Annotated in this window: 95 protein-coding genes, 4 tRNA genes and 1 pseudogene; 40 read left to right on the top strand and 60 right to left on the bottom strand. The window is 59.7% G+C overall.

Translation table 11 applies throughout. From position 1 onward, the window contains the following. Both NR164_RS24920 and NR164_RS24915 read left to right on the top strand, forming a co-directional pair. A partial coding sequence (locus NR164_RS24920; protein ID WP_372340307.1) for a DUF2515 family protein occupies nt 1-590 on the top strand: 590 nt, incomplete at its 5' end. Beyond that, the gene (locus tag NR164_RS24915) at nt 587-1,201 is read left to right on the top strand and encodes a hypothetical protein (protein ID WP_046382761.1); all 615 of its coding nucleotides are present in this window, start codon (nt 587-589) and stop codon (nt 1,199-1,201) included. The genes NR164_RS24920 and NR164_RS24915, both read left to right, overlap by 4 nt. A gap of 23 nt (nt 1,202-1,224) precedes the next feature. Here the strand turns inward: NR164_RS24915 and gspD are convergent, their stop codons facing one another. The 18 genes from gspD to NR164_RS24825 form a co-directional block, all read right to left on the bottom strand. Then, nucleotides 1,225-3,354 (bottom strand): type II secretion system secretin GspD, encoded by a 2,130-nt coding sequence (gspD, locus tag NR164_RS24910; protein ID WP_256823382.1) that lies wholly within the window; start codon nt 3,352-3,354, stop codon nt 1,225-1,227. A 5-nt stretch (nt 3,355-3,359) separates the two neighbouring features. After that, the gene (locus NR164_RS24905) at nt 3,360-3,878 is read right to left on the bottom strand and encodes a general secretion pathway protein GspN (RefSeq protein WP_046382760.1); all 519 of its coding nucleotides are present in this window, start codon (nt 3,876-3,878) and stop codon (nt 3,360-3,362) included. Next, nucleotides 3,875-4,474, bottom strand: a complete 600-nt coding sequence (gene gspM / locus NR164_RS24900) for a type II secretion system protein GspM (RefSeq protein WP_017847564.1) — start codon at nt 4,472-4,474, stop codon at nt 3,875-3,877. Before gspM ends, NR164_RS24905 begins: the two co-directional genes overlap by 4 nt. After that, nucleotides 4,449-5,447: a type II secretion system protein GspL gene (locus tag NR164_RS24895; protein ID WP_126588898.1), complete on the bottom strand. Its 999-nt coding sequence runs from the start codon at nt 5,445-5,447 to the stop codon at nt 4,449-4,451. The genes gspM and NR164_RS24895 overlap by 26 nt, the downstream gene beginning before the upstream one ends. Continuing rightward, the gene (locus tag NR164_RS24890) at nt 5,444-6,145 is read right to left on the bottom strand and encodes a hypothetical protein (protein WP_046382758.1); all 702 of its coding nucleotides are present in this window, start codon (nt 6,143-6,145) and stop codon (nt 5,444-5,446) included. The genes NR164_RS24895 and NR164_RS24890 overlap by 4 nt, the downstream gene beginning before the upstream one ends. Next, entirely contained in the window at nt 6,142-6,750 is a 609-nt protein-coding gene (locus NR164_RS24885; protein WP_256823381.1) for a prepilin-type N-terminal cleavage/methylation domain-containing protein, read from the bottom strand. Before NR164_RS24885 ends, NR164_RS24890 begins: the two co-directional genes overlap by 4 nt. Next, entirely contained in the window at nt 6,747-7,079 is a 333-nt protein-coding gene (locus NR164_RS24880) for a type II secretion system protein (protein WP_079444301.1), read from the bottom strand. The genes NR164_RS24885 and NR164_RS24880 overlap by 4 nt, the downstream gene beginning before the upstream one ends. Then, entirely contained in the window at nt 7,076-7,501 is a 426-nt protein-coding gene (locus NR164_RS24875) for a prepilin-type N-terminal cleavage/methylation domain-containing protein (RefSeq protein ID WP_057005697.1), read from the bottom strand. The genes NR164_RS24880 and NR164_RS24875 overlap by 4 nt, the downstream gene beginning before the upstream one ends. Before the next feature lie 7 nt (nt 7,502-7,508). Continuing rightward, the gene (gene gspG, locus NR164_RS24870; protein WP_161493730.1) at nt 7,509-7,919 is read right to left on the bottom strand and encodes a type II secretion system major pseudopilin GspG; all 411 of its coding nucleotides are present in this window, start codon (nt 7,917-7,919) and stop codon (nt 7,509-7,511) included. Nucleotides 7,920-7,939: 20 nt separating this feature from the next. After that, entirely contained in the window at nt 7,940-9,142 is a 1,203-nt protein-coding gene (gspF, locus tag NR164_RS24865; RefSeq protein ID WP_079444303.1) for a type II secretion system inner membrane protein GspF, read from the bottom strand. Further along, entirely contained in the window at nt 9,139-10,848 is a 1,710-nt protein-coding gene (gspE, locus tag NR164_RS24860; RefSeq protein WP_169884468.1) for a type II secretion system ATPase GspE, read from the bottom strand. Before gspE ends, gspF begins: the two co-directional genes overlap by 4 nt. A 387-nt stretch (nt 10,849-11,235) precedes the next feature. Next, a complete protein-coding gene (locus NR164_RS24855; RefSeq protein ID WP_256823380.1) occupies nt 11,236-13,626 on the bottom strand; it encodes a TonB-dependent receptor in 2,391 nt (796 codons plus the stop codon). A gap of 176 nt (nt 13,627-13,802) precedes the next feature. Then, nucleotides 13,803-14,090: a cyd operon YbgE family protein gene (locus NR164_RS24850; RefSeq protein WP_017847574.1), complete on the bottom strand. Its 288-nt coding sequence runs from the start codon at nt 14,088-14,090 to the stop codon at nt 13,803-13,805. Further along, on the bottom strand, nt 14,087-14,209 hold the full coding sequence (cydX, locus tag NR164_RS24845) for a cytochrome bd-I oxidase subunit CydX (protein WP_017847575.1): 123 nt from the start codon (nt 14,207-14,209) through the stop codon (nt 14,087-14,089). The genes NR164_RS24850 and cydX overlap by 4 nt, the downstream gene beginning before the upstream one ends. A 22-nt stretch (nt 14,210-14,231) precedes the next feature. Then, nucleotides 14,232-15,368, bottom strand: coding sequence for a cytochrome d ubiquinol oxidase subunit II (gene cydB / locus NR164_RS24840; protein ID WP_256823379.1), 1,137 nt, complete (start codon nt 15,366-15,368; stop codon nt 14,232-14,234). After that, entirely contained in the window at nt 15,361-16,932 is a 1,572-nt protein-coding gene (locus NR164_RS24835) for a cytochrome ubiquinol oxidase subunit I (RefSeq protein ID WP_256823378.1), read from the bottom strand. The genes cydB and NR164_RS24835 overlap by 8 nt, the downstream gene beginning before the upstream one ends. After that, entirely contained in the window at nt 16,929-17,105 is a 177-nt protein-coding gene (cydP, locus tag NR164_RS24830; protein WP_017847578.1) for a cytochrome oxidase putative small subunit CydP, read from the bottom strand. Before cydP ends, NR164_RS24835 begins: the two co-directional genes overlap by 4 nt. Before the next feature lie 159 nt (nt 17,106-17,264). Then, the gene (locus NR164_RS24825) at nt 17,265-18,596 is read right to left on the bottom strand and encodes a sigma-54-dependent Fis family transcriptional regulator (RefSeq protein WP_046382748.1); all 1,332 of its coding nucleotides are present in this window, start codon (nt 18,594-18,596) and stop codon (nt 17,265-17,267) included. Nucleotides 18,597-18,838: 242 nt separating this feature from the next. Here NR164_RS24825 and NR164_RS24820 point away from each other — a divergent pair, with 242 nt between their 5' ends. The 5 genes from NR164_RS24820 to NR164_RS24800 all read left to right on the top strand — a co-directional run bounded on the left by NR164_RS24820 (nt 18,839) and on the right by NR164_RS24800 (nt 24,816). Then, entirely contained in the window at nt 18,839-19,717 is an 879-nt protein-coding gene (locus NR164_RS24820; protein ID WP_017847580.1) for an MBL fold metallo-hydrolase, read from the top strand. A gap of 54 nt (nt 19,718-19,771) precedes the next feature. After that, nucleotides 19,772-21,442, top strand: a complete 1,671-nt coding sequence (locus NR164_RS24815) for a bifunctional protein tyrosine phosphatase family protein/NAD(P)/FAD-dependent oxidoreductase (RefSeq protein ID WP_017847581.1) — start codon at nt 19,772-19,774, stop codon at nt 21,440-21,442. A gap of 28 nt (nt 21,443-21,470) precedes the next feature. Next, nucleotides 21,471-22,277, top strand: a complete 807-nt coding sequence (locus NR164_RS24810) for a sulfite exporter TauE/SafE family protein (protein WP_017847582.1) — start codon at nt 21,471-21,473, stop codon at nt 22,275-22,277. A gap of 396 nt (nt 22,278-22,673) precedes the next feature. Then, entirely contained in the window at nt 22,674-22,907 is a 234-nt protein-coding gene (locus tag NR164_RS24805; protein WP_026140102.1) for a hypothetical protein, read from the top strand. A 352-nt stretch (nt 22,908-23,259) separates the two neighbouring features. Continuing rightward, the gene (locus NR164_RS24800) at nt 23,260-24,816 is read left to right on the top strand and encodes a methyl-accepting chemotaxis protein (RefSeq protein WP_079444308.1); all 1,557 of its coding nucleotides are present in this window, start codon (nt 23,260-23,262) and stop codon (nt 24,814-24,816) included. Between the two features lie 26 nt (nt 24,817-24,842). Here the strand turns inward: NR164_RS24800 and NR164_RS24795 are convergent, their stop codons facing one another. The 4 genes from NR164_RS24795 to NR164_RS24780 all read right to left on the bottom strand — a co-directional run bounded on the left by NR164_RS24795 (nt 24,843) and on the right by NR164_RS24780 (nt 29,335). Then, complete coding sequence (locus tag NR164_RS24795) at nt 24,843-26,216, bottom strand: aromatic acid/H+ symport family MFS transporter (RefSeq protein WP_256823377.1); 1,374 nt, start codon at nt 26,214-26,216, stop codon at nt 24,843-24,845. 83 nt (nt 26,217-26,299) lie between these two features. Continuing rightward, nucleotides 26,300-26,632, bottom strand: a complete 333-nt coding sequence (locus tag NR164_RS24790) for an NIPSNAP family protein (protein WP_057005710.1) — start codon at nt 26,630-26,632, stop codon at nt 26,300-26,302. Continuing rightward, nucleotides 26,632-28,380, bottom strand: a complete 1,749-nt coding sequence (locus NR164_RS24785; RefSeq protein WP_256823376.1) for an FAD-dependent oxidoreductase — start codon at nt 28,378-28,380, stop codon at nt 26,632-26,634. The genes NR164_RS24790 and NR164_RS24785 overlap by 1 nt, the downstream gene beginning before the upstream one ends. Before the next feature lie 115 nt (nt 28,381-28,495). Further along, nucleotides 28,496-29,335, bottom strand: coding sequence for an SDR family NAD(P)-dependent oxidoreductase (locus NR164_RS24780; RefSeq protein WP_256823375.1), 840 nt, complete (start codon nt 29,333-29,335; stop codon nt 28,496-28,498). Nucleotides 29,336-29,539: 204 nt separating this feature from the next. On the opposite strand from NR164_RS24780, the gene NR164_RS24775 reads away from it, so the two are divergent. The 16 genes from NR164_RS24775 (at nt 29,540) to NR164_RS24700 (ending at nt 46,989) form a co-directional block, all read left to right on the top strand. Beyond that, nucleotides 29,540-30,433 carry a helix-turn-helix domain-containing protein gene (locus NR164_RS24775; RefSeq protein ID WP_057005712.1) on the top strand — a complete coding sequence of 298 codons (894 nt, stop codon included), beginning with the start codon at nt 29,540-29,542 and terminating at the stop codon, nt 30,431-30,433. Between the two features lie 114 nt (nt 30,434-30,547). Beyond that, nucleotides 30,548-31,540, top strand: coding sequence for a transporter (locus NR164_RS24770; RefSeq protein ID WP_057005713.1), 993 nt, complete (start codon nt 30,548-30,550; stop codon nt 31,538-31,540). 15 nt (nt 31,541-31,555) lie between these two features. After that, nucleotides 31,556-32,737 (top strand): MFS transporter, encoded by a 1,182-nt coding sequence (locus NR164_RS24765; RefSeq protein ID WP_057005714.1) that lies wholly within the window; start codon nt 31,556-31,558, stop codon nt 32,735-32,737. A 45-nt stretch (nt 32,738-32,782) separates the two neighbouring features. Continuing rightward, nucleotides 32,783-34,228, top strand: a complete 1,446-nt coding sequence (locus NR164_RS24760; RefSeq protein ID WP_256823374.1) for a carotenoid oxygenase family protein — start codon at nt 32,783-32,785, stop codon at nt 34,226-34,228. A 231-nt stretch (nt 34,229-34,459) separates the two neighbouring features. Then, entirely contained in the window at nt 34,460-35,311 is an 852-nt protein-coding gene (locus NR164_RS24755; protein WP_057005716.1) for a fumarylacetoacetate hydrolase family protein, read from the top strand. 3 nt (nt 35,312-35,314) lie between these two features. Continuing rightward, a complete protein-coding gene (locus NR164_RS24750; RefSeq protein ID WP_079444313.1) occupies nt 35,315-36,127 on the top strand; it encodes an IclR family transcriptional regulator in 813 nt (270 codons plus the stop codon). Nucleotides 36,128-36,157: 30 nt separating this feature from the next. After that, nucleotides 36,158-37,804 carry a bifunctional 3-(3-hydroxy-phenyl)propionate/3-hydroxycinnamic acid hydroxylase gene (locus NR164_RS24745; RefSeq protein WP_256823373.1) on the top strand — a complete coding sequence of 549 codons (1,647 nt, stop codon included), beginning with the start codon at nt 36,158-36,160 and terminating at the stop codon, nt 37,802-37,804. 22 nt (nt 37,805-37,826) lie between these two features. Then, entirely contained in the window at nt 37,827-38,675 is an 849-nt protein-coding gene (locus tag NR164_RS24740) for a VOC family protein (RefSeq protein ID WP_079444315.1), read from the top strand. 71 nt (nt 38,676-38,746) lie between these two features. Then, nucleotides 38,747-40,225, top strand: a complete 1,479-nt coding sequence (locus tag NR164_RS24735) for an aldehyde dehydrogenase family protein (RefSeq protein WP_057005720.1) — start codon at nt 38,747-38,749, stop codon at nt 40,223-40,225. Nucleotides 40,226-40,296: 71 nt separating this feature from the next. Next, complete coding sequence (locus NR164_RS24730) at nt 40,297-41,295, top strand: helix-turn-helix domain-containing protein (protein ID WP_256823372.1); 999 nt, start codon at nt 40,297-40,299, stop codon at nt 41,293-41,295. 453 nt (nt 41,296-41,748) lie between these two features. Next, entirely contained in the window at nt 41,749-42,780 is a 1,032-nt protein-coding gene (gene pstS / locus NR164_RS24725; RefSeq protein ID WP_026140103.1) for a phosphate ABC transporter substrate-binding protein PstS, read from the top strand. 74 nt (nt 42,781-42,854) lie between these two features. After that, complete coding sequence (pstC, locus tag NR164_RS24720) at nt 42,855-43,820, top strand: phosphate ABC transporter permease subunit PstC (protein ID WP_046382745.1); 966 nt, start codon at nt 42,855-42,857, stop codon at nt 43,818-43,820. Beyond that, complete coding sequence (gene pstA, locus NR164_RS24715; protein WP_026140105.1) at nt 43,820-44,713, top strand: phosphate ABC transporter permease PstA; 894 nt, start codon at nt 43,820-43,822, stop codon at nt 44,711-44,713. Before pstC ends, pstA begins: the two co-directional genes overlap by 1 nt. A gap of 76 nt (nt 44,714-44,789) precedes the next feature. Beyond that, nucleotides 44,790-45,551 carry a phosphate ABC transporter ATP-binding protein PstB gene (gene pstB / locus NR164_RS24710; protein WP_017847588.1) on the top strand — a complete coding sequence of 254 codons (762 nt, stop codon included), beginning with the start codon at nt 44,790-44,792 and terminating at the stop codon, nt 45,549-45,551. A 104-nt stretch (nt 45,552-45,655) separates the two neighbouring features. Continuing rightward, nucleotides 45,656-46,357 (top strand): hypothetical protein, encoded by a 702-nt coding sequence (locus NR164_RS24705; RefSeq protein ID WP_017847589.1) that lies wholly within the window; start codon nt 45,656-45,658, stop codon nt 46,355-46,357. Next, nucleotides 46,354-46,989, top strand: a complete 636-nt coding sequence (locus NR164_RS24700) for a hypothetical protein (RefSeq protein WP_256823371.1) — start codon at nt 46,354-46,356, stop codon at nt 46,987-46,989. The genes NR164_RS24705 and NR164_RS24700 overlap by 4 nt, the downstream gene beginning before the upstream one ends. A gap of 232 nt (nt 46,990-47,221) precedes the next feature. Here the strand turns inward: NR164_RS24700 and NR164_RS24695 are convergent, their stop codons facing one another. After that, the gene (locus tag NR164_RS24695; protein WP_046382743.1) at nt 47,222-48,121 is read right to left on the bottom strand and encodes a LysR family transcriptional regulator; all 900 of its coding nucleotides are present in this window, start codon (nt 48,119-48,121) and stop codon (nt 47,222-47,224) included. Nucleotides 48,122-48,398: 277 nt separating this feature from the next. On the opposite strand from NR164_RS24695, the gene NR164_RS24690 reads away from it, so the two are divergent. Both NR164_RS24690 and NR164_RS24685 read left to right on the top strand, forming a co-directional pair. After that, a complete protein-coding gene (locus NR164_RS24690) occupies nt 48,399-49,520 on the top strand; it encodes an amidohydrolase family protein (RefSeq protein ID WP_128192416.1) in 1,122 nt (373 codons plus the stop codon). A gap of 405 nt (nt 49,521-49,925) precedes the next feature. Further along, the gene (locus NR164_RS24685; RefSeq protein WP_017847593.1) at nt 49,926-50,195 is read left to right on the top strand and encodes a DUF2790 domain-containing protein; all 270 of its coding nucleotides are present in this window, start codon (nt 49,926-49,928) and stop codon (nt 50,193-50,195) included. Nucleotides 50,196-50,362: 167 nt separating this feature from the next. Here the strand turns inward: NR164_RS24685 and NR164_RS24680 are convergent, their stop codons facing one another. The 4 genes from NR164_RS24680 to NR164_RS24665 all read right to left on the bottom strand — a co-directional run bounded on the left by NR164_RS24680 (nt 50,363) and on the right by NR164_RS24665 (nt 54,381). After that, complete coding sequence (locus tag NR164_RS24680) at nt 50,363-51,505, bottom strand: FAD binding domain-containing protein (RefSeq protein WP_256823370.1); 1,143 nt, start codon at nt 51,503-51,505, stop codon at nt 50,363-50,365. A gap of 52 nt (nt 51,506-51,557) precedes the next feature. After that, the gene (locus tag NR164_RS24675) at nt 51,558-52,670 is read right to left on the bottom strand and encodes an alkene reductase (protein ID WP_128192418.1); all 1,113 of its coding nucleotides are present in this window, start codon (nt 52,668-52,670) and stop codon (nt 51,558-51,560) included. A gap of 37 nt (nt 52,671-52,707) precedes the next feature. Beyond that, nucleotides 52,708-53,352, bottom strand: coding sequence for a DsbA family oxidoreductase (locus NR164_RS24670; protein WP_057005726.1), 645 nt, complete (start codon nt 53,350-53,352; stop codon nt 52,708-52,710). Nucleotides 53,353-53,463: 111 nt separating this feature from the next. Continuing rightward, nucleotides 53,464-54,381 carry a LysR family transcriptional regulator gene (locus NR164_RS24665; protein ID WP_256823369.1) on the bottom strand — a complete coding sequence of 306 codons (918 nt, stop codon included), beginning with the start codon at nt 54,379-54,381 and terminating at the stop codon, nt 53,464-53,466. Nucleotides 54,382-54,616: 235 nt separating this feature from the next. Here NR164_RS24665 and NR164_RS24660 point away from each other — a divergent pair, with 235 nt between their 5' ends. From NR164_RS24660 to NR164_RS24650, 3 genes are read left to right on the top strand one after another with little or no spacing between them, the layout of a single operon-like run. Beyond that, a complete protein-coding gene (locus NR164_RS24660) occupies nt 54,617-55,891 on the top strand; it encodes a c-type cytochrome (protein WP_256823368.1) in 1,275 nt (424 codons plus the stop codon). Then, nucleotides 55,888-56,352 carry a (2Fe-2S)-binding protein gene (locus NR164_RS24655; RefSeq protein ID WP_017847599.1) on the top strand — a complete coding sequence of 155 codons (465 nt, stop codon included), beginning with the start codon at nt 55,888-55,890 and terminating at the stop codon, nt 56,350-56,352. The genes NR164_RS24660 and NR164_RS24655 overlap by 4 nt, the downstream gene beginning before the upstream one ends. Beyond that, entirely contained in the window at nt 56,349-58,604 is a 2,256-nt protein-coding gene (locus NR164_RS24650; RefSeq protein WP_169864942.1) for a molybdopterin cofactor-binding domain-containing protein, read from the top strand. The genes NR164_RS24655 and NR164_RS24650 overlap by 4 nt, the downstream gene beginning before the upstream one ends. A gap of 148 nt (nt 58,605-58,752) precedes the next feature. On the opposite strand, the gene NR164_RS24645 is transcribed toward NR164_RS24650, so the two are convergent. The 8 genes from NR164_RS24645 to NR164_RS24610 all read right to left on the bottom strand — a co-directional run bounded on the left by NR164_RS24645 (nt 58,753) and on the right by NR164_RS24610 (nt 66,473). After that, nucleotides 58,753-60,408 carry a cation acetate symporter gene (locus NR164_RS24645; RefSeq protein ID WP_256823367.1) on the bottom strand — a complete coding sequence of 552 codons (1,656 nt, stop codon included), beginning with the start codon at nt 60,406-60,408 and terminating at the stop codon, nt 58,753-58,755. Then, nucleotides 60,405-60,767: a DUF485 domain-containing protein gene (locus tag NR164_RS24640; RefSeq protein WP_046382733.1), complete on the bottom strand. Its 363-nt coding sequence runs from the start codon at nt 60,765-60,767 to the stop codon at nt 60,405-60,407. Before NR164_RS24640 ends, NR164_RS24645 begins: the two co-directional genes overlap by 4 nt. A 31-nt stretch (nt 60,768-60,798) precedes the next feature. After that, entirely contained in the window at nt 60,799-62,019 is a 1,221-nt protein-coding gene (locus NR164_RS24635) for an FAD binding domain-containing protein (protein ID WP_256823366.1), read from the bottom strand. Then, nucleotides 62,016-62,498, bottom strand: a complete 483-nt coding sequence (locus tag NR164_RS24630; protein WP_057005733.1) for a VOC family protein — start codon at nt 62,496-62,498, stop codon at nt 62,016-62,018. The genes NR164_RS24635 and NR164_RS24630 overlap by 4 nt, the downstream gene beginning before the upstream one ends. Nucleotides 62,499-62,792: 294 nt before the next feature. Further along, the gene (locus NR164_RS24625; protein ID WP_256823365.1) at nt 62,793-63,512 is read right to left on the bottom strand and encodes a TetR/AcrR family transcriptional regulator; all 720 of its coding nucleotides are present in this window, start codon (nt 63,510-63,512) and stop codon (nt 62,793-62,795) included. Nucleotides 63,513-63,579: 67 nt separating this feature from the next. Then, nucleotides 63,580-64,224: a DsbA family protein gene (locus tag NR164_RS24620; protein ID WP_102618318.1), complete on the bottom strand. Its 645-nt coding sequence runs from the start codon at nt 64,222-64,224 to the stop codon at nt 63,580-63,582. A gap of 85 nt (nt 64,225-64,309) precedes the next feature. Next, nucleotides 64,310-65,227: a LysR family transcriptional regulator gene (locus NR164_RS24615; protein ID WP_017847603.1), complete on the bottom strand. Its 918-nt coding sequence runs from the start codon at nt 65,225-65,227 to the stop codon at nt 64,310-64,312. 13 nt (nt 65,228-65,240) lie between these two features. Beyond that, a complete protein-coding gene (locus NR164_RS24610) occupies nt 65,241-66,473 on the bottom strand; it encodes an MFS transporter (RefSeq protein ID WP_256823363.1) in 1,233 nt (410 codons plus the stop codon). Nucleotides 66,474-66,743: 270 nt separating this feature from the next. Here NR164_RS24610 and NR164_RS24605 point away from each other — a divergent pair. Beyond that, a pseudogene (locus NR164_RS24605) lies at nt 66,744-67,142 on the top strand (transposase); the annotation flags it as partial. A 64-nt stretch (nt 67,143-67,206) separates the two neighbouring features. Here the strand turns inward: NR164_RS24605 and NR164_RS24600 are convergent. Together NR164_RS24600 and NR164_RS24595 are read right to left on the bottom strand one after the other, a co-directional pair. Next, the gene (locus tag NR164_RS24600) at nt 67,207-68,790 is read right to left on the bottom strand and encodes an ABC-F family ATP-binding cassette domain-containing protein (RefSeq protein ID WP_017847606.1); all 1,584 of its coding nucleotides are present in this window, start codon (nt 68,788-68,790) and stop codon (nt 67,207-67,209) included. 290 nt (nt 68,791-69,080) lie between these two features. After that, nucleotides 69,081-70,300 (bottom strand): IS3 family transposase gene (locus NR164_RS24595; protein ID WP_197884037.1). Its coding sequence is split into 2 segments (ribosomal slippage): nt 69,081-69,955 and nt 69,955-70,300, totalling 1,221 coding nucleotides; the frame shifts between segments, so codons are not numbered across the junction. 194 nt (nt 70,301-70,494) lie between these two features. On the opposite strand from NR164_RS24595, the gene NR164_RS24590 reads away from it, so the two are divergent. Beyond that, entirely contained in the window at nt 70,495-71,241 is a 747-nt protein-coding gene (locus tag NR164_RS24590) for a hypothetical protein (RefSeq protein WP_017847608.1), read from the top strand. Between the two features lie 361 nt (nt 71,242-71,602). On the opposite strand, the gene NR164_RS24585 is transcribed toward NR164_RS24590, so the two are convergent. The 9 genes from NR164_RS24585 to thrS form a co-directional block, all read right to left on the bottom strand. Beyond that, a tRNA-Pro gene (locus NR164_RS24585) sits at nt 71,603-71,679 on the bottom strand. A 90-nt stretch (nt 71,680-71,769) separates the two neighbouring features. Continuing rightward, complete coding sequence (locus NR164_RS24580) at nt 71,770-72,126, bottom strand: MerR family transcriptional regulator (protein WP_003174972.1); 357 nt, start codon at nt 72,124-72,126, stop codon at nt 71,770-71,772. Further along, on the bottom strand, nt 72,107-72,409 hold the full coding sequence (ihfA, locus tag NR164_RS24575; protein WP_002553164.1) for an integration host factor subunit alpha: 303 nt from the start codon (nt 72,407-72,409) through the stop codon (nt 72,107-72,109). Before ihfA ends, NR164_RS24580 begins: the two co-directional genes overlap by 20 nt. 3 nt (nt 72,410-72,412) lie before the next feature. Then, nucleotides 72,413-74,791 carry a phenylalanine--tRNA ligase subunit beta gene (gene pheT / locus NR164_RS24570; protein WP_017847665.1) on the bottom strand — a complete coding sequence of 793 codons (2,379 nt, stop codon included), beginning with the start codon at nt 74,789-74,791 and terminating at the stop codon, nt 72,413-72,415. A gap of 26 nt (nt 74,792-74,817) precedes the next feature. Beyond that, nucleotides 74,818-75,834, bottom strand: coding sequence for a phenylalanine--tRNA ligase subunit alpha (gene pheS, locus NR164_RS24565; RefSeq protein ID WP_017847666.1), 1,017 nt, complete (start codon nt 75,832-75,834; stop codon nt 74,818-74,820). A 109-nt stretch (nt 75,835-75,943) separates the two neighbouring features. Beyond that, nucleotides 75,944-76,300 (bottom strand): 50S ribosomal protein L20, encoded by a 357-nt coding sequence (rplT, locus tag NR164_RS24560; protein WP_002553161.1) that lies wholly within the window; start codon nt 76,298-76,300, stop codon nt 75,944-75,946. Between the two features lie 30 nt (nt 76,301-76,330). Continuing rightward, complete coding sequence (rpmI, locus tag NR164_RS24555) at nt 76,331-76,525, bottom strand: 50S ribosomal protein L35 (protein WP_002553160.1); 195 nt, start codon at nt 76,523-76,525, stop codon at nt 76,331-76,333. A 60-nt stretch (nt 76,526-76,585) separates the two neighbouring features. Beyond that, complete coding sequence (gene infC, locus NR164_RS24550; RefSeq protein WP_169850653.1) at nt 76,586-77,137, bottom strand: translation initiation factor IF-3; 552 nt, start codon at nt 77,135-77,137, stop codon at nt 76,586-76,588. After that, the gene (thrS, locus tag NR164_RS24545) at nt 77,137-79,059 is read right to left on the bottom strand and encodes a threonine--tRNA ligase (RefSeq protein WP_017847667.1); all 1,923 of its coding nucleotides are present in this window, start codon (nt 79,057-79,059) and stop codon (nt 77,137-77,139) included. Before thrS ends, infC begins: the two co-directional genes overlap by 1 nt. Nucleotides 79,060-79,427: 368 nt before the next feature. On the opposite strand from thrS, the gene NR164_RS24540 reads away from it, so the two are divergent. Then, entirely contained in the window at nt 79,428-79,742 is a 315-nt protein-coding gene (locus tag NR164_RS24540; RefSeq protein ID WP_079444380.1) for a hypothetical protein, read from the top strand. A gap of 289 nt (nt 79,743-80,031) precedes the next feature. Further along, complete coding sequence (locus NR164_RS24535; protein ID WP_003234260.1) at nt 80,032-80,244, top strand: cold-shock protein; 213 nt, start codon at nt 80,032-80,034, stop codon at nt 80,242-80,244. Nucleotides 80,245-80,316: 72 nt separating this feature from the next. Here the strand turns inward: NR164_RS24535 and NR164_RS24530 are convergent, their stop codons facing one another. Together NR164_RS24530 and NR164_RS24525 are read right to left on the bottom strand one after the other, a co-directional pair. Continuing rightward, entirely contained in the window at nt 80,317-80,637 is a 321-nt protein-coding gene (locus NR164_RS24530; RefSeq protein WP_017847669.1) for an I78 family peptidase inhibitor, read from the bottom strand. A 144-nt stretch (nt 80,638-80,781) separates the two neighbouring features. Further along, nucleotides 80,782-81,090 carry a hypothetical protein gene (locus NR164_RS24525; protein ID WP_126587970.1) on the bottom strand — a complete coding sequence of 103 codons (309 nt, stop codon included), beginning with the start codon at nt 81,088-81,090 and terminating at the stop codon, nt 80,782-80,784. Nucleotides 81,091-81,261: 171 nt separating this feature from the next. Between NR164_RS24525 and NR164_RS24520 the strand changes: the two genes are divergently transcribed. Further along, nucleotides 81,262-81,474: a hypothetical protein gene (locus tag NR164_RS24520; RefSeq protein ID WP_017847671.1), complete on the top strand. Its 213-nt coding sequence runs from the start codon at nt 81,262-81,264 to the stop codon at nt 81,472-81,474. Nucleotides 81,475-81,507: 33 nt separating this feature from the next. Here NR164_RS24520 and NR164_RS24515 read toward each other — a convergent pair whose 3' ends face one another. Genes NR164_RS24515 through NR164_RS24485 form a run of 7 tightly spaced genes read right to left on the bottom strand, consistent with a single transcriptional unit; the run spans nt 81,508 to nt 88,475 of the window. Beyond that, nucleotides 81,508-82,536: a nucleoside hydrolase gene (locus NR164_RS24515; protein ID WP_046382653.1), complete on the bottom strand. Its 1,029-nt coding sequence runs from the start codon at nt 82,534-82,536 to the stop codon at nt 81,508-81,510. A 26-nt stretch (nt 82,537-82,562) separates the two neighbouring features. Continuing rightward, nucleotides 82,563-82,967, bottom strand: a complete 405-nt coding sequence (gene rbsD / locus NR164_RS24510) for a D-ribose pyranase (RefSeq protein ID WP_046382652.1) — start codon at nt 82,965-82,967, stop codon at nt 82,563-82,565. After that, nucleotides 82,964-83,881, bottom strand: a complete 918-nt coding sequence (gene rbsK, locus NR164_RS24505) for a ribokinase (protein WP_256823362.1) — start codon at nt 83,879-83,881, stop codon at nt 82,964-82,966. Before rbsK ends, rbsD begins: the two co-directional genes overlap by 4 nt. Nucleotides 83,882-83,904: 23 nt before the next feature. Next, complete coding sequence (locus NR164_RS24500) at nt 83,905-84,927, bottom strand: LacI family DNA-binding transcriptional regulator (RefSeq protein WP_057005675.1); 1,023 nt, start codon at nt 84,925-84,927, stop codon at nt 83,905-83,907. Nucleotides 84,928-84,930: 3 nt separating this feature from the next. Beyond that, nucleotides 84,931-85,908: an ABC transporter permease gene (locus NR164_RS24495; protein ID WP_046382649.1), complete on the bottom strand. Its 978-nt coding sequence runs from the start codon at nt 85,906-85,908 to the stop codon at nt 84,931-84,933. Beyond that, on the bottom strand, nt 85,905-87,458 hold the full coding sequence (locus NR164_RS24490) for a sugar ABC transporter ATP-binding protein (RefSeq protein WP_057005676.1): 1,554 nt from the start codon (nt 87,456-87,458) through the stop codon (nt 85,905-85,907). Before NR164_RS24490 ends, NR164_RS24495 begins: the two co-directional genes overlap by 4 nt. A 57-nt stretch (nt 87,459-87,515) precedes the next feature. After that, nucleotides 87,516-88,475 (bottom strand): sugar ABC transporter substrate-binding protein, encoded by a 960-nt coding sequence (locus NR164_RS24485; RefSeq protein ID WP_026140120.1) that lies wholly within the window; start codon nt 88,473-88,475, stop codon nt 87,516-87,518. Nucleotides 88,476-89,038: 563 nt separating this feature from the next. Here NR164_RS24485 and NR164_RS24480 point away from each other — a divergent pair. The 3 genes from NR164_RS24480 to NR164_RS24470 all read left to right on the top strand — a co-directional run bounded on the left by NR164_RS24480 (nt 89,039) and on the right by NR164_RS24470 (nt 91,266). Further along, complete coding sequence (locus NR164_RS24480; RefSeq protein ID WP_017847679.1) at nt 89,039-90,127, top strand: asparaginase; 1,089 nt, start codon at nt 89,039-89,041, stop codon at nt 90,125-90,127. A 190-nt stretch (nt 90,128-90,317) separates the two neighbouring features. Continuing rightward, nucleotides 90,318-90,569 (top strand): DUF1654 domain-containing protein, encoded by a 252-nt coding sequence (locus NR164_RS24475; RefSeq protein ID WP_017847680.1) that lies wholly within the window; start codon nt 90,318-90,320, stop codon nt 90,567-90,569. 4 nt (nt 90,570-90,573) lie between these two features. Then, a complete protein-coding gene (locus tag NR164_RS24470) occupies nt 90,574-91,266 on the top strand; it encodes an endonuclease (protein ID WP_169864902.1) in 693 nt (230 codons plus the stop codon). 43 nt (nt 91,267-91,309) lie between these two features. On the opposite strand, the gene NR164_RS24465 is transcribed toward NR164_RS24470, so the two are convergent. Further along, nucleotides 91,310-91,690, bottom strand: a complete 381-nt coding sequence (locus tag NR164_RS24465) for an SPOR domain-containing protein (protein WP_256823361.1) — start codon at nt 91,688-91,690, stop codon at nt 91,310-91,312. Between the two features lie 247 nt (nt 91,691-91,937). Between NR164_RS24465 and csrA the strand changes: the two genes are divergently transcribed. The 3 genes from csrA (at nt 91,938) to NR164_RS24450 (ending at nt 92,999) form a co-directional block, all read left to right on the top strand. Next, the gene (gene csrA, locus NR164_RS24460) at nt 91,938-92,132 is read left to right on the top strand and encodes a carbon storage regulator CsrA (protein WP_003192511.1); all 195 of its coding nucleotides are present in this window, start codon (nt 91,938-91,940) and stop codon (nt 92,130-92,132) included. A gap of 211 nt (nt 92,133-92,343) precedes the next feature. Beyond that, a complete protein-coding gene (locus NR164_RS24455) occupies nt 92,344-92,607 on the top strand; it encodes a hypothetical protein (protein WP_046382646.1) in 264 nt (87 codons plus the stop codon). 95 nt (nt 92,608-92,702) lie between these two features. Then, entirely contained in the window at nt 92,703-92,999 is a 297-nt protein-coding gene (locus NR164_RS24450; protein WP_017847684.1) for a hypothetical protein, read from the top strand. Nucleotides 93,000-93,018: 19 nt separating this feature from the next. On the opposite strand, the gene NR164_RS24445 is transcribed toward NR164_RS24450, so the two are convergent. Then, complete coding sequence (locus NR164_RS24445) at nt 93,019-93,696, bottom strand: HAD family hydrolase (protein WP_046382645.1); 678 nt, start codon at nt 93,694-93,696, stop codon at nt 93,019-93,021. A gap of 542 nt (nt 93,697-94,238) precedes the next feature. Continuing rightward, a tRNA-Val gene (locus NR164_RS24440) sits at nt 94,239-94,315 on the bottom strand. 184 nt (nt 94,316-94,499) lie between these two features. Here NR164_RS24440 and NR164_RS24435 point away from each other — a divergent pair. Continuing rightward, a complete protein-coding gene (locus NR164_RS24435; RefSeq protein WP_057005679.1) occupies nt 94,500-95,783 on the top strand; it encodes an FAD-binding oxidoreductase in 1,284 nt (427 codons plus the stop codon). Nucleotides 95,784-96,007: 224 nt separating this feature from the next. Here NR164_RS24435 and NR164_RS24430 read toward each other — a convergent pair. Then, a tRNA-Asp gene (locus tag NR164_RS24430) sits at nt 96,008-96,084 on the bottom strand. Nucleotides 96,085-96,189: 105 nt separating this feature from the next. After that, nucleotides 96,190-96,266, bottom strand: a tRNA-Asp gene (locus tag NR164_RS24425). Between the last annotated feature and the right edge of the window lie 4 nt (nt 96,267-96,270).

Genomic DNA, 96,270 nt, shown 5'->3' with positions numbered 1-96,270 from the left:
AGATGATGGCGATGGGCAATACCACGCTGTTTTTGGATGTGTTTCCGTTGCATGCCTTTTACAAGGAGCGGGGGTTGGCGTTGTTGGAGAGATGTTTGCCGTTGCGCAAAAAAATTTATGGGTCAGGTCAACAATCAGTTATATGGCCTGTCGAACCGGAGATACTCGAGTTCGGTGATGATCACCAAGAAATCCTGCTCGCTTTCGAAGCCATAGACGCTGGCAATATCGCCAAAGGTGTTGAATATCTCGCAGCCCACGAGCAGCAGAATATCCTTCAACCGACCCTCTATAACGATACGAAACTGGTTGCCCTGCTGAGAAGTAACCACTTTTCCTATATTACCGACATACCGTCCGGAGCAGCCCAGGCAATCGAACTGACGCTTACCAGCCAATGCCATCCTGTCAATGACGGTCGCACAATTGCCTTTAGTAACAACCCATTCGCCAACCTATCCGATATCAATCAGCGTATGGCGTTTGTCCTCAAGGCCGCCGCGCAGTTTGACGACCTGCTAAATAGCACCGAAAGAAATCGCATAGAACAGGCGATTGAAGACGTCGCCGAAGGTCGGGGTATTCGATGAGCGGGCTCTCAAAAATGAGCTGGCGGCGTGCTGCTCTTGTACTGTTCGCCACTGTCCTGCTAACGGGAATAGCACGATTTTTCATCAGCGAACCAGAAATTGCACTGATGCTTGGCGAACCCTGGGAAGACATGCGTCAACGCTCCAGCGCATCCATCGACCCCGCCATTCCCGGGCATTATTGGTTCAGGCTCCCAAAATCTGAGGCTCGCCTTCGCTTTATCGATCCTGAATATGGATTCGTGACCCCCCAGGCTCGCTTCTTCACAGTGAGCTTCGAGAGTAATGGAAGGGTCAGCAGTGTCCGCATTTCCCCTCAGGTCGAACCGCTTTTGCTCGATGACACGCTTGAAGTCGTACTGGATTTACAAGAGCAATTGAGCAGGGGCGGTTGGCTACCCATCCGGATCAAGGACAATCCACCATTCGCAGACACGCCGCAATGGCGTGCCCAATTGCGGGACGTGAACAAGGGGGGAACGTCGTACTGGCACGCTGGAACAAAGTACCAAGTCAGAATGGCGGTTCATCGTTTCAGGGACGACCGGCATCCGAACGAAGAGCGTTACCTGATCAAACTGCAACTGGCCACGCCATGGACACAGCCATGAAGCGGCATTTTGACCGCGCGCCTTCAGTTCGCTGGCCGCAGCAGCTGCATCTGCTGGCGATAGTCATCCGTCACCTGCCGCGCCTGGCTGCTGCTGGTGATCACCTTCGGCGTAATCAGCACAATCAGCTCAGTGCGGTCCTTGGATTTGCTGGTGTTGCCGAACAACCAGCGCAGGCCGGGGATTTTCCCCAGGTACGGCACGGCACTGACGCTCTCGCTGTTGTCCTGTTTGATCAACCCGCCGAGCAATACGGTCTGCCCGCTCTGCACGGCGACTTGCGTCGAGACTGAACGCGTGGAAATACGCGGATTCACCGGCGTGTCGCTGCTGCCGGTCTGGTTCTCGGCATCGCTGACCTGCTGCTGGATATCCATGTACACCAGGCCGCCCGGATTGATGCGCGGCACCACGTCCAGAATCACCCCGGTCTGCACGTATTCGACGCTGCTCAGGGTGGTGTCGGCATTGCCGGTGTTCACCGTGGTCTGGCTGATAGGAATGTTGTCGCCCACCTGGATCTGCGCCGGCTGGTTGTTCATCACCACCAGCGACGGCGCCGACAGCACCTGGGTGCGGCCGTTGGTTTCCAGGGCATGCAAGGCCACTTGCAGGTTGGAACTGACGAAGGAATAGAACAACGAATCCGACGCCCCCAACCCTGCCCCGCCACCGCCCAACGCGCCCTGGCTGCCGGAGGCGTTGGCGACTGTGGTGCTGGTGGAATTGCCGGCCAGGCGACCGAGGTACCATTGCACGCCAAGGTCCAGTTCACCGGTGAGTTTGACTTCGAGGATGCGCGTCTCGATCTGCACTTGCAGCGGCGGATTGTCGAGGCGTTTGATCGCGGTTTCGATCTCTTTCCATTGCGCCGGGCGGGTACGCACCAGCAGTTGGTTACTGCTTTTTTGCGCGGTGATGCGGGTGCCGGCTTCGAGGCTTTTATCCGGTGCCGGTTCGGACGCTTCGCCGACGGGCTCGGGCTCGGGTTCGTCGGCAGGCGGCGGCGGGTTCTGCAGGCCACCGGTATTGTTGTTGAGCGATGACAACGTGGTGGTGCGCAACCCCGGCGCGACCTTGGCCGGCGTATCGTCCTTGATCGCGCCGTTGCCGTAGATCTGCCGCAGGTACTTGGCCAGGTCCGAGGCCTTCATGTTGCGCACGTCGTACACATACATCTGCGGCTCGTTGCCGCCGCCTTCGTCGATGGTGCGAATCCAGTCGCCCACCTCGCTGAGGTACTGCGGCTGGGAAGAAATCGCCACCACCGAGTTGGTCCGCTCGATCGGCAGAAAGCGCAGCATGCCCGCCAGCGGCATGCCGCTGTCCGGGCCGAACATGGCTTGCAGCTCGGGCATCAGCTCGGCAACCGACGCGCGTTGCAAGCCAAATACGCCCACCGACATGCCCTTGAGCCAGTCCACATCGAAGGTGTCGATGGTGGCCTGGTAGTTGGCCAGTTCTTCCGGGGTGCCGGCCAGACTCAGCACATTGCGCGCCGGGTCCACCAGCAGAAAAGCGTTTTCGCGGGCGAACGGCTTGAGCAGTTTCTGCATCTCGGTGGCGGAGATATAGCGCAACGGAAACAGCCGCGCCGACAGGCCGTTGGACGGTGGCGCCAGGTTCATCTGCGGCACCAGCTTGCCCGCCACCGCCTGGTTGGCCGGCAGGATCACGTAGCGGTTGCCCTGTTTGATCATGGCGTTGTCGGTCCAGGACAGCAGGGTTTCCAGGATCGACAGCGCCTGCTGTTTGTCCACCGGCTTGGAGGTGGAAAAGCTGACATTGCCTTTCACGCCTTGGGCGATGCTGTAGTTCTCGTGCAAGAGGTCGCCCATCACGCTGTTGATCACCGCTTCGATCGGCTGGTCGGCGAAGTTGAACACGATATCGCCGCCCTGCTCTTTCGCCGGCAGGCTGGCGCTGGGTGGGCGCACGAATTGCTGGCTGCCCCGCCTCATCTGGCGTTGGGGCGCTACCTTCGCCGCGGGCTGCGGGCTTTGCGCGGCGGGCACCTCACTCGGCGGGCGTTGCGCGCCGGTGCCTTGCATGGCTTCGTGGAGTAACGCGTCGTCCGCGTCGAGGCGGTCGGGCAGTGAGCCACAGCCGCCCAGGGAGACGGCGGTAGTCAGGCAAAACAACGAGGTGCGCAGATCGATCAAGGGAAGGGCTCGCGAGGCAGAGAAATCGGTGGCCGGGTCGACGGCGGCGGCAAACGCTTGGCGTACAGGTTCAAGGTTTGCGTGCGGCCGTCCAGGGTGAAACGGGCGGATTGCGGCGTGAGGTGGTCCAGGCGCCAGCCGTTGGGCAGCACCTGGCCCAGGCGTACCGTCAGCGGGCGGCCGTCGGCCTGCTTGAGCATCGCCATTTGCAGATTGCCGGTGATCAGGATGCCGCTCAGGGTCAGGTTGGCCAGGCTGCTGGCCTGGGTGTTGCCGACGGCGCGATCGGGGCTGCGATCCGCGCTGAACAACGGGGTTTGCCAGGTGCCGGCGAGGCTGTCCAACGTCACGCTGGGGGCGACTTGCACCCGCGCAGAGGAATGCCCGCGCACCGCCGGTTCGGGCAGCCACTGCGGCTCGTCGCCGATGCTGCTCAGGATGAACGCCATCAACAGGCCCAATGCCCCGACCAGGCCGAGCAAGCCCCATTCCAAGGGGCGCAAGACACCGATCATCGGGCCACCTGCGGTTGCAGGTAACCGCGCACCAGCACCTGCACCACCAACTGCCCCGCCCCGCCGCTGGCCGGCGCCTGTTTGCCACGGCGGATGCGCAGCTCATCGACGAACAGAAACGGCGGCTGGTATTCCAGCTCATGCAGGATCGCGGTCAGCGGTTCGATGGCGCAATCGAGGGTCAGGCTGACCTGCACCTGTCGATACGGTTCGCCGTCGTCCTGCTCCGGGGTGATGGGTTTGCGCTGGGTCAGGCTGCAGCCGCCGCCGAGGTTGGCGTGGCGGCTGATCAGATCGGCGAGGCGTTGCATCAGGTCGGCGGCGACCCCATCCGGGTCATCCCCCGGCAGCAGGCTGGTTTGGCTGGCCGGGTCCTGGCGGGCCTGCTCCAGTTGCTCGCGCAGCGCATCGCCCTGGCGCAACACGCCGGCATAGCGTTGCTGCTGTTCGCGCAGTTGTTCGGCCTGTTCGCCCATGGCACGCAAGGGCCCGGCGAACCAGCTGTCGATCAGCAGCCAGTACGCCGCGCCGAGCACCACGGCCAGGATCAGCAACGCCGTGCCACGGCGTTCACGGGGTGTGAGGGGTCGGCGCATCGGCGGCCTCCGGGCGAAGGTGGGCACGCAAGGCAAACTGATCCTTGCCGCTGCGCGCATCGGGTTGAATCACGCCTTCGAACTGCGCATTGTCCAGGCGGTGACAGCCTTTGATCCGGGTGATCAGGGCGCTGGCCTTGGCGCTTTGGCCGGAGAAGGTAATCTCGCTGCCCTTGATGTCCAACTGGTCGAGCCAGGTGTCGGCGGGCAGGCATCGGGTGAGGTCGTCGAGCAGCGCCACCAGCGGCGGCTGGGCCACCTTGCGCCGGGTCAGGTACTGCACCGCGCCGCGGGTGGCGAGCAGTTGCTGACGCAGCGCATGCACCTCGGCGACCTGGGCCTTTTGCTGCTGGACGCTGTCGTACATGGTGTCGAGCACGCGCTGGCGGTCGTTGAGCCACAGCAACATCGCCGCGATCAGCAACGCGCCGCACAGCCACGGCAAGCTGCGTTGCAACCCCTTGCCCGGCGGACGCGGACGCGGGCGCAAAGGCGCGGGCAGCAAGTCGATGCCCAGGTCGCCGACATCCACGCGATGCGGCTGCAGGCCGAGGGCGGCGCAGTCGCTGAGGATCTGATCGAGGCGCTCGCGCAGGATCGCCACCAGCGTCACCTGCAGTTGGGTCGGCGTGCGCCGTTCCTGGCGTGCGACGAAGTACAGCCGATCGGCCTCGAACGGCGTGTAGCGATCCAGTTCATAGCCGACCACGGCGCTGAGGTTGCGCGCAGCGGCTACGGGCAAGTGGATGGTTTGCAGCAGCACGGCGTCGGCCGCGAGCACCAACACATGCCGCGCATTGCCCGGCGCCGACGCGACCGGCTCGCTCAACGGCCAGTGCCAGCGCTGCTCGGGCGGCTCGCGCAACGCCAGCCACGCCGGCACACACGCGCGCAGCTCCGTGAGCCACAGGCGCCAACCTTGTTGCAGCAGGCTGCCACGCCAATAACGGGCGATGGGTTCCAGTCGATTCATTCTTGCCAACGCAACACCCGGTAGGGTTGTGCGCCGTCCTCCGTTGGGCTCAATAAAACCGTGACTTGCAGGCGTGCTTCATAGCCGCCGGGGCGTTGTGCGCGGCTGTCGACCACCAGCACCTCGCCAGGGTCGGCGCCCTGTGCGCTCTGCTGCGGCAGGTTGAGGGCCTGGCGCATCAGCGCGCTGGCGAACGCCGGAGCGGGCCGATCCAGGTCGCTCCACAAGGTGAGCTCGGGCAGCAATTGGCGGTACAGCGCCTGGCTCATGCCGGGTAATTGGCGCACTTCTTCGAGCACGCGAAACGGCGCCAGCCCCTGCTTGCGCCGTGCGTCCAAGGCCTTGGCCACCTGCGCGGCCTGGGCCGGGCTGGCGCCGCAGGCCAGGGCCAGGCGCGTGAGGTCGTGCGCCTCGGCGTTGACCAGGTACAGCTTGCCGCGCTCGCTGCGCAGGCTGACGTGCAACTGCGCGTCATCGAAGGTCAGGAGCCTTGCACGGCCGTCGGCGATCCAGTGCCGATCGGCCATCGCCAGGGCGACGCCGGCTTGCGCTGCGAGCTCCGTCTGGGTGTGCTGGCGATGCCACAGCGCCTGGCGACTTTCCAGCTGCACCCAACCGGCCAATCCACCCAGCAACACACTGAGCAAGGCCAGCACCCACAGCACCAGCAGCAGCGCCGCCCCGCGTTGCCGCCTCATTCGCCCAACGCTCCGCTGGCCAGGTTCAAGCGCAAGGCAATCACCTGAGTGACCCACGGCACCGGCCCGTCGACATGCGCGGCGATCCGCACCGCAGCGGGCAAGCGCCGGGGCCACGGCCACTGGTCGATCCATCCGGTGGGTTGGCCCAGGGGCGATACGCCGCGATAACTGAAGCGCAGCGCCGCAAGGTTCGTCAGCAGCACTTGCGGCGCATCGCGGGAAGCATCGGCCTGCCGTTCCAACCGCGAGAACCCCACCTGCAAATCCTCGGCGACCCGTTGCAGGGTGAAGCGCTGAATCCCGCCGCCGAGCACACCGGGCAGGGTCGCGACAAACTGCAGACGCTCGGGCTCCCCTAAGAAAAACCCGGCGCTCTGGCGGTCGTCTTCGCTGACATCCAGCGGCAACGCCTCACTGATCGCGGTGCGCAGGAACTGCTGGGCGGCGCGCATTTCGTCCAGGCTCACGGTGTACTGTTGGGCCTTGGCCACCGCACGATTGGCGCCGAGCAACGCACCGCTGAGCAGCACCAGCAGCACCGCGAGCAAGCTCAGCACCACGAGGATTTCCAGCAGAGTGAAGCCCCGCTCGCGGCGCCTCACTGGCGCACCTTCAGGGTGCTGAACCGGGCCTGGCGCGGCCCCTCGCTGACGATCAGGTCGAGACGATACAGATGGGCTTGCTGACGCACGCAGGTCAGTTGCCAGTGGATGCCGTCCAGCGCGCCCTGGCTGACACCCTCGACCAGGCGCCCCGCCGCTTCCTGGTCCAGCACACTGAGGGCGGCATGGCTCAGGCGGTCGCTGTGAGCCGCTTGCGCCAACGAGCGCGCGCTCTGGCCGAAGGCGACCAGCAGCACCGTGCTGCACACCGCCATCAACGTCAGGGCGGCGAGCATTTCCAGTAACGTGAAACCGGCCTGGCGCTTCATGGCAGCGCCTTGGACTGCACGCTGCCGGTCAGCCAGCCAACGTCGATGCGCCAACGCCGGCTGCCGTTGGCCAGCAGCAGATGGCCGCCGGTGGAACTGCCGTCGGGATAGAACTCCACGGCGGCGCCGACCTGTTCGGCGGTATGCACGGTGACCTGCAGCTGCGGCGGCCAGGCGTGCGGGGCGCGGCCCGGGGCCTGGAAGGTCAGGCGCTGCAGATCGAATTCGGTCCTGGCCACACGCGCCTCGACTATCGCCGCGGCCCGCGTGGCGCGCAGGGCGTCGACCATCTGTCCGACCACGCGGCGCTCGTTCGCCGCCTGCACGGCCTGGCGCACACCGAGCCCCAACAAGCCGACAGCGAGGCTGATCAACAGGATGACCACCAGCATCTCCAGCAAGGTAAAGCCGCGTTGGGGCATCGGCGGGTTATTCCCAGTTACCCAGGTCGACGCTGTAGCCGTCGCCGCCCGGTTGGCCGTCCTGGCCGTAGAAGATCAGGTCGAAGGCGCCGTGTTCACCCGGGAAGCGATAGCCGAATGCATGGCCGAACGGGTCTTTCAGCTCCGACAGCTTGGCATACGGCCCGGCCCAACTGCTGGCGTTGCCGGGCTTGTCCACCAATTGCTGCAGGCTGTTGGGCGGTGAGCCGACATCCAGGGCGTAGCTGTCGATTTTCATGCTCAGGCTGGCCAGTTGCGCCTTGCCCGCGCCGTACTTGCCCTTGTCCACATTGCCACCGACCTGGCGCACCACGATGGTCGCGACAATGCCCAGCAGCACGATTACCGCGAGCATTTCCAGCAGGGTGAAACCGCTTTGACGGCGTTGAGTTCTCATCGATGGGGTTCCTTGAAGGTTCATATATGGCTGGTCAGGCTCATCAGCGGCAGCATGATCGCCAGCATGATCACGGCCACCAGCAGCGCCATGACCACGGTGAGGGACGGCACCAGCGCGGCGAGCAGGCGCTCGATGCCGCGCCTGGCTTCGATGTCGAAGATGTCGGCGACCTTGAGCAGCATGCTGTCCAGCTCACCGGCCTGTTCGCCGACGTCAATCATTTGCAGGGCCAGGTCGGGCAGCAGCGGTTGTGCACCGAACGCACTGGCCAGGGTGCCGCCGCCTTTCACCGACTCGGCGGCCTCGGCCACTTGGGCCTGCAACGCGCGGTTGGTGCAGACCTGTCGGGCGATGACCAACGCAGGCAGCAAGGCCACGCCGTTGCTCAGCAAGGTGCCCAGGGTGCGTGTCAGGCGCGCCGCTTCGACCCGCTGCAACAGCGGGCCGAGCACACGCAGGCCGAGCAGGCGGCGGTCGTAGCGTTCGCGGCGCCGGGGGTCGCGCAGGCGTGCCGCCAGGGTGCCCAGCGCGACGCTCGACCCGGCCAACAGCAGCAGGCCGTAGGCGCCGAGGAATTGGCCGAGGCCCAGAATCACTTCGGTGATCAACGGAATCGGCACGTCCAGGTCCTGGAAGATCGGCACGAACTGCGGCACCACATACGCCAGCAACAACGCCAGGGAGCCGAGCACGCCGACCACCAGGAACGCCGGGTAGATCAGCGCATTGATCACCTCGCCGCGCAGCCGCTGGCTGCGTTCGAGGTAGTCGCTGAGTTGGCGCAGGGTGCTTTCCAGCGCGCCGCCGGCTTCACCGGCACGCACCATGCTCAGGTACAGCGGGGAAAAGGTGCTGCCCTCTTCTTCCAGCGCGGCGGATAACGGTTTACCCGCCTTGACGTGGTCACGGATACGCTCGATCAGTACACGCACTTGAGGCTGGCCGGGCTGCTTGAGCAGCAAGCCCAGGGAACGTTCCAGCGGCTGACCGGCGCCGAGCAACGTCGCCAACTGCTGGGTGAAACTCACCAACGCCGCGCCCGTCAACGGCCCCCGCCGCAAGGCATGGCGCAGGCCCTGGCGGCCGGCGGCGTCGATCTGCAACAGCAGCCAGCCGCGCTTGTGCAGGATCGCGATGGCGGCGCTCTGATCCTTGGCTTGCAGCGTGCCGCGCTGGGTCACGCCCTGGCTGTCGAGGGCACGGAAGGTGAACAGACTCACGCGCCCTCACCACGGGTGACGCGCAGCACTTCTTCCAGCGAGGTGACGCCCGCCACTGCCTGGCGCAGGCCTTCTTCATGCAAGGTGCGCAGGCCCGCACGTCGGGCGGCCTGCTCCAGCGTCGCGGCATCGGCGTGGCGCATCAGCAGGCCGCGCAGTTCGTCGTTCATCACCAGCAATTCGGTGATCGCGCTGCGGCCGTGGTAGCCGCCTTCGGCGCCGGGGCGGTAGAGCAGGATCGGGCGCTCATCGGTGAAACGCTGCAGGCCATGTTCCTCGATCAACTCCGGCGGCGCTTCGAAGGCGACGCGGGTCGCCGGGTCCAGGCGCCGCACCAGGCGCTGCGCGAGGATGCCGCTGACGGTCGAGGCGATCAGGTAACTTTCCACGCCCATGTCCAGCAGGCGCGTGATGCTCGCGGCGGCGCTGTTGGTGTGCAGGGTGGAGAGCACGAGATGGCCGGTGAGCGACGACTGGATCGCGATGCGGCAGGTTTCCAGGTCGCGGATCTCGCCGATCATGATCACGTCCGGGTCCTGGCGCACGATGGAGCGCAGCGCACCGGCGAAGTCCAGGCCGATGGCCGGCTTGACCTGGATCTGGTTGATGCCTTCGAGCTGGTATTCCACCGGGTCTTCGACGGTGATGATCTTGCGCTCGGCGCTGTTGAGCCGCGCCAGTGCGGTGTAGAGCGTGGTGGTCTTGCCGGAGCCGGTGGGCCCGGTGACCAGCAGGATGCCGTGGGGCCGTTCGAGCACGTCGAGGAAGGCGGCCAGGCGCTCGCCGTCAAAGCCCAGGCTGGGGAAGTCGAACTGCACGGTTTGCCGGTCGAGCAGGCGCATGACCACCGACTCGCCGAAGCTGGTCGGCACCGTGGACACCCGCAAGTCCAGCGCCTTGCCCTGGATGCGCAGCATGATCCGCCCGTCCTGGGGCAAGCGCCGCTCGGCGATGTCCAGGCGCGCCATGATCTTCACCCGCGAGATCACCGCCGCCGACGAACTGGCCGGCGGCGCTTCGGCGTCGTGCAGCACGCCGTCGATACGGTAGCGCACCTTGAGTTGGTTTTCGAAGGGTTCGATATGGATGTCCGACGCACGCTGCTCCACCGCCCGCTGCAGGATCAGGTTGACCAGGCGGATCACCGGCGCTTCGGAAGCCATGTCCTTGAGGTGTTCGATATCTTCCAGCGCGCCGCCCTGCTCATCGAGGTTCTCGATCAGGGTGCCCATGGCGGAACGGCCCTGGCCGTAATAGCGCTCGATCAGCGTCTCGACTTCAGTGCGCGGGCCGATGGCCAGCCACACCGGCACATCACAGGCGTAGGCCAGGGCCTGGAAGGGATAATGCTGCGCCGGGTTGGCCGCGAGCACGCGCAGCCCGCCGTGGGCCCAGCCCATGGGCACCACTTGGTAATGGCGCATGAAGCGCTCGGTGAGCGCGGGCAACGGGTCGAGCAACGGCGGCGCGGCATCGGCGAGCAACAGCGGCGCGCCGAGCAACTCGGCCCAGGCACGCGCCAGTTCGACTTCGGACACCAGCCCCAGGCGCGTGAGCAGGCCGAGCAGGTCACTGCCGTCCAGGGACAAGCGCCGGGCGCGCTCCAGGTCGACGGTTTTCAGCCCGGCGTGCTGCATCAGCCACGCGCACACGCGGTCGGTGTGCGGTATCTGCGTATGGCAGGCATCGATGGGCATTGACGACATAGTGGGGTGTCTAGTTGCGAGAAAGTATGGCTATTTGGAACTACTGGATATAAAAATAAAATGCCATTAGTTCGCCACGCCGCAGTCGGAGTTAACTGGGTTAATCGACTGGAAGTTCCAGCGCTAGTTCCTGAAGCGGGGAAACAAACTGAAAAGAATAGCCTGCGACCGCCTTGAAACAGCCGCGAAAGCCTTGATTTAAAGCCCCCAAGCCGACACCCAAGGATTCAGCTAATTGCAATTAGCCACTTCGCCAATCAGAGCCAGGCGCCGAAGTTTTTCCTCGACGCGCATCAAGCTCAAACTTTCAAACAACCTTGTTATTGATCTTCATTGCCGCTGAGCGCTGGGTTTGCCGCGTGGTAGCAAACACAGACGATCTGCCCGTCAGAAGTCGACCGTCGCCGACAACAGGTAAGTCCGCGGCGTCGACAAGGTCAGCCCCGGTTCACTGTCGTCCGACGCGCCCGCCGAGCTCCAGTAGCGTTTATCGGCGACGTTTTCCACATTCGCGCGCAGGGTGATGTGTTTGTCATCGACCTTGAACGCATACCGCGCGCCCACGTCGATGCGGTTCCAGGCGTCGATTTCCTTGGCGTTGGCCTGGTCCAGGTATTGCGAGCTGGAGTAGATCCCGCGCGTGGTCAGGGTCAGGCCTTCGAGGCGCGGCACGTCCCATTCCGCGCCGAGGTTGACGTTGTACTTGGGCGTGGCCGGGGCGCGGTTGCCGTCGAACGTGCCGTTGGTGGTGTGGGTCAATTCGCTGTCGATGTACATCACGCCGCCCAGCAGGCGCAGGCCCTTGAGCGGTTCGCCGAACAGGCTGAGTTCCACGCCGTCGTTCTGGCGCTTGCCGTTGGGGCCGAACACCCGCGAGGTGGCGTTGGTTTCATAGGCCGGCTGCTTGATGCGGAACACCGCGGCGGTCACGGCGAACGCACCGGCGTCGTATTTGGCGCCGACTTCCACCTGGCGGCTGATGAACGGCGGGAAGATTTCATCTTCGTTGACCGAGGTGGAAGGCGCGACCTTGCCCTGGCTCAGGCCTTCCAGGTAGTTGGCGTACAGCGACAGCGCGTCGGTGGCCTTGAACAGGATGCCGCCGGACGGCGAGATTTTTTCTTCGTCGTAGGCGGTGTCGCCTTTGACGTTGTTGGTCCAGTCATCCACCTTCACCCGCTGCCAGCGTGCGCCGAGGGTCAGCAGCAGGCGATCGTCGAAAAAGCCCAGGGTGTCGGACAACGCCACGCCGCTGAATTTATTCTCGGTGTATACCTGCGCATCCTGGCGGATGGCGGTGGACGGCGTCGGTGTTTGCACCGGGTTGTAAAGATTGCTCGGCGCCGCCGCATAGCGTGCGCCGCCGTTGGTGAAGTCCATGTAGAAGTAGCTGGCCGCCAGGTTGACCTCGTGGCTCACCGGCCCGGTATGGAACCCGCTGCGCACGCCTGCCGTGGCGGTACGCACATTTTCATCGCGGCTGAAGTCGCGCGGCTGCACGCTGAAATCCCCTGCACTGTTGCTGACGGAAACGGCGTGACGCAGGAAGTCGTGGTTGCTTTTTCGCGCGCCGACACCGCCGTAGAGCATCAGGTTATCGCTGAGGTCGAACTCGGCATTGAGCGTGCCGAACGTGTCGTTGGTGCTGGCCTTGCTCCACGACTGCGCGTAGTTACGGCGTACATCGTTGGCGCTTGGCACCGGGGCCGCGGCGGCCACCTGCACGCGCTCCTGCGGGGCGTTGGTGTCGCGCTCGGTGTGGCCGATATCGCTGGAAAGGCGCAGGCGCTCACCACGAAAGTCCAGGCCCAGCACGGCCATTTCACGGTCGACACGCTGGTGATCCCACTCGGTGTCACCGGCCTGTTTCACGCCGTTGAAGCGCAGGCCGAACTTGTTGTCCTCGCCGAAACGCCGGCCCACGTCCACCGCGCCGCCAGCCTGGCTGTCGGAGGCCCAGGTGCCGGTGAACGAGGTGATGTCCTTGTCGGTGGCGCGCTTGGGCACCACGTTGATCCCGCCGCCCACACTGCCGCGCGGCGAGATGCCGTTGATCAATTGGCTGGGGCCTTTGACGATGTCGACGCGGTCGGCCATTTCCATGTCGATGGTGTAGGTCGGCAACACGCCGTACAGGCCGTTGTAGGCCACATCACTGTTGAACAGGCTGAACCCGCGAATGGTGAACTGTTCATAGCGCCCACCGGCCGGGTTGGTGGCGCGCACCGACGGGTCGCTGGCGATCAGGTCGCCGAGGGTCCGCGCCTGCTGGTTCTTCACTGCCGCCTGGGTGTAGGTGGTCATGCTGAAGGGCGTGTCCATGAAGTCCCGCGAGCCCAGCAGGCCCTGCGAACCGCGTCGCGCCACTTGCCCACCGGCGTAGATATCGCCGTCGGCTTCGCTGCGGGTCCCGAGGATGGCGGTCGGCGCCAGTTGCAGGCTGCTGCCCTGCGGCACCGGCACCAGCATGTAGGCCTGCTCCCCCATCGGCTGCAGTTGCAGGCCGGAACCTTGCAGCAGGCGGGCAAAACCTTCTTCCACCGCGTACTCGCCGGATAAACCACTGCTACCGCGGCCACTGACCAGCGCCGGGTCCACCGCCAGGTTGACCCCCGACAACCCGGCGAAACGGGTCAGCGCGGCGCCCAGGCTACCGGCCGGCACTTGGTAGCTGCGGCGGGTGGCGGTGTCTTCGGCATAGCTGATCGGGGTAAACAGTGGGCTGGCGCTGAGGCTCAGCATCAGGCTCAGTTTGAGCAAGGGGCGGACGGCGGGCATGGGCGGAAGCTCTCGATTTTGTTCACTTACCTGGAATGACAGGCGAGGTGAAAAAAAGGGACAGGCTTCCGCGCTTTTTCTAGCAAATAACCACTAAGGCTCAATCAACCGACAGGTTGACTCGACGATCCCGGCGCCGCGCAGAGCCGCCACGGTGGTGTCGGGATCGTCCGTTTTCAGTGCAGGAACTTCAACCAGCCAGCCAGTGCCAGCGCGGCAAAGCAGGTCCAGCCCGAGAACAGCCAGCGCCACACGCGCGCACGCGGCACGAACCCCACGCCCCGCACAAAGGCCACACTCATCGCCGCGAACAAGGCCATTGCCAGCCCATGATCAGCTTTGCCGTCCGGGGTGGCCATCAGGGGCGGATAGAGCGTACACACCAGCATGATCGCGATCGCGATAAGCAAGCTCAGCGGGTGAATGCGTGAGGGCGCCGGAGCCTCGGCGACACGCGGCATCATGGCCGCGGCTCCTCACGGTCGCTCAGGGCACGCCCCGCTTCGTTCTCGCCCCACATCGCATTCAATATGGCCAGCAACAAGGCGAAACCGACTCCCAGCATCCAGGCGAAATACCACATAGTCTTTGCTCCTCTGATGGCGTTAGTAGGCCGAATGTTCGTTGGCTTTGATCTGTGCCACGGTGACCTTGCCGCGCATGACGCGATAGGCCCACGAGGTGTAGATCACGATCAGTGGCATGAAGATCAACGTGGCCCAGAACATGATCGCCAGGCTCAGATGACTGGACACGCTGTCCCACACGGTCAGGCTGGCCGCAGGCACGGTCGAAGACGGCATGACGAACGGGAACATGGACACACCGGCGGTGCTGATCACACCGACCACCGCGAGCGACGAGGCGACAAACGCGGCCAGTGTGCGGCGCATCAGCATCAACAACGCGGCACCGGCGGCGCCCGCCAGGCCCAGCGCAGGCAGCAGCCACAGCAGAGGGTAATGACCATAGTTGGCCATCCAGGCGCCCGCTTCGCGTACCACGGTTTTGTTGAGAATGTCCGGCAGCCCGGCGGTATCCACCACCGAGGTGATGCGATAGCCGTCGATCGATTGCAACCACACACCGGCAATGACGAATGTACACAGCAGCACCAGCGCCGCGCCCACCCCGCCCTTGATGGCACGGGCCTGGATCACGCCTTCAGTGCGGTGCGCCAGATAGGTACCGCCTTGCAGGGTGATCATTGCACTGCTCACCACACCGGTCAGCAGCGCAAAGGGGTTCAGCAGTTGCCAGAAACTCCCGGTGTAAGTCGATACCAGCATGTTGTTGAAGTGGAACGGTACGCCTTGCAACAGGTTGCCGAACGCGATGCCGAACACCAGCGGCGGCACGGCCCCACCGACAAACAGCCCCCAGTCCCAGGTGCTGCGCCATTTGGCGTTGTGAATCTTGCTGCGATAGTCAAACCCCACCGGGCGGAAGAACAGCGCCCACAGGACCAGAATCATCGCCCAATAAAACCCGCTGAACGCGGTGGCATACACCACCGGCCACGCGGCGAACAGCGCGCCGCCCGCGGTGATGAACCACACTTGGTTGCCGTCCCAGTGCGGCCCTACGGTGTTGATCGCAACGCGGCGTTCCACGTCCGAGCGGCCCACGAAGGGCAGCAAGGTGCCGACGCCCATGTCGTGGCCGTCCATGATGGCGAAGCCGATCAGCAGTACGCCGACCAGTGCCCACCAGATAAGTTTCAGGGTGAAGTAATCAAGCATGATGGAGTTCCTTCATGTTGGCATCGTAAGCATAACGGCCGGTTCCGAGGCTGCCCGGCCCTTGGCGGGCGAACTTGACCATCAGGAACATTTCAACCACCAGCAGCACGGTGTAGAAAGCGACGAAGCCTGCCAGCGAGCCATAGAGGTTATTGACGCTAAGGGTGGAGACACTCATGTGAGTGGGCAGCACGCCGTAGATGGTCCAGGGTTGACGGCCGTATTCAGCGACGAACCAGCCCAGCTCGCAGGCCAGCCAAGGCGCCGGCAGCATGCAGAGTGCCCAACGCAACAGCCAGCGGCGGCGTGTGCAGACCGACTTCAAGGTGCTCCAGAAGGCCAGCCCGAACAGCAACAGCATGGCGAAACCCAGCGCGACCATGACCCGGAACGCCCAGAACATCGGGGTCACGTGCGGTACGGTGTCGTTCATCGCCTTGTCGATGATCTCCGGCGTGGCCTGGTTGACGTCTTCAACGTACTTTTTCAGCAGCAGGCCAAAGCCGAGGTCCGCTTTGTACTCTTCGAAGGTATCGAACGCCGCCTTATCGGTGCGATCGGCCCGCAGGGCTTCAAGCGCATTGACGGCGGTAATGCCACGCAGGATGCGCGCGCGGTTTTTCGCTTTGATGTCATGAATGCCTGGGATCTGCTTGCTGACCGAGCGCGTGCCGATCAAGCCCATCACCCACGGCACATCGACTTCCCAATTATTCTTGGACTCGGCTTCGTTGATGCTGGCCAGCAAGGTCAGGCCGGCTGGCGCGGGCTTGGTTTCCCACATGGCTTCCATGGCCGCCAGCTTGGTTTGCTGCGCCTCACCCACGGTGTAACCCGACTCATCCCCCAGCACGATGACGCTCAGCACCGAGGCCAGGCCGAACGCCGCCGCCACCCGGAAACTGCGCTTGGCGAACTCGACATCGCGATTTTTGAGCAAGTACCAGCTGGAAATCGACAACACAAACATCGAACCGGTGACATAACCGGCAGACACCGTGTGTACAAACTTGGCCTGAGCCACCGGGTTGAATACCACGGCCCAGAAATCAACCATCTCCATACGCATGGTGATGTAGCTGAATTCCGAGCCGACCGGGTTCTGCATCCAGCCATTGGCGATCAGAATCCACAGCGCCGACAGGTTGGTACCGATGGCCATCAGCAACGTGACCAGCAAGTGGTGCTCTTTCTTCAGGCGATCCCAGCCAAAAAAGAACAGACCGATCATGGTCGATTCGAGAAAGAACGCCATCAAGCCCTCGATGGCCAGCGGGGCACCGAAGATGTCGCCCACGTAGTGCGAGTAGTACGCCCAGTTGGTGCCGAACTGAAATTCCAGGGTGATACCGGTTGTCACCCCCAGGGCGAAGTTGATGCCGAATAACTTGCCCCAAAAGCGCGTCATGTCCTTCCAGATGACGTTCCCGGTCATCACATAGACGCTTTCCATGATGACCAGTAGCCACACCATGCCAACCGTCAGCGGTACGAATAGAAAGTGGTAAAGCGCAGTGGCTGCGAACTGCAGCCGTGACAAATCCACCAGTTGTTCTGAGATCACTTGCTTGCCCCTTGAGTCGAGGTGGGTACACCGAAACGGTTGCCGACGATGTTCGGGTCGACACTGACGTGCGAATCCCGGATGAACAGCCACCACAGCACGCTCAGCAGCACGAGCTTGATCAGCACCGCGGTGAGTAGATGGCGTAGTAGGCGTTTGTCGGAAATAGTCATGTCTATGCACTAAGCACAGGGCATGCCAAAGCCAGATCTTCTATTTTTATCGTTATAAAACAATTGGTTATGAGTTTTTTAGCGGTAGCCCTGGCGCACCGCTGCTGGTCAATGCGCTGCCAGTCTGGCAGCTTGGCAGTCACTGGCAGTCGTAGAGGGTTAGGCCAGGCCTTGTTCCTTCAGGCGCCGGTACAAGGTCCGGTCGCTGATCCCCAGGTGCTTGGCCAGTTCGCTGCGGGTGCCTTTGAATGTGGCCAGGGCCTGCGCCAGCGTGCTGCCGTCGAACGGCGTCGAAACCGCAACCGCAGCCTGAGGTGGCGGCGCCACGGAGGCTTGGGGTAAATGGATGGCGCGGATGACCCCATCGTCAGCGAACAGGCTTGCTCTTTCCAGGACGTTGCGTAACTCACGCACATTGCCTGGCCATGAGTACTGCTGCAGGGCTGCCAGGGCTTCGGCATCGATGGTCAGTCGACGTTTGCCGGCACCACGCCGTTGCAGGAATGAATTCACCAGCAAGGCGATGTCTTCTACCCGGTTGCGCAAGGGCGGCAAATGAATGGGGAAGGCGCTGATGCGGTAGTACAGGTCCTGCCTGAACTCGCCTTTTTCCATCATTTTTTCCAGCGGCTTGTGGGTGGCGGCAATCAACCTGAAATTGGCGTGGAAGGTCTCGACACTGCCGACCCGGCGATAGGTGCCCGATTCGATCAGGCGCAACAGTTTGACCTGCATGGCCAACGGCACATCGCCAATCTCATCCAGGAACAATGTGCCGCCCTGGGCGGTTTCGACCAAGCCGGGCTTGCGGGTGATGGCGCCGGTGAAGGCGCCTTTTTCATGGCCGAACAGCTCGCTCTCAAAGAGTGTTTCGGTCAAGCCCGAGCAATCCACCACGACAAACGGCCCGCTGGCCCGTTCGCTGGTTTCATGGACGGCGCGCGCGAACAGCTCCTTGCCGGTACCCGACTCGCCCAGGAGCAGCACCGGCAGCATGGACGGCGCCACCCGCTGCAGTTCCGACAGGGCAAGGTTGAAGGCCGGTGAACAGCCGACCAGCCCTTCGTTGCTCGGCCGCGCCGAGGCGCTGCGCACCAGCGTCAGGCGCTCAACATAAGCGGTGATCACCCCATGTTCGTCGAGGATCGGCCGTAATTCGACGTCGACATGCTCAGGCCCCCGAGGCGTGTGGTGGATGTGCAAGACACGATCCGGCCCGCGCTTTTCCTGGGCCTTCTTCATCGGGCAATTCTCACCCGCCTGGTCACAAGGGACGTCGTAATGGTGTGAGATCTGATAACACTTATGACCGATAAAGGGTTTGTCAGCGCTGCCGAACTGGCGCTGATAGGCCGTGTTGGCTGCCAGGATGTTGTAGTCCGGATCGAGCACGATCATCGGATTGGGTTCGTGTTCCAGAAACGAAACAAGCGACTGCACTTGATCCGGGTGTGGGACGGCGTTGGCTGGGGTAGGCAGAAAAGTCTTCATCATGGCTCCTGGAATCCATTTTTCCATCCTGTTGTGGCACTGCCACCTCTGTCAAGGCACTGCCAATGGCAGAAGAATCCCCCAGATACAGGCCTGAATACCCCTATACAGAAACACAAAGCCCAATAAAATCAATTGGATATTAGGCTATTTCGGCAAAACCATGGCCTGGCAAACTTATTGCTATGTCAGTCCTTAGTCTAAGCGGCTCGAAAAAAAAGCCCCCCCTAAGGAGACAGTTCATGCGCGTCAAACTTCACGTCGAAGGCTTCTTCGACTCTGCCACCAACACCGTCAGCTATCTGGTACTGGACGAGACCACCCTCCACTGCGCGATCATCGACAGCGTATTGGATTACGACCCTAAATCCGGCCACACCGCCACCACGTCCGCCGACCGCCTGATCGCGCGGGTGAGCGAGCTGAATGCGCAGGTCGAGTGGATTCTCGAGACCCACGTCCACGCCGACCACCTGACCGCCGCGCCCTACCTGAAAGAAAAGCTCGGCGGGAAGATCGGCATCGGCAGCCAGATTTCGACGGTACAAAAGGTCTTCGGCACGCTGTTCAATGCCGGTAGCGATATGCCCCGCGATGGCAGTCAGTTCGATCACCTGTTCGTCAACGACGAGTCGTTCAGCATTGGCACGCTGCACTGCACCGCACTGCATACACCCGGCCATACGCCGGCCTGCATGACTTATGTCGTCAGCGATGGCAGCGAAACGGCGGCCTTCGTCGGCGACACGCTATTCATGCCCGACTACGGCACCGCCCGCTGTGACTTCCCCGGCGGCAATGCGCGCACGCTGTTCCAGTCAATCAACAAAGTGTTGAGCCTGCCGGCGGATACATTGCTGTATATGTGCCACGACTACCAGCCGGGCGGCCGCGAGGTGCAATTCGTCAGCACCGTTGCCGAACAGCGCGAGCAGAACGTGCATGTGCGTAATGGCATCAGTGAGGAGGAGTTCGTGGCGATGCGTACCAAGCGGGATGCCTCGATGGACATGCCGACCCTGATCCTGCCCTCGGTCCAGGTCAACATGCGAGCCGGGCATTTGCCCGAGCCTGAATCGAACGGGATTCGCTACCTGAAAATCCCACTCAACGTCGCCTGACATTCCCCCCACCCTAAAAAAATCATAAGAAAAATACCCATAACGGAGACACTTATGGATATCCGCCGCCTTGCGCCTGCTTTATCAGTATCAGAACAGATTTTCCCCAGCCAATTGGCCGAACTGAAAGCCGCCGGCTTTCGTGCCGTCATCTGCAACCGCCCCGATGGCGAAGGCAGTGACCAACCGTTGTTTGCCGAAATCAAACGCGCCGCCGACGCGGTCGGCATCGAAGCGCACTACCTTCCCGCCGAGTCGGGCAAAGTCACCGACGAGCAGGGAATTGCCTTCGGCGAGTTGCTGGAAACGCTGCCCAAACCGGTGTTGGCTTATTGCCGGTCCGGGATGCGCTCGACAACGATGTGGGCGCTGTCGCAAGCAGGTCAGCACGACCTGCCGCACATCGTCGAAAGCGCCAAAAAAGCCGGCTTCGATATGAAAGGCGTGATCCGGCGGATCGCGAACCAGGGCCGCACGCCGGTCGAAGTGGCCGAAGCACAACATACCGTGGTCATCATCGGTGCCGGCGCGGCGGGTATCGCCACCGCCTCCAGCCTGCTGGCCCGCGCGCCAGGGCTCGACATTGCGATCGTCGACCCGGCCGATGTGCATTACTACCAACCCGGCTGGACGCTGGTCGGCGGTGGTGTGTTCGATGCGCGCCAAACGGCGCACACCATGGGCACCACCCTGCCCCGCGGCGTGCATTGGATCAAGGCGGCGGTGGCGGCTTTCGAACCCGAGCGAAATGCGGTGATTCTGGATGGCTGCCGAGTCGTCAAATACGAGCAACTGATTGTGTGCCCCGGCCTGAAGCTCGATTGGCATGCCATCGAGGGGTTGTCGGAGACCCTCGGCCGCAATGGCGTGACCTCCAATTACCTGTATCACCTGGCGCCTTATACCTGGGAAAAGGTCCAGCAACTGCGGGGTGGCCGGGCGATTTTCACGCAGCCGCCGATGCCGATCAAATGCGCCGGGGCGCCGCAAAAAGCCATGTACTTATCGGCCGACCACTGGAAACGCAGCGGTGTGCTGGATGCCGTCGAGATCGAGTTCTACAGCGCCGGCGCGGTGCTGTTCGGGGTTCCCGACTATGTGCCCGCGCTGATGGAATACGTCACCGCTTACGGCATCGACCTGAATTTCGGCAACACCCTCACCCGCGTCGATGGCCCGGCGCGGACGGCCACGTTCAGCGGCGTGAACCCGGATGGCAGCCCTCGTGTGCTGACCCGTGAGTTTGATTTGCTGCATGTGGTGCCACCGCAGGTCGCGCCGGACTTCATTCGGGTCAGCCCGTTGGCTGACGCGGCCGGCTGGATCGATGTCGACCCCGCCACGCTGCGCCACAAAACCTTTGCCAATATCCATGCGCTGGGCGACGCGGCCAACACGAGCAACGCCAAGACCGCGGCCGCTGCGCGCAAGCAGGCGCCGGTGGTGGCGCATAACGTGCTGGCGGCCATGGGCAAGGCCAACGGTTGCGCGCAGTACGACGGTTACGGCTCCTGCCCGCTGACGGTGGAGCGCGGCAAGATCGTCCTGGCGGAGTTCACCTATGGCGGCAAGGTCGCCCCCAGCTTCCCGTCATGGCTGATCGACGGCACCCGCCCTTCCCGGCTGGCGTGGCTGCTCAAAGAGCGGATTCTTCCGCCGCTGTATTGGAAGGGTATGCTCAAGGGCCGCGAATGGCTGGCGAAACCCGAGTTGACCGACCAATGAAATCAGCGCTGAACGCAAGGAGACTGAGATGATCATCGTCTTACTGCTCGGGCTGACAGTCGGCGTGATTCTGGCCCTGACCGGCGCCGGCGGCGGCATACTCGCGGTGCCGTTACTGGTGTTTGGGGCGGGCTTGAGCATGGCCGAGGCCGGGCCCATCGGGTTGTTGGCGGTGGGTCTGGCCGCGACGCTGGGCGCGGTGATGGGCCTGAAAAACGGCACCGTCCGCTACAAGGCGGCGCTGTTGATCGCCACCGCCGGGATCATCTGCTCGCCGCTGGGCCTGTGGTTGGCGCAGCGCACGCCGAATCGCCCGTTGACGATCCTGTTTGCCTGCGTGCTGATGTACGTGGCGTTCCGGGTATTCAAACGGTCGTTGCCGCCGTCCCCGGCGTCGAAGGCCGCCGTCGCGACCAAACCGCCGCCCTGTGTATTGGACGCCCAACGCGGCAAGCTGAACTGGACGGCGCCGTGCGCCTGGGCGCTCACGGTGTCGGGCGTGATCGCGGGCGGGCTTTCGGGGTTGCTCGGCGTGGGTGGCGGCTTTGTGATGGTGCCGGCGCTGCAGCGCTACACCAATTTGACCGCGCAGTCGGTGTTGGCGACGTCGCTGGCGGTGATTGCGCTGGTGTCGATGGCCGGCGTGGCCGCCAGTTCGGCGGCCGGGCATTTGCAGTGGGCCGTGGCCCTGCCGTTCTCCGTGGGCGCCTTGTTTGGAATGGCCGGCGGGCGCCTGATCGCGGCGCGGCTGGCAGGCCCGCACTTGCAACGCGGATTTGCCGCCGTGTCGATGCTGGTGGCGGTGGCCCTGCTGGTCAAAGCGCTTGGATCATGAGCGCGGATTCCCGACTTTCCAGGCGTGCGTGAAACACGCCTGTCAGGGTTCAACGTCACGCTTCGGTCGTGCCTGGCAGGCGTGGGCATTGGCGGGCCATCGTGGCAGCCGTTGATCACCCGGGCCGCCAAGATACAAGTACCCGCGCGGCACGTTATTAGATAAAGGCTAAATAAATATCCAACTTATCGACTGAATCGAATCACTGGCTTAATCCGAGAAAATACTATAAGTGCGCGCGCAACATTATAAATCGCATGAATATGCGCCCCAAAGGAATTGAACTTTACCGCCTCACCCGTTAGCCATTAGTCGAATACTGCCTTTCGCGGACAGCGTTTTATAGTGTGTAATAGAAAAACCATCCACTATTAAAATTGATCCCCGGTACTTTGAATGTCGCCCATCCCCTCTTCACCGAATACCCTTCCGATAAATGAGGAGCTGTTGCAATTACTCCAAGCGACGGCTAACGCCCAAACCGCCTGGATGACAACTGTCAATCATTTGGAAGCGGCCTGTGATGAGGTATGGCTGGCTCGCATGTGGGAAGTGGAACACCTTGAAAATCAATACAGGGCCTGCCAGGACCAGCTGTTTTCCTATCTGAAAAAAGCGATCAAGATCTAGGCTTATCAGTACGGCCCTGCACTCTTTTCGGTCGTTCGCGCGCCGAAAACAGCGCCCGCCAGAACTCGGGCCAGCTGAATATTCGACTAAAGTACAACGCCGCACTACGCGTGTCGAAAAAGCCACCTTAGTTGAATAGCCGACAACTCCGCCAACGCCCGACAGACGTGGAGCTGTATCCTTTCAGTCGCACCGCCAATCAATCTCCCTCGCATCCTGATATTTTTCATACATGGCCCGATTTGCCATCTGGATCAGCCTGACCGTCACACTAGTGCTAAAGCATTGGGAGGGATGGTCGACATTCAGATGATAAAGGATCAATCAACCTGAGTTACTCACTGGAGTCCATATGTTCGGCTGGATCAGCAATATCCGAGTCAGTGCTAAATTAAGTTTGGGATTCGGCCTGGTACTGGGGCTTGCGTTGTTGCTGGCCGCGACCGGCTGGTACGCAGTGGTGACATTGACCGACCGCGGGCTCAAGGTTGAGGAAATTGCTCAGGTCAGCGATTACACCAAAGACTTGCGGATCATTCGCTTGCGCATCGGTACGAACACCCAACCGGATGCCTATCAACCGCTGCAGCAAACCCTGGATCGCCTCGCAGCCCACTTGGACAGTATCGGGGATACGTTCGTCGACCCACAGGATCAAAACCTGATTCAACAGCAGGAAAATGCAGTCAAAGGGTACGGGCAACTGCTGCATGAATTGGCCACCCCCAACATTGACCAGGCGGCCTTGTTTAAACGGATGGGCCAGTTGGGCGACGTGTTGCTCGACACCACACAAAAGCTGATTGAATCGCAAAACACCAAACGCGATACCGATGCCGCGTCCGCCAAGGCCTCGCTGAGCCTCGTCGCGACCCTGGCGCTGCTGCTGGGCGCGCTCGCCGCATGGGTGATCACACGGCAAATCGTCAATCCACTGCAACACACACTCCAGGCGGTGAACCGCATTGCCCGGGGCGATTTGACCGAGCATGTGACGGTGACCCGGCGCGATGAGCTGGGCCAACTGCAGTCGGGCCTTCAGCAGATGATGCTCAACCTTCATGAGCTGATCGATGGCATTCGATCCGGCGTCATTCAGGTTGCCAGCGCGGCCGAACAACTGTCGGCGGTGACCGAGCAAACGAATTCGGGGATCAGCACCCAGAAAGCCGAAACGGATCATGTCGCCACCGCAATGAACGAGATGACTGCCACCGTCCACAACGTCGCACGCAACGCCGAGGAAGCTTCCGTCGCTGCCTCGGCCGCCGATCAGCAAGCCAGCGAGGGCGAGCAGATCGTGGGTGAAGCCATCGAGCAGATCCAGCGCCTGGCGACAGAACTCAACCAGTCGGCAGACGCTGTGCGCCACCTCCAGGAACAGAGCGATAAAATCGGCGGTGTCCTGGACGTGATCAAAGCCGTCGCCCAGCAAACCAACCTGCTGGCGCTGAACGCCGCGATTGAAGCCGCCCGCGCCGGAGAGGCCGGCCGTGGTTTTGCGGTGGTGGCCGACGAAGTGCGCAACCTCGCCCTGCGCACCCAGCGCTCCACCGAAGAAATCGAGAGCCTGGTCGCCGGTGTGCAAAGCGGCACCCAAGCCGTGGCCTCGGGCATGGAAAGCAGCCTGTTGCTGAGCGAAAGCAGCGTGGAATGCACCCACCGTGCCGTCAGCGCACTGGAGAACATCACCAGCAAGGTCTCGATCATTCAGGCCATGAATCAGCAGATTGCAACGGCGGCGGAACAGCAAAGCGCCGTCACCGAGGAGATCAATCGCAGCGTGATCAACGTTCGCGACATCTCCGACCAGACGGCCAACACCTGCGAGGAAACCGCCGCGTCGAGTAACGAACTGGCGCGGCTGGGACATGAGCTGGAACGGCTGGTGGAGCGTTTCAAGGTCTAGGTGCGGCGGATCGCCAATATCGGTGCTTACAGATTCGTCCGGCGCGGTGGCACAGACACCACCGGTCGATCGGTAAACACCCTATTGGCGCTGCGGCCCAGCCCATAAATCGCCAGGGCCGCCAGACCGGAAGGCACCACAAGCGCGGCAAACACTTGCGCGAAGGTCCAGCCCCAACTCAGCATCTGCGCGCCGGCAAAGGCGCTGAGGATCGCGCCAACACGACCGATACCGCTCATCCAACTGGCGCCGGTTGCTCGCGCCTGCGTGGGGTAGAACGTGGCGGCCAGCGCATTCATGCCGACGCTCGCGCCATTGAGGCAAAACCCCACCATCCAGGCAATCGAGCACAGCAGCACAAAGTGCCCCGTGGCCTGGCCGATCGCATAGATCACCGCACCGCTCAACATGAACACCGCCATCAGCACCCGGTATTTGTTCCAGCGATCCATTACCCAACCGACGCACAGCGCGCCTGCGGGTCCGCCGATCTGGAACATTGCGGTCACGATGGCCGCGTCCGCGACGCTATAACCGCCGCCTTCTTTCACCAGGGTCGGTAACCAGCCGCTGAACAGGTAGACCAGAAACAACGCAAGGACATAACCGCTCCACAACATCAACGTGCCAAAGCGATAGGACGGGGACAATACGATCTGCATCGCCGAAGCGCGCATCAGCGGATGAGCCGGCAGGCAGAAGGTCGATTTCGCGTCGCTGACGCCCGGCGCGAGTTTTTCCACAATGGCGCGGATAGACGCGTTCGGCGCCTGCCTGGCGACCAGGAAGGCCACCGATTCAGGCAGTTTGAAATACAGCAGCGGCGCCACCAGCAGGGGCAAGACACCGCCCAGGATCAGCATGCTTTTCCAGCCGAAGGCCGGAATCATCCAGGCTGACAGAAAGCCGCCTGCCGCGGCGCCCAAGGAAAACCCGCAAAACGCCACCGTGATCAGGAACGAACGACTGCGCTGCGGCGCGTACTCCGACACCAGGGTGCTGGCATTCGGCATGGCCGCGCCGAGCCCCAAGCCCGTCATGAAGCGCAGTACGACCATGGTATTGATGTCCGGGGAAAACGCCGTCGCCAGCGTCCACAGACCAAACATGAACACACTGCTCACCAGCACGATCTTGCGTCCGTAACGGTCGGCCAGCGGCCCCGCGACCAGCGCACCGACAGCCAGGCCAATCACCGCCGCACTCAACACCGGGCCCAACTGCTGGTGGCTCAAGCCCCAGTCCATTTTCAATTGCGGTGCGATAAAGCCCATGATTGCCACATCGAAGCCATCCAGGCCGATGATCAGGAAACCGAGAAATACGACCCACTTCTGAAAGCCGCCAATGGCGCGACTGTTGATCAGCGCCTGGATGTCGATGGGTTGAGTTGTCAGCATGAAAGTCACCTCTGTGTTGTGGGGGCGCCCAACCACTGCGCCCGCTTTTTTATTGGGGTGAAACGAGGATCGCGACCGGCGGCTCAAGCGCTGCCGAGACTGTTGAACCGCACCGGACGGATAATCCGGGTTTCCTGAGCCAGGATCAGATGCGCCGATGCTTGCAGGTAGGCCGGGAAGCGGGGGTCGCCATCCCGCGCCTGGCTGCGGCGCTCGAAGTCATCGAGACTGTCGTAGCCCCAGAGGTGAACGACTTGGTTCAATGGGCCGATGCTGCTGGTATAAAAACCCAGGGGCGCGCCCAGATGCTCCAGCAAAATCGGCATTGCCAGACGATCGAATACCTCGATGAACTCGCTCATGCCGCGTGGACGGATGGTGTAGATGCGGTGATCGATGACCGGTTTGTGAATCATCAGGCCACCTCCTGCTGGGGGGTGCCCGAGGCTTTTTCTGCAGCCACGCGAGCCAGGTGCAGGCCGGTGAGATAAGCGAAGGTCATGATCGGCCCGAGCGTGATCCCGGCAGCGGGATAGTTGCCGCCCATGATGCTCGCCCGGTCGTTGCCCACCGCGTAAAGCCCATCGATCGCCTGGCCTTGTTGGTTGAGCACTTCGCCGCGCACGCTGGTGTTGATGCCATCGAAGGTGCCGAGGTCGCCCATGATCACTTTGAGGGCGTAGTAAGGGCCTTCGCCAATCGGCGCCACGCACGGATTCGGCAGGTTCTGCGGGTCGGCGAGGTAGCGGTTGAAGGTGGTGCTGCCACGGCCGAACTGCTGATCCACGCCCTGCCCCGCCGTGCGATTGTAGTCACGCACGGTCTGTTCCAGGCCGGCCACGTCGAGCCCGGCGTTGCGCGCCAATTCAGCCAGGGTGCTGCCGCTGTGCAGGTAACCGTTGCGCAGCAATGGCGCGAGGGGCATCGGTGCCGGCTTGGCATAACCCAGCCCGTACTTGGCCATGGTCCGGCGGTCGCAGATCAACCACATGGCGGTTTCAGCCTGGTGGGCGCAGGCGTCAATCATTGCCGCGCCCACGTCGTGATACGAGTTGGACTCGTTGGTGAACCGTTGGCCATTGCGGGTCACGCCGATCACTCCGGGCTTGTAGCGATCGAGCAGATGCGGGAAGGCGGTGAACCTGCCGTTACCCATCGGCACTTTCGAGACGGGCATCCAGGCAGCAGGCGCTTTGAGCCGTATATCGACGGTGCCGCCCAAGGCCTCGGCCATGCGTGCGCCATCTCCGGTGTTGGTCTGCGGCACCGGGGAGAAATGCTCGCCACCGCGGCGCACATGGGGATAGGCCTGCTTCAACCGTTGCAGATCATGGGAAAACCCGCCGCTGGCCAGCACCACACCGTAGCGGGCTTCAAACCGCACTTCACCGCCCGCGGTCTGAGCGACCACGCCATTGACCCGGTCTGCGCTTTTCAACAATTGCTGCGCACTGGTTTGCGTCAGAATCGGAATCCCCAGGTCCAGTGCCGATTTCGCCAGCCGCGCGGCCAAGGCATTGCCGCTGGTCACCTGAATGCCGCGCCGGTAAAGCAGCAACTCCTTGGCATGCGTCATCAAGCGCTTTGCGACATAGAGGAATGAGGTCAGGGATTTGGTGGCATTGAAGAAATGCTTGAGGTCGGCATTCGACGAATTGAACATCATCCCAATGAACGTGATGGTTTTGAGCGGCGGCCGCAGGCGTGCCATGTCGGCCCCAAGCTTGCGGATGTCGAAAGGCGCGGCGAGGATCGAACGGCCAATATCGACGCCACCGGCCACGTCCGGGTGATAGTCCGGATAGAGGGTGGGGACGAACTGGACCTCGGTCTCTCGCTGGAAAAAGTCGATCATCCGCGGCGCGTTATCGAGAAATGCATCGACGGCCTCGGCATCGTAGAAATCGCCCGTTTCGTGCTTCATATAGGTCAGCGCGGCCTCGCGGCTGTCCGGGATGCCGTTGGCCTGGGACAAGGCATTGCCGGGAATCCACAGCACCCCACCCGAGAAGGCGGTGGTGCCGCCGAAGAACGCATCCTTTTCAATCACAATGACTTCCAGCCCCTGCTTGCGCGCCGCAATGGCGGTCGCCAGGCCACCGGCACCGGCGCCGATCACCAGTACGTCGCACCGGCGGATCGCCGCGGTTGTTGTCGTCGTCATAGTCAGTCTCACTCGGTAAAAGCCAGCCGAACGGCAGCCGTCGTCGCCATCGACCGCACGACAGGCGAGGGTTCGCTGGGGGATTCGGAGTCGACCGTCATCGGCCGAACGGAGGTCAGGCCTGGCGGCTGATCGTGGGTGATTCGTAGCCGGGGCGAGGGATCAACGCCATCAACATACTTTCCAGGCCTCCATCGACGGTCAACTCGGCAGCGTTGACATAACCTGCCCGCGGGCTCGCAAGGAACAGGACGGCATCGGCTATGTCCTGCGGCTCGCCGATCCGCTGGTTGGCGGTCATCGCCTTGCGCTCTTGCTCGACCTTGGGATCGGCGTAGAACGCTGCCGACAGCGGCGTGCGGATCAGGCCCGGGCAGATGGTATTGCTGCGGATGCCCCGCGGCCCCCACTCCGCCGCTATCTGCCGAGAAAGCATGGCGACCCCGGCCTTGGCTGTACTGTAGGCACCGCTGAAGGTTTGCGGGTAATGCGCGGCGATTGACGCGATATGCACGATGCTGCCGCTTTGTCGGGCCAGCATCAGGCGCCCGAACGCCTGGGCACACAGCAGATAGCCCGTCAGGTTGACCGACAGCACCTGGTTCCATTCGTCCAGGGTCAGCGTTTCAAGTGCCCCGGCCTGCAGCACGCTGGCGTTGTTGATCAGCACATCGCAACGCCCATGGAGCGCCTGCACTTGCTCCGCGGCCTGTTGCACGCTAAAGGGATCGGCAATATCGCAGTGCAACACCGAGACATCCGCTTCACTGTTTTTCGCCAGCTCGGCGGCCAGTTCACGGCATTTCCGTTCGTCGCGATCGAGCAGCACCACATGGGCATTCTGGCTAACCAGCGCGGCGGCGATCGCAGCGCCGATACCGCCAGCCGCGCCAGTGAGGACACAGACTTTGGCCTCGAGGTTCAGCCAGTTTTTCGGCAGGTCGTTATTATTCATTGTTATCTCCAACACGCATTTCAAGACAGTTCGCCCACTGCATGGCAAGCAGCAGGCGAGGCTCAGCATAGAAGCGTGGGACGACTCACAAGAATGGACAAAACCTTCAACCGTAGAGACTTTTACGACAAATCAGCGGCAAATTGCCCTACGCGCGGATTCTTCGCTAAGGTAGAAAACACGTGCCTGTAGACCATAAGAATAATGAACAAGATTCCCAGCTATGCCCTGTACGGCGAGGCGGCGGCGCCGATATGGCACGACTCCCTGCATGTCGAGTCAATCTCCCTGCGCTCCGGCGCCTATAACTGGGAGATCGCCGCTCATCGCCACGATGGGTTGTTGCAGATGCTGTACCTGCAAAGCGGCGAAGGCGAGGTGCTGCTGGACAACCAGCGGGTCGAGGTCAAGGCCCCGTGCCTGCTGTTCATCCCTGAGCAGATCGTGCATGGCTTCGCCTGGCACGGCCGGGTCGAAGGGCATGTGATCACCGCCGTCCAACACCCGCTGGAAAGCATCGTCCAAGTGCTCTCCCCTGGCCTGTTACCGCAGATCCAGAAACCCTGCGTAGTCGCCCTGCCGCACTGGGCGCCGGCCGATGATCCGCTGGAGCCTCTGTATCGGGCGTTGTACGGCGAATACCACGGACGCGGTCGGGAACACATCGCGTGCAGCATGTCGTTATTGTTGGCGCTGGTGATCCAGATGCTGCGCCTGAGCGAGTACAGCCACGACCTGCATGCACACCGTCATGATCGACGCAGCCAGCAGGTCATTGCCTTTCGCGAGCTGGTGAACAGGCACTTTCGCGAGCATCTTTCGCTGCATGACTATGCCGGTTTCCTGGGGGTCACCGTCGTCACATTGGGCCGGCTGTGCCACGAACAACTCGGCATGACCCCCATGACCCTGATCAACGCCCGGCTGATCCTCGAAGCCAAACGCGAGCTGGCCCATTCGGCCCAAAGCGTGAAGCAGATTGCCCATGGCATGGGCTTTTCCGATGTCGGTTACTTCAGCCGCTTTTTCCGCAAGCACGCCCAGTGCAGCCCGAGTGAATTCCGCCTTCAAACCCAAGCCACACGTCACGCAACGTGACGCTCTCAGTCAACTCTGACCGTTGTGTTCAAGCAACCCGAAAGCTCGAGAATTAAAGTTGAAGCGCCAGGGGAAGCTACCCCAGCTCACAACTCCAATAATAGAGCGACGTCAATGAGACTGACACAATCCTTGCCAGCGTGCCTGACACTCAGCTTCGTATCACTTGCCGTCTTTGCGGCAGAGGGCCCTCCTCCCCCCTCCGTGAGCCAACCCAGCGGTATCAACCTGGGCGGTACCAGCTTTTATGATGGGTTCGCAGGCCCCCCCGGGCTAACGCATCAGACCTATCTGAAGTTCAGTACATCCAGCAGCGTTCGTGACAATGGCGGCAAGGACAACCGCAACTTCGATAACCCGAAGATCAACGTCATTACCCTGATCAACCAATTCAGCTATTACTCGCCCGACACCATCGGCGGCGGCGCGCACTTGGGCTGGAGCCTTTTGGTGCCCGTGGTCTCTCTGGACGGCGACTTTGGCGACAACGGCGTAAAGCTCAAGGACAACGGCGTCGGCCTGGGCGACGTCACTGTCGGCCCGCAGATCCAGTTCGATCCGATCGTCAACGCCGAAGGCCGGCCGGTGTTTGTGCAGCGCGTGGCCTTCGATACGATCCTGCCCACCGGCAAGTACGACAAACACAAGGACTTGAATCCCGGCTCCAATTACTTCTCCTTCAACCCCTACTGGGCCGCGACCCTGATGCCGGCGCCGCGCTGGGAAGTGAGTTGGCGCTTGAATTACTTGTACAACTTCAAGAACAACGACCCGGCAAGCAGTTCGGCGCAGTTCTTTGAAGGGCGGCCGGTACACGACACCCAATCGGGTCAATCGGCGTGGGCCAACTTTACGGCTTCGTATGAGGTGTTCCCGAAGGTTTCAGTCGGGATCAACGGCTATTACTTCAGGCAGATTTCCGATGACCAGGTCAACGGCGACCGCCTGAGCAATTCTCGGGAAAAAGTACTGGGCATTGGCCCCGGCCTCTTCTGGAAAATGACCGAAGACCAGGCCTTTTGGCTCAATACCTATAAAGAGACCGGCGTGGAAAACCGCAGCAAGACGGATTACGCCGTGCAGGTCCGCTACGTTCACAAGTTCTGACTGAGGTGATATGCGATGAATGCGCTCGACTCCATCGACAGCAAGAAATCACTGGGCGCTATTTGCCTGATGATGGTCATTTCCCTGGGAACGCTGCAGATCCAGCCGATCCTGGGCGGCGCGTTGATTGATCAACTGGGGCTGCCGCTCAATGCCATCGGCGCGATCTTCGCCGCCGAGTTGATCGCGATGGCCATCGCCTGCGGCGTCTGTGCTCTGTTCATGGCACGGGTCGACCGCCGCCGCTTTGCGCTGGTTGCCTTGCTGATCCTGGCCGCCGGCAACCTGGCGAGCACACAACTGCACAGCCAGGCCTGGCTGATGGTGTTCAGGATCATCTGCGGCGCCAGCGGTGGCGCGGTCATGGCGGTGGTGTATGCGACTGCGGCGCTGCGCAGGTCGAAAGACGCGACATTCGCCGTGATCAATATCGGCAACCTGCTCTGGGGCATGCTGCTGGTGACGTCCATGCCCATGCTCTTGCAGGCGTTTGGCGTGCAGGGCGCGTTTTCCTTGCTGGCCATCACCAGCCTGTTCGCGGCGCTGGGTTGCTGGAAAATCCCCAGGCACTACCCTGACGCCCATCGCATCGCCCAGGGTGCGGCTCAGCCGTTCGGGCTGACTGCCGTACTGCTGATCCTGTTGTTTGCACTGTTGTTTTTCGGGCACTCCGCGCTGTGGGTGTATCAGGAACGAATTGGCAAAAGTATTGGCCTGGAACCCCAGCAGATCGGCGCCATCCTCGGCGGCAGCATCCTTGCAGGGGCCCTGGGAGCCGGGCTCTCCGGGCTGTTGGGGCGCCGCCTGGGTTTGCTGTTTCCGCAACTGCTGAGCTTTGGCACCGCGTTGCTGGCGACCCTGGTGATGGTCTATGGCGACAGCACCGTCGCGTTCGCCGCCACGGCGTGCCTGATCCATATGGTGTGGTTTTTCAGCCTGCCCTACCTGCTGTCGATGGCGGCCGAACTGGACCCTTCCGGTCGATTGGCCGGCCTGGGCAACGCGGCGATTTTTGTCGGCCAAGGGCTGGGCCCGTTCGGTGCCGCGCTGGTGGTCGGCGAAGGGCATTTCCGGGCCGTGGGGTGGCTGGCAGCCTCGGCGTATGGAGTGGCCTTGATCATTTCGTGCCTGGTGGTGGCGCGCTTTCGTCGAGGCCTCAAACCGCGCGCGCCGGCCCTGTCGCCACAATCTGCCTGAATACCCTGCCCTGACGTGAACCCACTGGATCAATGAGATGACGCGATGAATATTCCATTTCCCAAAACCCCCGAGTTTTCCGGCGCGCTGTATACCCCCAGCCGCGTAGAAGCCGACGTGTTCGACCTGGAGATCGAAGGCGCTGTGCCTGAGGCGATCCACGGGACCTTTTATCAAGTCTCGCCGGACCCGCAATACCCGCCCATGCTGGGCACGGATATCTTCTTCAACGGCGACGCCATGGTCAGCGGCTTCTATTTTGCCGATGGCAAGGTCTCGTTGCGTCGGCGCTATGTGCTCACCGATCGCCTGGTCGCCCAGCGCCGTGAAGGGCGTTCGCTCAACGGCGTCTATCGCAATGCCTACACCAACGACGCGCTCGCGGCAAAAAACAACACCACGGCCAACACCTCGGTGATCCCGCATAACAACGTCCTGCTGGCACTCAAGGAAGATGCCATGCCGTGGGCACTGGACCCGCAGACGCTGGAGACCCTCGGCGAGTGGAATTTCGACGGGCAGATCGATTCAGCCACCTTCACCGCCCATCCCAAGCTCGACCCGGTGACCGGAAACCTGCTGGCCTTCAGCTACGAAGCCAAAGGCGACGGCACACCCGACATGGCGTATTTCGAAATTTCGCCGCAGGGCAAACTGCTGCACCAGATCTGGTTCCAGGCGCCCTACGCCGCCATGGTCCACGACTTCGCGGTCACCGAGCATTATGTGGTGTTCCCGCTGATCCCCCTGACGGTGGACGTCGAGCGCATGAAACAAGGCGGCCAGCATTTCCAGTGGCAGCCCGAACTGCCCCAGCTGTTTGCCGTGGTGCCGCGCCACGGGGACGCGCGCGAGGTGCGTTGGTTCAAAGGGCCCAAGGACGGCTTCCAGGGCCATACCCTGAACGCGTTCGACGAAGACGGTAAAGTCTATGTGGACATGCCGGTCACCGGCGGCAACGTCTTTTACTTCTTTCCCCAGGCGGACGGTTTCGTACCGCCGCCGGAAACCCTGGCGGCCAGCCTGATGCGCTGGGTCTTTGACCTGAGCAGCGCACAGGACGAACTGCAACCGCAGGCGCTGACGGACTATCCCTGTGAATTTCCCCGCTGCGATGACCGTTACATAGGCCGCAAATATGAACACGGATTCCTGCTCGCCTTTGATCCGCAGCGGCCGTATAACTCGGCGAATGGCCCGATGCCGTTTCAGTTCTTCAACCTGCTGGCTCACATCAACCTGACAACCGGTGTCACCGACGCGTGGTTTCCCGGTGACAGCGGGTGCTTTCAGGAACCCATTTTCATTCCACGCTCCGCCGCGGCAGCGGAAGGCGATGGCTACGTGGTCTGCCTGCTCAACCTGATTGTCGAAGGGCGCAGTGAACTGGTGGTGCTGGACTCCACTGACATGGCGGCCGGCCCCATCGCCCGCATCAAAGTCCCATTCCGTATGCGGATGTCGCTGCACGGCTGCTGGGCACCGCGCTAAATCGGCATAGCGTTCCCCTCCCCTCCAATAGCCACGCCCGTAGCCATCCCATACTGGAATGGCACGGGCTGCTTGGCGTTTCAGGCAGCAATCCGATCACCGAACAGAAAAATAACATTTATTCCGAAATGCAGGATTTATACAAAAATCCCACTTTACAGGATTAATTCGCAAGACTAGATTGAGCCCATTGCAGCCCATCTCACGCTCCCCTTTCCGAGAGGACACTTCATGAAATTCGCGAGCTTTATCGTTCAAGGCCGTACCACCTACGGGGTGGTCGAGGGCGCTCAGGTGATTGACCTGGAATCGGTCAAATCCACCTTTGGCACCGACCTCAAGCAAGCCATCGCCATCAATCGCCTGGGTGAACTGACGCCGACCATCCTGGCCGCGCTGCCACGCGTAGCGTTGGCGGACGTGACGTTCCTGCCAGTGATCGCAAACCCGGGCAAAGTGCTGTGCATTGGCATCAACTACGCCACCCATGTGCGTGAAACCGGTCGGGAGATGCCGACCTACCCGATGATTTTCACGCGTTTCGCCGACAGCCAGGTTGCACACCTGCAACCGATCATTCGCCCAAAGGTTTCGCATAAGCTGGATTTCGAAGGCGAACTTGCAGTGGTCATCGGCAAAACCGCGCGCCACGTCAAGGCTTCGCAGGCGCTGGAGTATGTGGCCGGTTATGCCTGCTACAACGATGGCAGCGTCCGCGACTGGCAGAAGCACACCATCCAGTTCGTGCCGGGCAAGAATTTCCCGGACACCGGCGGCTTCGGTCCCTGGCTGGTGACTTGCGATGAGATCGGCGACCCGCAGGACCTGGAATTGACCACGCGCCTGAACGGCCAAGTGATGCAACACACCCGCACCAGCGACATGATTTTCGACGTGCGCCACCTGATCGAATACTGCTCCACCTTCACCGAACTGGCGCCCGGCGATGTGATTGTCAGCGGCACCACCGGTGGCGTCGGCGCATTCCGTGAACCGCCGGTATGGATGAAGCCCGGCGATACCGTCGAGGTCGAGATATCGGGCATCGGCATCCTGCGCAACAGCATCGCCGATGAACAATAAGCCATGAAGCCATTACCTGAATCAGAACACCTGCCGGAGCAGGACGCCGACAGCAAAGGCTCAAGCCTGGAGCGCATGCTGCGGGTGCTGGATCTGTTTACCGAGACCAGCCCGATCTGGGCGGTCGACGAGATGGGCGCTGCGCTGGGTTACACGCGGTCGACCATCTACCGCTACGTGCGCGAACTGGCTGAGGCGAACCTGTTGTTTCAGGTCGAAGCCGGCCGCTACGCGTTGGGCGCACGGATTATCACCTGGGACCGCCAACTGCGCCTGAGCGACCCGCTGGTACGCGCAGCGCAAGCCCTGGAACAAGACCTGCCGCGTTGGAGCGAGCAACAGGTGTGGCTGATCTGCCGGCTGTTCAAGAACCAGGTGGTGTGTATCCACCAGCATGGCGACTTGTTCAGCGAGGTCAGCTACTCCCGCGGCTCACCCAGGCCGCTGTTCCTCGGCGCGACCTCGAAGGCGATCCTCGCCAACATGACGTCGCGCCAACACAGTCAGCTGTTTCTGGAAAACCCCGATGAAGTGCGCGCCAGCCATCTGGGACAGACCTGGGAACAATTCCGCCGCTCACTGCAGCAACTGCGCCGCCAGGGCTATGTCGCCAGCGCGGCTGAAATTGACCCCGGCGTCTACGGCCTGGCGGCACCGATCTTCGACAACGACGGCAAGGTGGTCGGCAGCATCAGTTGCCTGCGTCCGATTCAGGAGCGCGACAACGCCCAGGAAGCGCAACAAGGGGCACAAATGCAGGCCCTCGCACAGGCGTTGTCGCAGCGCATGGCGACGCTCACCCACCGCCCCGCGTAGCCAGACTGAAAACTTTGGAAGGGAATAACAATGACAACCCTCAACAGCTTCAGCACCCAAGTCTTGATCATCGGGGCAGGCCCTACCGGACTGACCCTGGCCAACCTCCTCGGCCAGGCCAACGTGGACAGCCTGATCATCGACCGCAAACCCGGCACCGTGACCGAACCGCGTGCCGTCTCGATCGACGATGAATCCTTGCGCACCATGCAAGCCATCGGGCTGGATGACGCCGTGTTGCGCGATGTGGTGCCCGGTTATGGCGTGCATTACTTCACCCGCGCGGGCGGGCGTTGCTTCGGCAAGGTCGAGCCGACCGGCAGGTTATATGGGTTTCCCAAGCGTAACGCCTTCCGCCAGCCGCTGTTCGAAAGCACGCTGAAGACCGGCCTTGAGCGTTTTGCGAACCTGACCGCGCGCTTCAATCACGAGCTGCTCGAGTTCACCCAAGACCAGCATGGCGTGCACGCGTTGATCAAGGATGCCGATGGCCAGTTGCTCAACGTCAAGGCCAGCTACCTGATCGCCTGCGACGGCGGCCGCAGCCCGGTGCGCAAGCAACTGGGGATCGAGATGGTGGGGTCGAGCTTCTCCTCACGCTGGCTGGTGGTCGATACCGACCAGGATGACGACCCCTTCTGGCAGACCCGCGTGTACTGCGATGCCCGCCGCCCCGTGGTGGAAGTGCCCGGCCCACACCGCACGCGGCGCTTTGAATTCCTGCTCAAGCCGGACGAAACCGATGCGCAGGTGCTCAGCCCCGAATGCCTGCACACCCTGCTTCGTCCGTTCAAAGGCGATGCCCCGGTGTCCATCGTGCGCAAGACGGTGTACACCTTTCATGCCCGCATCGCCGAGCGTTGGCAGGTCGGCCGCGTATTTCTCGCTGGCGATGCCGCGCATTTGACCCCGCCCTACGCGGGGCAAGGGATGAACAGCGGCGTTCGCGATGCCCACAATCTGGGCTGGAAGCTGGTCGCCGTGCTCAAGGGCAAAATGGCGGCGAACGCCCTGCTGTCCTACGAAAGCGAGCGGCGCGACCATGCCTGGGCCTTGATCAAGCTGGCCCTGAACCTTGGCGTGGTCATGGCGCCAGCCACCGTGCTGCGGGCTCGCCTGATCAGCGCGGCATTCGCGGTCATCGGCCTGGTGCCGCCGCTGCGCGATTATTTCCTGCAAATGCGCTTCAAGCCCAAACCGCGCTTTACCAAAGGCCTGGTATTGCCCGAAGGCAAGGCCGGGAAACTGGCCTGCGGGCAAATGTTTCCTCAGCCATTGCTGACCGATGCCCAAGGCCGCGCTCACCTGCTGGACACGACCATCGGTGCCGGCTTCGCCCTGATCCAATATGGCGACCTGCCCCATCCACGTCTCGATGAACTGCGACACGGTCTGTGGGACCACCTGGAAGCCAAACGCATCCTGATCCTGCCCGCGCACGTTCAGACGCTACCGTCGATCCCCGGCTGCACCGTGCTGCAAGACCGCGAGAATGCGCTCAAGGACCTGCTCGGCGACAGCCAGAAGTTTCTGCTGCTGCGTCCGGATCGCTATGTCGCCGCCATCTTCGAGATGGCCACGCAAGACCCAGTCGCCGACGCATTGCAATCGCTGTTCGGCATCACCCTGACGAACAACTGCGCGGATCAGCCGGGCATGGCGCCCGTCTACCCCTGAACCTTCAGCCCCAGAGGTGTTTATGCAAACCTTGCAGACTTCCACCCCCGCCCGCCTGTGTTACCTGCACCTGGCAAGCAAAGCTCCACAGCAGCAGGTCGACTTCTATCAGCGCCTGCTGGACATGGACGGCCTGGCGCAGGCTGACGGCAGCTGGCTGCTCCAGGGGCCCCAACGGGCCATGCTGATTTCACCCGCCGACCATAGCGGCCTGCTCGCGGCGGCGTATGACCTGGGCAGCCAAGCGCACTTGAGTGAACTGCGCGCGCGCCTGCTCGGCAACGGTTGTCAGGTCGAAGCGCTCGACTCGCCGCTGCTGGAAGCGGGCGCCTTTCAAATCCGTGACCCCCAGGGTCGGCAAACCCTATTTGGCGTGTCTCGCGGCGCGTCCACCATCGACCGCAAGGGCATGCCGGGGCGCCTGCAGCACGTGGTGTTCCAGACCACGGAGCTGGAAGCGATGATCGACTTCTACGTCAACACAGTGGGGTTCACCGTCTCGGACAATGTCGTCGACGAGCAAAGCGGCCAGCTCACCACCTGCTTCCTGCGTTCGGACGATGAACACCATTCGCTGGCGTTCTTCCGCGGATCGAAAAACGAGTGGGATCACCACTGTTACGAAACCAACGAATGGAATGACATCCGCGACTGGGGCGACCGCTTCGCCAAGGAGCGGATCACCTTGTTCTTCGGCCCGGGACGACATGGCCCAGGCAACAACCTGTTCTTCATGGTGGTCGATGCCGATCGCAACCGCCTGGAATTCTCGGCCGAGCTGGAGATCACCGAAGCCTCCCGCCCGCCTGGCGTCTGGCCGCAGGAGGAATACACCCTCAACGCCTGGGGACGCGCCTGGATCCGAAGCTGAATACGCTCAACCTAAAGGGTCTGCCCTCACCACCCTCAATCGACGCGGCTACCTGCCTCTAAGGTAAGACTATGACAACTCCAATACTCGCGGCCTACGCCATCAACGGCGACCAATACATCAACGGCACCTGGCGTGCGGGTCGTTCTGCACGACGCCTGGACGACCGCAACCCCTTCAACGGCGAACCCTTGCTGGAAATGCCCCTGGCCTCGGTGGCCGACCTGGATGACGCCTACCAGGCCGCCCAACGCGCGCAAACCGACTGGGCAGCGCTGCACCCGACCCAGCGCAGTGCGCAACTGGAAAAACTCGCCCAGGTCATCCAGAACCGCAGCGAAGAAATCATCGACTGGCTGATCCGCGAGTCCGGCAGTACCCGTATCAAAGCTGGCATGGAATGGCAGTTCACCCTCAACCTGGTTCGCGAATGCGCAACACTGCCGATGCAGGTTGAAGGCCGGATCCTGACCAGCTACAAGCCTGGCGAACAGAGTTTCGTGTTTCGCGAGCCGCTGGGGGTGGTCGGTGTGATCAGCCCGTGGAACTTCCCGCTGTACCTGAGCATGCGCTCGGTGGTGCCGGCCCTTGCGCTGGGCAATACCGTGGTGCTCAAGCCCGCCAGCGATACGGCGGTTACCGGCGGCCTGTTGATTGCCCATCTGTTCGAAGAGGCCGGGTTCCCGGCGGGCTCGCTGAACGTGGTGGTCGGCGCGGGTGCAGAGATCGGCGATGCGTTCGTCGAACACCCGATACCGAGCCTGATCTCCTTCACCGGCTCCACCGACGTGGGACGCAACGTGGGACGCATCGCCACTGGCGGCAAGCACATCAAGCGCGTGGCCCTGGAGCTGGGCGGTAACGCACCGCTGGTGGTGCTGGAGGATGCGGACATCGAGATAGCGGCGCATGCCGCCGTGGTCGGGCGCTTCCTGCATCAGGGCCAGATCTGCATGAGCGTCAACCGGGTCATTGTTGATCGTGCGCTGTATGCCGACTTCGCGGCGCTGGTGGTCGAGCGCGTGCGCAATCTCAAGACCGGTGACCCGGCCAAGGCCGATACGGTAATCGGGCCGGTGGTCAACCAGAGTCAGCTTGATGGCCTGCTTGGAAAGATCGACGCCGCCGAGCGTGCCGGTCTCAAGCAACTGTGTGGCGGCCAGGCGCGCGGGCTGGTGCTACCGGCCCATGTCTTCGGTGAAGTGGGCCCCGAGCAGGCCTTGGCCCGCGATGAAACGTTCGGCCCGTTGCTGCCGCTGATGATTGCGCAGAATCAGGCCCATGCCCTGGAGTTGGCCAATGCAAGCGAGTACGGTCTGTCCAGCGCGGTGTTTACCCGTGACATGGCACGCGGCCTGAGCTTTGCCCGGGGCATCGTAGCGGGCATGACCCATATCAACGACATCACCGTCGATGACCAGCCCAATGCGCCGTTCGGCGGCGAAAAGAATTCCGGTCTTGGACGCTTCAACGGCCACTATGCCTTGGATGAGTTTACCCGAGCCCATTGGGTCACCTGGCAAGCCGGGGGCCATCACTACCCGTTCTGATCGTCTGTCAGGAGCGGGCAAGGCTCACACCTTGCCCGCCAGCCCAAAACAAAAAAACAAAAGGCGAAACAATGAATAACCTAGCCTGCGTATCCACCGATCAAGTCGTTCGCTCTGATCGGCTGATGAAATGGAAAGAGTTCATGAGCGATCACCTGGGCCGCACGCCGGAGTATATAAAGCGCCTGGAGTCCACCAACATCGACCCGTTGCACAACGGCAACTTCCAGGGCCGCCTGGAATACGGCGACTTGGGCCAGTTGCGTTTCTGCCGCATGACCGCCAGTGCCCATCGCTATTCACGCCACCTGAGCAAGGCGCTTGATGTCGTCGACACACCGCGCATGTTGATACTGCAGGTCGCTGGTGTCAGTCATTTCGAGCAAGGCCAGCAAAACAGCACCGTCGCGCCGGACGAAATGCTCCTGGTCGACTGCGGCAAACCCCTCAGCGTCACCAGCACCCAGGGCTGCGAGCACTTTATCCTGCTATTCCAGGGCCCCGCCGGGCAACTGACGCAGACCGGCGACATGCACTTGAATGGCCGCAACGGGCTGGGGCGCATGCTGATGCACTTGATCAGCGACGCTTATCACCAATATCCCCTGCTCAACAGCCAATCGGCCGGGCTGATCGGCGACAGCATCACCGGGTTGCTGAACAATGCACTGAAGAACAAACAAGATGAAAAGCAACTCGACCATGACTTCCGCTTTTTCAAACAGAATCGCCTCAAGGCGTATATCGAGCGTCACCTGGCCGACCGCGACCTCAGCATCGAGCGCATCGCCAACGCCGAGCAATGCTCAGTGCGCAGCTTGCATCGGGCATTTCAGGACGAGCTGGGGTGCAGTGTCAGCGAGTACATCTGGCAGCGTCGGCTGTCCCGTTGCGCCGAGGACCTGCGCAACCATGAACAGGCCCATCGCTCCCTCACCGAGATCGCCTATGCCTGGGGCTATGGCAGCAGCTCGCATTTCAGCCGGCACTTCAAAGCGACATTCGGCATGTCGCCCCGGTTGTTTCGTGACACCGCCAGCGACACCCGTGCCAACGCCACTGCGGCGTAACCCCAGGCGCCGTCCGCCAGCGCCAAGGCGTTGATGGACGGCCCCTGCGATCAATGCGCCTCACCGCCCGGCAAGGGCTGGTAACGCACCGATCAACCGTCATCCTGTACGTCGCCCCAGCGAAACCGTCAAAGGCACCCAGGGACAAGAAACCGGCCCCCCTGTTTTTCTCTCCCGCGTTGCCTTGCATGTCTTTCAGGAACTCAAGACCCGCACCGGAGAGTCTCAGTGCGCTGACTGATGCCTCGAACGGCTGCAGGGTTCTGGTGGTACTGGTTTTACCTTCACGGTAATGACCTGACCTCGACGTTTCGCAAAGGCTGGACGACCTAATGCACAACGGCCAGCCCCTAGCGCCTGGCGCGGTTGGCGCGACCCGCCATTCAACTTTCATAAAAGCTTAACGAAAGTGCTGCAGAGTTCGGGAGCCCGTTATCACAATGAGTTCCTTCGATGAAAAATTTGATGAAGTCTGCTGCACTCGCCGTTGCGGTTTCTCTTTGTGCAAGTTCCATGGCTTTTGCTGAGGAAAGCGTTCGTCTGAGCGGCTCAGGCGCTAGTTTCCCGGCACCGATCTACCTGACCTGGTTCAAGGATTTCAGTAAGAAAACCGCAGGTGTCACTGTGGATTATCAATCCAAGGGCAGTGGCGCCGGTGTGCAGGACTTCCTGAACAAAACCGTCGATTTCGCCGCCAGTGACTCGGCAATGAAAGACGAAGATATCGCCAAGGTTGCCGAAGGCGTGCAGTTGCTGCCGATGACGGCAGGTGAAATCGTGTTGGCTTTTAACCTGCCGGGCAATCCTAAAGAACTTAAATTGCCACGCGACGTTTACTCCAACATCTTCTTGGGCAAGATCACCAAGTGGAACGACCCGAAAATCGTTGCAGCCAACCCGGGCCTGAAACTGCCTGATATGCCGATCACCGTGGTCGTGCGTGCAGACTCCAGCGGTACCACTGCGGTATTCACAAAGCATCTGGCGACGATCAACCCACAGTTCCAGAAAGATTTGGGTGAAGGCAACACCGTCAACTGGCCTGCCAGCGACAAATTCATCAAATCGCCGAAGAACGATGGTGTGACAGCGACCGTGCGCCAGACTCCGGGCGCTATCGGCTACATCGAATACGGTTTCGCCAAGCTGGCCAAGGTTGACTTTGCCCAACTGCAGAACAAGGCCGGCAAGTACGTTGTCCCTAACGCAGAAAGCGGTGCCGAGGCCCTCGCGGCTGTGAAAATGCCGGAAAGCCTGGTGGCCTGGCTGCCGGATCCGGACGGCGCCAAGTCCTACCCGATCACGTCCTACACCTGGATGATCTTCCGCAAGCACAACGAGAACCCGGCCAAGGCCAAGGCGATGCGCGAAATGGTCGAATACAGCCTGACCGAAGGGCAGAAAATCGCCGACTCGATGGGTTACATCCCGCTGCCGAAATCGGTTGTCGATGAGGTTCGCAAAGCGTCCGCCAACATCCAGTAACGCACGTGAGGCCTCTCTCGGTATGCGCGCTCAGCCATACCGGGAGCGTTTCCCCCTTGTTCCGGAGTTAGCCTATGAGCACACCTTTTGTCGTACCGGTTAACCAGGATTCTGCCTGCCAGCCACCCTCTGCAAAGGATTTCCTGGTTGATCGCACCTTCCGTGCGCTCGCACGAATAGGGGTGATTCTGATTCTGGCGTTGGTCTTCGCCTTGGTATTCGAGGTGGGACGCAAGGCCCTTCCAGGCATGGAAAAGCACGGTTTTGATGTGCTTCTCGGCAGCGTCTGGGACGTTAACCAAGGCAAGTACGGCATTTTGCCGGCCATTTGGGGCACGCTCTACAGCGCCCTGATCGCACTGCTGATCGCAGGCTTTTTCGGCGTCAGCATGGCGATTTTCCTGACCCAGGATTTCCTGCCGGCGAAGCTGGCAGCCGTGTTTCGAACCATCGTCGAATTACTCGCGGCCATCCCCAGCGTCGTTTATGGCCTGTGGGGAATTTACGTGGTGATCCCGACGATTCGCCCGCTTACGGCGTGGCTGAACAGCGAACTGGGCTGGATACCTTTTTTTGGCACGACCTTGAGCGGGCCGGGGCTGCTTCCTGCGGCGTTGGTACTGGCCATCATGATTCTGCCGACCATTGCGGCCGTGTCGCAGGACGCCCTCACCGGTGTCCCGATGAAAACCAAGCAAGCCGCCTACGGCATGGGGACGACCCATTGGGAAGCGATTCTGAAGGTGATGGTGCCATCCGCCGCCACCGGTATTTTCGGTTCCCTGGTCCTCGGCCTGGGTCGCGCGCTGGGGGAAACCATGGCGCTGGCCATGCTGGTGGGCAACGCGAACAACATCTCGCTTTCTCTGTTTGCCCCGGCCAATACGCTAGCGGCCTTGTTGGCGCTGAACTTCCCCGAAGCCGGGCCGAACGAAATCGAAGTATTGATGTACGCCGCACTGGTACTGATGTTTATCACGCTCCTGGTGAACGTCATCGGTTCCATGATCATGGTCTATGCCCAACGTGGTACTAAATGATGACTGACATCACTTCCTCTACAGCCGCTTTACCAAGCCTGCAGCGCAAGTTTGAAGGCCGCGCCCTGCGCAGCCTGGTGTTGACCACACTGGTCTGGGGTGGTGCTCTACTGGCCAGCGTGCCGCTGATTTCCGTGCTCTACATGCTGATCACGCGCGGAGGGGCACGCCTGAGCCTGGAGGTATTCACCGAACTGCCGCCAACCGGTTTCGAGACCGGCGGTGGCTTCGGCAACGCGATGGCAGGCACCTTCGTCATGGTCGGTATCGCGGCGGCAATCGCGGTGCCGGTCGGCATCATGGCGGCCATCTTTCTGGCGGAACTGGGGCCAGACAGCAAGCTGGCAAACGCCGCGCGCTTTGCCGCCAAGATGCTTACGGGCCTGCCATCCATTCTGGCCGGGGTGTTTGCCTACGCGCTGGTGGTGATGACCACCGGTACCTATTCAGCACCGGCGGGTGGCGTGGCACTGGCGGTACTGATGTTGCCCATCGTCGTGCTGACGGCTGAAGAGTCGATGAGGATGGTGCCTAAAATCATGAAGGATGCGGCCTACGGCATGGGCTGTACCCGCTCGCAGGTCATCTGGAAAATCGTCTTGCCTACCGGCATGCCGGCAATCCTGACGGGCGTCATGCTCGCCGTGGCCCGCGCCGCGGGCGAAACCGCGCCGTTGTTGTTTACCGCGCTGTTCAGCAACTACTGGATTTTTCACGACGGCAGCCTGGCAGTCATGAATCCGACGGCATCGCTTGCCGTGCTGATTTACAACTTCTCCGGTATGCCCTTCGACAACCAACTCGAGCTCGCATGGGCAGCCTCGCTGGTGCTGGTGATGATCGTATTGGTCGTGAATATTGTCAGCCGCATTTTCGGCAAGCCCAAGTATTGAGAACGGGAGCATCTGAATTTTGAACGTATCAACTGCGCAAATAGCCGCTCCGTTTGTCACCCAGGCGCCTGTCGTCATGGACTGCAAGCTGGACAAAATTTTCTACGGCAACTTCATGGCGGTACGTGACAGCCATGTGCCGATCGAAAAAAACAAGATCACCGGTTTCATCGGCCCTTCTGGCTGCGGCAAAAGTACCGTGCTGCGTAGCCTCAATCGGATGAACGATCTGGTGAAAGGCTTTCGGTTTGAAGGGCACGTGCATTTCCTTGGGCAAGACGTCTATGGCAAGGGCGTTGACCCGGTGGTCGTGCGACGTTACATCGGTATGGTTTTTCAGCAGCCGAACCCATTTTCGATGAGCATTTTCGACAACGTTGCGTTTGGCCTGCGCCTCAATCGCTACAAAGGCGACCTGGGAGACCGTGTAAAGCACGCCCTGCAAGGCGCGGCGCTGTGGGATGAGGTCAAGGACAAGCTCAAGGTCAGCGGCCTGTCACTCTCCGGCGGCCAGCAACAACGGCTTTGTATCGCTCGCGCCATCGCGACCGAACCTGAAGTGCTGTTGCTGGATGAGCCCTGTTCGGCACTCGACCCGATCGCGACGCGCCGGGTCGAGGAGTTGATGGTTGAGCTGAAGAAGGATTACACCATCGCCCTGGTCACCCACAATATGCAACAAGCCATCCGTGTTGCGGACACGACAGCGTTTTTCTCGGTTGATATTTCCCAGGGCACGCGCACCGGTTATTTGGTTGAGATGGGCCCAACGGCGCAGATTTTCGATAACCCGCGCGAACAAATGACCGGGGATTACATCAGCGGCAAGTTCAGCTAAACAGCAAACGTCCAGTCAAGACCGCATACCGCTATAGTGCCAAAGGTGCTTTAGCGGGCATCCGGTCGTTTTACCTGCTTATCTACCGTTTCCCAGGATTGCCAATGCCTGCACCCCGTCGTCTTGATCTACCTGCAATCGAACGCGCGCTACGCGAGGTGCAGAGCCGCTTTTCCGAGCTCAGCAGGCACTTTACCGAGCCGCGCGACCCCTTGACCGACGAAGTGCTGCACAATGTACTTGAAGGTTATGCGTTGATTGACAGCTATGTCGCAAGCGGCGTAGACCTGTTCGACCTTCAGCAACTGAACCTGATGCTGGAGATCAACGCCACCGTGCTCTGTGGCCGGGACCCGGTACGCCGACGAGAATACGCTCAACATCTGGCGGCGACCGAGGAACACTTCTTCAACAACGTCGAGGGGGGGATAAAAGACTTGTTCAATTGGTACTGTGCGTATCGCAGCGAATCCGTCTGGAAACGTGCAGCCGGTGTCTACGTGCGAATCCTCAGCAAGCCGCAGTTGTTTATTGAAGGCAATAACCGCAGTGGGTCGCTCATCGTCAGCTATTTGCTCATGCGCGCAGGTTTGCCTCCATTCGTGCTGACGCTGAAAAACGCCGAGGGCTACTTCAACCCGTCATCGGTCATACGCAACTCCGCCAAGCATGGCGTCAAGGCGTTGTATGAATTGCCCAAGATCAAGAAAAAGTATGCAGCCTTCCTGGAAGATCAGGCATCTGATTCAATGAAATTTCTTCTCAACGACAAGGCCTCGCCCCTTTACCAGGAGGGTCATCGATGAGCCGGTATCCCACGCTCGCTAAATGCCGAGCTTCCGGCAGCCGGGTATGGCACGCCATGCGGCGCGCCGTCCCGATGCACGGATTCAGGCGTCAGCGCATACGCATTTCGTTCGATATCGATGACACCCTGGCCTGCCAACTCCACCACTGCGCGGTCGAGCCAAGCCGGCTGCCGGCCTGTGTGCATCGTTGGCTGGGTGAACCACTGCGTATCGGTACACGCTCCCTGACCCAAGAGTTACGTCGCCAGGGCTGCAGTATTTGGGTCTACACCTCGTCCGGTCGCACTCCGTCCTACATCAGGCGTTGGCTATTGCTGTACGGCATCCGCGTCGACGGGGTGGTCAACAGCATGCTGCATAACCGTGCCCTGACGGTGCATGGCCTGTCGAACGCGCCCTCGAAATTTCCGCCGGCATTCGATATCGACTTACATGTCGACGATTCCGAAGGCGTGCGGACTGAAGGGCGTGATCACGGTTTTCGCGTTGTTGTCGTGCATCCGGAGGATGAGCGCTGGGCACAGAAAGTCCTCGATGCCGTGGCGGAAGTCCAAGCACAGCTCGCTTGGCAACAACCGTTCAGGAAGAAGAAGCCAGCACAACAATGCTCGGAAATTGTGCCCTCGTGATTTTTAGTAACCCTGGCTTATCACCGCGGCCCATGGCTGCAAAAAAATCTTCACGGTCTGGACATTCTCTTGTGTGTTCATCGAAATCGCTCCATTGCCTTTACCCTAACCGGACACGTTGTGGGCCTGCGGGTGAGGAAGAGGGTATTCGCACGCCGCGCGGGTATTGGCTGGCAGTCAATTCGATCAAAAGCGACGCGCAACGCGATCTTGCCTGATGCGCAGGACGTGCTTAGGGCGCGAGTATTTCCTGAAGAAACGCGATGAATACACTGATGCGGCTGGAACCACGGTGGTTGGGCAGATACAGCGCATTGATGCAGGTGCTTGCACTGCCTGGGTTGACTTCATATTGCTCCAGCACCCGCGTCAGCCGACCTGCACTGACGTCCTCACGTACCAGCCAATCGGCCAATAGCGTCACCCCGCCACCGGCCAAGGCAGCCTCGCGCAGAATGTCGGCATTGTTGCTTTGCAGCCGTCCCTGCACGTTCACGCGGATGACGTCCTCATCGCCCAGGAATGTCCAGTCGTGGTGGCCGGTGTGGTAATCGAAACGCAAGCACGGGTGCTCGAGCAAGTCGCGAGGGTGTCGCGGCAGTCCGGTTCGTGTCAGGTATTCGGGACTCGCCACCACCCAACGCTGGAAATAGCCCAGCCGCTTGCTGACGATGTCATCACTGACAACCGATGAACCAAGACGTACTGACACATCGATTTGTTCGCTGAGCAGGTCACTGACCTCGTCGCTCAGCGAGAGACTGATTTCCAGACCGGGATGGCGTTCAAGCAACCGCCCCAAGTGCGGGGCGATGATTCGCCGGCCGAATTCCACCGGGACACTGACCCGCAAACGCCCCTGAGCTTCGCTGCCACGGTCGGCAACGACGGCATCCGCGCCATCGATGGCCTCAAGGATCGCCACGACTTTATCGAAATAGTGCTGCCCCGCCACCGTGACGCTCGTATTGCGCGTGGTGCGGTTGAGCAGGCTGGCGCCCAACTCACTTTCCAGCCCCGCGACCTGCCGTGTCACAGACGATGTGGAGATGCCGAGCTTACGCGCCGCAGATGAGTAACCCCCACAGCGCACCGTTTCGACAAACATTTTCAGCGCCAGCAACTTGTCCATGCACGGATTCCGAGATCGAAAGGTAAAGGTAGCGACTGTGCATGACCAGGCAATGGGAGTCTTGCATGGCTGTGCTCAATGGCTTGATTGGTTAAGGAGGCTTGCGATCCCCCTATTGATCGGATGATAATCAAAATTGATCAAATGATCGACCGATTAATAGAGCGACGTCTCGGAGCGGGTACATGCCACGGCGAGAACCGGTCGCTCTGAACCCGTGCAAGCACAAAGGCGCGCACTTGAACCCGTCAAGACAACAATAAAAAGGAGATCGACGATGCAATGCCCCTGCTGTCTTTCAAAGACCCGTCGCCAACTGCTGGGCATCATGGCAGCTACCGCCGGCGGTCTGCTGGTTACCCGTTTATCACCCGCCTCGGCGGCACCGATCAAGAAGGGTGCCGATGTCCCGGTGCGATCGGTGGACATCCACGCACATTACTACCCTGAAGAGTTCTTACACCTCCTGGGAAGTGAGGGCAAAACGTTCGGTGCAAGCTATACCCGCCAGGAAACTACTTTCAGCTTCGCCACCCCGGCCGGAGGATTGGGGCCATTGCCGTTGAAATTCATCGACGTGCAGGCGCGTTTGCTCGATATGGACCGTTCCGGCGTCGACGTACAGGCGCTGTCCCTTAGCGTGCCAATGGTGTACTGGGCAGATCGACAACTCAATGCCCGCCTGGCACGTGCCTGGAACGATGCTGCGTCGATGGTCCATCGCCAACACCCACAACGTTTTGTGGTGCTGGCCACGTTGCCGATGCTAGAGGCTGACGATGCCATCGCCGAGCTGGAACGCGCCGCCGAATTGCCTGGGGTTCGTGGGGTGTACATGGGCACAAACATCAACGGCCTGGACCTGGACAATCCGCGCTTCGCGCCCGTCTTTGCCCGTATAGAACAGCTCGGACTCCCAGTATTCCTGCACCCGCAACAAACGGTCGGCGGCAACCGTCTGAGCAACTACTACTTGAGCAACTTGCTGGGCAACCCGTTCGATACCGCTATCGCGGCGTCACACCTGATCCTCGGCGGAGTATTGGATCAATACCCTCAACTGCATGTGTCATTGCCTCACGCCGGTGGGGCTTTGCCAATACTCGTGGGACGTCTCGATGCCGGGTGGACCTCACGCCCTGAGACACGACGCCTGGCCCAGAAGCCGAGCAGCTACTTGACGCGATTCAGCTACGACACCGTGTCGCACTCCGGGCCGGTGCTGGACTATTTGATCGCCAACGTCGGTATCGACCATCTGGTCCTGGGCAGCGACTACTGCTTCGACATGGGCTATGAACAGCCGGTGCGTTTTGTCGAAAGCGTAGGCTTGGGTCCGCGCGAGAAAGCGGCAGTACTCGGCGCCAACGCGGCCAGAATCCTGAAACTCCCCGTATAGCGTTGGCGAAACTCTCGATTTCCCTTTGGCCGGTTTGACCGGCCTTTTTTTTGCGAACCGTTCAAGACTTCACCAAATCGTCTCTGCCGTTCGCTCGGGATCCCAGCCAAGATGATCGAACCGAATAAACAAATACTGATCAATCATAACCATGGGCCCATACGACTTTAAATAAATCAGTCAAAAGACTATAAAAACCAACCGACCCGCATTGCCGACAGCAAGCACTACACCCATTAAATTATATTGGCCCATCTGTAGACAAACATGGATAAACATCATTTTCGGTAATAATCAGTATCCCGCCTGAGCATTTCTACAAACAACCTGGCGACAGCATAATCAGCTCCAGAAGCAAACAAAGAGATCTTGTCCCCTCTCTCATTCTTACTGGAAGACACCCTGATGAAATATGCAATGCTCGCCTCACTGATGATGTTTAGCGTATACGCTTCAGCCCATGATGGCGCCAACAACAATGCCTCTGCCCCTGAACCTGAGCGGTACAATTATTCCGAACACCTGGATATCGCCAAGGTCATCGACATCACTACTGCAGAGGACACAAACAACGCTTGTGGCCCAGTGGACGCGCACATGGTGTATGTGGATCACAAGGGTATAACGCACGACCTGCAATACAAAATACTCGGTGGCGCTTGCCAGAATGGTTAAAACTTCAAAGTTTACAGGTGCTAAAAAAGAGGAGACCGCTTCGATCTGAAGCTAATCTCCTCTTTTTATATTCAGTCTAGAAAGACTGCAACAGCCCAACGATCACAGCCCACTTTCATCCCGCCAACGCAAGGCTCTCGCCAATAAGTCCGATGTGAGCCGCTCCATCAGGCTTGGGCGATCCCCATAATCCGATTGCCCATACTCACCCCCCAATCCGCCATACGCATGCCTTCTGCAAGTTGTTGGTGCTGCCAGGCAAGCAGGGCTTTATCGAGGTCGCCGATGTCGTCGATTGCTTGCGCCAGGGCCAGTGCATTGCGGGCTGCCTTGGCCGTGCTTCCGGCGGTATGAGGACGCGGCACAAAAGCGGCGTCGCCAGTCAACAGCACACGGCCAAACACCATCTGAGGAACTTTGAGATCAAGGATCGCTTGCACAAAAATATCTTGGGTCTGGCGAATCAGTTCCCGAAAAGCCGGGTTCGCCTGCCGCTCCCCCATTCCCCGTATGTAAGCATCCTGCCCAGCGGCCAAGGCTCCGGGTGGAATGGAGTGACTACGCCGACGGCCATCGCTGTCAGTGAGCACAGCGTCCAGTTCCGCCCCTTGTGCAGCTTTCAAATACCACAGCCAATTGAACCGACGCTCGCCCGGATTAACGGAGCCATTCACGCTCGGCACCATGTATTCCAGCATCAGCGATTCAGGGTCTTGTTGAAAAACAAAGTCCTCGTAAAGCTGCATTTTGGCGAAGTCTGGAAGGTGCTCTTCATCGACCAGCCCGCGCCACACCACATACCCCGAATAGCTGGGTACTGTTCCAGGCAACACCACGCTTCGCACGGTTGAACCCGAGCCATCAGCGCCAATCAGCAGGTCTGCCTCGGCAGTGCTGCCGTCGGCAAAAATCGCAGTCACCCGGTGTTCATTCTGAGTCAGATCCACCAACGTCTTGCCACGGTGATAATGCTCAGCAGCAAATGCAGAAAATAATGAGCTGTACAGTGTGTTCCAGGACGTCTGGGTTTGCGGCATCGGCTCTTTATGCACGACGCTACCCTCTCGATCCAGATAGAGACGATCATGGGACCGGACGCCGAGCGCTCCTGCCGGATGAATGCCCGCATAACGAAAATGGTGCAGAACGTCCGCTTGCAGAACGATGCCCCCGCCACGACTATCCATCGCCGCAGGGGATCGCTCGTAAATATCGACCTGCCAACCAATCGCGCGTAACGCCGTGGCGGCGAACAGCCCGCCCAGGGAACCACCAATGACCAAGGCCTTTGGAACGCCTGAACTCTTCATTACCTTTCTCCTCGTTGCAGGGTGATTCCCGCAGCTGCGGTTTACCGTTGCGTTATGCCAACACCGGATAGTCGATGTACCCCTTGGCGTCGCCGCCAAAAAAGCTGTTGCCGTCAGCCACGTTGAGTTCGTTGCGACCACGCAAGCGAGCCGGTAAGTCGGGGTTGGCAATGAACGGTCGACCAAACGCAATGAGGTCTGCACGGCCCTGCGCAATGGCCTGTTCGGCCGTTTCGCCGGAGTAGCCACCCGCCAACATCAGAACGCCGTGGAAGTCAGTACGCAGTTGCTTGATGATCGCGTCCCAGCGTGGATCGTTACTTTCATCGAGCACTGTGCCGACCATCATCGGTTCTACCAGGTGCAGGTAAGCGAGATTCCAGTGATTGAGCCGGGATGCGATGTAGCCAAAGGTTTGTTCCGGGGTGTCATCGCCCATTCCCATGAAACGTCCCATCGGTGTCAGGCGGACAGCAACACGTTCGGCACCTACTTCTGCGGTCACGGCTTCCACGACTTCAAGCAGCAACCGCGCACGGTTTTCGATACTTCCCCCGTAGCGATCACTTCGCTGATTGCTGGCGCTGTTGATGAATTGGTCGAGCAGGTAGCCGTTGCCCGCGTGAATTTCCACACCATCCATACCGGCCAGAATCGCGTTGCGAGCGGCCCTGCGGAAGTCACCAACGATCGCTTCGATCCCAGGAATGTCCAGCGCCTGAGGGACAGGTACATCACCCCATACGCCCTCGCCCTCTTCATTCAGGATGAAGGTCTTGCCGGGCACTGGCTGCGCGGTCGGTGCCACCGGCAAGCCGCCGTTAGGCTGGAACACCGGGTGCGACACTCGCCCCACATGCCAGAGCTGCAGGAAAATGCGCCCGCCTTCTGCGTGCACGGCTTCGCTGACAGCCTTCCAGCCCTGAATCTGCTCGTCGCTATGGATGCCGGGCGTCCAGGCGTAACCCTGGCCCTGCTGCGAAATCTGTGTAGCCTCGGTAATGATCAATGCAGCACTGGCACGCTGACGGTAGTACTCGACGTTCATCGATGTCGGTACGTTGCCAGGTTGCCCCGCTCGCGAGCGAGTCAGAGGCGCCATGACGACGCGGTGATCGAGGGTGAATTGGCCGAGTTTGATAGGGCTGAACAAGTGATGAGTCATGATGATGTCCTGAATGGATTGGGATTGAAAAACCGCCTCAGGCGGCTTGGCTTCGCTTCAGTATCTGGATCATTATTTCGATGGGCTGCGCGCCACTGATCACGTCATCCGCGATCTGGATACTCGGCACCGAGCGCACACCGGACGCCTTGGTTTGGGCTTCGAGCTTCAAGACTTCAGCGGTGCCTTCATCGGCCTTGAGAAAGTCGACAATGACCTCTCGGTCCAGCCCGGTTTCGGCAGCGATGTCGGCCAGCACAGTGAGGTCGCCGATATCCCGCCCTTCGCTGAAGTACGCCTTGAAAATGGCCTTGACCAGCAAGGAAGCGTCTCGACCCGCCTGTTGCTCGCGCCATACCAACCGATGCGCGGCCAGGGTGTTGGGGGTTTTTTCGACGCGCTCATAATCGAACTCAAGGCCGACGGCCTTACCGGCGTGGGTGACCTGTGCGTCCATGGCCTGGCTACGCGCCCAGCTGCCGAACTTGCCAGAGCGATAGGCTTTGCGATCCATGCCTCGAACCGGCATGTCCGGGTTCAACTGATAAGGCAGGAAACTGATTGGGCGGTCCGTTGAAAAACCCGAAGCGGCCAGCGCGCGTTCAAGATTTTCCTCACCGATCCAGCACCATGGGCAGATGAAGTCGTAAGTCACCTGAATTTTGGATGAATGCAAACTCATGACGGTCTCCGTGGTTGAATGTTTCACCCCCCCAAGGTAGGTGCCGGAGCGCCGACAGAGAATCCACCTGCTGCACAACGTTGCTTTTCGCAAAACGCAACGATGCACCGATCACGTCGTCGGCTGTGTTTGCGACTTGAGCAATTCGGTGAGGAAATCAATGAACGCATTGATACGTTTCGAGCCGCGATGATTGGGCAGGTACAAAGCCGAGATCGCTGAACTGGCGCTGTTCGGATTGACGACAAAAGCGTCGAACAAGGCAGTGAGTCGACCACTGTCGACGTCATCATTGACCAACCAATCGGGTAACAGCGCCACCCCGCACCCGGCCAGCACCACTTCGCGCAGGACCTCGGCATTGTTGCTCTTGAATTGCCCTTCGACGGGCACGCGCAGCTCTTGGCCCTGCTCTGTAAATGTCCAGAACTGCTGTGGCGCGCCATAGTTGAAGCGCATGCACTCGTGCTGCATGAGGTCCATGGGCCCGTCGGGAAATCCTCGAGCGTTCAGGTACTCGGCGCTGGCGACTACGCGGCGGCGAAAGTTGCCGATGCAGCGGCTGACCAGCGTTTCCATCGCCGCTGGCGACCCCAGCCGGATCGATAGATCGATGCGTTCGCCGAGCAGATCGACGATGTCGTCCGATAGCGTCATATCCAGTACGAGCAGGGGATAGCGCGCTAAAAGCGCGCCGATATGAGGGGCAATAAGACGCTGTCCAAACGCCACGGGCACGGAGATACGCAACTGTCCCGCGGGCACTTCACCGCGGTCCGAAACTGACTCGTCGGCGTCAGCCATGGCGCTCAGAATATCCCGGCTTTTCAGGTAGTACACACTACCGGCATCGGTCAACGTGACTCGCCGGGTAGATCGATTCAGCAGCACGGCACCCAGGTCATCCTCAAGCCTGTCGATCATTCTGGTGACTGAAGAGGTCGCCAGATTGAGTTGCCTGGCGGCAGACGAAAAGCCCTTGGAATCTACTGACTGGATGAATATTTTCAGTGCGAGCAGCTTGTCCATGAAACCCCTTCCGTCATTACGCTCCTTGAGCGCCTATCTTTGGACATCGGCGCACCCTGCGCGAGTTAACGGTTGTTAATTCTGCCGCCGTTGCGCCTGGCGCAATGTAGCGTTGCGCCTTGATGGGGTACTCCATCACAAGCGCCCTCTCTAAGCTCACGACATGGAAAATCGCCGCCCATCGCACGCGGCGGATTGAAAAATCTGTCGTTAATTCAGCTCGAGAGGTAAGGCGATGAAGCGCAAGACGATCATCGGTGCCGTTCTGGCAATCGGCGTCGCGGGGTTAGGCTTTGCGTTCTGGATGATGTGGAGGCCGGAAATTGCCACTGTCAGCCAACACCTGAATGCTGATCGCGAGACGCTGGACAGAGGCCGCCGCGTGGTCGAAGCGGGCGACTGTGCGGTCTGTCACACACGGCCAGGGGGCGCCTACATGGCCGGTGGGTTGCCGCTGGTAACGCCCTTCGGAACCCTCTTCACCACCAACATCACCCCGGACCCGCAGTCCGGTATCGGTCAGTGGTCGCTGGACGCCTTTGAACGGGCCATGCGTGAAGGCATCGCGCGTGACGGCCACTTTCTCTATCCGGCCTTCCCCTACGTGCATTACCGGAAGCTGAGCGATGCCGATATTGCCGACGCCTATGCTTTCCTGATGAGCGTGGACCCGATCAAATACACCGCACCGGAAAATCATATGGTCTTCCCCATGAACTTCCGTCCGCTGGTGTCTTTCTGGAACTTACTGTTCCTGCATGGGGATCCGCTGAAAGCACTTCCCAACCGATCAGCACAATGGAACCGCGGACGTTATCTGGTCGAGGGCGCGGGGCACTGTTCGTCGTGCCATTCGCCCCTGAATCTGATTGGTGGGGAGAAAGGCAGCGAACTGTTCAACGGTGGCGTCGTCGACGGCTGGACAGCTCCCGCCCTGCGCGGAATGACCGAGGCACAACACCCCTGGAATGAAGCCCAGTTGGTCGCCTATCTGACGGGCGAGGTCGCCGAAGGACATGGCGCAGCGGCGGGCCCGATGTTGCCGGTCAGCCTGAGCATCGCGCAATTGCCGGCGGAAGACGCGCATGCCATCGCGCAGTACATTCTTGACCTCAAGAAAACTTCATCGGATGCCCCATCGCCGCCCTGCACCTCTGGGGTCAAGCCCAGCGCCACGGCGCTGCGGGGCGCCGCGTTGTTCGAGGGGGCCTGCGCGAGTTGCCATGGCCGCGCGGCGCCGATGCGCGTCATTGAATCGCGGCCGGCACTGGCGAACACCTCGGCGGTGAGGGCGGACTCGCCACGCAATTTGATCCAGACCATCCTGCAGGGCATCCCGATGTCCAGCGCCGCTTCCAGCCACTACATGCCTGCTTTCGCCCACAACCTGGACGACACCCATGTGGCCGCACTTGCCGAGTACTTGCGCAATGAAAGCTGTGCAAACCGACCCTGGACGGATCTCGACAAGACAATCAAAAGTATTCGGGCTCAGGAGCAGCAACCGTGATCACACTTGACATCAACGGCAAGACTCACGAACTGGACATCGCGGACGACATGCCCCTGCTATATGCCTTGCGCAACCAGGTGGGGCTCAATGGCGCCAAATACGGCTGCGGCCTGGGTCAGTGCGGCGCGTGCACCGTGTTAGTGAACGACAAGCCGGTGTTTTCCTGCCTGACGCCGTGCGGCGCACTGGCGGGCAAATCGGTACGCACCGTCGAGAGCCTGGGCAGCGTCGACCAACCGGGGCCGTTGCAGAAAGCCTTTATCGATGAACAGGCCGCCCAGTGTGGTTATTGCATCGCGGGAATGATCGTGAGGGCGCAGGCGCTGCTGGAGGCCAACCCTCATCCGGACGATGAAACGATCCGCCGCCACATGGCACCGAATTTATGCCGCTGCGGCACCCACGTGCGGATCTTCGCCGCGATCAAGTCGGTTGTCGCGCAGGGAGGCAAGGTATGAAAACCCCCACGCAAAACGTCAATCTGAGCCGCCGCGCCTTCGTGATAAACGGGGCTTTGGTGATGGGGTTCGCGATGCTTCCAGGTATTCCCCGGGCCTTCGCTGACACCGAGGTGGACACCTTGGGTACGACAATCCTGGCGCCTGATCTGCCCGGCAGCCTGCGGGCCACGCCCTATCTGGACGCCTGGATCCGCATCGATGCGAAAGATGGCATCACCGTCTACACCGGCAAAGTGGAGCTGGGCACGGGTGTTAAAACTGCGCTCCTGCAGATCGCCGCCGAACGCCTTGAAGTGTCACCTGGGCTCATCCGTTTTCTCACTGCCGACACCGCACTGACACCCAATGAAGGTTACACCGCCGGCAGCCATACGATCGTCGACAGCGGCACTGCACTGTTCAACGCCGCGGCCCAGGTGCGGCAGTTGTTACTCGAGTCCGCAGCACGGCAATGGCAGCGCAGCATCGACAGCCTGACCACGCGGGATGCGGTGATCTACGATACACAAGGCCGCAGCATGACCTACGCACAGGCAGTGGTGGGGGTTCAACTGCATCGCTTTGCGTCGGCCAACTCGCCCTTCAAGCCCGCTGGCACTTTCACCCTGATCGGCAAATCGTTGCCTCGGCTGGACATCCCGGCCAAAGTCAGTGGCGGTGCGGCCTATGTGCAGGACATGCGGCTGCCCGATATGCTGCACGCCCGGGTGATACGCCCGCCCCGGCGCGGCAGTCAGCTTCTGGAGATCGACGAGGCCGCCCTCAGGCAACTTCCCGGCGAGGTGAAACTGGTCCGCAATGGCAGCTACCTCGCCGTGGTCGCCACCGATGAATGGCTGGCGGTCAAAGCGATGCGCGAAGGCTACGCCAAGGCCCGCTGGACAGAAGGTAACCCGCTGCCTGACTCGACACACATCCATCAACTCCTCACCGAATTACCGGCGCGGCGCTATCCGGTGAGCGCCAAGGGTGACCTCCCGCAACCGCTGCCGCGTGCTTACAAGGCCCGGGTGACCAAGCAATACCTGATGCACGGCTCCATCGGGCCCTCCTGCGCAGTGGCCTGGTTCAAGGATGGAACATTGACCGTCTGGACCCATACCCAAGGTGTCTACCCTCTGCGCGCGGGTATCGCCGAGATGGTCGGCCTGCCAGTGGCTCAGGTGCGTTGCATCCACGCTGAAGGTTCCGGTTGCTATGGCCACAATGGCGCCGATGACGCCGCCGCCGATGCCGCGCTGATTGCCATGGCCATTCCCGGCAAGCCGATTCGGGTGCAATGGATGCGCGAACAGGAAAACCTCTGGGAGCCGTACAGCTCGGCCATGCTTGCCGAGGTGGAAGCGGGGCTGGACGACAGTGGGCGTCTTCGCGACTGGAAATACGAGCTCTGGAGCACCCCGCACAACGAACGTATCGTCAATGCCGGGCGCCTGTTGCCGGCGTGGCTGTTGGCCAATCCCTTCACCCCGGCACCTTCGGTGCCGATTGCTCAGCCCGAAGGTGACGGCGACCGTAATGCCGTTCCGTTGTATGAGATACCCAACCTGAAGGTCGACATGAACTTTGTGCTGACCATGCCATTCAGGACCTCGGCCATGCGTTCGCTCGGTGCCCACATCAACATCTTCGCCATCGAAAGCACCGTCGATGAACTGGCGGCTAGGGCCACCATCGACCCGGTGCAATTTCGCCTGAATCACTTGAGCGATCCGCGAGCACGGGCGGTGGTGGAGCGCGTGGCCGCTGAGTTCCGCTGGCCGCACAAAGCAACGGGACCCGGCAGCGGAATCGGCTTCGCCTTTGCCCGCTACAAAAACATCATGGGTTACTGCGCGATCGCCGTGCAGTTGCATGTGCAGCGCCAGACCGGGCAAGTGATGATCGATCGCGTAGTCGCCGCCGTCGACGTGGGGCAAATTGTCAGCCCCGACGGGCTGCTCAATCAGATCCAGGGGGGCATCGTGCAGTCCGCGAGTTGGACGCTCTATGAACGAATCCTCTATGACGCCAGCGGCATGCACAGCTTCGACTGGAGCGGCTATCCGATCATGCGTTTTCCGGATTTACCGCAACAGGTCGAGGTCCACATGATTGATCAGCCGGATCAGCCATTTCTGGGTGCCGCAGAAATCGTCCAGGGCCCCATGGCCGCAGCACTGGGCAATGCCATCAACGATGCCACCGGCAAGCGTTTGCTCGATCTGCCCCTGGCACGACGTGGCTGGCAGGATGCGCTGGGGTCATGACCGATCCGGGCGGTGTCGACGTTATGCCCTTCAGCCAAAAGTAAGCCACCCGATTCCGGCGAAACGTCTGAATCGGTAGCCAGGCGCACGCTCGTGAGCGCCTGGAGCTCATGCAGCAACTAGTTAACGCGAACACTAATAACCCGAATCAATCAGCCTTCAGCAGCGCTCTCCATGTTGCCGGCGTACCCAGTTCAGAATCGACCAACTGATTTTCGAATCGATTGCGCTCACCTATGGCACTGACCGAGCGATCGGTAATAGAGAACCAAAAGATACCGACAAATGCTACGGCCATGGAAAACAAGGCCGGATATTCGTATGGGAACCAGGCTTGCGGATTATGGAGGATCTTGACCCACACGGTCGGGCTAAGAATGCATAGGGTAATGGCTGATACCAGCCCCAGCGATCCGCCAATCACGGCGCCACGTGTCGTCAGGCCCTTCCAGTAAATCGACAATAGCAGCACGGGGAAGTTGGAACTTGCGGCGATGGAGAACGTTAAGCTCACAATAAATGCGATGTTCTGTTTTTCAAAAGCAATGGCCAATAGAATCGACAACACCCCCAACACGATGGTTGTAACGCGAGAGACGCGCATCTCTTCACGGTCGCTGGCGGTGCCCCGGCGCAAGGCATGTGCATAGAGGTCATGCGAAACAGCAGACGAGCCTGCAAGGGTGAGCCCAGCCACCACCGCCAATATCGTCGAGAACGACACAGCACACATAAACCCTAGGAACACATTACCGCCTACGTTGTGTGCGAGGTGAATCGCAACCATATTAACGCCGCCTGATATTCCCCCTGATGCATCGTGATAGGCCGGATTGCTGGCAACCAAGGCGATAGTGCCGAAGCCGATGATTACGATCAGGGCATACCCTATGCCGACAAGACCGGTGGCATAAAGAATACTTTGGCGTGCGGCCTTAACGTTACCGACAGTGAAAAACCGCATGAGAATATGTGGAAGGCCTGCCGTGCCGAAGACTAATGCCAGGCCTAGGGAAATCGCAGACACCGGGTCGCTGATCAGACCGCCTGGACTCATGATTACGACATGGGAAGGATGCACCTGGGTCGCTTGAGTAAACAGCTGGTTCAGGCTGAATCCGAATTGGGACAGCACCATGAAAGCCATGAAGACGCAGCCGGTCAGCAGTAATACGGCCTTGATAATCTGAATCCAGGTGGTTGCTAACATCCCACCAAAGAAAACATAAATCACCATTAGCGTGCCCACTAGAAGCACTGCTGCGGTGTAATCGAAACCAAACAGCAACTCCACTAGTTTTCCGGCACCTACCAGTTGAGAAACCAGGTAAAGCAACACGATCACAATGGAACTGGAGGCTGAAAATGCCCGTATGGGCCGCGGTTTCAACCGATAGGACAGTACATCTGCCAGGGTGTAGCGCCCCAGGTTTCGCAGTGGCTCCGCAATCAGAAACAGAATGATCGGCCAACTGGCAAGGAAGCCGATCGAGTAAATCAGCCCATCAAATCCACTGGTGAAAACCAAGGCGGAGATGCCCAGCAAAGACGCCGCAGACATGTAGTCGCCAGCGATAGCCCAGCCATTCTGGAAGCCGGTGATTTTTCCTCCTGCGGCATAGTGATCCGCGACGCTATTGTTTTTGCGTGCCGCCCACCGGGTGACGAACAGCGTGAAAATAACGAAGGCCAAAAACATGCCGATGGCAATGGGATTATGTTTTTGTACGGCGCCAGGGATATCGGCCGCGTATACCGTTACCGAAGCAAGCATGGCGGCGATTGTAATAAGTAGACGCTTCATTTGTTGAAGCTCCTGATAATTGTTTTTATTTTAGGGTCGTAGCAGGTGTTAGTGCGCCAGACATAGACAGCAACGAGGAGAGTCGTGAAAGCGAGCATTCCAAAACCGATTGGCACGCCCCACGTCATCGGCTGCCCTTCTGTGATAGGCGTACCCAAACGGGCAGGTATAAAGGCCAGGGAAAGAATAAAACCAAAATAGACGGCGAGCATAAGCGCCGTCATGCTCCACGAAAATAGTCGGCGCTGTTTTACCAAAGCACGAAACTCCGTATTTTCGAGAATCGGGTTTTGAATAGTGTCGTCAACCTGTTCAGCGGACATGGTCGGGCCACCGTCTTGCGGATATGCATGTTCCATGGTGATCTCCAGCAAATGGCTTGTGGCTGAGTTAAAACTTCACGGGCACTGCAGTCTCACGCATCACGGCTTCCGGAGTCCGGTACAACTCCGCCATGTCACGCTCTTCCTCGCTTTTCAGTTGCGCCTGCATATACGCGCCAAGATGCCTGGCGTGCTGAACAATCGACGCGCCGAAACGACAGCGCTGCTCGCTGTAGTCCGCCAATGCCTCTTCAACCGTTGCATGTCGCGCAAGTGCGTCCACGATTGCCAACGCATCACCGGCGGCCTTGGTAACGCCCATCCCACAATGGGGACGCGCCACGAATGCCGCGTCGCCGAGCAATGCAACACGGCCAAAATTCATCTTCGGTACTTCCAGGTCGTAAATTGGCTGGAATAACGGCTGAGCAGCTTTCTTAACGACTTCGGCAAACTGCGGGGCCAGTAATGTCTCTGCGGACTTGTACATAGTGTCGAGCACATCACGGCGTATCAGCGCCGGAGGAATCCCGCCTTCAAACTGTTTACCGCTTTCATCACGCAGCAAATCCTTCAAGTCATCGTCACCGCTGGTGCGGTACCACACGAAGTTGTAACGGCGCTCGCCGACAAGGGTGCTGTTGGAATGCCCGGCAACTGGATACCCCAGGATCTGCTCATGCGGGGGCAAACAAAACGCGAATTTATCGAAAAGTGCGGCGTGGGCAGCGTCAGACAGAGCACTTTCATCGACTAACCCGCGCCAGGCGATATAGCCGGCATATTGCAGATGCACATCGGGTAAAAAATGTTGGCGAATCGTCGACCGAAACCCATCAGCCGCAACAATGACGTCTGCTTGATGAGTCGTCCCATCGGCCAATGTCACGCTGGCATGGGTTTCAGTACTTTCGACCGACACCACACTGCCACCGCAGCGATACCGTGAGTCTGGGAATGCGCAGCGAAGCACCTGGTACATCTTCCCCCATGCGGTCAACGTTTGTGGAAGCGCATTCTCAAGTACGGCTTCGCCGTCCTGGGCCAAAGTGACGCGCGACAGCACATCGATACCTACCGATGCGTCGAGGGGAATTCCCGCTGCGGCCATCGCTTCGAACAACTCAGGGTGTGTAACGATCCCTGCGCCTCGTCCAGCGAGTTCATCCGGAACGCGTTCGAAGACCTCAACGTCCCAACCGTTGCGCAACAGCATATTTGCTGCAAACAGGCCGCCCAGCGAGCCGCCCACGACTATGGCGCGGGGCTTGTTCGAGGCGTTCATCATGGCTGCTCTCCCACCGTTGCAGAGGCATGGGAGGCGTAAGAACCCACAGCATCGATCTCGGAGGCCGGGAAATTGAGCTCGATGGTGACACCAGACGGATCTTCGATGAACACTTGATGCAGGCCTAGGCTCGGCACGGTGCGATCGCGCCACGCAATCCCTTCGGCTTTGAAGACGTCCCAGAACTCGACCAGGCCGGTGACCAAAAAAGCAATGTGATCAACCGTCCCAGTGCCTGTCAGCGGGATTTCTTTATCGCCCAGGTATTTTTTCAGGCCTTCAGGATTGGAAGGATCAATCCCGATAATGTGGACCGTGCCGAAGTCCTTCTCATCACCGCCCATGTACAACCAAACGCCAGGAAAATCGAATGGCGGCCGGTAGCCTGGAGTAAAACCGAGGACCCTTTCATAGAATCGACTGGACTTTTCCAGGTCGAACGACCGGATCGAGTAGTGAGCGAGCTTCACGACTTGCATGGTGCCTCCAACAGTTTTTTTGTATTTATTTATCAGTTGATAAACAATACGACCAGCTGAAATTGAAGTAAATAGGTGGCGGATCAAATTTTTGAGGACAGGCTTGAACCACGCGGTGGCGTCGCCAACAGCGAACGGGCTTCAGGCGTTGGGAAAGAGCTTTTCAGAGCAGGATGGTGCGCGGACACCCCTCTTCACCCGCTCAGTTGAAGGCTGAAACAGGTGATGAGTGGTCGACAAAAAAGCAGGGCAAAATAGGCGATCAGGAGGCAACAAACAGGAAATCGAAACCGATCAATTCAAGCGAGGCTTCTTACCCAAATCGTTATCGACTTGCTGCAGTACGTGGGGACTGCCGTTAAGGAACGCATCGACCATTTGCTCGATCAGCGCATCTATGTCCTCAGTCACTGGAAGATCGTAAATCCATTTGCGAACACCGATATAGAAAATGCTGGCATGCAGACTCCAGATCAGCTCGAGCTCTTTTTCATTGATCGTGTCACCTGAGGATGGCGCCAATCCATGAGTCTGGCGGATTTCTGCAATGACAGGGATGAAGACCCGCTCACGCAATTTAGCCAGATACCGATCATTGATGCCTTCACGTGTCAGCCCGGCGAATACGAAGATACGAATCCACTCTCGCCGCAGAATCACACGAGCGTATGAGGTGTAGAAATGAACCAGGCGAGACTGAAGGGGTTCGGAGCGATCCTTGATCATCGCCTCCCACGAGGAATCCCACTGATATACCTCGTCGTACACGCGGTCTATCAGTGCCTCTTTGCTGGGGAAATATCGATAGAGTAACGGTTGGGTAATATCCAGTTGTCGCGCCAGCTCACGGGTACTGCCCGAGAATCCGCACGTCGCAAAATGCTCGATAGCTTTCTGCACGATTTGCTTTTCCCTGACCTCAGGCGAAAGGCGTCGAGTCGTCGATTTGACGGGGTCTGCTGATTTCGCTGATTTTCCCGACTCGTACTCGTCTCTATCTTTTGAGTCTTGCATAACGCCTCGCTGGAGCTTCATTAAGGCATCATACAAAACAAAAGAATGCACTGGCTATGAACCACACCTATTTGGCCAGACGACTTTCAATATCCTTCTTGAACAACGCAGGTCGGCTTAAATAATGCCCCATGGCCAACACTTCCATTTGGCCGTCGATCTCCAGCGCAAATGCCGGAAAGCCGCGCGCATTCAGAGCTTCAAGCATCTCGTTGCTGCGCTTGATGTGGTCTTGCAATGAGTCTGCTGTGATCAAATCAAAAGTTGCCATAAACGATTCGGGTTCAAACCCAAGCTCATTGGCAATGCCGGCGATTACCCCTCGGTCAGCAATGGCCTGACCTTCTTGGTAGTAGGCAGTTTGCAGGCGTTTGAGCATTTCGATGCCACGTCCGGACAGCTGTTGAGCGGTCAACATCGCTGCAATCGGTGGTGAAGAGTCCAACTGGACATTTTCATGTTCCAGTACGCCTTGAACATAGGCGTCCGCGAAGGTCTGTTTGCTGAATGCCGTAATCCGGGCTTCGTGAGGACGAACAAAATCGCGCCACTCACCCGACATCAACTTGCTTTTGTCCCCCGAGAGCATGCCCACGCCATGGGCCTGAATTTCCAGGCCAGGAATAGCGGTGGCCGCCGTGATCATCGGCGCCGCCCCATAGCACCAGCCACAGAACGGGTCGTAGACGTAATGCAATGTCGCAGTGCTCATTCAAATCTCCGGGATCTGCCGTGCCACACGGCGAAAGAGGTTCGTTACGTCGTGGATCAAACATGCGAAAACAGCAATGAGGCGATCAGCGCTCGGCCAAGCCTTCAGGCCCGAGCAATTCGCTGATGAAATCGATAAACGCATTGACGCGTTTGGAGCCACGATGATTGGGAAGATACAACGCAGAAATGGCCGAACTGGCATCGTTCGGATTGATAACAAAGGACTCGAACAATGACGTCAAATCACCGCTGCCAATATCGTCGTTGACGAGCCAGTCAGGTAACAGAGCCACCCCGCCACCCGCCAGCGCAACCTCACGTAAAACCTCCGCATTGTTGCTTTTGAAGCGCCCCTCAATCGGTACTCGAGTCTCCTCACCTTCCTTTAAGAAAGTCCACACCTGCTGCTTTGGGCCGTAACTAAAACGCAGACACTCGTGTTGCATGAGGTCCATGGGATGTTCAGGAAAACCATGTGCATTCAGGTACTCGGCACTGGCCACAACCCGGCGTCTGAAATGACCGACGGGACGACTGACGACACCATCCATGGCTGCTGCCGATCCCAATCGGATCGCCAGATCAACGCGTTCCCCCAGTAGTTCGACGATGTCATCGGAGAGCGTCATGTCCAACACAAGTTGAGGGTATCGCTTCAACAGCGAGGCAATATGCGGCGCAATCAGACGGCGCCCCAGCGCTACGGGCACGGAAATACGAAGATGGCCCGCAGGGAGTTCCCCGCGGTCAGTGACCGAGGCATCCGCCTCGGCGACAGCATTCAGCACCTCCCGCGCTTTCAAGTAGTAGGCGGCCCCGGCATCTGATAATGAGATTTGACGCGTGGATCGATTAAGCAGGACAGCGCCTAGTTCCGCCTCAAGCCCATCGATCATCCGAGTCACAGAAGACGTCGCCAGGCCTAACTGTCGAGCGGCAGAAGAAAAGCCCTTCGAATCCACAGCCTGGACGAACATCTTCAATGCGAGCAGCTTGTCCATGACACTCCTTGACTCACCCGTTGTTCATCTTGAGCATTGCGCCAGTTCGGGTCCGACGAGAAACCACCGAGAAGACGACCAAAGCGACCAGTGACAATCCGCTTCCCACCGCAGCAATCGCCAACCAGCCGGCATGTTCATAAAGCGAACTGGCCACCGAAGAACCGATTGCACCACCGATAAAGATACTGATCATGTACAACGCATTCAGACGGCCTCTGTTAGCAATGCCCAAGGCGTAGACGGCTCGCTGACCCAGCACCATGTTCATTTGTACTGCAAAATCCAGCGCTATACCGGTGACCGCTAATCCAATCACACCGTAAAAGGGATTGATGAAGGCCGGTAGGAAACTCAATACCCCCAGCACCATGGCCAACTGCGACGCTCGTCGAGTATGTCCTGCATCAGCGAGTCGACCACTGATAGGTGCGGCAATTGCACCGATGGCGCCGACCAGAGAGAAAATCGCAATCTGACTTTGCGTGAGGCCGAACTCACGACTCAATATCAACGGCACAGCGGTCCAGAACAAACTGAACGCCGCAAACATCAGCCCTTGATAAAGCGCGCGCTGACGCAGCACGGGCTCGTGACAAAACAGTTGTCCCAGGGACATCAGCAATTGACCATACGACGCGCGATGGGTCGGTTGCCATTTAGGCATGGTCATGCCAATCACGATGGAGATAACGAGCATCAAGGCGGCGGCCCCGATAAACACCGCCCGCCAGCCCAAATGATCGGCAACCAGACTCGACAGCGGCCGCGCAAGCAGAATCCCTAGCAGCAAGCCACCCATAATCCCGCCAACTACCCGACCGCGAGATTCTTCCGGTGTCAGATGTGCCGCCAACGGGATAAGCATCTGCACGGAGACTGAGCTGAAACCGATGAGTGCCGACACCGCTAGAAATACACTTGGCTGCTTGGACAAACCGGCGGCTACCAGGCTGAAGATCGTAATCACAATTGTCGCGATCATCAGCCGACGGTTTTCTACCAGATCCGCCAAGGGCACCAGGAAAAACAATCCGAGCGCATAACCAATCTGAGTCAGCGAAACGATGAAACTCGCGCTTCCACTCGACATGCCGATATCCGGGGCGATCAAGCTGATAATCGGTTGAGCGTAATAGATGTTGGCCACGATGGCACCGCAACAAAAAGCAAACAGAAGCACGAGCCCCTTTGTCATCGACGCTTTTTGTATCGTCGCTGCTGTATCTCTTGTAGAAACGCCCATGCCATAGACTCCTGAGGTTCGACAGCGGTGACTCTTCAGAAAAGGTCACGCGCATTGATGTTTTCCAGGTCAACAACATAGGCGGCACTGCATCTTGAGAGAATATGGTCAGGACGCAACGTCGCGTTGCGTCTTGCGCAAGAGATACCCAGGCTCGGTGAGCGCCCCCGCTTGATTCGAGGACGAGGAATCGCCATGCGCCCAGTAAACTGACTCGCCGATGATCCAAAGGCCAAATACAACTTCCGATGGGATCTGGCTGCTTACACGGTGGCCGAGCTGTTGCATGGCGAAGAAAATGCGGTGTACGCGGACGCTGGATACACCGGTATCGAGAAGCGTGAAGAACATGAAAGTCGTGAGGTGATCTGGCAAATCGCGGCGCGCCGCAGCACCTATTACAAGTTGAATAAACTCAGTGTGCTTTACAAAGCCAAGCGCAAGATTGAGTACTGCAAAGCTCAGACACGAGCCAAGGTTGAGCATCCATTTCGGGTGATAAAGCGGCAATTTGGCGACGTGAAAGTGCGCTTTCGCGGTCTGGTGAAAAACACAGCTCAGTTGACTACGCTGTTCGCTCTGTCAAACTTGTGGAAGGCTCGAAAAAGACTGATGGGTATGGGCGAAAGCGCCCGCAAAACACGATATATATCGGGCCGTTTCGGCTGATAGCGATGAGTGTCGGGAAAGTTTCGACTTGCCGCCGCAACGCGGCAAGTTGATCGGAGCATCCCTAGCTTTTGAGATGAAATTCGCTGTCCAGACGAATACCCTGTAAGAAAACTTCGTCGTGGGACACCACGATCAATGCCCCTTGGTACTGAATCAGCATCTGCTCCAGCGCGATTCTGCTGGGCAGATCCAGATGGTTATCCGGCTCGTCCAGCAACAGCAATTGCGGAGGGCGTTGTGCATACAGCTGCGTAGCCAAGGCTATTTTCAGCCGTTCGCCACCGCTTAGCTGGCAGGTCTTGAGCATCGCACGATTCGCATCAATTCCCATTTGAGCCAGGCGGGTCCGCGCCTCGGCCTCGGGCAACTCCGGATTACTCCCGTAGAGCCATTGCACTGCCGTGCGTTCGGGGTACTGCAATCCGGCGTGTTGATCCAGCCAGCCAACATGGCAACTGCGGATGACTTCGCCTTCGTGTACCGGCAGTTGGCCGGCGATCACTCGCAACAAGGTCGATTTGCCGCTGCCGTTGGCGCCCAAGATCGCCATGCGCATAGGCCCGGTCAGCGTCAGATTGATCGGTGCCGCGTAACCGAACGGGAGAATCACGTCGTTGAGTTGCACAATCAACTTGCCATTGGGCACTACGCTTTCCGGGGACAACATCATTCGTTGAACGTCCGGCGCACACCGCGCACGGGCCTCAGCAATCCGTTGTTGCTGCTGTTCCCGGGCTACCAGTTGATTGAGGCGCAATTTTCCCTGACTGTTTTCACTTCGCTCTTTCTGGGCGTTGGTGATCAGCTTGGTCTGATTGCCGTCACGGGCCTGGCGGTCACCGCGGGCATTGCGCCGTTGCTGACGCTCCATCTGCACGACCATCTCACGTTGCTCACGCTTGGCCTGCGCCCGCTCCCCCTGCAATGCCGACTGGAACGACTGCTGCTCCTGCTCGCGTGCCGCAGCATACTGACTGTAGTTACCGCCATAAACCGACAGCCCCATGGGCGAAAGCTCGACAATTTCGTTCACGTGCTCCAGAAGTCCGCGGTCGTGGCTGATCAACACCAGGCCGTTGGGCCAGCGATCAATCTGCTGCGCAAGCTTGTGTTGCTGATCGATATCTAGGTGGTTGCTGGGTTCATCCAGAATGAGCCAGTCGGCCCGAGACAACCACGCCCCCAGCAGCGCCACACGCTGCCGCTCGCCTCCACTGAGGGCGTCGGTACGGGAGTCTGCATTCAAACGGCCCAGACCGATCTTCTCCAGCTCCGCCTGAAGGCGTGTGGCGCAATCCCATTGGTCAACCGCTAGCGAATGGTCGTCATCGTCAACGCTGCCCAAGGCAATGCGATCCAGCGTTGCCAGAATATGGTCAACACCGGCCAGTGCAGCAACGCTAGGATAACGCTCGGGCTCCAGTAACTGCGCCACGGCGTAAACCTGCCCTTCGCGACGAACGATGCCGCTGGTGGGCAGTTGCTCCCCCGTCAGGAGTCGGCCAAGCAACGACTTGCCACAGCCATTGGCGCCCACGATGCCCGTGGCCCTGGTACTGAAGGTGTGGGTCAATTGATCGAACAGAACGCGCCCGTCGGGCAGGTTGTACGACACTTGATCAAGTTGAAGTAACCGTTGAGTCATGACGCGTCCTTAAACAAGCGGCCCGATAGGCACTGAATCACTCCCTGATGGTGCGCAACAGCACACGGCGGATGGGCCATGACCGTGAACACCTCCACCGGCCCCAGCAAAGCCGCGAGACGCAGGTTGATTTCGTCAAACTCGATCCGATGACCATTGAGTGTGAGCTGACTGTCGGCCCGCCCCAGATACGACAACTGGACTGAATCGCCTCGGACTCTCTAGACACCTTGCGAGCTCAATGGACTGCCCCTGGACTTGCCCCTACCAGACCGGACACCAACTCCCCGTTAAATTGATGCTGCTGCCAAACGCCTAAACTCTCTCGGCGACCGATATTTCAAGGCGCTGTGCGGATGCTGCTCGTTGTAATGCTCGAAGGCAATCGTCAGATTGCGCAGCGCGGTTTCTCGATTCGGTTTGGGCATGTGCGCCACGTAATCACGCTTGATCGTCTTCACAAAGCTCTCTGCCATGCCGTTACTTTGCGGGCTGCGTACCGGTGTGGTCACCGGCTGCAAGCCGATCTGGCGAGCAAACAGACGCGTCTGCTCGGCGATATAAGCCGAGCCGTTATCGCTCAACCACTGCACCGGCGTGCTCGGTAGTTGATCCCCAAATCGCTTCTCCACGCTTTCCAACATCAAGTCTCGGATGTCGTCACCGCTGTAGCCCGTCGGGCTGGCGACCCAGCCGATGGCTTCGCGGTCACAGCAGTCCAGGGCAAAAGTCACGCTCAACTTCGCACCGTCGTCGCAGCGAAACTCGAAGCCGTCCGAGCACCAGCGCGTATCGCTGGTAGTAACGGCAATTCGGCCTTCATGCCGGCGCTGCACGCCAGGCTGCTTGATGCGGCGTTCTAACAGCAGATTGTGATCGCGCATGACGCGGTAAACCCGCTTCACATTGATCGGAGCCAGTGACTGAACTTCACGCTCGCGGCGCAGCAACCCCCAAACACGGCGGTAGCCATAGCTCGGTAACTCGCTGACCTGCTCCTTAATCTCGGCGACCAACTCCGTATCGTTCACGAGCCGACGTCGCCGTACTTTAGGCGATACCGATTGCTTGATCCGAACCGTTAATTGCGAGCGCGACACACCGAGACATTCGCTGACCAGTTTCACTGGTCGTCCCCCGGCAACAAGGGTGAGTGCGCAATCCATTTTCGCGACCGGGCGATCTCCACGGCCTCTTTTAGGACTTCGGCTTCCATCGTCTTCTTGCCCAGCATCCGCTGCAATTCTCGGATCTGCTTGAGCGCATCGCTCAGTTCCGACGCCGGTACAACGGCCTCGCCCGCACTGACCGCCGATAGACTTCCGTCCTGATACAGCTTGCGCCAAAGAAACAGCTGGTTGGCGTTGATGCCGTTGCGTCGGGCCACCACGGACACACTTTGTCCCGGTTCAAGGCTCTCGCGAACCATGGCCAGCTTCTGGTCGGTGCTCCAGCGGCGTCGGCGCTCCTGGCCGAGCAGCTCGCCACCCTTATCATTGCTGTTAGTCATAAACATACCCGTTTGCCTATCCCTTATCGTAAGGGGGAAACGGTGTCCTGTCTTTCATGGGGCTCGTTCAGCCCCCAGCATCGTAGACATCTCCAGCCTATGCCCCGATACGGGTATTCGCTGGTAAATTAGCCCAACGTCGAAAACTCTTAACCTTTTCAGTGAGCTCTTAAGCTCAAGTAGGTATGTGTCGCATGAAGATATGCAATTGGGCGTTTCTCGTCAAAGGGCCACGCTCCTCCTTAGAGTGCCTGCCTCAGATCACGCCTTGGTGGTCATTGAGCCTGTCGACTGAGCACCTCGAGTGGGAGGTATTCTTACCCGACGAACAACACGAAGAAGATTTCGAAAAGCAACTCGATATGGCCATTCAGGCAATTGTCAGAATGAACGGTATTGCTGTCAGCGCCGGACATCCCGGCCTGATCGAAATGACTCACCACGTCGAATACGACGCGCAAAACAACAGGTCTCTGGCCATTCCACTGCGAGTGGCTCTTAAAGTCACCAAGCTCAGCGGATTTGGTCCGACGGAGCCCGCATCGATTGATTTCTCCAGGATCAGTGCGGTCAAACTCTCGATATTGGCCACCTTGCTGGATTACTGGGGACAACCAAATGCAGAGTCCTACGAAGGGTTGTATAAAATTTACGAACTCATTCAGTCAGTCGCCCCAGAGTTGCCCCGGGCCATATCCAACAACAAACTTTCTCGTCTAAAACAAACCTGCAACAACATTTCCTCAGGCCCTACAGCCAGACATGCAGACCTCAATGCGGATCCGGTGAGCAAACCTCTACCGCTTTCAGAAATAAGACAGACCATCGGCTATCTTTCCGAACTCTTCATTCAGTCCATCACGCTGCCTCCCCAGCAGGCTGACGACCCCACCTATGACCAAACCGCCGAAATCGCGCACCGGCCCGATGGGAGGGCATAGGGCATAATTGGTGCTTTCATCATCAGGAACTTCATAGCCCCCATCAACACGCACCTCTCCCGATGACACCATGTATATCCGACGACTGTACCGGAGCCTGAGCGATTCCCGGACCATTTCACTAGCAACAGTGAGCTCCGCACTGCCTATAGCCATCGCTAGTAGCTCGCTTCACTTTAACAAGCGACTTCGCACCTTCAAACTCTTGCACTAATACCACTGCCCAAGGGCACGAGAGTCGAACGCCGCTCAAGCGGCATATTTACCGAGACCCAAACAATCCGTGGGAGTAAATGTGGGAGTATTTTTGAGACATGAAAAAGCCCAATCTTTTCAGATTGGGCTAAGTCATTGAAAAATATGGTCGGGACGGAGTGATTCGAACACTCGACCCCTAGCACCCCATGCTAGTGCGCTACCGGACTGCGCTACGCCCCGACTAGGCGTGTTACTGGGTTCGCTTCGCAATGAAGCGATCAGGAATATACCGCAAGCTTTTGAAATGTGGAAGTATTTTAAAAGCCTGAATCATTTTTTCAGAACCACCAGCACATCTTCGAGTTCGGAGATCATTTGGCGGATCAGTTGCTTGTATTGGGTGGTGTCGTCTTTGGCTTCATCACCGGACATGCGCTGGCGCGCGCCGCTGATGGTGAACCCCTGGTCGTACAGCAATGCACGGATCTGTCGGATCATCAGCACATCCTGGCGCTGATAATACCGACGGTTCCCGGTGCGTTTGACGGGGTTGAGTTGAGGAAACTCCTGCTCCCAATAGCGCAGCACATGCGGTTTTACCGCACAAAGCTCGCTGACTTCACCGATGGTGAAGTAGCGTTTGCCTGGGATGACGGGTAGCTCGTCGTTATGACTTGGTTCCAGCATAAGCCTCAACTCGGGCCTTCAACTTCTGCCCTGGACGAAAGGTGACCACACGGCGAGCCGTGATCGGGATTTCTTCTCCCGTTTTTGGATTGCGGCCAGGCCGCTGGCGTTTGTCTCGCAGGTCAAAATTGCCGAAACCGGACAATTTGACCTGTTCATTGTCTTCCAGAGCGTGTCTGATTTCTTCAAAGAACAACTCGACCAATTCCTTGGCCTCGCGTTTGTTCAGACCCAACTCTTCGTACAGACGTTCCGCCATCTCAGCTTTCGTCAAAGCCCCCATACGTCACTTCCTTAACGTGGCGTTCAACCTTTGTTCGAGCGAGGTGAGGATATTTTGTGTCGTGGTATTCACCTCATCGTCATTAAGAGTGCGCGATGGATGCTGCCAGGTCAAGCCAACTGCAAGGCTTTTTCTATGCGGATCAATGCCTTTACCCTGATAGACGTCAAATAGCCTGAGGTCCGTCAGCCATTCGCCTGCATTTTCACGGATGACATCCAGAACGGCCGTGGCGGACACTTCACGATCGGCGATCAGCGCCAGGTCGCGACGCACTTCCGGGAAGCGCGACAGCTCGCTGAATTTCGGCATCTTGCCCAAAGCGACTTCGGCCAGGACCAGTTCGAAAACGAAGACCGGACGGTCGAGACCGAGGGTTTTCGACAGTTCCGGGTGAAGGGCACCGACGAAGCCCACCAGTCGACCTTCGCGCTCGATGCGCGCCGTCTGGCCCGGGTGCAACGCTGGGTGGCTGCCTGGCACGAACGAGAAGTCGTTCAGTGCTCCGGCAAACCCCAATACGGCTTCCACGTCCGCTTTAACGTCGAAGAAGTCCACTGCATCACGGCCTTGGGCCCAGCCTTCCGGCAAGCGGCTACCGCAAACAACACCGGCAAGCATCGGCTCTTGCTTCAAGCCATCCAGCTGGCCGACGAAACGCAGGCCGCTTTCGAACATACGCACGCGGTCTTGCTGGCGGTTCAGGTTGTGGGAAAGTGCTTTCACCAGGCCTGGCCACAACGACGAACGCATGGCAGCCATGTCGTTGGAGATCGGGTTGGCCAACAACAGCGGCTCGACGCCTGGGTTGAACAGTTCGAACTGCTTAGGATCGATGAAGCTGTAGGTCACCGCTTCCTGATAGCCACGGGCAACCAGCAGACGGCGCAGCTCAGGCAGGTGCGCGCGCGCTTCGGCCTTGGGTTGCGGCGCCAGGCGCGCTTGCGGGTAGCGAACCGGCAGACGGTTGTAGCCGTAGAGACGGGCCAGTTCTTCGATCAGGTCGACTTCGAGACTGATATCGAAGCGATGGCTTGGCACCTCAACGCGCCACTGTCCGGCTTCACCGGCGGCAATGCCCAGGCCGAGGGCCGAAAGCAGACGCTCGATTTCCGCTGGCTCGATCACCAGGCCGAGCATTTGCTCAACGCTTTTGGCGCGCAGGGTGATCGGTGCAATCGACGGCAGGTATTGTTCGCTGACGGTTTCAGTGATCGGGCCCGCTTCGCCACCGGTGATTTCCAGCAGCAGGCCAGTGGCGCGCTCCATGGCTTCACGCGCCAGTTTCCAGTCCACGCCACGCTCGTAGCGGTGCGACGCATCGGTGTGCAGGCCGTAGGAACGGGCCTTGCCGGCGATGGCGATCTGGTCGAAGAATGCGCTCTCAAGAAAGATGTCACGCGTGGTTGCGGACACACCGCTGTGTTCGCCACCCATCACGCCGGCAATCGCCAGGGCGCGGGAATGGTCGGCGATCACCAGGGTGTCGGCACGCAGGCTGACTTCCTGGCCGTCGAGCAGAACCAGCTTCTCGCCTTCTTCCGCCATCCGCACACGGATGCCGCCATTGATTTCGGCGAGATCGAACGCGTGCAACGGCTGGCCGAGTTCAATCATCACATAGTTGGTGATATCGACGGCAGCGTCGATGCTGCGCACGTCGGCGCGACGCAGGCGCTCAACCATCCACAGCGGCGTTGGTTTGGACAGGTCGACGTTGCGGATCACACGCCCCAGGTAACGCGGGCACGCGTTGGGTGCCAGTACTTCGATCGAGCGCACTTCATCATGCACCGCAGCAACTGCGGCTACCACCGGCCGGGTGACGGGCGCGTCGTACAGCGCGCCTACTTCACGCGCCAGGCCCGCCAGGGACAGGCAGTCGCCGCGGTTCGGGGTCAGGTCGACCTCGATGCTGGCGTCTTCCAGTTCCAGGTAGACACGAATGTCCTGGCCCACGGGCGCGTCGGCCGGCAGCTCCATCAGGCCATCATTGCCCTCGCCCACCTGCAGTTCCGCCTGGGAGCACAGCATGCCGTTGGACTCAACGCCACGCAGCTTGGCTTTCTTGATCTTGAAGTCGCCCGGCAGTTCGGCGCCGATCATGGCGAACGGGATCTTCAGGCCCGGGCGCACATTAGGCGCTCCGCACACGACCTGGAACGTCTGCGCGCCATTGCTGACCTGACACACACGCAATTTGTCGGCATCGGGGTGCTGCTCGGTGCTCAGCACCTCACCCACGACCACACCGCTGAATACGCCGGCGGCCGGAGTAACGCTATCGACCTCAAGACCGGCCATCGACAGACGAGCAACCAGCTCGTCGCGGCTTACCTGCGGGCTTACCCAGCCACGCAGCCATTGTTCACTGAATTTCATCCTGCTCTCCTAAAGATTCGTTACGACTAGCGAAATTGCGCGAGGAACCGCAAGTCGTTGTCGAAGAACAGACGCAAGTCGTTCACGCCGTAACGCAGCATGGCCAGACGCTCAACGCCCATGCCGAAGGCAAAGCCCGAGAACTCTTCCGGGTCGATCCCGGACATGCGCAGCACGTTGGGGTGAACCATGCCGCAGCCCATCACTTCCAGCCAGCCGGTCTGCTTGCAGACGCGGCAGCCTTTACCGCTGCACATCACGCATTCCATGTCGACTTCGGCGGAAGGCTCGGTGAACGGGAAGAACGATGGACGGAAACGCACCGCCAGCTCTTTCTCGAAGAACACCCGCAGGAACTCTTCGATGGTGCCTTTGAGGTCGGCGAAATTGATATCGCGATCGACCAGCAGGCCTTCGACCTGGTGGAACATCGGCGAGTGGGTAATATCGGAGTCGCTGCGGTACACACGGCCTGGGCAGACGATGCGGATCGGCGGCTTGTTCGCTTCCATGGTGCGGACCTGTACCGGCGAGGTATGGGTGCGCAACAACATGTTCGCGTTGAAATAGAAGGTGTCGTGCATCGACCGGGCCGGGTGATGGCCTGGGATGTTGAGCGCCTCGAAGTTGTGATAGTCGTCTTCGACCTCAGGGCCTTCGGCGATGCCGTAGCCGATATGGGTGAAGAACTGCTCGATACGTTCCAGAGTCCGGGTGATCGGATGCAGACCGCCCGAGGCCTGGCCACGGCCAGGCAAGGTTACGTCAATGGACTCGGCGGCGAGCTTGGCCGAAAGTTCGGCCTCCTCGAGCGACGCCTTGCGCGCATTGAGAACCTCTGTGACACGCTCCTTGGCGACGTTGATCAGCGCACCGACTTGCGGACGCTCTTCAGCCGGCAAATTCCCCAGGGTCTTCATCACCTGAGTCAATTCACCCTTTTTGCCAAGGTAGTGAACCCGGATTTGCTCCAGGGCATTGATATCTTCAGCGCTTTGCACAGCCTCAAGAGCTTGAGCGACGAGCGCGTCCAGGTTTTCCATGTACAGACTCCAGATACAAAATAGGGGAAGAGCTTGAAGGCTCTTCCCCTATTTATGACGTTTAACACCTTGGGCCACAGGAGTAGCCCAGGGTGACTGTCGGGGGTACTTAAGCCAAGGTGGCTTTAGCTTTCTCGACAATCGCAGCAAACGCCGCTTTTTCGTTCACTGCCAGATCAGCCAGAACCTTACGGTCGATCTCGATGGACGCTTTTTTCAGGCCAGCGATGAAACGGCTGTAGGACAGACCGTTAACACGAGCACCAGCGTTGATACGAGCGATCCACAGAGCGCGGAACTGACGTTTTTTCTGACGACGGTCACGGTAGGCGTATTGGCCTGCCTTGATTACCGCTTGCTTGGCGACACGGAATACGCGTGAACGCGCGCCGTAGTAGCCTTTAGCAAGTTTCAGAATTTTTTTGTGACGTTTACGGGCAATGACGCCACGCTTTACACGAGCCATGAGTTACTTCCTCTATTCTTGATCCAAAAATTAACGAAGGCGCAGCATGCGCTCGACTTTTGCCACGTCAGACGGATGCAGCAAGCTGCTACCGCGCAGTTGACGCTTACGCTTGGTCGACATTTTGGTCAGGATGTGGCTCTTGAAAGCGTGCTTGTGCTTGATACCGTTAGCAGTTTTCAGAAACCGCTTAGCAGCACCACTTTTAGTCTTCATCTTTGGCATGTTCGGATACTCCGCATTCAGTTGATAAACATAATCAGAAGGCCTGCCGTGCCCTATTGATTACTTCTTCTTTTTCGGGGCGATGACCATGATCAGTTGGCGTCCTTCCATCTTAGGATGCTGTTCGACCGAACCGTACTCGAGCAGGTCAGCTTCAACCCGCTTGAGGAGTTCCATCCCCAGCTCCTGGTGGGCCATCTCACGGCCGCGGAATCGCAAGGATACCTTGGCCCTGTCCCCATCACTCAGGAAACGTACCAGGTTGCGCAGTTTTACCTGGTAATCCCCTTCCTCCGTCCCTGGACGAAACTTGATTTCTTTTACTTGAATCTGCTTCTGGTTCTTCTTCGCCGCAGCAATCTGCTTCTTCTTTTCGAAGATCGACTTGCCGTAGTCCATCACCCGGCAAACAGGTGGGACTGCGTCGGCGGAAATTTCCACCAGGTCCAGTTTGGACTCTTCAGCGATACGAAGCGCTTCATCAATCGAGACGATGCCAATCTGCTCGCCGTCAGCGCCAATTAACCGAACCTCGCGTGCCGAGATATTCTCGTTGATCGGGGCTTTCGGTGCAGCTCGTTTATCTTGTCTCATTTCACGCTTAATAATAATTACTCCGAATCTGGGCGACCACGCCGGGAAACCGCTTGCGCGAGGAACTCAGCGAACTGGGCGACGGGCATCGAGCCCAGGTCAGCACCTTCACGAGTACGCACAGCGACAGTCTGCATCTCGACTTCCCGATCTCCGATAACCAAAAGATAGGGAACCTTGAGCAAAGTATGCTCGCGGATTTTAAAGCCGATCTTTTCATTTCTCAAGTCGGACTTGGCACGAAATCCGCTTTCGTTGAGAGTTTTTTCAACTTCAGCAGCAAAATCGGCCTGTTTATCAGTGATATTCATGATCACTGCCTGGGTCGGAGCCAACCACGCGGGGAATGCGCCCTCGTAGTGCTCGATCAGGATACCGACGAACCGTTCGAACGAGCCGAGGATCGCCCGGTGCAGCATAACCGGGTGTTTACGGCTGTTGTCTTCGGAGACGTATTCGGCTCCCAGACGGATCGGCAGGTTAAAATCGAGCTGCAAAGTACCACATTGCCAGACACGACCAAGACAATCTTTCAGCGAAAACTCGATTTTCGGACCGTAGAAGGCGCCCTCACCCGGCTGCAGATCATACGCAAGGCCCGCGCTGTCTAGCGCAGCGGCCAGTGCGGCTTCGGCGCGATCCCACAATTCATCGGAACCGACGCGTTTTTCCGGACGAGTGGACAGCTTCATTTCGACTTCGGTAAAGCCGAAATCGCGATAAACGTCCATGGTCAGCTTGATGAACGCAGCGGATTCGGCCTGCATCTGCTCTTCGGTGCAGAAGATGTGGGCGTCGTCCTGAGTGAAGCCGCGCACGCGCATGATGCCGTGCAGCGCACCCGACGGCTCGTTGCGGTGGCAGGCACCGAACTCGGCCAGGCGCATCGGCAACTCGCGGTAGCTCTTCAGGCCTTGGTTGAACACCTGCACGTGGCAAGGGCAGTTCATCGGCTTGATGGCGTAGTCGCGGTTTTCCGACTGGGTAGTGAACATGTTGTCGGCGTAGTTGGCCCAGTGCCCGGATTTCTCCCACAGGCTGCGGTCAACGACCTGGGGAGTCTTGATCTCCAGGTAGCCGTTTTCGCGCTGAACCTTGCGCATGTACTGCTCGAGCACCTGATACAGGGTCCAGCCGTTCGGGTGCCAGAACACCATGCCCGGCGCTTCTTCCTGGAGGTGGAACAGGTTCAGGCGCTTGCCGATCTTGCGGTGGTCGCGTTTCTCGGCTTCTTCGATGCGCTGGACGTAGGCGGCCAGCTGCTTCTTGTCAGCCCAGGCCGTGCCGTAGATCCGCTGCAGTTGCTCGTTCTTCGCGTCGCCGCGCCAGTAGGCGCCGGACAGCTTGGTCAACTTGAACGATTTGAGGAAACGCGTGTTCGGCACGTGCGGGCCACGGCACATGTCGACGTATTCTTCGTGGTAGTACAGGCCCATGGCCTGTTCGTCCGGCATGTCTTCCACCAGGCGCAGCTTGTAGTCTTCGCCACGGGCAGTGAACACGTCGATCACTTCGGCGCGCGGCGTGACTTTCTTGATCACGTCGTAATCTTTTTCGATCAGCGCGTGCATGCGCTGTTCGATCGCGGCCAGATCGTCCGGAGTAAAAGGACGCTCGTAGGCGATGTCGTAATAGAAGCCATCGTCGATGACCGGGCCGATCACCATTTTCGCCGTCGGGTACAGCTGCTTGACCGCGTGGCCAATCAGGTGTGCGCAAGAGTGGCGAATGATCTCCAGCCCCTCTTGATCCTTGGGCGTGATGATTTGCAGGCTGGCATCGGCGGTGATCAGGTCGCTGGCGTCAACCAGCTTGCCGTCGACCTTGCCGGCCACGGTGGCCTTGGCCAGGCCGGCACCAATGGATGCGGCGACCTCGGCTACGGAAACCGAATGATCGAATGAACGTTGACTGCCATCGGGAAGAGTAATAGTTGGCATGGCGCCTCCTCTCCTAGTGGTGACCCCTACCAAAGGTCACGTGGGTTGGGATGAGCCAGTACAAGATCCAATACCAGGCCGTTCAGTGATGAACGCCTGCCTTACAGCGGCAGGAGCCTTTCGGCCAACCGGTGATCGAACCAGAGTGACTGGAGTGGACGAAAAAGAAACATGGCAAGGCGGCATTTGGCGCGCCCGGAAATAGCCAAGCACACGATGCTAGCACAGATGAACGGTCATCGCGCCCACGGCGCCACAGCCAATAACAAATTCCCGCTTTTATAGCGGCAAAAGTGAACTTGAGCTGTACGTCCCCCGTCAAATCCGCCGAGAATCGCCATTCGTCCTCACGACTTTAGGAGCATTTAATGATGCGTTTTTCCTCGACCTTCGCGCTTGCAGCATCCCTTACCCTTCTCTCCCTCGGCGCACAGGCCGCCGCTCCTTCGAACTGGCCTGCGGGCGCCAGGGACGCATTCGTCAAAGACTGCAGTTCAGCCGCCAGCCAGAACGTGGACATCAAAACCGCCAAAGCACACTGCGAATGCGGCGCCGACAAGATCAATGCTGAATTGAGCACCGCGGAAATCAAGGAACTCATGACCAACCAGAACGCGAGCCAGGCGCTTAAAAACAAAGCAGTCGCGGCTATTTCGTCCTGCAAAGTCGTGAAGAAAAAGTAAGAATCGCTGCAATTCGGATGGCAGTTTTTCGGTAAAAGCCCTCTTAAAACTGCCATTTCGCACAAAATACGCAGCTTTTACGGCTTTTTTTACCAGCTGATATTTCGTGCGAAAGCCCCGTAGATCGGGGCTTTCAGCCAACCGAAGGACTAAAGCCGGGGCTATTGATTAGCAAACAGTGCCTTGGGGGGGCTCCCAAGCCGAACATTTCGACTATGATAGCCCTGTGTGCCCAGTTGGCCTGAGCAGCACAGCACTACTGAAAATATATGTTTCTTGGAGATACACCATGTCTAATCGCCAAACCGGCACCGTTAAATGGTTCAACGATGAAAAAGGCTTCGGCTTCATCACTCCTCAAGGTGGCGGTGACGACCTGTTCGTACACTTCAAAGCTATCGAAAGCGACGGTTTCAAAAGCCTGAAAGAAGGCCAAACCGTTTCCTTCGTGGCTGAGAAAGGCCAAAAGGGTATGCAAGCTGCACAGGTTCGCGGCGAGTAATTCTCCGCTGAGCTAAAAAAACCCCGTCCATGTGACGGGGTTTTTTATGGGCGCTGCAAAAGCCTGTGGCTATCAGCCGCAATTGACCCGGGTGATCACCAGGTTGTCGTCGGTGTTGAGGTTAAGGCGGTCGGAGCGGTATTCCAGGGTGATCATATCGTTAGGCTTGAGAATTCGGGCGTTCTGCGCACCGGCACGGGTACGCGCTTGCTCCAGCAACTGGGGCGAGGCTTTCTGGCCGATCGTGAACTCGGCGGCCTTCGCCTCACAGCGGCTATGACCGGCATCGGTCACGGCGGCATCTTTGGCTGGCTCAGAGGTACCCGGGGTGCTGCAACCCGCCAACGCGAGTGCCGCCAACAAAGTACCGAATGATGCGAGCTTCCAAGGCATGAAGCCTCCTATGATAAAAAATGGACAGAGATCGTGCGACAGCGATCAGGCGGATTGGTTTCAAGACGTAAATCGCCTGCTGGCAAGTCTGCCTGACTCAGGGCAGGCATTCGCCCGATCAATCGTCACCAGATATGAACGAATTCAGTAGATGTCGATGTAGTCAAACGGTGGCTTTGGCCAGTTCTGTTTCAAGGCATTGAAAATCTGTGTGACCCAGACCTCATCGCTGGCGGCCACGTTTCCGACGTAACCGGAGCCCTTGGCCCATGTTTCCAGGCGAAACAGCAACCCATCGATATCGACGCCGCCGACGGCCTTGCCGCAGGAGATGTAGGCAATACCTGCCCTGGTGACTCGCAATTGAGTGTGTTCATCGTCACTGGCACTGGCAAGCAGTTGGCGCACGGCGGCCAGTGTCAGGTTCTCGGGGTTGTTCAAGTCGATCTGCACGCGGTGTTCCCCGGTCATTAAAACAGGCTGACAGTGTCGCACACTGCTTGCCTCATTTCGAAATACCTCATGCATAAGTAGCAGTGCCAAACGCCGTACAAAATGCTTAACTGCCGACGTAAGAACCGCGTTTTAGCGCATCACCCCGTACTTCCAGCTCGTGAGACACCCATGACCACCGTAACGCTCCAAGCCGACATCAAAGCCAAGTGGCCCCAAGGGCAGAGTTCCTACAGCCCCGGAAGCCCGGAAGAATTGGCGATCATCGGTATCGACCTGCTGGTCAAGGAGTTGGGCACCCAGGCCGCGCAAGCGTTCATTGGCCAGGTTTTCGAGAAATACCCGGCCGATCACATGGGCGCACACAACCCCGGGCGCGATTAAGCACCGGCCGGCGAGCGCCGACCGGCAATCACCTTACTTCAGGCGCGCCAGGCGCTCGGTCAACAGATCGAAAAAGCCCTGGGCGTCGCCATTCTCAACCCAGAACACATTCTTTTCCTGCTTCAGGCCGTCATACCAATCGACGATGGTCTGGCCAAAGGTCGGCCCTTCGCGGCTGTCCACCACCATATTGGCCTGACGCCCGCTGAACAACGAAGGCTTGAGCAGATACGCGATGACTGTGGCGTCATGCACCGGGCCGCCAGGAATGCCGTAGTGCTCCATATCGCCTTTAACGTATTCATTGAGAATATCGCCGACGACTTTGCTCGCGTTGTTGTTGATGTCGGCGATCTTCTTCAGGCGCGCTTCACTGGTCAGCACCTTGTGGGTCACGTCCAACGGCAGATAGGTCAGCTTGACGCCGCTCTTGAGCACAATCTCGGCCGCGACCGGGTCGGCGAACAGGTTGAACTCGGCCACCGGCGTGATATTGCCGCCGTTGAAGTGCGCGCCGCCCATCACCACCACTTCCTTGATGCCCTGGGTGATCTCAGGCGCCTGGGTCAGCGCCAGCGCCAGGTTGGTCTGCGGGCCAAGCATGGCGATGGTGATGCTGTGCGGCTTGGCGGTGCTCAGGGTCTTGATCAGGTAATCAACGGCATTGCCTTCGGCCAGGGCCTTTTTCGGCTCATGTACGGCGACACCGGAGATGCCTTCCTTGCCATGGATATTTTCGGCGTAGATCGGCGTGCGCAGCAGCGGTTTCGGCGCGCCCGCGTACACCGGGATGTCCTCTCGCCCTGCCCACTCACGAGCCAGGCGCGCGTTACGCGAGGTCTTGTCCAGGCGCACATTGCCGGCGACGGTGGTCAGCGCCCGAATGTTCAACTCCTCGGGGGAGGCCATGGCAAACAGCAAGGCCACTACATCGTCGGCACCAGGGTCGGTGTCGATGATCAGGTCGATTTTTTCCGCCGCTTGGGCGCTCACTGCGGTGAGTGCGGACAAAAGCAAAACACTCCGGAACAGATTTCTCAGGGTTGGAAGATTACGCGGCATGAAACACTCCTTGTTGTTGGGGAACTCTAGAACGTGACGCCGGACACCAGTGCGATATTGCAATAAGGCTGGCACTCGCCCGTGCGGACAATGGCACGCGCGCTGCGGCTCAGTTGCTTGAATGCGTCATGACTGAGCAGACGCCGCTCGCCGAGCGCCGCCTGGTCGGTCAGGGCATTGAGCGCGCTGAGCGCCGGCGGTTGCTTGAGCAGGATTTCTTCGGCCAGCACGTGGCTTTCCACCTGCATTTCGCTGAGCACAATGCGCAAGGTGCTGATGAAGTCGGGAATGCCCTGGGTCAGGGCCAAGTCGATCAACTCGACGCCCGGCGGCACGGGCAGGCCCGCATCACCGATAACCAGGATGTCGCCATGCCCGAGGGAGGCGATCAGGCGTGACAGGGCGATATTGAGCAGCGGTGTCTTTTTCATGAGGGCACAAAACCTTGAACGTCGTGCAGCGTAGGAATAGAGGGTTGCGCGCCGGCGCGGGTGACTGACAGCGCGGCCGCCACCTGACCAAAACGAATCGCCTCGGCTTCGCTTTTGCCATGGGCCAGCGCTGCGGCAAAACCGCCGACGAACGTGTCGCCGGCAGCCGTGGTGTCCACCGCCTTGACGTTGGGCGCTGCCAGGTGCTCAACACGGTTGCCATCGCTGAACAGCGCGCCCTGAGCGCCGAGGGTGATGATCACTTTAGCGGCGCCGGCCTTGATCAACTGCGCCGCGGCGAGCTTGGCGCTGTCCAGGGAGTCCACCGCCACGCCGCTCAGGGCGGTGGCTTCGCTCTCGTTGGGGATCAGGTAATCGATCGAGGCATACCACTGCGCCGGCAAAGGACCGCTGGCCGGGGCCGGATTGAGGATCACCGTCTTGCCCAGTTCACGCCCGCGCTTGAGCGCATACCCGACGGTCTCCAGCGGCACTTCAAGCTGACAGACGATTACGTCGGCGGCCTGCAACACCGCATCAGCCGCCTGCAACGAAGCGGGCGTCAGCTCACCGTTACTGCCGGCAACGATCACGATCGCGTTCTGGCTGCTGTCGTCCACCACAATCAACGCCACACCGCTGGAACCGTCGACACGGCTCACAGCCTGGCAATCGATGCCTTCGGCCAGCAACGCATCGCGCAATTGGATGCCGTAGGCGTCAGAGCCGATGCAGCCGATCATCGCCACCTCAGCCCCCAGCCGCGCCGATGCGACGGCCTGGTTCGCGCCCTTGCCACCGGGGACGGTGGAAAACGATTGGCCGATCAGGGTTTCACCGGCGCGCGGCAACCGGCTGGCGCGGGTGACCAGGTCCATGTTCAAGCTGCCTACTACCACTACTTTTGCTGGCATACATCAGTACTCATCAATTCGGTTCAGCGGTATTGGGCGAATACACCGGCAAGTGGCGCCGTCGACTCACGCAAGACAATACTCGGCGTCACGATGCGTTGATCGATCGGCAGTTGGGGGGTCGCAATTCGTCGCAGTAACAACTCGGCCGCCGTCTCGCCCAATTGCACGATCGACTGCCCGACCGTGGTCAGCGCCGGGTACACGTAGCGGCTCATTTGGATGTCATCGAAGCCGATCACCGACAATTCGCTCGGCACGCGGATGTTGCGCTCGGCTGCCGCACGCAACACGCCGAAACCGATCATGTCGTTGCTGGCGAAAATCGCGCTCGGCGGGTTTTCCGACAGCAACTTCACTGCCGCGGCATAACCGCCGGTGCTGGTGAAGTCGCTTTCCAGGGTGCGATTGGCGGCAACGTCGATACCCGCCTCGCGCAAAGCGCGGTGATACCCCGCCAGACGCATTTGTGCCACGCGGGTATGGCCGGGGCCGCCGATGCAGGCGATGTCCCGATGGCCCAGTTCAAGTAAATGCCGGGTCGCCAGGTAGGCGCCCTGCTCGTGATCTATACGCACCAGGTCGACATCAATACCGTCCAACGCCCGGTCGACAATCACCATGGGCGTGCGGACCGCGCTCAAGCCCGCGGCCAGGCCGCTGTCGTCGCCGCCCACCGAGGTCACGATCAAGCCATCGACGCGCTTCTCCAGCAACACTCGCAAATAGCTGCGTTGCTTTTCGGCGTTGTCGTCGGAGTTGCAGAGGATCACGCAATAGCCATTACGCTCGCAGTAATCCTCGATCCCCCGGGCCAGCTCGGCGAAATACGGGTTGAGGCTGTTGGGCACAAGCAGGCCGATGGTGGCGGTGGTCTTGGCCTTGAGCGAACGCGCCACGGCGCTGGGCACATAGTCCAGTTGCTTGATCGCCGCTTCCACCTTGAGGCGCACCGGCTCGCTGACCGGGCGCGTCTTGTTCACCACATGCGACACGGTGGTGTAGGAAATACCTGCAAGTGCTGCCACATCCTTAATCGTCGCCATGGTTCAGCCCCGCCGACTGGCGCGTTGGCTGCGGTAGGTATCGAGGACCACGGCAATCACAATCACGGCACCGGTGATGATGCGCTTGGTGGGTTCGGTGGCACCGATCTGCGCCAGGCCAGCCGCCAATACCGAAATAATCAACACACCGAAGAACGTACTGATCACCGAGCCGCGCCCGCCCATCAGGCTGGTGCCGCCGATCACCACGGCCGCGATCACTTGCAGTTCCAGGCCGGACCCGGCGTTCGGGTCTGCCGCCTCCAGGCGCGATATCTGGAACAGCGCCGCAACACCCGCCAGCAGGCCCATCAGGCTGAACACCAGGATCTTGTAAGGTTTGGGATTGATCCCGGCCAGACGCACGGCTTCTTCATTGGTACCGATACCGATCAAGTAACGGCCGAATACCGTGCGAGTCAACACCAGTTGGGCGACGACGATCACCAGCAAAGCGATGATGAACGAAGGCGAAATCCCGAAGGCGATCGGATTGGACAGCCAGGCAAAGGAGTCACCGATATAAGCCGTGCGCGAGCCGGTCATCTGGTACGCCACGCCGCGTGCCATTTCCAGTACGCCAAGGGACACGATAAACGACGGAATCCGCCAGGCCACGGTGATCGAGCCGGTGATGGTGCCGGCCAGCGCGGCGCAGCCCATGCCGAGCACGGCGGCCGGCAACACGCTCCAACCCCAGCCGAGAATCGCCACGCTGACCGCCGACGCCGCCAGGGCCAGCACCGAGCCCACCGACAGGTCGATACCGCCGATGATCAGGATGAAGGTCATGCCCACCGCCAGCACCATCAGGTCCGGGATCTGGTTGGCCAGGGTGCTGAAGGTGTCGTAGGACAAGAAGTGATCGCTGAGCACCGAAAACAGCGCAATCATCGCCAGCAACGCACCCGCCAGCCCCAGGTAGGTGCCCAGGCCGTAAAAGTTGCCGCCCGCTTTACCGGGGGAAGTTGTTGTTTTCATTGGGCATTCCTAAGCACTGTATCGTTGAGCAGCGCGTCACGTTTCTGATAGCCGGCGAAGGCGGCAGCAAGCAATTCATCCTGGGTCCAGCGGTCGCGCTCGAAGGTCTCGATCAACCGCCCGGCAGAGAGCACGCCGATGCGGTCACAGATCAACATCAGCTCGCGCAGGTCGCTGGACACCACCACCAGCGCTTTGCCCTGGCGGGTCAACTCGCCGAGCAAGGCGTAAATGTCGAACTTGGCCCCCACGTCGATGCCACGGGTCGGCTCATCGAACAGCATCACCGAGCAGTCGCGCTCCAGCCAGCGGCCAATCACGACTTTCTGCTGGTTACCGCCGGACAATTCGGACACCAACTGCGCCGGACTGGAACTGCGGATACGCATGGCATCGATCTGACGCTTGGCCAGGGCGGTTTCGTCGCGACTATTTACCACACCGCCGCCGGAAATTTCCGGCATGTTGCCCAAGGCGATATTCGCGCTGATGGATTGCGTCAGCAGCAGGCCTTCGCCCTTGCGGTCTTCGGTGATCAGGGCGATGCCGTGGCCCACTGCGTCGACCGGCGAGCGAATGCTCACCACTTGGGCCGGCGACCCCAGGGCAATGGTGCCGCTGTCGGCCAGGTCGGCACCGAAGATCAGGCGCAGCAATTCCGTGCGGCCGGCGCCGATCAGGCCGGAGATGCCATAGATCTCGCCGGCACGCACTTCAAAGGAGACGTCGCGGACCTTGTCCGCACGGGTCAGCCCTTTCACCGTCAAGGCCGGGCCGCCGATGGTACGGGGCCCCAGATCAATGTGCTCGCCCAGCTCGCGGCCGACCATCAAGGTCACCAGTTGCTCGCTGTTGTAATTGGCCATCGGCTCGACGCAGACCAGTTTGCCGTCACGCAGTACTGCAATGCGTTGGGCGACACGGGCCAACTCTTCGAGCCGGTGTGAAATATAAATGATCGCCACGCCCCGGGCCTGCAGGCGGGTGATTTGCTCAAACAGCATCTCGACTTCACGGGCGGTCAACATAGCCGTGGGCTCGTCGAGAATCAGCACATGGCAGTCGCCGATCAGGTTGCGGGCGATCTCGACCATTTGCTGATGGCCGATACCCAGGCTGCCGACCAGGGTGTCCGGGTCGATCGCATCCAGGCCGACCTGCGCCATCGCTTCGATCGCCGCGCTACGCAGCTGCTTGCGGCTGATCCAGCCACAGTGGCTGGGCAAGTTGTCCAGGAACAGGTTTTCGGCCACGGTCAGCGTCGGCAGCAGGTTGAGTTCCTGCATGACCATCCGCACGCCCAGCTCTTCGGCCTGGGTGCGACTGCCGGGGCGGTAGTCCTGACCGTTGAATTGCATGTGCCCGGCGGTCGGTGTGACCAGCCCGCCGATAATCTTCGACAAGGTACTTTTGCCTGCGCCGTTTTCACCGGTCAGCGCCAGCACTTCCCCGCGATTGAGCGTCAAGGTGATGTCGGACAGAACCGGCTGGGCATAGGTCTTACCGATACCGCTGACCGAGAGGACAGCGTTCGGGGCGGAAGATGACATAGGAAAATCTCCAGGCGTCCGCTCAGGGTGAGCGGACGCTGTTGGGTGCAGCCGGGATTACTTCTTGAGGACGAGTTCGACCGGGGTTTCGATCACGCCGTCTTGAGCGTCGACCTTCTCACCCTTGACCAGCTTGAGCGCGTTCTGGATACCGAACACGGCCTGCTGTGCGGCGGCCTGGTCGGCGGTCGCCAGGACACGGCCGTCCTGCAGCATCGGCTTGATCGCAGCGATGTTGTCGTAGCCTACGACCAGAACCTTGCCGGCTTTGCCTGCCGCACGCACGGCCGAGACGGCGCCCAGGGCCATGTTGTCGTTACCGGCCAACAGCGCCTTGAGGTCGGGGTATTCGCTCAGCATCGCAGAGGCGACCTTCTGGCCCTGGTCGATTTCCCAGTTGCCCGATTGGGTGGAGACGATCTTCATGCCGGCCGCGTCCATCGCATCCTTGTAGCCTGCGGTGCGCTGCTGCGCGTTGGTAGTGGTCGGTACGCCTTCGATGATGCCGACCTTGTCACCCGCGGCCAGTTGCTTGGCCAGGTAATCACCCACCAGCTTGGAGCCTTTGCGGTTGTCCGGGCCGACGAAGGGAATATCGAGGTTTTTGCTTTTCAGCACGCCCGGGTCCAGGCGGTTATCGATGTTGACGACCTTGATGCCGGCATCGGAGGCTTTTTTCAGCACGGTGACCAGTGCCTTGGAGTCAGCCGGTGCGATGACGATGGCGTTCACTTTGGCGAGGATCATCTGGTTGACGATATCGATCTGCGCGCTGGTATCGGTTTCGTTCTTGATACCGTTGGTGATCATGTCGAAATCAGCGGCGTGGGACTTCTGGTAGTCCTTCGCGCCCTCTTGCATGGTGACGAAGAACTCATTGGCAAGGGATTTCATCACCAGGCCGACCTTGGGTTTGGCGGCGGTGTCGGCGGCGAATGCAGAAGAGAGAGGCAGAGCAGCAGATGCGGCGGCAAGCACAGCGACAGCAAGAAGACGTCCAGCGAATGGCAGCTTCATGGGTTCACTCCGATCTTATGATTATTGGGAGCAACGCTTGCACCGAAGAACACTTCGGCAGCCCACCCACCCGGGTGACTGATACGAGCTTTCAAGACGTTCAGGGCGCACCCGCGAAACATCTCGCAAACGTTTGCGTTAAACAAACTATGAGAACCTTGCCAGGATTTGTCAACGGAAGAAAACCGCCCTCCACCCAAGCCCTCTAGCGCCTGCGTTCCAGCCTGTCTCGCGGGGTTATTAAACATCACCGTCGCCGGATCGTTCTCTAAAACGACAGGCAGTGCCGCCGATGTCATACGCCTCCGGCGACTATCCCGTCATTATTTTCGGACAACCGAACGCAACAGCCACGCTTTGTTCGGAAAGCCGGACAAGTGCATGGACAAACCTTCTTAAAGATAATTTTAATTTGTTTTAAATCAACATCTTAGATAATAAACACGAAGGCGTTCAGGCTGGTACAAATCCTGCTCCCTTCCTGCACCTCGAGGCGTTCAGAACCGCCCGAGCGCTCTAGATGAACTTGCTACCGCACTCATCAAAAACCAGAGAGAAAAATAATGAAATCTGCACTGAAGACCTTTGTTCCGGGCGCACTCGCCCTCCTGCTGCTGTTCCCCGTTGCCGCTCAGGCAAAAGAAGTCGAAACCAAAGCCAAACTCTCCAACGTGGTGATCCTCGCCACCGGCGGCACCATTGCCGGCGCTGGCGCCAGCACCGCTAACAGCGCCACCTACCAGGCAGCCAAAGTCGGCATCGAGCAATTGATCGCCGGTGTTCCCGAGCTTAGCCAGATCGCCAATGTGCGCGGCGAGCAAGTCATGCAAATTGCCTCCGAAAGCATCAATAACGAAAACCTGCTGCAACTGGGTCGCCGCGTCGCCGAACTGGCTGACAGCAAGGACGTCGACGGCATCGTGATCACCCACGGCACCGATACCCTGGAAGAAACCGCTTACTTCCTGAACCTGGTGGAAAAAACCGACAAACCCATCATTGTTGTCGGCTCGATGCGCCCAGGTACCGCCATGTCGGCAGACGGCATGCTCAACCTGTACAACGCCGTCGCCGTCGCCGGCAGCAAGGATGCCCGCGGCAAGGGCGTGCTGGTGACCATGAACGACGAGATCCAGTCGGGTCGCGACGTGAGCAAGATGGTCAACATCAAGACCGAAGCGTTCAAGAGCCCATGGGGCCCGTTGGGCATGGTGGTTGAAGGCAAATCCTACTGGTTCCGCCTGCCGGCCAAGCGTCACACCATGGACTCCGAGTTCGACATCAAGACCATCAAGAGCCTGCCCGACGTCGAAATTGCCTACGGCTACGGCAACGTAAGCGACACTGCCGCCAAAGCCCTGGCCCAGGCCGGCGCCAAAGCCATCATCTTTGCAGGCACCGGCAACGGTTCGGTGTCCTCCAAGGTCGTCCCGGCCCTGCAGGAACTGCGCAAGCAAGGCGTGCAGATCATTCGCTCGTCCCACGTGAATGCCGGCGGTTTCGTGCTGCGCAACGCCGAACAGCCTGACGACAAGTACGACTGGGTGGCTGCCCACGACCTGAACCCACAGAAAGCGCGGATTCTGGCGATGGTTGGCCTGACCAAGACCCAGGACAGCAAAGAGCTGCAACGGATGTTCTGGGAATACTGATTCCTGGTAACACCTGTGCAGGGGCGGATTCGCCCGCCCCTGCTTCCCCGCAAAACCCTCGCTACATATCTCCCCGCCCTAGATCAATTCGCTTGAATCACTGTCAGACGAGCTTGTTGAATTTTAAGCAGTTGCGAAATCGCCTACAGTTAAATACTGTATGCACGTACAGCTTACTAAGGAATACTCCGTGGCAAAGTCCTCTTCCGCAGCGCCAACCCCGCCTGATGCTTACGAACGCCTGGCCCTTCGTGTGCAAAAGATCATCAATTCGACCAACGCCCAGAAAGCCAAGGCAGCCTTGATCTTCCGCCTGCCAGATGAACCGGAGGACGAATGGCAACGTCTGCTGGAGGAAATTGCGGAGAACGACAACGTTACACTCGCCTACCGGGACGACGGTGGCGTGCAGATTTTCTGGGTTGTGCCGAAGGAAGATTGATTCAATGAGTGTCCGTTTTACTGCTGTGTTTTTGTGCCTGTTTTTTGCCATCGCCGCCCACGCCCAAGCGCCCCGAACGTTCAGCGAAGCCAAGAAAATCGCCTGGAAACTCTACGCACCACAATCCACCGAGTTCTATTGCGGCTGCAAATACACGGGCAACCGCGTAGACCTGAAAGCCTGCGGCTACATCCCACGCAAAAACGCCAGCCGCGCCGCGCGCATCGAGTGGGAACATATCGTGCCGGCCTGGCAGATCGGGCATCAGCGCCAGTGCTGGCAGAATGGCGGGCGCAAGAACTGTACGCGGTATGACGATGTGTTCAAACGCGCCGAAGCCGACCTGCACAACCTCGTGCCGAGCATCGGCGAGGTCAATGGCGACCGGAACAACTTCAGTTTTGGCTGGCTGCCGGTGCAAAGCGGGCAGTACGGTTCATGCCTGACCCAGGTCGACTTCAAGGCCAAGAAGGTGATGCCGCGTCCGTCCATTCGCGGGATGATCGCACGGACGTATTTTTACATGAGTAAACAATACGGCTTGCGCCTGTCGAAACAGGATCGCCAACTGTACGAAGCCTGGAACAAGACCTATCCGGTGCAGACCTGGGAGCGCCAACGCAATCAGACGGTAGCCTGCGTGATGGGGCGCGGCAACGAGTTCGTCGGCTCGGTGAATCTGAAAGCCTGCAACTGAAACCGAGCGGGAAAAATCGGTATTTTCCCGCCCAATCGGCCGGTTACTGCGCGACCTTGTGTTCGATGATCTGCGACTCGGTGTCGTTTTTCTTGGCACGGGCAAGTTTTTCCGTCAGCAAGGCCTGCTTGGCTTCAGCCTCGGCTCTGGCTTGGAATGGCCCCAACAGCACCACATCCTTGCCGTCTTCCTTCACGATATAAAAATTGAAACCATGCTCCAGCAACCAGGCGGTCAGGTCGGTGATCGCCTGCAGCTTGTGATCCGGCGGACCCACGCGCAGGTCCCACTCCTGAGCGACAATCGCACCGGTTTGCGGCTGGCTTTCAGTCACGGCGGGCTTGGCCCTGGGCTCTTCGACACGCTTGCCTTCACCGCAACCGGCCAATGCCAACACCGCCATTGCCATCGCTACTTTACGCACTGCCCTGCTCCTTTAAGGATAAAGAGGCAACTTTATCATCCACTGTCTATTCTGGCCGTCATAAACGTTGGGTTAAACAATGCGAATCATGTATCGCAGACCTGTATGATGACGCCATGGGAATTAATGTCGCCTCTATGCGTCCTAAAAGAGGCAGTCACAGGGAAGCGCTTAGCAGTAAGCTACACACATCCGACACCTGCCCTGTCTGAAACATGTGTCCTTAAAAGTAATCAAGGAGAAGTCCATGCTGATACTCACCCGTAAAGTTGGTGAAAGCATAAACATCGGTGATGACATTACGATCACCATCCTGGGCGTCAGCGGCCAGCAAGTACGAATCGGCATCAATGCACCGAAGGATGTTGCCGTGCATCGCGAGGAAATCTACCAGCGCATCCAGGCCGGCCTGACGGCGCCGGACAAAAACCAGACGCCTTGAAGCACCTTCAGTAGCCAGCCTTTTCGTTCACGGTCACGGCTGGCGAAAACCCTATTGGCCTGCTCGCGTTCTTGTCGCGCTCAGCGTATCCGGTCCTTTCATCGTCGCTAAAAAGATGAAACTGTCATTACGCCCGGAACTTGTTACATGATTTGCAGCCGAACCTCGTGAGAACCTCTTCCGCCATACGAGTGCACTCAGGAGCACATCGATGAGGCCTAGCACGAAGCGACCTTTTGCCGCCCGTTCCTGGATGATCGCCCTGTTCATCGGGCTCGTCTTTGCAGGATTGGAATGCGGCTTGAGGTTCGAAATCAAAGACATCTACGTCACCGATGTACCGTCATGGCTGGACTTGACGCTGTTGCTCGGCGGCTACCTGTTTGTGTTCTGCCTCAAGCCGATCCAGAAAACCGTCCAGCGCAAAATGTGCCAGCGCGCAGCTCCCGGCGAACACCGGAGAACTACCCACTGACGGCTGATGCCTGGCTATCAGATCGCCGGTATTTACAGCCCTGCAGCAGCACCTATGCTTGGCCTTGCACGGTCGGCTGAAAGGCGTTGAAGCAGATGGACACCCTGAGCAAATCCCAAATCGAATCTGCACTGGCATCGCGCTTGCCCAGCTATAAGGTCGTCTGCACATTACATGCTGACGGCACCCTCTCAGCCATTCTCAGCGGCCCGAACACCGACCACTTCGCAATCACCGGCATCGTGCGCGCACACTATCGTGGCGAAGAAGCGATTGCCCGACTTGCCAATGAGATACTCAGAGAGATGGTGCTGTCGCGCCAGGGCGTGAAAAATTATCCTTTGCACACGCCCGGCGCCCCAGGCACGTGTGAAGAAGGCCACGGCCGATAGAACGCGCGCCCTGCTCCTCTCACTCCATTCGGCGCTCGACGCGCAGCAGGCCTTCAGCGTCGCGCCGCACCTGAAACTGCTCATACCCGTCGATCCAGGCATGCGCAGTCACCATGGGTGTCAGGTGCGTCGAGGTCACGACCATCACATCCGCGCCCGCCGCCTCCCCCGCTCGGATCCCCACCGTCGCATCTTCGAATACCAGGCAGTCCTGGGCCGCGACACCCAGACGTTGCGCACCCAGCCTATAGCAGGCGGGATCCGGCTTGCCATTGGCGACATCCTCGGCCGTCACCCACACCGCCGGCGGACTGATGCCCGCCGCCTGCAGGCGCCGCAGCGCCAACTCCCTGGGAGCGGACGTCACCAACGCCCATTGATCGCTGGGCACATCATTCAAGAACGCAACGGCACCGGGAATCGCCACGACACCCTCGACATCATTCAGCTCGGCCTCGGTGATCCATTGCGCCTCAGCCTCAGGATCGACCCCAGGCAACGCCTGACGCCTGATCGTATCGATCGCCCGCGCGCCATGAATGGTGGTCAGGAACGCCGCCACATCCAGGCCATGACGTTCAGCCCAGATACTCCACACCCGTTCGGCAGCCGCAATGGAGTTGAGCAAGGTGCCATCCATATCGAACAGGAAGGCGCGATAACGCTGGGTAAATACGGCTGAACCGGGGATGGGCACGGTGTGGCTTCCTCGCAGGCGACGACAAAAATAGACTCGAGGCAATCTACGGATCACCTCGACGCTTGTAAACGCCAACAGCGCTCACGCGACGCATCCCCGGCGCTACAGCGGCAGAGCCCAGGGCGGGGCGACGTGTTTCGAGTGGTTTTTTCCAAGGCAGGAGAATTGTCGCTGCAGACCGACAAACCGTGTGAGCAATCGCCTTGTGTCGGCCCGGCGTGAAGATTCTCATTCAGCCACTACACTCAACAAAGCAACCGCACGTTCTGTGCATCGTTCAGGGCAAGATTGCCGACAAAGAGGCTAGCCACTATGTACGCCGGACAAACGCATATGGAAACGTTCAATGGCGAAATTCTCGGCCAGATGCTCGTCCAGATCATCTGTCTGCTAGCGGTGGCTCAGCTTTTCTTCTGATCGCCCGCTTCACCGTCCGCCGCGAACGGGGCGTGGCGAAACTGCGCGCAAATTTCAGGCAACAAAAAAGGGCCCACCTTTCGGTGAGCCCTTCCAGACCGCCCAGCAGAGCGGATTTTGTTTGGTAGGCGCGATTGGACTCGAACCAACGACCCCCACCATGTCAAGGTGGTGCTCTAACCAACTGAGCTACGTGCCTGCTGTGAGGCGGCATTCTACGGAATTCCGGAGGGCTGTCAACATCTTTTTTGCAGCTAACCCTATGAATATGCGAATTTTTTATTTTCGGCCCGCACACCCGTATTTTTCGGGCGACTGGCAGGCGATTTTCAACTCAGGTAGGATCGGGGCACTCGTAAAAAATATAAAACAGAGGTTCCAGGATGGCGAACACCCCCTACCCCCAGTCGTATTACGCCGCGTCGGCGAATGCGGCTCCGCCTCGCCCAGTGCTGCAAGGTGAAGTCGAAACCGATGTGTGCGTGATCGGTGCTGGCTACACCGGGCTCTCCAGCGCGCTGTTTCTGCTGGAGAACGGTTTTCGCGTGACAGTCCTGGAGGCGGCCAAGGTAGGGTTTGGCGCGTCTGGCCGCAACGGCGGGCAGATCGTCAACAGCTACAGCCGCGATATCGATGTGATCGAGCGCAGCGTCGGGCCGAAGCAGGCGCAGTTGCTGGGACAGATGGCGTTCGAGGGCGGCAGGATCATTCGTGAGCGGATCGCCAAGTACCAGATTCAGTGCGATCTGAAGGACGGTGGAGTATTCGCCGCGCTGAACAGCAAGCACATGGGTCACCTGGAGTCGCAGAAGCGCTTGTGGGAGCGTTATGGCCATACGCAGCTGGAGTTGCTGGACGAGCGGCGCATCCGCGAGGTGGTGGCCTGTGACAATTACGTCGGCGGCCTGCTGGACATGAGCGGCGGACATATCCACCCGCTCAACCTGGCGCTGGGCGAAGCAGCAGCCGTAGAGTCCCTCGGCGGCACGATTTATGAGCAGTCAGCCGCATTGCGCATCGAGCGCGGCGCCACCCCAGTAGTACACACCGCCGAGGGCAAGGTCAGGGCGAAGTTCATCATCGTCGCCGGCAATGCCTACCTGGGGAACCTGGTGCCGGAATTGGCGGCCAAATCGATGCCGTGCGGCACGCAGGTGATCACCACCGCACCGCTGGGGGACGAACTGGCCAAAACGCTATTGCCACAGGACTACTGCGTCGAAGATTGCAACTACCTGCTCGACTACTACCGCCTGACCAGTGACAAACGCCTGATCTTCGGCGGTGGCGTGGTCTATGGCGCGCGGGACCCGGCCAATATCGAAGCAATCATCCGCCCGAAGATGCTCAAGGCCTTCCCGCAACTCAAGGATGTGAAGATTGACTACGCCTGGACCGGCAATTTCCTGCTGACCCTGTCGCGCTTGCCGCAAGTCGGTCGCCTGGGCGACAACATCTATTACTCCCAAGGCTGCAGCGGCCACGGCGTGACGTACACGCACCTGGCGGGCAAGGTACTGGCAGAGGCCCTTCGAGGCCAGGCAGAGCGTTTTGACGCGTTTGCCGACCTGCCGCACTACCCGTTCCCCGGCGGGCAACTGTTGCGCACGCCGTTTGCCGCGATGGGCGCCTGGTATTACGGGCTACGGGATAAGCTGGGGTTCTGATGGGAAGGCTTGCCTGGGATGCTGGCACGGCGCACTCAGCCGACGCCATCACCGGCAAGCTTGCGTCCACAGAGGCTGAGGTAGCTTGCCGACACGCGCTGATCAATGCTGAATCGCAGACACAAAAAACCCCGGTCTCTCGACCAGGGTCTTTGCTATCGGATCAAAGGCAGCCAACGGCTTTCTTTGTGCTGCAAGGCGTTCAGTGGGCCTTGAAGCAGATATGGCGCAGCGGACGGGACTCGAACCCGCGACCCCCGGCGTGACAGGCCGGTATTCTAACCGACTGAACTACCGCTGCGTATCGCTTGACCGGCCGAGCGTAAACCCTCGACCGTCTTTAAACATCTGGCTGATCAGCCTTGGCTGTTCAACCTCAAGCCCGACGAATCGAACCTGGAAAATATGGCGCAGCGGACGGGACTCGAACCCGCGACCCCCGGCGTGACAGGCCGGTATTCTAACCGACTGAACTACCGCTGCGCGT

Source organism: Pseudomonas sp. Pse79 (assembly GCF_024519615.1).
GTDB lineage: Bacteria > Pseudomonadota > Gammaproteobacteria > Pseudomonadales > Pseudomonadaceae > Aquipseudomonas > Aquipseudomonas veronii.
Note: the sequence above shows the minus strand (reverse complement) of the source record. Positions and strands in the feature narration are given on the sequence as shown.

What these genes read in the sequence shown, in the direction of transcription:
- NR164_RS24915 (WP_046382761.1), top strand. Translation starts at nt 587, where the DNA reads ATGAGCGGGCTCTCAAAAATGAGCTGGCGGCGTGCTGCTCTTGTACTG.
- NR164_RS24905 (WP_046382760.1), bottom strand. Translation starts at nt 3,878, where the DNA reads ATGATCGGTGTCTTGCGCCCCTTGGAATGGGGCTTGCTCGGCCTGGTC.
- gspM (WP_017847564.1), bottom strand. Translation starts at nt 4,474, where the DNA reads ATGCGCCGACCCCTCACACCCCGTGAACGCCGTGGCACGGCGTTGCTG.
- NR164_RS24895 (WP_126588898.1), bottom strand. Translation starts at nt 5,447, where the DNA reads ATGAATCGACTGGAACCCATCGCCCGTTATTGGCGTGGCAGCCTGCTG.
- NR164_RS24890 (WP_046382758.1), bottom strand. Translation starts at nt 6,145, where the DNA reads ATGAGGCGGCAACGCGGGGCGGCGCTGCTGCTGGTGCTGTGGGTGCTG.
- NR164_RS24880 (WP_079444301.1), bottom strand. Translation starts at nt 7,079, where the DNA reads ATGAAGCGCCAGGCCGGTTTCACGTTACTGGAAATGCTCGCCGCCCTG.
- NR164_RS24875 (WP_057005697.1), bottom strand. Translation starts at nt 7,501, where the DNA reads ATGCCCCAACGCGGCTTTACCTTGCTGGAGATGCTGGTGGTCATCCTG.
- gspG (WP_161493730.1), bottom strand. Translation starts at nt 7,919, where the DNA reads ATGAGAACTCAACGCCGTCAAAGCGGTTTCACCCTGCTGGAAATGCTC.
- gspE (WP_169884468.1), bottom strand. Translation starts at nt 10,848, where the DNA reads ATGTCGTCAATGCCCATCGATGCCTGCCATACGCAGATACCGCACACC.
- NR164_RS24855 (WP_256823380.1), bottom strand. Translation starts at nt 13,626, where the DNA reads ATGCCCGCCGTCCGCCCCTTGCTCAAACTGAGCCTGATGCTGAGCCTC.
- NR164_RS24850 (WP_017847574.1), bottom strand. Translation starts at nt 14,090, where the DNA reads ATGATGCCGCGTGTCGCCGAGGCTCCGGCGCCCTCACGCATTCACCCG.
- cydX (WP_017847575.1), bottom strand. Translation starts at nt 14,209, where the DNA reads ATGTGGTATTTCGCCTGGATGCTGGGAGTCGGTTTCGCCTTGTTGCTG.
- cydB (WP_256823379.1), bottom strand. Translation starts at nt 15,368, where the DNA reads ATGCTTGATTACTTCACCCTGAAACTTATCTGGTGGGCACTGGTCGGC.
- cydP (WP_017847578.1), bottom strand. Translation starts at nt 17,105, where the DNA reads ATGACTATTTCCGACAAACGCCTACTACGCCATCTACTCACCGCGGTG.
- NR164_RS24825 (WP_046382748.1), bottom strand. Translation starts at nt 18,596, where the DNA reads ATGAAGACTTTTCTGCCTACCCCAGCCAACGCCGTCCCACACCCGGAT.
- NR164_RS24820 (WP_017847580.1), top strand. Translation starts at nt 18,839, where the DNA reads ATGCGCGTCAAACTTCACGTCGAAGGCTTCTTCGACTCTGCCACCAAC.
- NR164_RS24815 (WP_017847581.1), top strand. Translation starts at nt 19,772, where the DNA reads ATGGATATCCGCCGCCTTGCGCCTGCTTTATCAGTATCAGAACAGATT.
- NR164_RS24810 (WP_017847582.1), top strand. Translation starts at nt 21,471, where the DNA reads ATGATCATCGTCTTACTGCTCGGGCTGACAGTCGGCGTGATTCTGGCC.
- NR164_RS24805 (WP_026140102.1), top strand. Translation starts at nt 22,674, where the DNA reads ATGTCGCCCATCCCCTCTTCACCGAATACCCTTCCGATAAATGAGGAG.
- NR164_RS24800 (WP_079444308.1), top strand. Translation starts at nt 23,260, where the DNA reads ATGTTCGGCTGGATCAGCAATATCCGAGTCAGTGCTAAATTAAGTTTG.
- NR164_RS24795 (WP_256823377.1), bottom strand. Translation starts at nt 26,216, where the DNA reads ATGCTGACAACTCAACCCATCGACATCCAGGCGCTGATCAACAGTCGC.
- NR164_RS24790 (WP_057005710.1), bottom strand. Translation starts at nt 26,632, where the DNA reads ATGATTCACAAACCGGTCATCGATCACCGCATCTACACCATCCGTCCA.
- NR164_RS24785 (WP_256823376.1), bottom strand. Translation starts at nt 28,380, where the DNA reads ATGACGACGACAACAACCGCGGCGATCCGCCGGTGCGACGTACTGGTG.
- NR164_RS24780 (WP_256823375.1), bottom strand. Translation starts at nt 29,335, where the DNA reads ATGAATAATAACGACCTGCCGAAAAACTGGCTGAACCTCGAGGCCAAA.
- NR164_RS24775 (WP_057005712.1), top strand. Translation starts at nt 29,540, where the DNA reads ATGAACAAGATTCCCAGCTATGCCCTGTACGGCGAGGCGGCGGCGCCG.
- NR164_RS24770 (WP_057005713.1), top strand. Translation starts at nt 30,548, where the DNA reads ATGAGACTGACACAATCCTTGCCAGCGTGCCTGACACTCAGCTTCGTA.
- NR164_RS24765 (WP_057005714.1), top strand. Translation starts at nt 31,556, where the DNA reads ATGAATGCGCTCGACTCCATCGACAGCAAGAAATCACTGGGCGCTATT.
- NR164_RS24760 (WP_256823374.1), top strand. Translation starts at nt 32,783, where the DNA reads ATGAATATTCCATTTCCCAAAACCCCCGAGTTTTCCGGCGCGCTGTAT.
- NR164_RS24755 (WP_057005716.1), top strand. Translation starts at nt 34,460, where the DNA reads ATGAAATTCGCGAGCTTTATCGTTCAAGGCCGTACCACCTACGGGGTG.
- NR164_RS24750 (WP_079444313.1), top strand. Translation starts at nt 35,315, where the DNA reads ATGAAGCCATTACCTGAATCAGAACACCTGCCGGAGCAGGACGCCGAC.
- NR164_RS24745 (WP_256823373.1), top strand. Translation starts at nt 36,158, where the DNA reads ATGACAACCCTCAACAGCTTCAGCACCCAAGTCTTGATCATCGGGGCA.
- NR164_RS24740 (WP_079444315.1), top strand. Translation starts at nt 37,827, where the DNA reads ATGCAAACCTTGCAGACTTCCACCCCCGCCCGCCTGTGTTACCTGCAC.
- NR164_RS24735 (WP_057005720.1), top strand. Translation starts at nt 38,747, where the DNA reads ATGACAACTCCAATACTCGCGGCCTACGCCATCAACGGCGACCAATAC.
- NR164_RS24730 (WP_256823372.1), top strand. Translation starts at nt 40,297, where the DNA reads ATGAATAACCTAGCCTGCGTATCCACCGATCAAGTCGTTCGCTCTGAT.
- pstS (WP_026140103.1), top strand. Translation starts at nt 41,749, where the DNA reads ATGAAAAATTTGATGAAGTCTGCTGCACTCGCCGTTGCGGTTTCTCTT.
- pstC (WP_046382745.1), top strand. Translation starts at nt 42,855, where the DNA reads ATGAGCACACCTTTTGTCGTACCGGTTAACCAGGATTCTGCCTGCCAG.
- pstA (WP_026140105.1), top strand. Translation starts at nt 43,820, where the DNA reads ATGACTGACATCACTTCCTCTACAGCCGCTTTACCAAGCCTGCAGCGC.
- pstB (WP_017847588.1), top strand. Translation starts at nt 44,790, where the DNA reads ATGGACTGCAAGCTGGACAAAATTTTCTACGGCAACTTCATGGCGGTA.
- NR164_RS24705 (WP_017847589.1), top strand. Translation starts at nt 45,656, where the DNA reads ATGCCTGCACCCCGTCGTCTTGATCTACCTGCAATCGAACGCGCGCTA.
- NR164_RS24700 (WP_256823371.1), top strand. Translation starts at nt 46,354, where the DNA reads ATGAGCCGGTATCCCACGCTCGCTAAATGCCGAGCTTCCGGCAGCCGG.
- NR164_RS24695 (WP_046382743.1), bottom strand. Translation starts at nt 48,121, where the DNA reads ATGGACAAGTTGCTGGCGCTGAAAATGTTTGTCGAAACGGTGCGCTGT.
- NR164_RS24690 (WP_128192416.1), top strand. Translation starts at nt 48,399, where the DNA reads ATGCAATGCCCCTGCTGTCTTTCAAAGACCCGTCGCCAACTGCTGGGC.
- NR164_RS24685 (WP_017847593.1), top strand. Translation starts at nt 49,926, where the DNA reads ATGAAATATGCAATGCTCGCCTCACTGATGATGTTTAGCGTATACGCT.
- NR164_RS24680 (WP_256823370.1), bottom strand. Translation starts at nt 51,505, where the DNA reads ATGAAGAGTTCAGGCGTTCCAAAGGCCTTGGTCATTGGTGGTTCCCTG.
- NR164_RS24675 (WP_128192418.1), bottom strand. Translation starts at nt 52,670, where the DNA reads ATGACTCATCACTTGTTCAGCCCTATCAAACTCGGCCAATTCACCCTC.
- NR164_RS24670 (WP_057005726.1), bottom strand. Translation starts at nt 53,352, where the DNA reads ATGAGTTTGCATTCATCCAAAATTCAGGTGACTTACGACTTCATCTGC.
- NR164_RS24665 (WP_256823369.1), bottom strand. Translation starts at nt 54,381, where the DNA reads ATGGACAAGCTGCTCGCACTGAAAATATTCATCCAGTCAGTAGATTCC.
- NR164_RS24660 (WP_256823368.1), top strand. Translation starts at nt 54,617, where the DNA reads ATGAAGCGCAAGACGATCATCGGTGCCGTTCTGGCAATCGGCGTCGCG.
- NR164_RS24650 (WP_169864942.1), top strand. Translation starts at nt 56,349, where the DNA reads ATGAAAACCCCCACGCAAAACGTCAATCTGAGCCGCCGCGCCTTCGTG.
- NR164_RS24645 (WP_256823367.1), bottom strand. Translation starts at nt 60,408, where the DNA reads ATGAAGCGTCTACTTATTACAATCGCCGCCATGCTTGCTTCGGTAACG.
- NR164_RS24640 (WP_046382733.1), bottom strand. Translation starts at nt 60,767, where the DNA reads ATGGAACATGCATATCCGCAAGACGGTGGCCCGACCATGTCCGCTGAA.
- NR164_RS24635 (WP_256823366.1), bottom strand. Translation starts at nt 62,019, where the DNA reads ATGATGAACGCCTCGAACAAGCCCCGCGCCATAGTCGTGGGCGGCTCG.
- NR164_RS24630 (WP_057005733.1), bottom strand. Translation starts at nt 62,498, where the DNA reads ATGCAAGTCGTGAAGCTCGCTCACTACTCGATCCGGTCGTTCGACCTG.
- NR164_RS24625 (WP_256823365.1), bottom strand. Translation starts at nt 63,512, where the DNA reads ATGCAAGACTCAAAAGATAGAGACGAGTACGAGTCGGGAAAATCAGCG.
- NR164_RS24620 (WP_102618318.1), bottom strand. Translation starts at nt 64,224, where the DNA reads ATGAGCACTGCGACATTGCATTACGTCTACGACCCGTTCTGTGGCTGG.
- NR164_RS24615 (WP_017847603.1), bottom strand. Translation starts at nt 65,227, where the DNA reads ATGGACAAGCTGCTCGCATTGAAGATGTTCGTCCAGGCTGTGGATTCG.
- NR164_RS24610 (WP_256823363.1), bottom strand. Translation starts at nt 66,473, where the DNA reads ATGGGCGTTTCTACAAGAGATACAGCAGCGACGATACAAAAAGCGTCG.
- NR164_RS24600 (WP_017847606.1), bottom strand. Translation starts at nt 68,790, where the DNA reads ATGACTCAACGGTTACTTCAACTTGATCAAGTGTCGTACAACCTGCCC.
- NR164_RS24590 (WP_017847608.1), top strand. Translation starts at nt 70,495, where the DNA reads ATGAAGATATGCAATTGGGCGTTTCTCGTCAAAGGGCCACGCTCCTCC.
- NR164_RS24580 (WP_003174972.1), bottom strand. Translation starts at nt 72,126, where the DNA reads ATGCTGGAACCAAGTCATAACGACGAGCTACCCGTCATCCCAGGCAAA.
- ihfA (WP_002553164.1), bottom strand. Translation starts at nt 72,409, where the DNA reads ATGGGGGCTTTGACGAAAGCTGAGATGGCGGAACGTCTGTACGAAGAG.
- pheT (WP_017847665.1), bottom strand. Translation starts at nt 74,791, where the DNA reads ATGAAATTCAGTGAACAATGGCTGCGTGGCTGGGTAAGCCCGCAGGTA.
- pheS (WP_017847666.1), bottom strand. Translation starts at nt 75,834, where the DNA reads ATGGAAAACCTGGACGCGCTCGTCGCTCAAGCTCTTGAGGCTGTGCAA.
- rplT (WP_002553161.1), bottom strand. Translation starts at nt 76,300, where the DNA reads ATGGCTCGTGTAAAGCGTGGCGTCATTGCCCGTAAACGTCACAAAAAA.
- rpmI (WP_002553160.1), bottom strand. Translation starts at nt 76,525, where the DNA reads ATGCCAAAGATGAAGACTAAAAGTGGTGCTGCTAAGCGGTTTCTGAAA.
- thrS (WP_017847667.1), bottom strand. Translation starts at nt 79,059, where the DNA reads ATGCCAACTATTACTCTTCCCGATGGCAGTCAACGTTCATTCGATCAT.
- NR164_RS24540 (WP_079444380.1), top strand. Translation starts at nt 79,428, where the DNA reads ATGATGCGTTTTTCCTCGACCTTCGCGCTTGCAGCATCCCTTACCCTT.
- NR164_RS24535 (WP_003234260.1), top strand. Translation starts at nt 80,032, where the DNA reads ATGTCTAATCGCCAAACCGGCACCGTTAAATGGTTCAACGATGAAAAA.
- NR164_RS24530 (WP_017847669.1), bottom strand. Translation starts at nt 80,637, where the DNA reads ATGCCTTGGAAGCTCGCATCATTCGGTACTTTGTTGGCGGCACTCGCG.
- NR164_RS24520 (WP_017847671.1), top strand. Translation starts at nt 81,262, where the DNA reads ATGACCACCGTAACGCTCCAAGCCGACATCAAAGCCAAGTGGCCCCAA.
- NR164_RS24515 (WP_046382653.1), bottom strand. Translation starts at nt 82,536, where the DNA reads ATGCCGCGTAATCTTCCAACCCTGAGAAATCTGTTCCGGAGTGTTTTG.
- rbsD (WP_046382652.1), bottom strand. Translation starts at nt 82,967, where the DNA reads ATGAAAAAGACACCGCTGCTCAATATCGCCCTGTCACGCCTGATCGCC.
- rbsK (WP_256823362.1), bottom strand. Translation starts at nt 83,881, where the DNA reads ATGCCAGCAAAAGTAGTGGTAGTAGGCAGCTTGAACATGGACCTGGTC.
- NR164_RS24500 (WP_057005675.1), bottom strand. Translation starts at nt 84,927, where the DNA reads ATGGCGACGATTAAGGATGTGGCAGCACTTGCAGGTATTTCCTACACC.
- NR164_RS24495 (WP_046382649.1), bottom strand. Translation starts at nt 85,908, where the DNA reads ATGAAAACAACAACTTCCCCCGGTAAAGCGGGCGGCAACTTTTACGGC.
- NR164_RS24490 (WP_057005676.1), bottom strand. Translation starts at nt 87,458, where the DNA reads ATGTCATCTTCCGCCCCGAACGCTGTCCTCTCGGTCAGCGGTATCGGT.
- NR164_RS24485 (WP_026140120.1), bottom strand. Translation starts at nt 88,475, where the DNA reads ATGAAGCTGCCATTCGCTGGACGTCTTCTTGCTGTCGCTGTGCTTGCC.
- NR164_RS24480 (WP_017847679.1), top strand. Translation starts at nt 89,039, where the DNA reads ATGAAATCTGCACTGAAGACCTTTGTTCCGGGCGCACTCGCCCTCCTG.
- NR164_RS24470 (WP_169864902.1), top strand. Translation starts at nt 90,574, where the DNA reads ATGAGTGTCCGTTTTACTGCTGTGTTTTTGTGCCTGTTTTTTGCCATC.
- csrA (WP_003192511.1), top strand. Translation starts at nt 91,938, where the DNA reads ATGCTGATACTCACCCGTAAAGTTGGTGAAAGCATAAACATCGGTGAT.
- NR164_RS24455 (WP_046382646.1), top strand. Translation starts at nt 92,344, where the DNA reads ATGAGGCCTAGCACGAAGCGACCTTTTGCCGCCCGTTCCTGGATGATC.
- NR164_RS24450 (WP_017847684.1), top strand. Translation starts at nt 92,703, where the DNA reads ATGGACACCCTGAGCAAATCCCAAATCGAATCTGCACTGGCATCGCGC.
- NR164_RS24435 (WP_057005679.1), top strand. Translation starts at nt 94,500, where the DNA reads ATGGCGAACACCCCCTACCCCCAGTCGTATTACGCCGCGTCGGCGAAT.